73 protein-coding genes, 6 pseudogenes and 1 other annotated feature are annotated in these 88,363 nt (G+C 37.5%); of the genes and pseudogenes, 61 read left to right on the top strand and 18 right to left on the bottom strand.

Features of this window, described 5'->3' with window-relative positions; all coding sequences use genetic code 11:
• Nucleotides 1-94: 94 nt before the first annotated feature.
• Nucleotides 95-526 carry a VanZ family protein gene (locus FB379_RS09635; protein WP_066248014.1) on the bottom strand — a complete coding sequence of 144 codons (432 nt, stop codon included), beginning with the start codon at nt 524-526 and terminating at the stop codon, nt 95-97.
• A gap of 134 nt (nt 527-660) precedes the next feature.
• Here FB379_RS09635 and FB379_RS09630 point away from each other — a divergent pair, with 134 nt between their 5' ends.
• From FB379_RS09630 to FB379_RS09565, 14 genes are all read left to right on the top strand, one after another.
• On the top strand, nt 661-1,524 hold the full coding sequence (locus FB379_RS09630; protein WP_144597825.1) for a stage II sporulation protein SpoIIQ: 864 nt from the start codon (nt 661-663) through the stop codon (nt 1,522-1,524).
• A gap of 268 nt (nt 1,525-1,792) precedes the next feature.
• On the top strand, nt 1,793-2,296 hold the full coding sequence (locus tag FB379_RS09625; RefSeq protein ID WP_066248016.1) for a GNAT family N-acetyltransferase: 504 nt from the start codon (nt 1,793-1,795) through the stop codon (nt 2,294-2,296).
• A gap of 527 nt (nt 2,297-2,823) precedes the next feature.
• Nucleotides 2,824-3,558 (top strand): 5-oxoprolinase subunit PxpB, encoded by a 735-nt coding sequence (pxpB, locus tag FB379_RS09620; RefSeq protein ID WP_144597824.1) that lies wholly within the window; start codon nt 2,824-2,826, stop codon nt 3,556-3,558.
• Complete coding sequence (locus FB379_RS09615; RefSeq protein WP_063389002.1) at nt 3,555-4,343, top strand: LamB/YcsF family protein; 789 nt, start codon at nt 3,555-3,557, stop codon at nt 4,341-4,343. Before pxpB ends, FB379_RS09615 begins: the two co-directional genes overlap by 4 nt.
• A complete protein-coding gene (locus tag FB379_RS09610) occupies nt 4,321-5,280 on the top strand; it encodes a 5-oxoprolinase subunit C family protein (RefSeq protein ID WP_063389001.1) in 960 nt (319 codons plus the stop codon). Before FB379_RS09615 ends, FB379_RS09610 begins: the two co-directional genes overlap by 23 nt.
• Nucleotides 5,281-5,877: 597 nt before the next feature.
• Complete coding sequence (gene spoIIID, locus FB379_RS09605) at nt 5,878-6,153, top strand: sporulation transcriptional regulator SpoIIID (RefSeq protein ID WP_063388999.1); 276 nt, start codon at nt 5,878-5,880, stop codon at nt 6,151-6,153.
• A gap of 144 nt (nt 6,154-6,297) precedes the next feature.
• Nucleotides 6,298-7,299 carry a rod shape-determining protein gene (gene mreB, locus FB379_RS09600; protein WP_063388998.1) on the top strand — a complete coding sequence of 334 codons (1,002 nt, stop codon included), beginning with the start codon at nt 6,298-6,300 and terminating at the stop codon, nt 7,297-7,299.
• A 289-nt stretch (nt 7,300-7,588) separates the two neighbouring features.
• Nucleotides 7,589-8,407 (top strand): flagellar hook-basal body protein, encoded by an 819-nt coding sequence (locus FB379_RS09595; protein WP_144597823.1) that lies wholly within the window; start codon nt 7,589-7,591, stop codon nt 8,405-8,407.
• A gap of 16 nt (nt 8,408-8,423) precedes the next feature.
• Entirely contained in the window at nt 8,424-9,254 is an 831-nt protein-coding gene (locus FB379_RS09590) for a flagellar hook-basal body protein (RefSeq protein ID WP_144597822.1), read from the top strand.
• Between the two features lie 222 nt (nt 9,255-9,476).
• Nucleotides 9,477-9,893, top strand: a complete 417-nt coding sequence (gene tnpA, locus FB379_RS09585) for an IS200/IS605 family transposase (RefSeq protein ID WP_094246129.1) — start codon at nt 9,477-9,479, stop codon at nt 9,891-9,893.
• Entirely contained in the window at nt 9,894-11,174 is a 1,281-nt protein-coding gene (locus tag FB379_RS09580) for an RNA-guided endonuclease InsQ/TnpB family protein (protein ID WP_094246128.1), read from the top strand. It begins immediately after the preceding gene.
• Nucleotides 11,175-11,308: 134 nt separating this feature from the next.
• Complete coding sequence (locus FB379_RS09575; RefSeq protein ID WP_066248025.1) at nt 11,309-11,575, top strand: DNA-directed RNA polymerase subunit beta; 267 nt, start codon at nt 11,309-11,311, stop codon at nt 11,573-11,575.
• Nucleotides 11,576-11,774: 199 nt separating this feature from the next.
• The gene (fabZ, locus tag FB379_RS09570; RefSeq protein ID WP_144597821.1) at nt 11,775-12,197 is read left to right on the top strand and encodes a 3-hydroxyacyl-ACP dehydratase FabZ; all 423 of its coding nucleotides are present in this window, start codon (nt 11,775-11,777) and stop codon (nt 12,195-12,197) included.
• 486 nt (nt 12,198-12,683) lie between these two features.
• Complete coding sequence (locus FB379_RS09565; RefSeq protein ID WP_144597820.1) at nt 12,684-12,944, top strand: hypothetical protein; 261 nt, start codon at nt 12,684-12,686, stop codon at nt 12,942-12,944.
• A gap of 185 nt (nt 12,945-13,129) precedes the next feature.
• On the opposite strand, the gene FB379_RS09560 is transcribed toward FB379_RS09565, so the two are convergent.
• Nucleotides 13,130-13,588 (bottom strand): YwpF-like family protein, encoded by a 459-nt coding sequence (locus tag FB379_RS09560; protein WP_144597819.1) that lies wholly within the window; start codon nt 13,586-13,588, stop codon nt 13,130-13,132.
• Nucleotides 13,589-13,661: 73 nt separating this feature from the next.
• Nucleotides 13,662-14,063 (bottom strand): helix-turn-helix domain-containing protein, encoded by a 402-nt coding sequence (locus tag FB379_RS09555; protein WP_066248034.1) that lies wholly within the window; start codon nt 14,061-14,063, stop codon nt 13,662-13,664.
• Nucleotides 14,064-14,322: 259 nt separating this feature from the next.
• Between FB379_RS09555 and FB379_RS09550 the strand changes: the two genes are divergently transcribed.
• Both FB379_RS09550 and FB379_RS09545 read left to right on the top strand, forming a co-directional pair.
• Nucleotides 14,323-14,718, top strand: a complete 396-nt coding sequence (locus tag FB379_RS09550) for a hypothetical protein (RefSeq protein ID WP_144597818.1) — start codon at nt 14,323-14,325, stop codon at nt 14,716-14,718.
• Between the two features lie 147 nt (nt 14,719-14,865).
• On the top strand, nt 14,866-15,252 hold the full coding sequence (locus FB379_RS09545; protein WP_117017297.1) for a single-stranded DNA-binding protein: 387 nt from the start codon (nt 14,866-14,868) through the stop codon (nt 15,250-15,252).
• A gap of 831 nt (nt 15,253-16,083) precedes the next feature.
• Here FB379_RS09545 and FB379_RS09540 read toward each other — a convergent pair.
• Nucleotides 16,084-18,831, bottom strand: a complete 2,748-nt coding sequence (locus tag FB379_RS09540; protein ID WP_144597817.1) for a DEAD/DEAH box helicase — start codon at nt 18,829-18,831, stop codon at nt 16,084-16,086.
• Nucleotides 18,832-18,879: 48 nt separating this feature from the next.
• Nucleotides 18,880-20,493, bottom strand: coding sequence for an SWIM zinc finger family protein (locus tag FB379_RS09535; protein ID WP_144597816.1), 1,614 nt, complete (start codon nt 20,491-20,493; stop codon nt 18,880-18,882).
• 177 nt (nt 20,494-20,670) lie between these two features.
• On the opposite strand from FB379_RS09535, the gene FB379_RS19375 reads away from it, so the two are divergent.
• The 21 genes and pseudogenes from FB379_RS19375 (at nt 20,671) to galE (ending at nt 42,691) form a co-directional block, all read left to right on the top strand.
• Nucleotides 20,671-20,814 (top strand): YwzD family small protein, encoded by a 144-nt coding sequence (locus FB379_RS19375; RefSeq protein ID WP_186439282.1) that lies wholly within the window; start codon nt 20,671-20,673, stop codon nt 20,812-20,814.
• Nucleotides 20,815-21,163: 349 nt separating this feature from the next.
• Entirely contained in the window at nt 21,164-21,301 is a 138-nt protein-coding gene (locus FB379_RS18460) for a hypothetical protein (protein ID WP_158640180.1), read from the top strand.
• Between the two features lie 162 nt (nt 21,302-21,463).
• The gene (locus FB379_RS09530) at nt 21,464-22,210 is read left to right on the top strand and encodes a YveK family protein (RefSeq protein WP_066248041.1); all 747 of its coding nucleotides are present in this window, start codon (nt 21,464-21,466) and stop codon (nt 22,208-22,210) included.
• On the top strand, nt 22,200-22,898 hold the full coding sequence (locus FB379_RS09525; protein ID WP_144597815.1) for a CpsD/CapB family tyrosine-protein kinase: 699 nt from the start codon (nt 22,200-22,202) through the stop codon (nt 22,896-22,898). Before FB379_RS09530 ends, FB379_RS09525 begins: the two co-directional genes overlap by 11 nt.
• Before the next feature lie 96 nt (nt 22,899-22,994).
• On the top strand, nt 22,995-23,759 hold the full coding sequence (locus FB379_RS09520) for a tyrosine-protein phosphatase (RefSeq protein ID WP_117017304.1): 765 nt from the start codon (nt 22,995-22,997) through the stop codon (nt 23,757-23,759).
• 723 nt (nt 23,760-24,482) lie between these two features.
• The gene (gene galU / locus FB379_RS09515; RefSeq protein WP_117017291.1) at nt 24,483-25,364 is read left to right on the top strand and encodes a UTP--glucose-1-phosphate uridylyltransferase GalU; all 882 of its coding nucleotides are present in this window, start codon (nt 24,483-24,485) and stop codon (nt 25,362-25,364) included.
• A gap of 67 nt (nt 25,365-25,431) precedes the next feature.
• Nucleotides 25,432-26,070, top strand: a complete 639-nt coding sequence (locus FB379_RS09510) for a sugar transferase (RefSeq protein ID WP_240326809.1) — start codon at nt 25,432-25,434, stop codon at nt 26,068-26,070.
• A 43-nt stretch (nt 26,071-26,113) separates the two neighbouring features.
• On the top strand, nt 26,114-27,085 hold the full coding sequence (gene pseB, locus FB379_RS09505) for a UDP-N-acetylglucosamine 4,6-dehydratase (inverting) (RefSeq protein WP_063388981.1): 972 nt from the start codon (nt 26,114-26,116) through the stop codon (nt 27,083-27,085).
• 40 nt (nt 27,086-27,125) lie between these two features.
• Nucleotides 27,126-28,310: a UDP-4-amino-4,6-dideoxy-N-acetyl-beta-L-altrosamine transaminase gene (pseC, locus tag FB379_RS09500; protein WP_144597814.1), complete on the top strand. Its 1,185-nt coding sequence runs from the start codon at nt 27,126-27,128 to the stop codon at nt 28,308-28,310.
• A 12-nt stretch (nt 28,311-28,322) separates the two neighbouring features.
• Nucleotides 28,323-29,054, top strand: a complete 732-nt coding sequence (locus FB379_RS09495; protein WP_144597813.1) for a cytidylyltransferase domain-containing protein — start codon at nt 28,323-28,325, stop codon at nt 29,052-29,054.
• A gap of 15 nt (nt 29,055-29,069) precedes the next feature.
• Nucleotides 29,070-30,164: a UDP-2,4-diacetamido-2,4,6-trideoxy-beta-L-altropyranose hydrolase gene (gene pseG / locus FB379_RS09490; protein WP_199757336.1), complete on the top strand. Its 1,095-nt coding sequence runs from the start codon at nt 29,070-29,072 to the stop codon at nt 30,162-30,164.
• The gene (pseH, locus tag FB379_RS09485) at nt 30,161-30,718 is read left to right on the top strand and encodes a UDP-4-amino-4,6-dideoxy-N-acetyl-beta-L-altrosamine N-acetyltransferase (RefSeq protein WP_063388977.1); all 558 of its coding nucleotides are present in this window, start codon (nt 30,161-30,163) and stop codon (nt 30,716-30,718) included. Before pseG ends, pseH begins: the two co-directional genes overlap by 4 nt.
• The gene (gene pseI, locus FB379_RS09480) at nt 30,715-31,773 is read left to right on the top strand and encodes a pseudaminic acid synthase (RefSeq protein ID WP_144597811.1); all 1,059 of its coding nucleotides are present in this window, start codon (nt 30,715-30,717) and stop codon (nt 31,771-31,773) included. Before pseH ends, pseI begins: the two co-directional genes overlap by 4 nt.
• Before the next feature lie 215 nt (nt 31,774-31,988).
• Nucleotides 31,989-33,224, top strand: a complete 1,236-nt coding sequence (locus FB379_RS09475) for an oligosaccharide flippase family protein (protein WP_144597810.1) — start codon at nt 31,989-31,991, stop codon at nt 33,222-33,224.
• Nucleotides 33,221-34,600 (top strand): UDP-N-acetylglucosamine 2-epimerase, encoded by a 1,380-nt coding sequence (locus FB379_RS09470; protein WP_144597809.1) that lies wholly within the window; start codon nt 33,221-33,223, stop codon nt 34,598-34,600. The genes FB379_RS09475 and FB379_RS09470 overlap by 4 nt, the downstream gene beginning before the upstream one ends.
• Before the next feature lie 9 nt (nt 34,601-34,609).
• Nucleotides 34,610-35,863: an O-antigen polymerase gene (locus FB379_RS09465; protein WP_144597808.1), complete on the top strand. Its 1,254-nt coding sequence runs from the start codon at nt 34,610-34,612 to the stop codon at nt 35,861-35,863.
• Nucleotides 35,864-36,991: 1,128 nt separating this feature from the next.
• Nucleotides 36,992-37,675 (top strand): hypothetical protein, encoded by a 684-nt coding sequence (locus tag FB379_RS09460; protein WP_144597807.1) that lies wholly within the window; start codon nt 36,992-36,994, stop codon nt 37,673-37,675.
• A gap of 63 nt (nt 37,676-37,738) precedes the next feature.
• Nucleotides 37,739-38,036: pseudogene (locus tag FB379_RS18765) on the top strand (IS110 family transposase); the annotation flags it as partial.
• A gap of 849 nt (nt 38,037-38,885) precedes the next feature.
• On the top strand, nt 38,886-40,013 hold the full coding sequence (locus tag FB379_RS09450; protein WP_144597806.1) for a glycosyltransferase family 4 protein: 1,128 nt from the start codon (nt 38,886-38,888) through the stop codon (nt 40,011-40,013).
• Between the two features lie 22 nt (nt 40,014-40,035).
• Nucleotides 40,036-41,412 carry a sugar phosphate nucleotidyltransferase gene (locus FB379_RS09445; protein WP_144597805.1) on the top strand — a complete coding sequence of 459 codons (1,377 nt, stop codon included), beginning with the start codon at nt 40,036-40,038 and terminating at the stop codon, nt 41,410-41,412.
• Between the two features lie 289 nt (nt 41,413-41,701).
• Nucleotides 41,702-42,691: a UDP-glucose 4-epimerase GalE gene (gene galE, locus FB379_RS09440; RefSeq protein ID WP_144597826.1), complete on the top strand. Its 990-nt coding sequence runs from the start codon at nt 41,702-41,704 to the stop codon at nt 42,689-42,691.
• 452 nt (nt 42,692-43,143) lie between these two features.
• Here the strand turns inward: galE and FB379_RS09435 are convergent, their stop codons facing one another.
• From FB379_RS09435 to FB379_RS09420, 4 genes are read right to left on the bottom strand one after another with little or no spacing between them, the layout of a single operon-like run.
• Nucleotides 43,144-43,971, bottom strand: coding sequence for an energy-coupling factor transporter transmembrane component T family protein (locus FB379_RS09435; RefSeq protein WP_144597804.1), 828 nt, complete (start codon nt 43,969-43,971; stop codon nt 43,144-43,146).
• A complete protein-coding gene (locus FB379_RS09430) occupies nt 43,943-45,673 on the bottom strand; it encodes an ABC transporter ATP-binding protein (RefSeq protein WP_144597803.1) in 1,731 nt (576 codons plus the stop codon). The genes FB379_RS09435 and FB379_RS09430 overlap by 29 nt, the downstream gene beginning before the upstream one ends.
• A 50-nt stretch (nt 45,674-45,723) precedes the next feature.
• Complete coding sequence (locus FB379_RS09425; protein WP_144597802.1) at nt 45,724-46,278, bottom strand: ECF-type riboflavin transporter substrate-binding protein; 555 nt, start codon at nt 46,276-46,278, stop codon at nt 45,724-45,726.
• A gap of 30 nt (nt 46,279-46,308) precedes the next feature.
• Complete coding sequence (locus FB379_RS09420; protein ID WP_094244298.1) at nt 46,309-47,178, bottom strand: SAM hydrolase/SAM-dependent halogenase family protein; 870 nt, start codon at nt 47,176-47,178, stop codon at nt 46,309-46,311.
• Nucleotides 47,179-47,237: 59 nt separating this feature from the next.
• Nucleotides 47,238-47,533: a binding site (T-box leader), on the bottom strand.
• A gap of 266 nt (nt 47,534-47,799) precedes the next feature.
• Between FB379_RS09420 and FB379_RS09415 the strand changes: the two are divergent.
• Nucleotides 47,800-48,321, top strand: a pseudogene (locus tag FB379_RS09415) (IS3 family transposase); the annotation flags it as partial.
• 376 nt (nt 48,322-48,697) lie between these two features.
• Here FB379_RS09415 and FB379_RS09410 read toward each other — a convergent pair.
• Nucleotides 48,698-49,825 carry an ROK family transcriptional regulator gene (locus FB379_RS09410; protein WP_235600464.1) on the bottom strand — a complete coding sequence of 376 codons (1,128 nt, stop codon included), beginning with the start codon at nt 49,823-49,825 and terminating at the stop codon, nt 48,698-48,700.
• Between the two features lie 177 nt (nt 49,826-50,002).
• Here FB379_RS09410 and xylF point away from each other — a divergent pair, with 177 nt between their 5' ends.
• The 8 genes and pseudogenes from xylF to FB379_RS18760 form a co-directional block, all read left to right on the top strand.
• Complete coding sequence (xylF, locus tag FB379_RS09405; protein ID WP_144597800.1) at nt 50,003-51,085, top strand: D-xylose ABC transporter substrate-binding protein; 1,083 nt, start codon at nt 50,003-50,005, stop codon at nt 51,083-51,085.
• 251 nt (nt 51,086-51,336) lie between these two features.
• The gene (locus FB379_RS09400; RefSeq protein WP_063388727.1) at nt 51,337-52,857 is read left to right on the top strand and encodes a xylose ABC transporter ATP-binding protein; all 1,521 of its coding nucleotides are present in this window, start codon (nt 51,337-51,339) and stop codon (nt 52,855-52,857) included.
• Nucleotides 52,832-53,998 (top strand): sugar ABC transporter permease, encoded by a 1,167-nt coding sequence (locus FB379_RS09395; RefSeq protein WP_066249365.1) that lies wholly within the window; start codon nt 52,832-52,834, stop codon nt 53,996-53,998. Before FB379_RS09400 ends, FB379_RS09395 begins: the two co-directional genes overlap by 26 nt.
• Before the next feature lie 33 nt (nt 53,999-54,031).
• Complete coding sequence (gene xylA / locus FB379_RS09390; protein WP_066249361.1) at nt 54,032-55,354, top strand: xylose isomerase; 1,323 nt, start codon at nt 54,032-54,034, stop codon at nt 55,352-55,354.
• 86 nt (nt 55,355-55,440) lie between these two features.
• Complete coding sequence (gene xylB / locus FB379_RS09385) at nt 55,441-56,940, top strand: xylulokinase (protein WP_144597799.1); 1,500 nt, start codon at nt 55,441-55,443, stop codon at nt 56,938-56,940.
• Nucleotides 56,941-56,992: 52 nt separating this feature from the next.
• Entirely contained in the window at nt 56,993-57,988 is a 996-nt protein-coding gene (locus FB379_RS09380; RefSeq protein ID WP_144597798.1) for a Gfo/Idh/MocA family protein, read from the top strand.
• An 85-nt stretch (nt 57,989-58,073) separates the two neighbouring features.
• Nucleotides 58,074-59,132: an aldose epimerase family protein gene (locus FB379_RS09375; RefSeq protein WP_144597797.1), complete on the top strand. Its 1,059-nt coding sequence runs from the start codon at nt 58,074-58,076 to the stop codon at nt 59,130-59,132.
• A 575-nt stretch (nt 59,133-59,707) separates the two neighbouring features.
• A pseudogene (locus FB379_RS18760) lies at nt 59,708-60,083 on the top strand (ISL3 family transposase); the annotation flags it as partial.
• Between the two features lie 484 nt (nt 60,084-60,567).
• On the opposite strand, the pseudogene FB379_RS09360 reads toward FB379_RS18760, so the two are convergent.
• Nucleotides 60,568-61,221, bottom strand: a pseudogene (locus FB379_RS09360) (IS110 family RNA-guided transposase); the annotation flags it as partial.
• A 41-nt stretch (nt 61,222-61,262) separates the two neighbouring features.
• Between FB379_RS09360 and FB379_RS09355 the strand changes: the two are divergent.
• Nucleotides 61,263-61,688, top strand: a complete 426-nt coding sequence (locus FB379_RS09355; protein ID WP_144597796.1) for a phospholipase A2 family protein — start codon at nt 61,263-61,265, stop codon at nt 61,686-61,688.
• Between the two features lie 313 nt (nt 61,689-62,001).
• Here FB379_RS09355 and FB379_RS19215 read toward each other — a convergent pair.
• Nucleotides 62,002-62,268 (bottom strand): annotated as a pseudogene (locus tag FB379_RS19215) (IS1634 family transposase); the annotation flags it as partial.
• 437 nt (nt 62,269-62,705) lie between these two features.
• Here FB379_RS19215 and FB379_RS09350 point away from each other — a divergent pair.
• Nucleotides 62,706-64,049 (top strand): MFS transporter, encoded by a 1,344-nt coding sequence (locus FB379_RS09350; RefSeq protein ID WP_199757335.1) that lies wholly within the window; start codon nt 62,706-62,708, stop codon nt 64,047-64,049.
• A gap of 465 nt (nt 64,050-64,514) precedes the next feature.
• On the opposite strand, the pseudogene FB379_RS09345 reads toward FB379_RS09350, so the two are convergent.
• A pseudogene (locus FB379_RS09345) lies at nt 64,515-64,972 on the bottom strand (4-hydroxythreonine-4-phosphate dehydrogenase PdxA); the annotation flags it as partial.
• Nucleotides 64,973-65,227: 255 nt separating this feature from the next.
• Nucleotides 65,228-66,643 (bottom strand): MocR-like transcriptional regulator GabR, encoded by a 1,416-nt coding sequence (gabR, locus tag FB379_RS09340; protein WP_479683777.1) that lies wholly within the window; start codon nt 66,641-66,643, stop codon nt 65,228-65,230.
• 340 nt (nt 66,644-66,983) lie between these two features.
• Between gabR and FB379_RS09335 the strand changes: the two genes are divergently transcribed.
• The 3 genes from FB379_RS09335 (at nt 66,984) to FB379_RS09325 (ending at nt 71,396) form a co-directional block, all read left to right on the top strand.
• Nucleotides 66,984-68,366, top strand: coding sequence for an APC family permease (locus tag FB379_RS09335; protein WP_063388906.1), 1,383 nt, complete (start codon nt 66,984-66,986; stop codon nt 68,364-68,366).
• Nucleotides 68,367-68,591: 225 nt separating this feature from the next.
• On the top strand, nt 68,592-69,893 hold the full coding sequence (gene gabT, locus FB379_RS09330) for a 4-aminobutyrate--2-oxoglutarate transaminase (protein ID WP_066248811.1): 1,302 nt from the start codon (nt 68,592-68,594) through the stop codon (nt 69,891-69,893).
• A 105-nt stretch (nt 69,894-69,998) separates the two neighbouring features.
• Nucleotides 69,999-71,396: an NAD-dependent succinate-semialdehyde dehydrogenase gene (locus FB379_RS09325; protein ID WP_117017408.1), complete on the top strand. Its 1,398-nt coding sequence runs from the start codon at nt 69,999-70,001 to the stop codon at nt 71,394-71,396.
• A 31-nt stretch (nt 71,397-71,427) separates the two neighbouring features.
• Here the strand turns inward: FB379_RS09325 and FB379_RS09320 are convergent, their stop codons facing one another.
• Nucleotides 71,428-71,769, bottom strand: a complete 342-nt coding sequence (locus FB379_RS09320; RefSeq protein ID WP_144597793.1) for a transposase — start codon at nt 71,767-71,769, stop codon at nt 71,428-71,430.
• Nucleotides 71,770-73,098: 1,329 nt separating this feature from the next.
• Here FB379_RS09320 and FB379_RS09315 point away from each other — a divergent pair.
• Nucleotides 73,099-73,467, top strand: a complete 369-nt coding sequence (locus tag FB379_RS09315) for an Rpn family recombination-promoting nuclease/putative transposase (protein WP_232515589.1) — start codon at nt 73,099-73,101, stop codon at nt 73,465-73,467.
• A gap of 600 nt (nt 73,468-74,067) precedes the next feature.
• Here the strand turns inward: FB379_RS09315 and nagA are convergent.
• Nucleotides 74,068-75,252: an N-acetylglucosamine-6-phosphate deacetylase gene (gene nagA / locus FB379_RS09310; RefSeq protein WP_144597792.1), complete on the bottom strand. Its 1,185-nt coding sequence runs from the start codon at nt 75,250-75,252 to the stop codon at nt 74,068-74,070.
• A 518-nt stretch (nt 75,253-75,770) separates the two neighbouring features.
• Here nagA and FB379_RS09305 point away from each other — a divergent pair.
• The 9 genes from FB379_RS09305 (at nt 75,771) to FB379_RS09265 (ending at nt 85,473) form a co-directional block, all read left to right on the top strand.
• Entirely contained in the window at nt 75,771-76,322 is a 552-nt protein-coding gene (locus FB379_RS09305) for an RNA polymerase sigma factor (protein ID WP_063388899.1), read from the top strand.
• Complete coding sequence (locus FB379_RS09300) at nt 76,312-77,070, top strand: hypothetical protein (RefSeq protein ID WP_144597791.1); 759 nt, start codon at nt 76,312-76,314, stop codon at nt 77,068-77,070. Before FB379_RS09305 ends, FB379_RS09300 begins: the two co-directional genes overlap by 11 nt.
• Before the next feature lie 2 nt (nt 77,071-77,072).
• Nucleotides 77,073-77,942, top strand: a complete 870-nt coding sequence (locus FB379_RS09295) for an ABC transporter ATP-binding protein (protein ID WP_066251130.1) — start codon at nt 77,073-77,075, stop codon at nt 77,940-77,942.
• Nucleotides 77,942-79,195 (top strand): hypothetical protein, encoded by a 1,254-nt coding sequence (locus FB379_RS09290; protein WP_144597790.1) that lies wholly within the window; start codon nt 77,942-77,944, stop codon nt 79,193-79,195. The genes FB379_RS09295 and FB379_RS09290 overlap by 1 nt, the downstream gene beginning before the upstream one ends.
• 11 nt (nt 79,196-79,206) lie before the next feature.
• Nucleotides 79,207-80,340: a hypothetical protein gene (locus FB379_RS09285; protein WP_144597789.1), complete on the top strand. Its 1,134-nt coding sequence runs from the start codon at nt 79,207-79,209 to the stop codon at nt 80,338-80,340.
• An 814-nt stretch (nt 80,341-81,154) separates the two neighbouring features.
• Nucleotides 81,155-82,288, top strand: a complete 1,134-nt coding sequence (locus FB379_RS09280; protein ID WP_144597788.1) for an ABC transporter substrate-binding protein — start codon at nt 81,155-81,157, stop codon at nt 82,286-82,288.
• Nucleotides 82,288-83,109, top strand: coding sequence for an ABC transporter permease (locus tag FB379_RS09275; protein WP_144597787.1), 822 nt, complete (start codon nt 82,288-82,290; stop codon nt 83,107-83,109). The genes FB379_RS09280 and FB379_RS09275 overlap by 1 nt, the downstream gene beginning before the upstream one ends.
• Before the next feature lie 34 nt (nt 83,110-83,143).
• Nucleotides 83,144-83,941 (top strand): ABC transporter ATP-binding protein, encoded by a 798-nt coding sequence (locus tag FB379_RS09270; RefSeq protein WP_144597786.1) that lies wholly within the window; start codon nt 83,144-83,146, stop codon nt 83,939-83,941.
• A 338-nt stretch (nt 83,942-84,279) separates the two neighbouring features.
• Complete coding sequence (locus FB379_RS09265; protein WP_144597785.1) at nt 84,280-85,473, top strand: helix-turn-helix domain-containing protein; 1,194 nt, start codon at nt 84,280-84,282, stop codon at nt 85,471-85,473.
• 89 nt (nt 85,474-85,562) lie between these two features.
• Here the strand turns inward: FB379_RS09265 and FB379_RS09260 are convergent, their stop codons facing one another.
• Nucleotides 85,563-85,799 (bottom strand): 4Fe-4S dicluster domain-containing protein, encoded by a 237-nt coding sequence (locus FB379_RS09260; RefSeq protein ID WP_144597784.1) that lies wholly within the window; start codon nt 85,797-85,799, stop codon nt 85,563-85,565.
• Nucleotides 85,780-87,519 carry a fumarate reductase/succinate dehydrogenase flavoprotein subunit gene (locus tag FB379_RS09255; protein WP_144597783.1) on the bottom strand — a complete coding sequence of 580 codons (1,740 nt, stop codon included), beginning with the start codon at nt 87,517-87,519 and terminating at the stop codon, nt 85,780-85,782. The genes FB379_RS09260 and FB379_RS09255 overlap by 20 nt, the downstream gene beginning before the upstream one ends.
• Between the last annotated feature and the right edge of the window lie 844 nt (nt 87,520-88,363).

Here is an 88,363-nt window from a genome sequence, read left to right as displayed (position 1 = left end):
ACTCTATTTGGTCCCAGGGGATGTTCGACCTTCCTTCACTTCTACTATAAAAAAATAGTAGCACAAACCTTGGCCTAGGTCTGTACTACTAATGTTAGTATGTTTTTAATGCTGCTAATTTGCAAAAAAACGTTTTCAGCTTCGATTCGTCTTTTTGGAAATAAAAGATTTTGACGATATAGTAGGATGCGAAAACACCGATTGTATCCTTAATAAGATCAATGATTGTCGCAGATCTTGAGGGAACGAAATATTGATGAATTTCATCACACAGCCCGTAAAAAACAGCGATCATCGCTGAGGCGAAACTTAATTTTTCTGTAAGCTTTTCATGGACAGCGAAGGCGAAAATGAAAAGCCAATAAAGAATTCCGAACTCAATGAGATGAAGCGACTCTTTCAATAAATGGTCGAACGAAAATGGCGTTTTGACGAAAGTGTCAGCTGGATAGCTCGACAAGATCCAAATGACCGCCATATACATAATCGGTAAAATACTGATTACATATACCGCAAACTTCTTCATGATCCAAACTCCTTCAAATATTTTTCAACAATATGCATAGAAAAAAACAAATAGCAAAAAATAAAAGAAAAAATTTTATTTTGATGTATAGATTCTCTCAAACTTGTTCACAATGGTTGCTGAGGTGATGAACAATGAGAGAGGAAGAAAAGAAACGTACTTCTCAAGGCTCGAAGTTCCAACAGTTTTTCAGAAAAAAATGGGTTTTTCCTGCTATTTATTTAGTCAGTGCAGCCGTTATTTTAACAGCCGTTTTATGGTATCAAGCAATCCGCAACAATGATGCAAACGATTTATCAACGGACGATGGTACAGACGTTTCCTATAATGAAGATCAATCGGTGGAAGTAAATCAATCCGTCGAAAACTTCAAAATGCCGGCCATCGATCCTGATGCTGTGAAGGTAGTAACAAACTTTTATGACTTTAATGCTTCAGAAAAAGAACAAGAAACGGCACTTGTCTTCCATAATAACACATACCATCCAAACCAAGGTATCGATATCGCATCAAATGATGGAAAAGCATTTGAAGTCACTGCATCTTTAAGCGGAACGGTTGCAAAAGCTGAAAAAGATTCTCTTTTAGGATATGTCGTAGAAATTGAACATGAAAACGGTGTAAAAACCATTTACCAATCGCTTGCCGATACGAAAGTACAGGTCGGCGACAAAGTTAAACAAGGAGAAATTATCGGACAAGCTGGGAAAAACCAATTCAATAAAGACGCAGGCGTCCATGTTCACTTTGAAATCCGCAAAGACGGTAAAGCCTACAATCCATTAAACTACATGGACGAGCCGTTAACAAGTTTAACTGAAAAATCTGTTGAAGAGCCTTCTGACGGGGCAGCACAAAAAGAAGATAATAAAGATGGAGAGGAAGCTACTTCAGACGAAACAGCCCCATCAGATGAAACTCAGCCTGATGAAGAACAATCTCAGTCAAAGGAAAATTCAGAACAAGAAAAATCTGATAATTCTACAACTAAACCTTAACCAATACAATCCTACTCAAACGAGTAGGTTTTTTTTTGTCTAAATCATATCTGGTAAAAATTAAATGAGCATAGGCGCTGAAATTTTCATAAAGAACAGACCGAAAAATTTTTCATAAACGGTACAAGAAACAACGTACGGTAAGGTGCAAGCGAGAAAGCAGGCTTGCCGAAACATTTTTTAAAAACATAATGTGAAGCGATTATCGAAAATTCACTTTATTCCATATATAATAGAATCAATCTAAGCAGGAGAAAGGAAGAAGCACGTGGAAAATATTCGCTTTCGAGATGCAACGATACATGACTTGCCTAAAATCGTCTCGATCTACAATTCAACGATCCCAAGCCGGATGGTGACAGCTGATACTGAACCTATTTCAGTGGAAGACCGTATACAGTGGTTTCATGAGCACAATCCAAAAACGAGACCGTTGTGGATGATCGAGCAGGATGGAAGCGTAGCTGGCTGGCTCAGCTTTCAATCCTTTTATGGAAGGCCTGCTTATAACGGAACTGCGGAAATTAGCATTTACATTGATGAACAGTACCGGGGAAAACAAATCGGCGATTTTGCCTTGAAGACCGCTATAGAAAAGGCTCCAAGCCTCCAAATAAAAAATTTGCTTGGCTTTATTTTCAAGCACAACATCCCGAGCTTAAAGCTGTTTTACAAAAATGGCTTCCGCGATTGGGGGCACTTTCCCCGTGTAGCGGTACTGGACGGTGTTGAGCGAGATTTAGTGATAGTGGGGAAACGTGTAGCCGATTGAACGTATTAACAGTATCTCCGCTCGCAATATAGTATTTTAGTTTCTTTTTCATTCGCCAGTTGAGTAAAAAAGCGTCTTTTTAGCAAACTGCAATCCTTTTTTAGAACATGATTGTTCGGCTGTTTAAATTTGGCTGAATCTATAGACTGGTGTTGAATTTTCCTGCGGAAATTGTTCATTGCATGATTATGGGCGATCCTGTTTTTCTGGCAGTTTGTGCAGCGAAAGAATTTCAATCAGATCTGCCATCTGCGAGTATTTATATTTTAATTGCGTACCAGAGTATTAAATAAATTTTTGCTTCCATTGAGTGATAGGGGCTTTTTTATGTCGATTTCTTTTTGATACGAACGTTTCGATTAACGATTTATGTGGACTGGAAAACTTGCTTAACAGCAGCAATCCACCAGTGCTGAAAAAAACATCCGCAGCAGCCGTTTTGGCCGGGTTGACAAGCTTTACACAGAAGCTGCAAAAGTAAGTGTTTTGCTGCGTAAAAGCACTTTTTCAAAAGGAGGGTGGAAACGGTGGAATTTTCGATTCAACCGCTTGGTGATACAGGAATCATCATTCAATTCGGTACGGAGATTTCCGAAGCAATTTATCAACAAATCCGTCAATATGTATATTGGCTGGAACAAAGCTGCATTGAAGGAATAGTCGAATGGGTTCCTGCTTACACCACCCTTACTGTTTTTTATCGACCAAATATTATTTCGTACGATGAACTTTCTCAAAAGCTTTTAAAAATTGGAGAAAAGATAGAAAGCATGCCAGTGCCGGATCCAATAGTCATTGAAATTCCGACATTATATGGCAAGGAGGCAGGGCCAGATATTCAGTTTGTTGCTGAAACGAATGGATTGTCGGAAGAAGAAGTAGTGAAGATTCATTCATCCTCCGATTATTTGATTTATATGATTGGGTTTGTTCCAGGTTTTCCATATTTAGGCGGAATGGACAAAAGAATTGCGGCGCCGAGGAAAAAGACACCCAGATCTAGAATTCCTGCCGGTTCAATAGGAATTGCCGGGGAGCAAACAGGGATTTATCCTTTGGAAACACCGGGAGGCTGGCAAATCATCGGGAGAACGCCTGTCAAATTGTATGATCCGCAGAAACAAGATCCAATATTGCTAAAAGCCGGCGATTACATCCGATTTGTCCCCATTACGGAAAGAGAATATGAAAAAATTGAACAGCAGGTGCTAAAGGGTTCATATAAAGTGGTCAAATATAAAAAGGAGGCGGCAGAAACATGATATCTGTTGACTTAAACAGCGATTTAGGGGAAAGCTTCGGCCATTTTAAAATTGGCAATGATGAAGAACTGCTTCGCTGTATTTCTTCAGCCAACATTGCTTGTGGATTTCATGCCGGCGACCATAATGTCATGATGCGGACTGTAGAGCTTGCGAAAAAGTTTGATGTGGCGATAGGCGCTCATCCAGGGTTGAACGATTTAGCCGGATTCGGACGAAGGGAATTGAAAGTATCTCCTGAGGAAGTCTACAATATGGTCGTTTATCAAATTGGAGCTTTGCAGGCTGTGGCGGCATCAAAAGGGATGAAGCTGAACCATGTGAAGCCCCACGGTGCTCTATACAATATGGCTGAAAAAGACAAGGCGTTAGCGGAGGCGATTGCTCAAGCAGTAAAAGATGTTGACGAGTCGCTTATCCTATATGGACTCTCAGGAGGCGTCCTTTGCCGTGCGGGGGAAAAGATCGGGCTTACGGTCGCGCATGAAGTCTTTGCCGACAGAACGTATCAGCCTGACGGAACATTAACTTCAAGATCAGAAAAAAATGCAATCATACACGATCCAGAGGAAGCGGTAGAAAGAGTTCTCCGTATGGTGAAGGAGGGAAAAGTAGCGGCAATAAACGGGCATGACATCCCCATTCAAGCTGATACAATCTGCATCCATGGCGACGGTCCGAAGGCATTAGCATTTGCTGAAGCTTTAAAAAGCAAACTGGAAGAAGAAAATATTCGTATTGTCAATCCGGGAGCGAAAAAAGATGAAAGAAATATTGTTAGTTGAAAAGCCTGGTTTGTTAACGACTGTTCAAGATTTAGGAAGAACGGGCTATCAGCAATACGGAGTTGTTGTTGCCGGCGCTATGGATTCGTTTTCCATGCAAATCGCAAATCTTTTAGTCGGCAACCGAAAAGATGAAGCGGTGCTGGAAGCAACAATCGCAGGTCCTTCCTTAAGGGCCGTCCGTGATATTGTGATTGCGATATGCGGAGGCGATCTAGCGGCAAAAATCAATGGGAAAGACGCTCCGTTATGGAAAAGCGTGCTGCTGAAAAAGGGAGATCAACTTTCTTTTACCGGTTTAAAAAGCGGAGCGAGAGCCTATATCGCAATCGCAGGCGGAATTAACGTCCCTAAGGTCATGGGGAGCAAATCAACGTACTTAAAAGCGGGAATAGGAGGATTAAATGGAAGAGCCCTTCAAAAAGGGGATGTAATCATGGGTTCGGATGCTGTAAAAACAAGCACGATTGGCCGAATGTTATCCCCTTCCCTTATCCCGAAATACGAAAAGCACATGACCATTCGCATTGTCCCGGGTCCACATGAAGAGGCGTTTACAAAAGAAGGAATCGATACTTTCTTTTCTTCTGTATATGAAGTCACACCGCAATCGGACAGAATGGGCTATCGGCTGAAAGGGCCGAAAATTTCTCATAGAAAGCCTGCCGACATTTTGTCGGAAGCTGCTCCCCTTGGCGGAATTCAAATACCTGCTGACGGACAGCCGATCATTTTAATGGCTGATCGGCAAACAACGGGCGGATATACGAGAATCGGAACAGTCATTACAGTGGATTTGATGTACGTTGCTCAAGCGGTGCCAGGGGCAAAGATTCGCTTTCAGCCGGTTTCCGTTCAAGAGGCTCAAAAGCTTTATTTTGAGCAGATGCGCATCATGCGCCAAATATCAGTCGGAGCTGGCATATATGATGAATAAACGAAAGTTTGGAAAGTGAACATATATGATCATTGAACGAAATTTTATTAAATAGACCCGATAAGGTCTGAACAATTTCGGTATCTGCGCTAATAAAAGCCTGAACAAGTCAAATATTTTAGGAACATAAAAAAGCAAGAGAGAACTTGTCCACATTGCCGAAGAGCTCATCAAAAATGTTTTTCTGTTTTGTCATAAGAATCAAACCATTCTCCATTTCTCGACATCTGTTCCAAAAAGGAGCAGATGTTTTCTTTTTTTCACTGGAATTATACATATTTCCCGGAAAATGATTAGTGTATATCGTCGAAAAACTAATCAATGAAAAGTGTCGAAACATGCCCTCGACTTTAAGTGGAAAATAAATTTTCATAAATCCCTTGTCCTTCTTGACTTTTCAAGAATATATCTTCACCCAAGCTAATAAAATGTTACAAACCTAACAAGAGAGTGTTTGAGGTGAGGGATCGTGGAGATAGATGATCAATACAGCAAAAATGGCAACTTTAGATTCTACATCATGTATATAGCTGTATACACTGTGCATGCGAATCTCATTTCACACTTCTCACATCCACATTAGGGAGGTCGAGTGGTGTGCACGATTACATCAAAGAACGCACAATCAAGATTGGAAAGTATATCGTGGAGACGAAAAAAACTGTTCGTGTAATCGCGAAAGAGTTTGGCGTTTCCAAGAGTACTGTCCATAAAGATTTAACGGAAAGGCTGCCGGAGATAAATCCTGATTTAGCAAACGAAGTAAAGAAAATACTAGATTATCATAAATCGATTCGCCATCTTCGTGGCGGAGAAGCAACAAAATTAAAATATAAAAAAGAAGAACAGCAAAAAGAACCGATAAAACGATGATGATTCTCGACGCCAACCGACAAAACTCTCCGAAAATCTTGTCTTTTTTTACAAAATCATACTTTTTATGCAATTATATGATACAATAAGAAATTAGGATATTAGTTGGAGAGATGATGATTGGCAAGGGAGGATCATAGTAATATGTTTTCAAAAGATGTAGGAATCGACCTAGGAACAGCAAATGTGCTGATTCATGTAAAGGGCAGAGGCATTGTGTTAAATGAGCCTTCTGTTGTGGCACTTGACCGCAACAACGGAAAGGTGTTAGCGGTTGGCGAGGAAGCGAGACGTATGGTTGGCCGTACACCTGGCAATATTGTTGCCATACGCCCGCTGAAGGATGGTGTCATCGCAGATTTTGATATTACAGAAACAATGCTCAAACATTTTTTGAATAAGTTAAATGTCAAAGGCATTATATCAAAGCCGCGGATTTTAATTTGCTGCCCGACAAACATTACTTCAGTGGAGCGGAAAGCGATCCGAGAGGCAGCTGAAAAATGCGGCGGCAAGCAAGTCTTTTTAGAGGAAGAACCAAAAGTAGCTGCAATTGGCGCTGGGATGGAGATTTTCCAGCCGAGTGGAAACATGGTGGTGGATATTGGCGGCGGGACGACGGACATAGCTGTACTATCCATGGGTGATATCGTTACCGCCTCGTCCTTGAAAGTGGCTGGAGACAAATTTGATCTTGAAATTTTAAATTATATTAAACGGGAGTATAAGCTTCTGATCGGTGAACGAACTGCAGAAGATATTAAAGTGAAAGCGGCAACAGTATTTCCAGGTGCACGCGACGAAGAAATCGATATTCGGGGTCGTGATATGGTCACAGGACTGCCTCGGACGATCACTATTAGGTCGAAAGAAATCGAGCAAGCATTAAAAGAACCTGTCGAAGCCATTATTCAAGCAGCTAAAAATGTGTTGGAGCGCACACCTCCTGAGCTGTCTGCAGACATCATTGACCGCGGTGTTATTTTAACAGGCGGCGGAGCACTCCTGCATGGGCTTGATCTGCTCTTGTCTGAAGAGCTGAAGGTTCCGGTTACCATAGCGGATGATCCGCTGCACTGCGTTGCTGTCGGAACAGGAATCATGCTTGAAAACATGGACAAACTGCCAAAAAGAAAGTTTATATAACAAAATCGTAGCAATAAGTTTTTTAGAAATCGGCTTTTACGCCGATTTTTTTACTTTCAAATCTGAAAGACCAATTCTTGCTTTTACATACCCATTCAGCTCCCAACATCCAAATGATATTTATCTTTATGAACAGTTTGGAAAGGAGACGGAAGATAAAAGACCTATCAGAAAATTGTGATCTTTTACCTATAAGATAATAAAAAAATTGTAATGAGAATCATCGAAAAGTCCTTTATAATATAAAATTAGGAGAACATGTCGGATTTGTTGGATGGGGTGAAAAATCATGCTTCGAGGATTCTATACAGCTGCAGCAGGAATGCTCACACAGCAGCGCCATGCGGAAATGCTTTCAAACAATATAGCCAACGCTAACACGCCGGGATATAAATCTGACCGGGCTGCAATACGGGCTTTTCCGGAAATGCTTTTGTCAAGAATTGAAACAAAAAACGGTGTGACAAATATTTCGGAAGTTGGATCTGTCAATACAGGCGTTTATATGCAAGAATTGATTCCACTATTTACCCAAGGGGATATCCGTGCAACTGATTTGCCGACTGATGTAGCTTTAGTGGAAGAAGCGGTTCCAATTCATGGAGAAACGAATTTAAAAGGCACTCTCTTTTTTGCTGTTGAAACGGGAAATGGTGAATTGAAATATACGAGAAACGGCCACTTTACGATTGATGAGCAAGGCCGCCTGACAATGGCAGGAAACCCTGTCCTGTCTGTAGCCGGAACGCCGATTATTATTGAAGGAAACGATTTTACTATTACGCCTGAAGGAGAAGTTTTGGAAAACGGACAATATACAGGTCAAACGATCGATATTCGGTTTGAAGATGATGTCCGCAATCTTGTCAATGAAGGGAACGGCTTGTTTCGAACGGCTGACGGAACAGAGCTGCCAAGTGCAATTGGCAACGGCAATGTGCAATATGTGCTGCGCCAAGGATATATTGAACGTTCCAACGTTGATGTTGCAAGGGCTTATACGGATATGCTGACAGCCTATCGTTCTTTTGAAGCAAATCAGAAGGTGCTGCAAGCATATGACAGAAGCATGGAGAAAGCAGTCAATGAAATCGGCCGCATCGGCTGACAAAGAGGTGTTGTAAATGCTCCGCTCAATGATTACAGCGACTAATACGATGAATCAGTTACAGCAGCAATTGGATGCAATCGGTCATAACTTAGCGAATATCGATACAAACGGATATAAAAAAACGAGCACAACCTTTCACGAATTGATGAGACAAGAGCTGAACAATCAGCCGGATCTTCAAAAAGAAACAGGCAGATTGACTGATTACGGCCTTCGTCTTGGCGTCGGCGCCAGACTGGATAAACAGCTTGTCTTTCATCAAGGCGCTATTAAAACGACAGGCAGAGAGCTAGATGTTGCGCTTTTACACAAGGATCAGTTTTTACAAGTGGAAGTAGACGGCGAGGTCCGGTATACAAGAGACGGTGCTCTTTATTTATCTCCTGCAAACGATGGTACGAACCGCCTTATGCTTGTGACGAAAGACGGCTACCGCGTGCTTGATGAAAATCAAAACCCGATTTACTTGGACGGAGATATTCGCGAGATTGTCATTTCTGCAAACGGGACGCTTACAGCAGCATCACGGAATGAAGGAGAACTGCCGCAAACGGTTAACCTTGGAGTTGTCAGAGTAGATCGTCCGAGCATGATGATTTCACTCGGCAATAATATATACGGTTTGCAGCAATTAGGAAACGTGCCCATCACAGATGTGCTGACGAATTTGGAAGGGGATTCGCGGACGGAAATCGGCATGCGGCAAGGGGCTCTGGAAAGCTCAAATGTCGACCTGACTCAAGAAATTACAGATTTAATGATCGCACAACGCTCCTACCAACTAAATGCTCGGTCAATCACGATCGGCGATCAAATGCTTGGACTAATCAATACGGTGAGGTAATAGGGCGATTTCTGCAATTGTGTTGAACAGTTGAAAATCGGCAAAATGCAATTTAACAAGTTTTACCTCTAGCCTTAAACGGGTGTTAGGATAGACAAGCGAGAATCCTCCCCTTTTTAAAGGGGAGATGAATCGCTTTTTTTATATTTTATAAAGACTATATGTGGTTTATTAAAGATTGAAATAATTGGTTTTTTTGTATATTTTTGATATACTATATGTATGAAGAAAACAAATTTAATTCACGCAAGAACTTGTGTTTATAATGTCAATTATCATATTGTATGGTCTGTGAAATATCGAAAGAAGGTTTTGACACAAGAGGTTGAGTTATATCTCAAGAAAATTTTTAAAGAGATTGCAGAAGAAAAAGGTTTTCTGTTGCAGATGGTAGAGGTGGGTGAACAAGATCATATTCATGTATTTGTATCAGCTCATCCAAAAATAGCACCTTCTTATATTGTCAAAATGTTAAAAGGGATTTCAGGGAGAAAAATTTTTCTGCAATTTCCTGAAATCAAACAAAAATTATGGAAAGGAGTATTATGGAACTCTAGTTATTATATTGAAACCGTTGGCTCTATTAGTGAGGATGTCATAAAACGCTATATTGCTAACCAAAAGAAAGGTGGTGACTAAATGAAAAAGGTATCGTATTTCACCTATAAAGCGAATCGAACCAATCAAATCATCTTATATCACTTGTGTTATGCCAGTCGTAAGTTATGGAATGTGGGGAACTATGAAAAACGGAATTGGTCGAAAGAACAAGGTGTACCGTTCCCGAATTGGTATGAACAGAAAAAACGATTAAAAACACATTTTTGGTATAAACAATTACCTGCTCAATCAGCACAAGAGGTCTTAAAAGTCTTGCAAGAAGCGTGGGTGTCTTTTTTCAAACTAAAGGAAAGCAATGGAATAGATAATCCACAACCACCACGATTCAAGCATCAAAACTTTAATGTCCGTTTTCTAAATAACAGTTTCAAATTGGTGGAGAACAATACCAAAATTCGTTTACCCATTCCAAAGGCTCAAAAAGCCTTTTTAAAAGAAACGTATGGATTGGAAGAAAGTTATCTTTATATCCCGATTCCGAAACATATCGAAATCGAAAAGATAAAACTGATTGAAGTGAAACCCATCAGTCGAAAAGAATATACGATTTATCTGATTCAAGAATACAAAGATGTACCATTGAAACAAAAGAATAGCACGAAATTTTTATCGATTGACTTAGGGATTGCCAATGCGATGACTTGTTATGATTATCAAGGAAAAGCACACATCATTTCAGGAAGGCAATGGCTATCCGTTGAACGCTACTTTCATAAACAAATCGCCCATTTTCAAGCGATTGGTTTCGCTCAACAATGTGCTAAAGGAATACAATACCCGAAACCTTCCAGACGTGTGTTACAACTTTATCAAAAGAAAAGAAAACAAGTGCATCACATGTTGCATTGTATGACAAGAAAAGTGATTGATATTGCTCTGCAACAAGGAGTCGAAACGATTGTGATTGGTGACATTACAGGTATACGAGAACAAGCGAAATTCAACAAGAAAACGAATCAAAAATTGCATGGTTTTCCGTATGCGAAAATCATTCAAATGATACGGTATAAAGCGCAGGAGCAAGGAATAGATGTTCGTTTATTAACCGAAGAATACACCTCTCAAGCATGTTCAGTATGCCAAATGTTCCCTTGTGAAGAAAACGCAAAGCCGAGTAATCGGATTCATCGAGGGTTATATGTATGTAACGACTGTCATACAACCATCAATGCGGATGTGAATGGTGCTATCAATATCAGCAAAAAGTATCTGAAAGAGATTAAGGCTTTATCTCAATCAGTAGTGGTGTTGGACACGCCGACTGTGTATACGTTTAACGGACAACAGTTCGTTGCGTAGAACAGGAAGCTCGTCATTTCAATGACGAGTAGTTCACCGTGAATATAGAAATAGGTCTCTTTGATCTTTGACCTTAAAAGAAGCTGCTGTATCAGCTTTTTAAAACTTGTTATTTTTTTAAGGGAGTTTTTATGATGGCTGCTCAGGAAAAAGTTGATATTTTAACAAGGGAAGAACGGAAAAAAGCGAAAAAAGAGGACGGAGTCAAGAGAAAAACGCGCACACGAGTCCGGCTTATTCCAATTTGGCTTCGTCTCATTTTACTTGTTTTTGGAATGGTCATCAGCATGGCAATCGGTGCGATGATCGGATATGGAGTGTTGGGGGACGGACGTCCACTAGATGCACTTAAACCGTCTACATGGCAGCACATCATAGATCTTGTTGAAAAGGACGCGTAATTCTAATATACTTGATGAAAGGCTGGGGGAATTTTCCTCCTTGTTAAGATCTTCTGCAAGATTGGTTCTAAGAAACGAGCTGATGCATTGCTCAGATGCCGGAGCTCGGGAGACGAAAAAATGGGGCATAATTCGTTCATTAGAGCCATAAAAAGCTGCGGAAACAGACTATCGTTTTAATCCTTAAGGAGGCATCTTCATGTTGGATATTCAGCAAATAAAAGAGATCATACCACATCGATATCCGTTTTTGCTAGTCGATCGAGTTGTTGAATTAGAGGAAGGCAAGCGGGCGGTCGGCATCAAAAATGTCACAATTAACGAACCGTTTTTTAACGGACATTATCCGGATTATCCGGTTATGCCAGGCGTTTTGATCGTTGAAGCACTGGCTCAAGTAGGCGGAGTTGCCATGATGAAAAAAGAAGAATATAAAGGGAAGCTCCCTCTTTTTGCTGGCATTGATAAATGCCGTTTTAAAAGACAAGTACGCCCCGGGGACCAACTAAAACTGGAAGTGGAAATGATCGTACAGCGGGGTCCGATCGGAAAAGCAAAAGGAATTGCAAAGGTTGATGACGAAATCGCTTGTGAAGCTGAATTAACGTTTGCTGTGAAATAAACGGGTGCCTTATAATGGCATCTGTTTTTTATTAAATAAGCAAATTAGACAGCCGCTTTTTTCAAAAATTTTCAAGGAGGCTGTTGTATTGACCTCGTTTTGAATGTACTTGCATCTTAAAAGATCTTCTTTCTGTATTCTCTCCCAAAATTTTCGATGTGCTCCAGTACGGTGTATTCATCTCTATATCTTCATTTTTTATTTCTTCTGATGTTGAAAATATGGCTTTCGTTTGTTTTTCCCCGATTATGAGCCCTTCTAAAGTGTTTTCTCTTCTTTTTTACATTTGGATATGAAAATGTTGGATTGCAAAAGTTTATTTTCGAAATCGTTCTTTTACGAATATTCCTTCTTATCCTTTCTTCAATCTATGTCATCATATACTGAAGGTTGAAAAATTAATCTGTATTTTAGAAAAATTTGTTGAATGTGTTAAAAATACTTGGGCATGTTAAGAACGTATAACAATAGGAAAGGAGCAATCATATGAAAAAGAAATGGATGTACATGTTGTTTAGCTTGCTAATGGCGTTGATGGTGGTGACAGGGTGCAATACAAATAATGAGGTCCCTCCGGACAATAATGACGATACAGAAGAAAATCTAGGTCCAACAGATGAAGACAATAACGGGAATACTTTAGATGAAGAATTGCCACCGGATGATGAAGAAGGTGCCGATAACAATCAAGATGATACTGCCGACGATAATAACGACGAAAACAACATGGAACAAGAAAATCAATAATTAAAGAAGGCCGTCCGTGCCTTCTATTTTATTTTTAGGAGTTAAATGAGGTGTCTCATAACTGATTTAAGTTAAAATTGATTATATGTGGAGCATCTGCGGTTTCATCTAGGCAAATCTGGCCAGGATTTTTGTTGGCTTTCACATTAAAATACGCATGACTATCCTTTTTCATGGAGGACTATTCAATTTTTTTTAAATCGGGATTTTGCTTTCGGATCATTGATTTTATTGATTGCTTTACTAAATGCCTCCAGCAGCTCTTGTCCAGATAGACCTTTTGAAATTAATTCTCTGAGGACCATTTCTGCTTCCTGTTTGGAAGTTCGGTTATTATAAATTCTGCCGTCAAAAAGGACAGAAATATGATCCTTTAACATAGTGATCGAACGAATTTTTGCAATGATATGAGCGGGTCTGTTATTTTTTTTAGTAATCGTGGCTAAAAGCTTGAGTTCATCATTATTTTGCAAATGGTGTTCAAAATAAGGACGAAACTGTTTAGAAAGAAGCGCCTCAATTAACCACGAATTTTCGCCGTCCTCTTTATTAATGATCAGCCCATCAGCAAGAGGTAAATTTTCGATGCGGTTTTCCTGATCTTTCCTCTCAACTTTCAATTCGACAAGCTTAAAGGTTTTCATGGTTCAAGGCCCCCAACTAGAGTTTATGCTTTATTATAACATAAAATAAAAAAGGCTTGACAAAAGTCAGCCTTTACTCTATTTTCAACAGTTCATGAATCATCGTAGCAACATACTGGGATAATTGCTGTTGATTATGATTCGTTTTCGCTAATTTTTTAATCGCATCGTATAAATTGGGATGTTTTATTAAAAAGTCAATTACTTCCTCCAAATGTTTTTCTGACCGATATGGTTCAAGCACTTCTGCCAACATGCTCGGGGTACCGCCTTGACCAACTAGATGATCAATGCTGATTTCGAGTGCTTCACTAATCGAAACAAGCTGCTCCAGACTAGGCTGCTGCACTCCAGTTTCCAATTTGCTGATTACTGATCTTGTCATATTCAATTTTTCGGCCAGCTGTTTCTGAGTCCATCCTTTTTCTTTTCGGAAAAATTTCATATTCATTTGAAATTTTTGCTGTGCGTTCACGATTCCACCAACTTTTCCATACCATTAAAAATATGGTAAAGGAAAAAGAAGGCATCGTCAGATCGTAATAGGATCAATAAAATCTACGTTCCGTATTAGAACGAAATTGAAAAATGAAGAAAATACAAGAGATAAGGAGAATTTTCGACAATTTATAGGAAAAATGAACTAAAATGCATATATTACAAATATTTCGTAAATATAGATAATTTTGACATTAAGGATTATACTTTTTTAAAAAGGCCTAAGGGGGGATTTGATGACGAAATATAAACTCAAAAAAATTCATGTGATCCGCGGTCATGAAAATAGAACTAGAAATAAGGAATTCATGATGTTGAGGATTGGCGATTTTTCCGAAAATGAGCTTAGCTATCATTATTTTCAAATCCCGAGCGATGCGGTAATTGATGTATATTTTCAAATGGAGGATAAATTGTCAATATTGCGGGTAATGTTTGGGATGCAAGAAAAGCAGTTTTATGTTCAATTGTTTACATACGACCACACAACTCTTCGCTATAAAGAAGAAATCATCGATGAGCAAATGAAATCTTCTCCAATCTTCTCAAAGCTCTTGCAGAACATACACATCTATGGGTCGAATCATTTTTCCTTCATTGCGACAAAAAATATGAAAAATCCCGAAAATTAATAAATCGTCGTTTATTTTCGAAAAATAGCTATAGGAAAATGAGAAAATCAACGTTGTTAAAGGCGGAAAAATCTAAAAATAGACATTTTTCTATTTTTTTAACTTCAGCTACAATAAGGGTGCACATTGCGAGAAGGGAGGGATGATGTGATCAACCATGTGACGCTCGTCGGTCGATTAACAAAGGATCCTGAAATCCGCTATACAAGTGAAGGGGCTCCTGTTGCCAATATTACGCTGGCTGTGAGCCGCAACTTTCGCAATGCGGCAGGGGAAATAGACACAGATTTTGTTCATTGTACACTTTGGAGACGAACAGCTGAAAATACTGCAAATTACTGCCGGAAAGGATCGATCGTTGGCGTAATCGGAAGAATTCAAACGCGAAACTATGAAAACAGCGAGGGCAAAAAAGTGTACGTAACAGAAGTTGTTGCGGATTCCGTTCGATTTATGGGCACTCCGCCGCAAAGAATGCGGGCAAGAGAGCTTTTCGATCCGGAATCCGCACCTGAACAGTCTGAGGCAAAGTAAGTCTGACTTTAGAGGAAAAACAATCCTTTCGTCCTCAGCAAAATAAGGCATGTGTGAAGTAAAGTAAGTTTGCTTTTGATTCCGCAGAAGAAACGTAAATCAATCTTATGAGAAGAAAAGTCCACCTTTTGACACAAATCGAAAATGAACTTCCGTTAGCTAAGTCGTCCGCTTTTTTTCCTTCCAGTGAAAAGAAAAAATCACAAGGCATCCCCTAAAAGCTCCCTCAACCTTTGGCCAGCCGTTTTTTTGAGGCTGGCTGTTTTGTTGAGAGGAAAGGAATTATCATCTAATGAAAGGCAACAGCTGTTTTTTAGAAATGACGTTTTGATACATTTTGTTCAAATTTTTTAAAGATGAAAATGATGCTTCATTTTATAAAAGCTTCGACCGCTCCATTCTTGGCTTCCTTTTAATGTATTTATGCTGTTTCGTCGAGACTGCTTCCAGCTTCCGGTCTTTGCCTCAGCTCAGCCTCATTAAAATTGATAAGACTCCCAGATCTTTTTTTGTGGTGTATAGACTCCGCTGCTCACTCCCAAAAAGAGTGGTTAAAAGAGTTCTTATTTATTTGCAGCTTTTATTAATTCTTCATAAAGTTTTTCCCATTCCGGGGCATGTGCTTCCGTTTTAGAATCTTTTTTTGCCAAGAAGATTCCCTCCTTTTTTAACAGCTTAAGAATGGAATAATCGCTTTGCTTTCAAACTTTGATAAAAGAAGTCGCTAAAGTAGACACGGTCACTTTTTAAAAAGCTTTACATTTAAAAAAACCTTAACACTTTATCTCTTTTTTCATTCCTCAGTCGTTTTTCGATCGATGCAGACACGCTTTATCGTCTTTCTTCATTTCTGAGTGCAATTAAGTCCTTCAATTCTTCTGTGGAAAGTTCGGTGATCCAGTTGTCGCTTTGGATCAGCTCTTCGTTTAATGCTTGTTTTTTCTCGATCATGTCGTCGATTTTTTCTTCAATTGTGCCGGTGGTAATCAGTTTATGCACGTGGACAAACCGCTTTTGGCCGATGCGGTAGGCGCGGTCGGTTGCCTGGTTTTCAACGGCCGGGTTCCACCAACGGTCAAAATGGATGACGTGGTTGGCGGCTGTCAAATTTAATCCTGTGCCTCCGGCTTTCAGCGACAAAATAAACAAGCGGCTGCCTCCATTTTGAAACGTCTCGACAAGTTTGTCCCGTTCTGTTTTGGATAAGCCTCCGTGCAAAAATAAAACGTCTATTTTAAATGTTTTTTCAAGCAAGTTTTGCAGCATTTTTCCCATTTGAATGTATTGGGTAAAAATTAAACAGCTTTCGTCTTGATCCAAAATAGCTTCAACTAATTCGAGCAGCTTATCGATTTTATGAGACCGGCCTTGAAGAGGAGAAGAAGCCTCTTCCTTAAAATAAAGAGCGGGGTGATTGCAAATTTGTTTCAGCTTGCCCAGCATTTTTAAAATGAGTGCTTTCCGCTCGAAGCCGTCCGCTTTCATAACTTCATCAAATGTGTCTTTGACAAGCTGTTCATATAATGATGCCTGCTCGACGGTGAGCGGCACGTACTCCTTCTGTTCTTGTTTTTCCGGTAAATTCAGTGCGACATGCTCATCGCGTTTTGCTCTTCGAAGCAGAAACGGCCTGATCATGCTGCGCAGTTTTTGAATTTTGTCCGGTTTTTCCCCTTTTTCGATCGGAAGCACATATTGCTTCTGAAATTGGTGAAGGCTTCCTAAAAGACCTTTATTGATAAAATCAAAAATGGCCCAAAGCTCCGTCAAACGGTTTTCTATCGGCGTTCCTGTCAGCGCAATGCGCTGATGGCTGTTCAATTTCCGGATAGATCGCGATTGTTTCGTATGGGCGTTTTTAATATTTTGCGCTTCATCGATGCAGAGGCTGGACCAATAAACAGAAGAAAGTTCGTCAAAATCAACGTGGCTTAAGCCGTATGACGTCAAAACAATATCGGAGCACAAAACCTTTTTTTGAAATGCTTCGCCTTTTTTCCGGTTTTGGCCGTAATGTAAATAAACGTTTAATTGAGGAGCGAATTTTTCTATTTCCTTTTGCCAATTGCCGAGCACGGACGTCGGTACGATGATCAGTGCGGGTGTTTCCGGCTTCTCCCGTTCCTTCACATATTGAAAATAAGCAATCATCTGCACTGTTTTCCCGAGCCCCATATCGTCTGCCAAACATGCGCCAAAACCGAAGCGGCGTAAAAATAACAGCCAATCCACGCCTTGTTTTTGATAAGGTCTGAGGGTGCCAGCGAAATGCTTCGGCATGCTTACGGAAGGGATTTCCGAAAGCTCCCCTAGCTGCTTCACCATTTTTTTTAATGTGCTGTTTAATTTGATTTCGATCCTAGCAAATGGGCGCTCTAGCTCGTCCCCCTCTTCGCGATTTCGCCCAAATTCTTGCTCTAAAATATCAAAAATGTGGAGGCCCTCTTTTTCTGCACGCTTCAGCATTTTTTTCATCTGCTCGATCATTGACGGATCAAGCATGATCCATTTTCCCCGTATGTTGACGAGCCGCCGTTTTTGCTCAACCAGCTGTTCAAATTCTTCTTCGGTCAGCTCCACGCCGTTTGTTGCGATCCGCCAATTAAAGTCGATGAGGGAATTCATCCCGACAAACGATCTTCCTTTCGGGACGGTATTCACATGCGCTTTCAATGCCAGGCTCGATTGCTTCACCGCCTGCCACCAGGATGGCAAAAGAATCTCGATGCCTGATTTGATGAATGTTTCGCTTGCTTCAAATAAAAAACGCCACGCCTCCTGTTCGCTTAATAGAGCTTCTCCATTTTCAAATGCAAGCCATGGGACGATTGCAGTAAGGCGCTGCTGTTCACGCTCAATTGTGTCCGTATATTTCCGCCATTTAGCCGGCAGCGAGCTTTTCCCTTTGTATAAAAGCAAAGAATTTTTGTCTGTTTGATCACGCAAAAACATTTCCAGTTTCCAAATGCCGCCATCCTGTTCAGGTTCATTTAGACGGAAGCCGATTTGAAACGGCCGATCGTTTAATCGCCAGCCTATTTTCTCAAGCCAGTCCTGTTCATCAAGAAAATGCCCTTCAAATGACGTGAGCAAAGGATATGTTTCGACAAGCTGATCCCAAGCACGTTTCGCTCCTGCGCTTCTTTCCAAAAGGTCAGAAACGGCAGCGGAAAACCATGGAAGATCAATTTCCTTAACCGTTTTATCCTTCGGCTTCCAGCCCATCTTTCCTTTTTGCCAAGATGAATAGTCAGGCATGAAGTTACCGGTCTGAACAAGCTGAAAAATCAGTTCAGCTGTTTGCAATGTCTGGTCAAGATCGCTAGAAAAGGAAATATTGAGCAAAGAGTTGACAGGTCGTTTGGCAAAAAATTCGACCGCCTGCCACGGCGAAAGCAGAATACAATTGTCTGATACACGCAAATCGGTGCCATAAAAGGAAGAAGTATGCCAAATAAATGCGTATTGCTGCCATTCCTTAAGCGCAAGAAAGGTGCCAACTTCATCTGTACACCAAATGCTGTATTGATGATCTCCGATTTTCTCAGCACAAATCACAAGACTAGTTGTGGTGAACATGTCCCCACTTCCTTTTCTGTTGAATACTTTTGATCTTTAAGCTGTGCATTACATCAATTTTCCTTTTACGAGCTCTTCTTGAAAAGCGCGAAGGCGTTTATACTCGCTCGTAATATGCTGAAAATAGTGTTCCCAAGTGTCCATATCGCCCGTTTTTTTATAAACGCGTTTCAGCCTTTTTAAATATTTCACAGCGTCTTTGTAGCTTGATCGGTTTTTGGCGGCGATTTTGCCGGCAATTTCTTGATGCAATAGGGGAAGCAGCACACTGGGTGCTTTTTTTTCAATGACAGTAAGAAGCCGGCTCTCTACATCATCTAGAGAGAAACCGATCGAAAGCTGAAGCTCCGCCCATGTATGAAACAGGCCTTTTTCTATTAAATATTCATGATAAACTGCATAGCTGTACGGAAGAAGCTTTCGGCAAGCGTGTTCGAACGTCTCGTCATCCCCAGCTTGAGCGCGATAATGTTCAAACTCATTTAATAAATAATATATCGTTTCTTGTCGATCGTAAAAATCTTCCACTTGAATATACAAATTGGCTTGATCAAGAATCACCGGGACCCATTTTCGGAACCGTTTAAATTCTTTTCGTTTGTTCATCGATATAATCCAATCAAACAAAAACGGCAAAAGAGGAAGATCAGTTTCATGCAAGTAATGGATGATATGGTCGTCGTTTTTGTCTAAAAAATCAAAATGGAAAATAGAGAGTTCGCATTCAAGAATGAACAAACCGCCTTTTTTCATTTCATCATCTTTTCGATGTTCAAGCATCGTCCGCTCTTCTTCTATCCACTTTTTTCGGTTCAGCAAATGCTCCCAGATGATTCGGTAAATAACGACTCGCTCGTAAAGAAAAGCTTTGCCGCAAAACAAAAGCTCGCGGATGTGATCCGTCATGTCATGTAAAATGGGATCAGCGGAAAAAGGCAAGGACATTGTTTTGATTTGCTTTACATGTTCAATGATCTCAAGCTGCAATTCTTCTATCACTTGAGCAGCATACTGGAAAAGAGCTGGCGAATTTGTATTTGCTTCGTTTTGATGGCAAAAGCGGCAAATTTCAACAAGCAGACTACTTGCCAGCATGATATGGTAGAGAGGTTTTAATTCTCGGTTTTCAGGCTCCTTTTTTTTCAGGAGCGGATACACTTTATACCAAATCGCATAAATTCTTTGTGTACCGAAGAGCGTTTCAACATTGTCAAGTTCGCCTTTAAAAAGCTCTGCCCAATCGTCGGCCGATTGTTCACTCGGCTTCATTCCTTTTTGAATCAAGCCTTCCTCCTTCAACACGTTCAGCTTTTTATTCGGTTTTTCTTTCCACTTGTTAAAAAAGTCACCGAGATCGTCTGTTAATGCATAAATATATAAAAAAACAGCAATGAGATGACGGCATGGAAACTCATTAGAACAGGAGCAGCTTGACAGCTGAAAATATTCCAAATCAAGCTTGACATGAGCACGCTTTACGTCCTCAACTGCCGCCGTAATAAATATTCCCTCTTGCTTGACATTAAACACGTTTCCTTGTCTATATAAAAGAAACCCTTTTTTCATCCATTCACGGTGTTCCTCTGTTTCAGGGGAAAGCATGTTCATTACTTGTTCCGAACATTGAAGCACTAATTGTTTATCGAATATATGGGAAGGCATGAGAAGTCCGCTCCTTTGTCGTTTATAGCAACACGTTCCTTACGATTATAGCGCAAAATGCGAAATCGAACATGATTCTTGTCTAGTAAACTATTGCAACTTTGATTTGAAGTTTGTATAATTGTCATATCTTGCTGTTTAATTTTGTAAAAATTTGAAGAAAGGAAATTTTTCAGAATGAAAGAGACAAAGAAGATCCAGGACGAATTTCTGAAAATTCTCCTTAATGCGTATAAGCAAGGTGAAACAAACGAACATGTCACTACGAAAGAATTATTAAAACAGCTTGAACACGAGATTAAAAAGGTGTATGTATCATAGCTGTGGGATTGTGGCATTATCCCACATCATACTGAAAGTAGCAGGCATCCGCCAGATACTTTCAAGCAAAAATAGAAATATACGAAATCAAGTAGAGAAAAACGGTTTGTTTTCTCTACTTGATTTATTTTAAGTGACTTATCTGACATCTCCTTTCATTCTGCATGTTTTAAAAAGCCTAGGGAACGTTTGATTGTTCTATCTCCCCCGAACTAAAAATAAGCCTTTTTTCCTGTAAACATCATAAGGCGGCTGACCGATATGGGTATTGTAGTCTTACTTCCATATTATTTAGTAAGAATTTTGATATATCAGCCAAGAAAAGTGTGTTCGGGGGAGGGTAAAGGGTTTGAAGAAAGGTCGATGGCTGACGCCGGAAGAAATCGAAGCAAGAAGAAAAATCAAAAAAATGTGCCTTTATATCGCTTTTCCGGTTATTGCTGTTGCCATTGGGGTGGCTTCTGCAATTTTGCTGAATACGATGTAGGAAGAAAGTGTAAGGAGGTGAATTGAAGCGATTCACCTCCTTACGCTTTTTTCTGAAAAAGGACAAAATTCTCTATAAAAATGTCGAGTCAACTAGATGTTGGAAGAATTTAATATTATAATAAATTGATAGGTAATGACATATTTTGCAACGGAGGTTAACATGGAAGAAACAATTAGCTTAAAAGAGATATTGGATACTTTGAAAAAACGGATCAGCTTAATTATTCTCATTACAGCGATTGCAACGGCGGCAAGCGGCATTGTCAGCTATTTTTTTATTACTCCGATTTATCAAGCTTCCACCCAAATTTTAGTCAACCAAACGAAGGATGACCAAGCCGCTTTTCAATACAACGAAATTCAAACGAATTTGCAGCTCATTAATACATACAATGTCATTATTAAGAGTCCAAGAATTTTGGAGCTGGTGATTGAAGAGCTGGGTTTAAACGAGACGGTCGACGAATTAAATGAAAAAATTACGGTCGGAAGCGAAAAGGACTCGCAGGTCGTCAACATTTCCGTTCAAGATCCTGATCCGAATCATGCAGCAAATATTGCCAACACGATCGCGAGCGTTTTTCAAAAGGAAATTAAAAATATTATGAACGTTGACAACGTCAACATTTTGTCGAAAGCGGAAGTGAAAGAGAATGCTTCTCCTGTCAAGCCGAAGCCTGTCTTAAATATGGCGATTGCGTTTGTTGTCGGATTGATGGCCGGCGTTGGACTTGCGTTTTTGCTTGAGTATCTTGACAACACGGTAAAGACAGAGCAGGATATTGAGAAGCTTTTGGAGCTTCCTGTGCTTGGGGCAATTTCTGAAATGGACAATGAAATGAACAGTTCGACAATGAATCAAGCGGTAAAAAAATCGAGAGTCAGGGGTGAGACGTATGGCGCCTAGAGCGAAAGGAATGAAGCAAAAACAGCGCACATTGGTCACGGCGCTCAACCCGAAATCGCCGATCTCTGAACAATACCGGACGATTCGGACAAACATTCAATTTTCGTCTGTGGACCATGAAATTCGTTCAATCATGATTACATCAACAGGCCCTGGAGAAGGGAAGTCGACAACGGCGGCAAACTTGGCTGTTGTGTTTGCTCAGCAAAGGAAGCAGGTGCTGTTAATTGACGCTGATTTGCGCAAACCGACAGTTCATTATACATTCCGTCTGCAAAACATTCACGGATTGACGAGCGTGCTGTTAAGAAATGCGACTTTACAGGAAGCTGTGTCGGTAAGTGAAGTTGATCATTTGGACGTTTTAACGAGCGGACCGATTCCTCCGAATCCAGCCGAGCTTTTGTCATCGAGAAGCATGGTGGAGCTGCTCAAAGAAGCTTATGATCATTACGACATTGTGATTATTGATTCTCCGCCTCTTTTAGCGGTAGCGGATGCGCAAATTTTGGCTAATCAAGTCGATGCGTCGATCATGGTGGTGGCAAGCGGAAAAACGGAGAGAGAAGCAGCGTTAAAAGGAAAAGAATCATTGTTGTCGGCAAAAAGCAAGCTGTTAGGAGTTGTATTAAACGGCAAGCCGCAGAAAGACAGTCATTATTACTATTATTACGGCGGGAAAAATTAGGTATTTTTTCCTATTTTTCTTTGAAAAAAACAGTCTACTTGTTTAAAATGAGAAATATCTGATTTTTTTCCGTGATTTGAAGGATGGTGTCGTATGATGATTGATCTGCACTGTCATATATTGCCGGAAGTGGACGATGGAGCGAAGCATTTGACTGAAAGTATCGAAATGGCGCGAGCGGCTGTCCGTCAAGGGATTTCGGTCATTACCGCTACACCGCACCATAAAAACGGGAAGTTTGACAATGAATGGAGCTTCGTTAAAGAAAAGACAGAAAAATTGAATGAAGCATTGAAAAAAGAAGGAATTCCGCTTACAGTTGTTCCCGGCCAAGAGATCCGGCTGTACGGGGAACTGCTTGAAGACTTTTCGGCTGGGAACTGCGGCGGTTTAAATCAGTCAAACTATATTTTAATTGAGTTTCCTTCAAACCATGTGCCAAGATATGCGGAACGGTTGATATTTGATATGATGATGGCCGGGCTGAATCCGATCATTGCCCATCCAGAGAGAAACAGCGAAATTGCGCAAAATCCCGACCTTTTGTACAAGCTTATAAAGCAAGGAGCGGCAGCACAGCTGACAGCAGCAAGCATTACGGGAACGTTTGGCAGCAAAATTAAAAAATTTTCTTTCGAGTTGCTAAATTCCAATCTTGTCCATTTTATTGCTTCAGATGCGCACGATTTGAAGTATAGGAGCTTTCACATGCAGGAAGCTTTTGCGGAAGTGGAAGAACAATTTGGCATAGATGCGGTCGAATATTTCAAAGAAAACGCCGACTGCGTCATTCGAAACGAAGCGATTTACAAAGAACCTCCCGAACGCATCAAAAAAAAGAAGTTTTTTGGAATTTTCTAAATTACAATATATTGAATGGCTATTAGCGCCTTTTCTATATAATATATTGTTTTTTAGAATTTTTTTAAAGGTGATGTCTCTTTACCTTTATCAATAGAGGCACTCGGCCGCGCTGTGGGTGCTTCCAAAAGGACACCTTAGACGCTAGTCGTCGATGGTGCGGTGTGAGGGCGGGTTAGATGCCCGGTTTATTAACACGGTATATTGAAAGATATGCCTATAGACCTGTATCTTTTTCACGTGCTTCACCGATTTATTAACACGATATATTGAAAGAATTCACTGGATAACGCCCAAAATTGTAGGCAGCTGTTAAGCATTCTTTTTTACTCTGCATGGAAAGGAAAATTATACTATTTTATGAATGATTGGATTGAGTAAAAAAGCAATATTGAACAAACACAAGAAAGTATTGATAAAATTAACAGGAAAACATTTACTTATATAAAAAATCTTAATTGAAATTTGCATCAAACATATTAAGCTTTGTTTATTAAACAGTCTGCAAATTGTCAGTAAATAATTTACCTAAAACAGAGAGAACTAAATAAAGAGTATTTAAACAAAAAATGCTAAAACTAAAAAACAAAACTGGAAAACCACTAGAAACAAAAAGTGGTTATTGTTTTCAAAACCGATATGAATCTACGTATGCTCTATTGATGAATAGATTATACGTAGGTCCGTATAAACAAAAAGTACAAAGGGAAGTGAGTGAGTATATTGAAAAAAGTGAGGAAAGCCATCATACCAGCTGCGGGGCTCGGAACAAGATTTTTGCCTGCAACGAAAGCGATGCCGAAAGAAATGCTGCCGATCGTTGATAAACCGACGATTCAATACATAGTAGAGGAAGCGATCGAATCCGGAATTGAGGACATCATCATCGTCACCGGAAAAGGAAAAAGAGCGATCGAAGACCATTTTGACAACAACTTTGAACTCGAACACAATTTAGTGGAAAAAGAAAAATTTGATCTCTTGGAAAAAGTGCGCCAATCTTCCAAAGTAGATATTCATTACATACGGCAAAAAGAACCGAAAGGGCTTGGACATGCCGTCTGGTGCGCCCGAAAATTCATCGGCGACGAACCGTTTGCGGTGCTTCTTGGAGATGACATCGTGCAGGCGGACAAGCCTTGCTTAAAACAGCTGATGGACGAATATGGAAAAACGGGAGCATCGATCATCGGCGTACAGCCTGTTCCTGAAGAAGAAACACACCGCTACGGCATCATCGAGCCGCTCGAACAAACGGGTCGCCGATACGAAGTCAAAAACTTCGTCGAAAAACCGGCAAAAGGAACAGCGCCATCCAATCTCGCCATCATGGGACGGTACATACTGACACCTGAAATTTTTCTGTTTTTGGAAGAACAAAAAATCGGAGCCGGCGGCGAAATCCAGCTAACAGACGCCATCCAAAAACTAAATGAAATCCAACGTGTCTTCGCCTACAACTTCGAAGGAAAACGGTATGATGTCGGAGAAAAGATCGGATTTATTAAGACGACGATCGAGTTTGCGATGAAAAACGAAGAACTAAAGCAAGAGCTGATTCAGTTTATGGAAGAGTTGATAAAAGAGGAAAGGATAACAAAATAGAGAAAAAGGGTGAGTCGATTTGGCCTTTGTGAAAGCATCTAATCAAGAGGATACAAATCAGCAGCTATTGTTAATTGACAAAACAGCAGTTAATCATAAAAGAGGATATTTGCTTGCGAAACGAATTATGGATTTATTAGGAGCGTTTCTTGGAATTATACTGTTATTACCTGTTTTTATCATTGTAGCTATTTGTATCAAACTTGAAGATCCAAAAGGCCCTGTGTTCTTCAAGCAAATACGCGTCGGCAAAGACGGCAAAAATTTTTATATGTATAAATTCCGATCGATGGTTGTAGATGCGGAAGAACGACTAAATGATTTATTAAAATATAACGAAGTATCCGGTGCGATGTTTAAAATAAAAGAAGATCCAAGAACAACTAAGATAGGAAAATTCATCCGAAAAACAAGTATTGATGAACTTCCGCAGCTTTGGAACGTTATTAAAGGAGATATGAGTTTAGTTGGCCCCCGTCCTCCACTGCCTAGAGAAGTAGAACAATATACAAAGTATGATATGCAAAGACTGCTTGTGACTCCTGGATGCACAGGCCTTTGGCAGGTGAGTGGAAGAAGTAATGTAGGGTTTGAGGAAATGGTGGAGTTGGATATTAAATATATAAATGAGAGATCTATCTTTTTAGATATTAAACTTATATTTAAAACAATAATAGTTATGTTTACTTCAAAAAACGCTTATTAATATGCACAATTAAAATTAATTTAAAAAGAGAGAGGTTTAAGCAATGTATAATTTAAATGGTAAAACTATTCTTGTTACAGGTGGAACAGGATCATTTGGCAAAAAATTTGTTAACAAAATTTTAAAATATGATATAAAAAAAGTGATTGTGTTTAGTAGAGATGAATTAAAACAATATGAAATGGCGCAGGAATATACGGATCCTCGCATTCGCTTTTTTATTGGTGATGTACGGGATAAAGATCGTTTATACCGTGCGTTTGATGGTGTTGATGTTGTTATTCATGCAGCAGCTCTTAAGCACGTTGGTGCATGTGAATACAATCCATTTGAGGCGATCAAAACCAATATACATGGTGCTCAAAACATTGTAGAGGCAGCGATTGACCGAGGGGTTCAGAGAGTTATTGCATTAAGCACAGATAAAGCTTGCAGCCCTGTAAACTTATATGGTGCGACGAAGCTTGCGTCTGACAAACTTTTTGTAGCTGCAAACTCTTACGTAGGTGAAAAAGACACGAGATTTTCAGTGGTTCGTTATGGAAATGTTGTTGGGAGCCGCGGCAGTGTTGTTCCATTCTTTAAGAAAATTCGACATACTGGTAAATTGCCTATTACAGATGAAAGAATGACTCGTTTTTGGATTACACTTGATCAAGGTGTTCAATTTGTCATAGATAATTTACAGCGTATGCGTGGCGGAGAAATTTTTGTACCGAAAATTCCAAGCATGAGAGTAGTAGACTTAGCGGAAGCAATTGCTCCAGAATGTGAAATCGAAATTGTTGGTATTCGCCCAGGTGAAAAACTTCATGAAGCGATGATTTCAGAAGACGATGCCCGCCGCACTTTAGAGTTTGATACATATTATGTGATCCAGCCTGAATTCCCTTGGTGGTCAGAAGAAGCTTTGAAAGGTGGAACTCCTCTTCCAGATGGGTTCAAATATACAAGTGATACAAATTCTGAATGGTTAACTGTGGAAGAGTTGCGAGTATTGGTAGAAGAAATGTAAAACGTTTCTTCTACTTTTTTCTAGTTTAGGAGTGAGATATATGAAGAAAGATAAAATTTTTGAACCCGTCAGACAATCGTATTTACCATATGGAAGGCAATGGATTGATGAAGATGATATTGAAGCTGTTATAGAAGTACTGAAAGGAAGCTATTTAACAACGGGTCCATATCTTGCAAAGTTTGAACAAGCTGTTGCAGAATATGTTGGAGCCAAATATGCTGTTGCTTTTTCGAATGGAACGGCGGCATTACATGGAGCTTGCTTTGCAGCCGGAATAGGCAATGGAGATGAAGTCATTACGACACCAATGACTTTTGCTGCTAGTGCGAACTGTGTGATTTATCAAGGCGGGACACCTATTTTTTCTGATATCGATGAAAAAACATATAATATAGACCCTAATAAAATTGAGGAAAAGATTTCTGATAAAACGAAAGCAATTATTCCGGTTGATTTTACAGGTCAACCTACTGAATTAGATGGAATTTTAGAAATTGCGAAAAAACATAACCTTGTAGTGATTGAGGATGCTGCACATGCCTTAGGGGCTGTATATAAAGGGAAAAAGGTTGGCTCCATTAGTGATATGACGATGTTTAGCTTTCATCCAGTAAAACATATTACTACAGGTGAAGGCGGAATTATTACGACAAACAATAGAGAATACTATGATAAATTACTGCAATTCCGCTCACACGGGATTACACGTGAGAAAGATAAACTAAATGAATTTCATGGTCCTTGGTATTATGAGATGCAGTTTTTAGGATATAATTATCGCATGACGGATATTCAAGCTGCTTTAGGGACAAGTCAGTTGAAGAAGGTTGATAAGTTTGTTGAACTTCGTCGAAAATATGTTGCAATGTATAATGAAGCATTCAAAGATATAGATGAAATTATAACTCCATTCCAACATGAAGATGGACAATCAAGCTGGCATTTATATATTATTCGATTAAAATTAGATAAATTAACAGCGTCAAGGCGCGAAATTTTTGAAGCACTGCAACAGCAAAATATTGGTGTCAATGTTCATTATATTCCTGTCCATTTACAACCTTATTATCAACAATTGGGTTACAAAAAAGGGATTTGTCCGAATGCTGAAAAATTATATGAAGAAATGATTACATTACCTCTATTCCCTGCAATGAGTGAAAAAGATGTTCATGATGTAATCAAAGCAGTGAAAAGAACGATAGACTATTATAAGAAGTAAGAAGGTGGAAAAATGAAAGTTGCTGCTATTATCCAAGCTCGTATGGGTTCTACGAGACTTCCGGGGAAAATATTAAAAAAAGTATTAGACAAAACATTACTTGAATATCAAATTGAACGAGTAAAAAGAGCAAAAAGTATTGATGAAATCATTATTGCCACAACTACGAAAGAAAGTGATGACCAAATTGTTCAACTTTGTCAGCAACTTTCAATACCTTATTATCGAGGATCAGAGGAAGATGTGCTGTCTCGTTATTTTGAAGCTGCTACACAATTTAATGCAGATGTCATTGTTCGATTAACATCAGACTGCCCAATTATAGACCCAAATGTTATTGATAAGGTTGTAACACATTATTTGGAAAATAAAGATCGATACGATTACGTTTCAAACACATTAACTCGCACATATCCAAGAGGACTGGATACAGAAGTGATGTCATATAAAGCATTAAAAAGAGCTCACGAAGAAGCTAAAGAGTCAGCTTACCGCGAGCATGTCACTGCTTATATATATCATCATCCTGATCAATTTAGATTTTTTAGTGTGTCAAATGTAAAGGATGAAAGTCAACATAGATGGACAGTAGATACAGAGGAAGATTTTCACTTAATTAAAAACATATTAGAAATGTTATATCCGACTAAGCCATTATTTACATTTGAAGATGTTATTCAAATTTTGCGATCAAAGCCTGAGTGGGTGCAGATTAATGCACATATTGAACAAAAGAAACTATAGGTTGTGTTTTTAAAAATGAATGTACTATTTAGGACTGACTCATCGCTAACAATTGGAACTGGTCATGTGATGAGATGTTTAACATTGGCAAATCAACTAAAAAAACAAGTTAATGCCAATGTTTCTTTTATATGCAGAGATCTTGAAGGCAATTTAATTAATTTTATTAAAGACAATGGTTTTCGCGTTTTAGTTCTCCCAAAAATTCAAATAAATAAGGCTGACCATCTTGCCATTTTTAAATGGTATGAAAAAAATTGGAAACAAGATGTATATGAAACTCAATTCTTGTTTAAAAAATATAATTTTTCAATAGATTTATTAGTTGTCGATCATTATGGATTGGATAGTAAATGGGAAAGCAAGATAAAGCCTTTTTCAAAAAAAATAATGGTGATCGATGATTTGGCAAATCGGAAGCATGTTTGTGATTTTCTCCTTGATCAAAACTGGTATTTAAATTATCAAGATAGATATAAAAATTTAGTTCCTCCTGAATGTAAACAATTATTAGGACCCAATTATGTGTTGTTAAGGGAAGAATTTATCGAAGCTTCTCGTCAGAAACGCATTCGTGATGGGAAAATTCATAACATCCTTGTTTTCTTTGGCGGAACAGATCCTACAAATGAAACGATCAAGACACTGAATGCATTGGCTTTATTAGAAAATAACATAAAAGTAAATGTTGTTGTAGGTTCATCTAATAGAAGAAAACATGAAATTCGAGAATATTGTGATCGATATCTCAACTTCTTTTTTCATTGTCAAGTGTCAAACATGGCAGAATTGATGAATGAAGCAGATTTAGCAATCGGAGCTGGCGGAACAACAACATGGGAGAGATGTTATTTAGGGCTTCCATCCATTACAATTATTGTAGCGGATAATCAAATAGAGTTAACGGATTCTGTTAGCAAGTTTGGTGCGACCATTAATCTTGGATGTAGTCATGAAGTTACGTCTGATCAAATATTTGAGGCTGTAAAGGATTTAATCGAGCATCCTAAAAAAGCTCAATTACTATCTGAACGTGCTTCTAAACTTGTCAATCACAAAATTGTAAATACTTATCCAGTTGTTAAGGTAATTATGGAGGAACTAAAATGAACTTATTAGAACGTACAAGACTAGAAGATATGAACTCCTCACATTTAGAAATGGTTTTAAATTGGCGAAATCAGGAACATATTCGATCAGTAATGTTTCATGATCGGGTTATTTCGCTAGAAGAACATAGAAAATGGTTTGACAGAGTTAAAAAAGACAAACGAACCATTGTAAAGATTTTTTACTTAGAAAATGTTCCAGTTGGGGTTGTGAATTTTACTAATATAGATTTGGAAAATGGCAAATGTTCTTGGGGATTTTATGTTGGTGATCAAAGTGCGCCAAAAGGTTCAGGAACTTTAATGGGATACTTAGCCTTAAATTTTGTATTTGAAGAGTTAAACATCCGTAAATTATGTGCCGAGATAATCAGCTTCAATGAAAGAAGCATTCGTTATCATCAGCGGTTAGGTTTTAGAACAGAAGGTGTTTTGAGAGAACACGTCCTTAAAAATAACCAATATGCAGATGTGATATTAATGGCTTTATTTAATAAAGAATGGAAAGAACAAAAAAGTAAAATAAAACATATGATTGAAGGAATGAGAGTATGAACGAAATTATTGTTGAAGGAAGAAAGATTGGACCAAATCATAAACCATTTATTATCGCAGAAATGTCTGGGAATCATAATCAATCCTTAGAACGTGCTTTAGCGATTGTTGAGGCAGCTTCCAAGGCTGGAGCACATGCGTTAAAGATTCAAACATATACAGCGGATACAATGACATTAAATTTGGAAAATCCGGAATTTAAAATTGAAGATAGCGATAGTTTATGGAAGGGACATACGTTATATCAGCTATACCAACAAGCCTATACTCCTTGGGAGTGGCATAAACCGATTTTTGATCGTGCTCGAGAATTAGGGATGATTCCTTTTAGCACCCCTTTCGATGAAACAGCAGTAGACTTTTTAGAAGAATTAGATGTACCGATGTATAAGATTGCATCATTTGAAAATACCGATATTCCACTCATTAAAAAAGTCGCTTCAACAGGGAAACCAATGATCATTTCAACAGGAATGGCAACGGTAGCCGAATTAGATGAAACGGTAAGAGCAGCGAGAGAAGCAGGTTGTAAGGATCTAGTTCTTTTAAAATGTACAAGCACCTATCCAGCTTCTCCTGAAAATACAAATATACTAACCATTCCGCACATGAGAGAATTATTTGACTGTCAAGTTGGTTTATCCGATCACACGATGGGAGTAGGGGTTGCAGTTGCCAGTGTTGCGTTAGGAGCAACAGTAATTGAAAAGCACTTTACCCTTTCAAGAGCAGATGGCGGGGTAGACGCTGCATTTTCAATGGAGCCTGATGAAATGAAAGCTTTAGTAGCAGAAACCGAAAGAGCATGGCAGGCATTAGGGGAAGTAAAATATGGACCAACGGAGAAAGAAAAGGCGTCGCTAAAATTTAGAAGATCGATTTATGTAGCAAAGGATATAAAAGCTGGGGAAAAATTCACGAAAGAAAATATTAGAGTTATTAGACCGGGATATGGTTTAGAGCCTAAATATTTTGAAAAAATTATTGGCTTAACAGCTAATAAAGATTTAAAAGCTGGAACTCCATTATCGTTTGATTTACTTTTTAAAGAATAGGTTAAATTCTTTTGTAATTGATAAACGCAATTAAGGAATGATCTAGTACAACAACATTGGCTAGAATTTCTTTTTATCTTAAATGCTATTTCTTGGTTCTTTTATTTTAGATTTATCTCACAAGATACTCAGTTGATTAAGTAATTCTGATTATTTGTATTTATTGAACTATAAGCGACTAAACGTATTTTATGAATAGGGGATCTTTGAATTAAATGAAGGAACAAATAATAAATATTATTTTAAGGGGTCTTACGTTATTTGCTAAATTTATTGTTGTTTTTCTGTTTGCTAGATTCCTAAACGAGATGGAGTTGGGTGAATATAGTTTAATTGTATCTTTTATTACAATAAATATATATATTATAGGTTTTGAGTATTATACAAATGTAACTAGACTTTATATAAGATTCTCGAAAATAAAGTTAAAGAGTAAACTTTTATTAAATCAATTATATTTTCATGTTTTTATGTTCTTTTTAAGTAGTATTATTCTATGGGTAATAGTTGAAATTGATATTATAGATAAAAAATATTTTATTTATTTGTGGATACTCTTATTTTTTGAATTTGTCAGTCAAGAAATTGCTAGAATACTAATTAATATTTCAAAATCAATCTTATCCAATTTAGTAGTTTTTATTAAAAATGGACTATGGGTTTATTTAATAATTCCTGTGTTTTTAATATCTCCTGATATTTTAAATGTTAGGAGCATACTAATATTCTGGATTATCCATAGTTTTCTTAGTGTGTTAATTGGTCTAATTTTTATTAGAAAACAATTCATTTTTCGTACTTTGAAAAAAAACCCCAGCTATAGAATTATAATTTATGGTATAAAAAGGAGTATTCCTTTTTTTCTCAGTACAATTTCATATGTATTTTCTATAAACATTGATAAGTTTTTTTTGAAATTTTTTTATGGGAATAGTATTGTAGGAATTTATTCTTTTTATTTTAGTATTATTAATGCTATTTATTCCTTTATATTTGCAGGATCAATTTCTATTTTTTTACCAAATATTATAAGATATTATAATGAGAAAAACTTATATAAATTTGAGGCGACATTGAGGAAAATGAACTTTAATTCTATTTTAATTTTAGTTATAACTTCCTTGTTTTCATTATTATTTCTTGATTGGGTTATCTTTTTTGTAAAAAAAGAAACATTTCATGATTACAAATTTATATTAGTAATACTATTAATTGGTTTGACATTCAACATAATTTCCCAAGTCTATCATTATAGATTATATGTGGGAAATTATGATAATTATTTAATGAGAGCTAGTTTTTTTTCATTAACTATAATTATTTTATCAAATCTAATTAGTGTACCGTTTTTCTCTATTTATGGATCAGCTTTTTCATATTTGTTAGGAATGTTAAGTTTATTAATTTTAAAAATGGGATACTATAAAAAAATTTCGGGTGAATTTGCATGAATATTTGTTTTATAACTTGTTTTTATAAAACTGAACTTTTTTTTGAAATTTCAAAAGAAATTAAATCCAATAAAAAAATTTATTGGATAACTCCAAGTTATAAATGGTATAACTGGTTGTTAAAAAAGGGGATAAAACCGGAAGAAATTCTTTTAATTACTAAAGATAAAGTTAGAAACAATAAAAGAAGCTTATTAACAGTTGAAAATAATTCTTATGGTTTAAATTTAACTAGTATTGCTTTAATGGATAGAATATTAAGAAGTATGAATGGCGATTACTCTATTAATTATCTTACTTCATTGGGAGATTTAATAAAATCGTTTATAATAGATAAAGATATTGATGTAGTATTTGGAGAAGCAACGGCTGCTCATGAAATTTTAACGTCAGTGATATGTGATATATTGGGAAAATATTTTTTTAATCCATTTACTGTTAGGATTCCTAGTAATAGATTTGTGTTTTTTAAAGGTCCTTTTCAGTCAGAAATTTATCAGTTTAAAAAAAGTCGGATACATAAAACCGATATGAATAAAATTATAAACGAAATTATTGACTCTGTAGTTATATATAATAAAAAGCCTGATTATTATTATATCAATAATCAGATTCCTAGGTTTAATTTTTCCCTAATTAAAACTATAATAGTTAAGTTATTTGAATCCTTAATCGAAGCAAAATATGATCAGTCTGTAAAATCGTTAAAGTATCAATTACTTATTGAAAAAAAATATTTGAGGCCATTGAGATATAAAATAAATATTTTAAAATCTGTTTTTCAAAATGCTGACTATAACCGGGACTATGCACTTTATACACTTCATAAACAGCCTGAAGCTTCGATTGATGTTTTAGGATATAGGCACAGCAATCAACTTGAGTTAATAAGAGAAATTGCTCTAAATTTGCCGGATAATGTAAAATTGTATGTAAAAGAACATTCTAATAGTTTAGGTGAAAGAAGTTTATATTTTTATAGAAAATTAACAAAAATTCCTAATGTAGTATTAATAAATCCATTTGAAGATACAAGAAAGTTAATAGAGAATAGTTTATTAGTATTAACTGTTTCAGGAACAGTAGCCTTAGAAGCTGGGATAATTGGAAAAAAAGCTGTAACATTTTCTAAAATGTTTTTTAATGAATTAAATAATGTATTCTATATTAATGATCCTATGGACATAAAAAAAATATTATATTGTAACAAAAAGAATGATAAGAAAAGTCCAGAAGATTATTATCGATATATAATTCAAAATTCCTTTGAAGGAACAATTTCAGACACAATAAGTACACCCCAAGTACTTGATAGAGAGAATGTAAAAAAAATAGCATTTGGATTTAATTCTTTAATAGATGACTTGAAGGTGTGATATTGGTAAATGAACTATATCTCTCCACGTTGGCTTATTATGTTATCATTTGTCATTTGGATCTTATTTAATCTTGTTTCACCAATACAATATATTATTCAACCTGATAACAAAGCAATTTTATTTTTGTTTTTTTGTTTTGTTTCTTTTTTTATTGGAACATTTTATACTCACTTATTTTTTTCAAAAAAAGTAGGAAAAGATACTAGAAATACTACTAATTTTAACAACAATAAATATATAAAATTTATCAGGATAGTTAATTGGATTGGCCTTATAGGTCTAGTTTTCAGATTTTATGATTTATTTTTTATTAGAGAATTTCTGTCTTATGGTTCAATTTCTGCCTATCGATTATACGGTAATACTAATGAGATTTCTGTAATTGGAATAGCGTCTTCGTTTCTTTATCCCTTTTCAATTATTGCATTGGTTGTTTCAATTCATATAAATGGTATAAATTTAAAAGATAAAATGTTCATATTTGTAAATACATTTTTGTTTATTGTATATATTTATTTACTTGGAGGGAGAACCAGTTTATCATTATTAGCTGGAATGGTACTTATATCGTTTATAATAAAGAAAGAAAAATTGTCACTTATATTTAATTTAAAAAGGATATTATTAATTATATCTGTATTTTTATTGTTTTTTCTTTATTCTAGTATATTATTACATAACAGGCTTGAAGAAATGGGGTTTACTATTTATGATCATTTAAATTATATGCAAAATGAGAGACATTTTATTGTAAAAGGTTGGTTTGCTGATATTTACTCAGATAATATGCTTGTTAATAGTTTAAAATACACTTTTATTAGTTTAGTACACTATCTTCTACATGGATATTATCAGTTTTTTCTTTTATTCGAATATTTTGATGTTAATAATTTAGGTTATGGTTCATATCAATTCTATCCTATTTTTAAATTTGCAAAATTTTTGGGGTTTGATATTCCAGATTTTGATGAACTTTTGGATAATTTAGAATCACAAGGAGTATATACAACTTTTTTTGGTCCACTGTATACTGATTTTGGATTTGGAACTTTAACATTTCTATTAATGTTTATATTTGGTTTTTTTTGTCAATTAACATATAAAAAAGCTATAAACGGAAAATTATCTAATATATTAATTTACAGTTATCTAGGTACAGTATTAGTTCATAGTTCATTTATAAATATGATTCAATCAGGAATGGGGCTATATGTTTTTATATCAATTCTTTTATCTGTTTTATTGTTGAAGCTTTTATAAATTGCAATATTAAATGCAACGATTGATAAAATTCAAGCTAAACCATTTTGAAGAAACTACTTAAGTGTGGTTGGTTATTCAATAGGAAACTTTATATGGAGTGGAGATGAGCCTTAATATGTGAGCCAGCTTTCTGTGTAGCTGGCTTCTTGGCTGGAAAGTCATGCGTGCAGAGCCTTAAATGTCAGGTTGCATGAGGCTTACTTTAAGATAATGGAGTAAGCTCTACCTGAAAGTATTTTCAGAGGTTTGAAGTCTACAATCTTTCTTGATCATATGATAGTCGTATTTGAGATGAATGAGATCGTTTTTCTTTAAGGAAATAAAACTCCCGTATTTGTCCATTACAGATGAGAATAAAGTAAATCCCTGTATTTTCTCTAGGAAAAGAAAGATTTTAGGGGTTAATCTTTCAGTTCAGTTAGTGTCAGAAAGGTCTTGTCTTTACTTTTTTTACCGATAACCGTATTGATTTCCCAATGGTAAAATTCTTTTTTTAGGCTGTTCAGCTTCTAACAGATCGTTTTTCAATGAGCTTCGACAGTTTTTTTTAAAAGCATTGTCTTAGGTATTGAAACGCCTGGTCGTCGCTTTTTACGAATAAGTCCAAGATCAATATAGTTATGTAGCGTCTTTGTGCAAACAAGATCATTTCCGATTTTTTTATTATTTTATGTATCCATTGACAGCATATGGTGATAAATTATCATTATTTCCTACATTTTGTCTTAGGAAACTAGATAAATTTAATAGCTGTATTTATTTTTCTTACCTTAGGATTTTCGATTTTCTTCATATCGAACTTATCTTTTTCTGGAAAATAGGTTTCGAAAAAGTTCTGTCCGGTTTTATTTTAGGTTACCGTCCAATGTTTCAGTCCACGTAAGATGAAAATTTGCGACATCAATCTATGACCACAACTATCGTTTTACACAGATTTTTTATTCAACACTTAGTAAAGTCTATTCAATAGCTGCGATTTAAATGGTGTTTATTTGTTTAGAAATCAGAAAATCAACTTAGGTTGTGCTTTGTCGACTTAATCATAACACGGCTTAATCCTATGGATTTCATTTTTATTGTTGTATTTATACAACTAGAAGAAACTTTTAATAAGGATGATAAAAAGTGGTTGATAAGATTTTATTTATATCAGATTCACATGGGACTGATTACGGAGTGAAATCTTTTGTTTCTATAATTTGTGAAAATTTAGTAGATAAAAAAATAAAAAAGATATGTTATGGAGGAAAACCGCTAGATTACTTTATTGAAAAGATATTATCATTAAATAGGGATGAGAAATTTGATTTTGTAATTTTACAAATTGGTAATCCTGATGTTCATCCTAGAATGCCCCATAAAATTTTGAAATATTTTAGAAATAAAGGTTTAAAATTTTGTAGAGATTCTTTATTTTCTATTCCTCCTTCTTTTAATTTAAGCTATATACTAAGGCTTCCTTTTTTCTTTTTTAGATTAATATTGATTCGATTTTATAGGGAATATTATAATTCAATTAATGAAATTCAAGATAAATTAACTTTTTTAGTTGAACAACTAGAGAAAATTGCGGATAGGATAATAATAATGCCGTTATTTAAAGTTAATCACCATTTGTACGGAGAATATCATAATAAAAATGTAGAAATAATAAATGATTTTTTAAGAAAGAGTTATCCGGATTACATTTTTTTAAGTAAAAATCTAGATTATTCAGTATATAAAAAATATTATAACTTAGATGGTTTTCATTTTAGGAAAAATTTTCATATTAAATTATCAGAGGAATTAATTAAAGTTATTAAATAATGTTATTAATTACAAATTATTGCTTAATAGAGGAGCATTCCTGTTAGAAGCTTTTTCGGGAACTTGCATAAAAAGAGCCCTTGTACTCAAAATCACAAAATTAATCAAGTCACCGAAAAAACGCTGGAGTCGGCATGGATATTGCAAAACGCAAACATTACGCCTGCTTTGTCGATGATCGCGGCCGAATCCTGCAAAAGACTTTCCCGGTTGCACAATCCAACAAAGCTTTGAAGGGTTTTACCAGTGCATCCTGTCAGCTATGAAAGAATTCGGCAAAACCGAAGTCATCATCGGAATTGAGCCAACAGGCCATTATTGGCTCAATCTGGCCTATTTCCTGGATGAAAGAGGGATCCCTCGTAAACAGACCTATCGCTACATCCATATTTAACCAGTAGCGACCGCGGATCGTACCCATTAACTGTAAGAGAATCGCATATTTATAAAATTATGTTAGTGATCGTGTCGAAAATATTTTTTGACACCCCTAAAACGGTCAAACCGTTGATAAATCAATATTTATAGAGGGAAGAGAAATATCAAACTTGATAGAAAATAAGGAATTCGTATCGGAATATCGGAAATAGTAACATATATACAGTAGAGTTATTTAAATGCATATCTTGGACATCAAAAAAGTTATTTTTACTTTGTTTTGTTGCTTAATTAAATCAAGTTTAGCTGAGCCTCTAGTGATTATGATTCCATTGAAAAGAAGTAAGGTCAGATACATAAACTTGGCACTACCACGAATGTTATTATACTCCTTCCGATATGAAAGTAGGTCCACTTTCGTCGAAAATTTATGATAATAGGGTCAGTTGTCTTTGTTCTTGCTTTGGAACTCATGATGTTTTTCATCAAGTTAAACTGTGTATGCGATATCGGTTATACCAGATATCACATGTTTATTGCATCTTTTCTGCCTTAATTATTGTTCTATTTCTTATCGAGAACATAAACTGAAAAGCTCTCATTGTAAATTTTGCTTCTAAATCGGTTAGAAATAGGTAACCAAGAGAAACCAGTAACCAATAATTTATAGGTAATCAATTATACTTATTAAAATAGGAAAAAGTTTTCCTTTTTTTATTATTGTTAATAACTTTGAGCCGATTATAATATTCGGTCATATTGCTTTATTTTTCTTTAAACTAAATTAAAATTTTGATTTTAAATAATCTTGAATAAGGATTGAGGGAGTTTTATGTCAAAAAGAGTAGCAATCCTCCACGACTGGTTAGTTATCTATGCAGGAGCTGAAAAAGTATTGGAACAATTACTCAAGATTTATCCTGATGCTGATTTGTTTAGCCTTGTAGACTTTATAGATAAAGATCAGAGAGGTTTTATTTTAAATAAACAGGTTACTACCTCTTTTATTCAAAAGTTGCCGTTTGCTCGAAGAAAGTATCGCAGCTATCTTCCTTTCATGCCGTTGGCTATTGAGCAATTGGATGTATCGAAATACGATATTGTCATTTCTAGTTCACATGCAGTTGCGAAGGGTGTTATTACCGGCCCTGACCAACTGCATATTTCTTATGTTCATTCGCCAATCCGCTACGCATGGGATTTGCAACATCAATATTTAAAAGAAGCGGGATTAGACCGAGGAATGAAAGGCTGGATCGCGAAGACAATCCTTCATTACATAAGAAATTGGGATTATCGTACGTCCAATGGAGTTGATTATTTTGTGGCCAATTCAAAATTTATCGCCAGAAGAATTTGGAAAGTGTATCGAAGGAAAGCGGATGTTATCTATCCACCGGTAGATGTGTCCGCTTTTACTTTCCACGATCAAAAAGAAGATTTTTATCTTACAGCCTCTCGAATGGTTCCATATAAGAAAATCGACTTAATCGTTGAAGCTTTCTCACAGATGCCAGATAAAAAATTAGTCGTTATAGGTGACGGACCGGATTTTCATAAAATTAAGGCAAAGGCTGCTTCTAATGTGAAGTTGCTCGGATACCAGCCTTTTGAAGTTTTAAGAGACCATATGCAGCGGGCAAAAGCGTTTGTATTTGCCGCAGAAGAAGATTTCGGAATCACACCTGTTGAGGCGCAAGCTTGTGGTACTCCAGTTATTGCCTATGGGAAAGGTGGAGCATTAGAAACGATTCGCGGATATGGACAAACTGAGAATCCAACAGGTTTATTTTTTGAAGAACAGACAATAAAATCGTTAGTTGATTCTATTAAATCATTTGAGAATATTTCAGGTGATATTAAATACGAAGATTGTCGTGAAAATGCGTTGTGTTTTTCCCCAGAAAGATTTAGAAAAGAGTTTGAAGACTATGTAAATAGTAAGCTTGAAAATATGTAGATAAAAAATTAGGAGGTTTCCGATGAAGCTTGTATTACTTTCTGGTGGTTCCGGCAAACGCCTTTGGCCTTTATCTAATGACGCGCGTTCAAAGCAATTTTTAAAAGTGTTAGAAAATCAAAACAGCGAACTGCAGTCGATGGTTCAGCGTGTATGGGGTCAGTTAGGAAATGTCGACCTAGCTGATTCCGCTGTGATTGCTACAAGCAAATCCCAAGTCGATATGATTCATAGCCAATTAGGTCAAGATGTACCGATTATTATTGAACCGATGAGGCGCGATACGTTCCCAGCGATCGCTCTAGCATCGGTTTATTTGTATAGTGTAGAAGGAATCGATTTAAATGAAGTTGTCGCCGTCTTGCCTGTCGATCCTTATGTGGAGGATCGCTTTTTTCATCGAGTAAAAGATTTAGAAGAAACCGTACTCGCAAGTGGGACTGATTTGGCGTTAATCGGTGTCGAGCCAACGTATCCGTCTGCGAAGTACGGTTATATTGTTCCAGCTTCCAAATCTAGTGATAGCAATTATTTAAGAGTAAGTCATTTTACAGAGAAGCCAACTGAAAAAAAAGCAGCGGAATTAATTAAACAAGGCGCACTTTGGAACTGCGGCGTGTTTGCTTTTAAACTCGACTATATTATTTCTTTGCTGCAAGAAAAGGGATTTCCAACTCAATATGATGAGCTATTAAAGCAGTATGATAAGTTGCCGAAAATTAGCTTTGACTATGAGGTCGTGGAAAAGACAGAACATATTGTTGTGTTGCCATATGATGGCTATTGGAAAGACCTTGGTACGTGGAATACATTAACGGAAGAGATGGCAACAAACCAAATTGGTAAAGGTGTTATTAGCGTTGATTGTGAAAATACCCACCTCATTAACGAGCTAGACATTCCTGTGACAGTATTAGGAGTATCAAATGCTATTATTGCGTCAAGTCCTGATGGGATTTTAGTTGCAGATAAGGCAAAAAGCCCAAAAATTAAAGAGTTAGTGAACAATTTTGATCAGCGTCCAATGTACGAAGAACGCCGCTGGGGCTGGTATCGAGTATTAGATTATACGAAGTTTGAAGATGGACGAGAAGTATTAACAAAACGAATCGGCGTTACAGCAGGGAAAAATTTAAGTTATCAAATGCATCATCATCGCAGTGAAGTGTGGACCATCATTAAAGGTGAAGGAGAATTTGCTTTTAACGGAGAAATTCGTCGTGTGAAACCGGGTGATGTGCTTGAAATCCCAGTTGGCGCTAAGCATGGAATTAAAGCAATTACTGATTTAGAGTTTATTGAAGTACAAACAGGAACGGAGTTAATTGAAGAAGATATTGTTCGTATTTATATGACATGGGAAGAAGTAGAAGCAAATTGCTTATCTGCGAGTAGATAATTGTTCGGCTGCTAGAAGGATGTGTTTCTTCTAGCAGCTTCTTTTTTGTTAGTAAAAGAAAAAGAAGGGTTTTAATCGATTTTCATGCACTCTGTTTTCTAGGAACGCATCTGGAGCGGTACGAAATTGCGGGATTTGTACGGGTATGACATTCCTTCTGGGCAAACGGGAGAGTGTTGGCCAATTCGGCGCATCCATACAAGAGAGCGAAGAACTTGTTTCCGCATTAGAAAACTCGGTCATGACAATAGTCCATCAAATAGTTAACGTATTAAATTGGGGATTGTATATGATTCTCGTTGTCGGCGGAGCTGGTTATATCGGCAGTCATTTAGTGAAAGAATTAGTTGAAAAAGAAGAAGTTATTGTCCTTGATAATCTTTCCACAGGTTATCGTCGTTTAGTTGATGAACAAGCAGTGTTTGTGCAAGGGGATTTAGGGAACAAAGCGGATCTTGAACCGATTTTTGAAAAATACCCGATTCAAGCTGTCATGCATTTTGCGGCGAACAGCTTAGTCGGCGAATCGGTGGTGAATCCGCTGAAATATTATCAAAACAACGTTGCTGCTACCTTAACGTTGCTAGAAACAATGTTGAAATATAATGTGAAAAACTTTATTTTTTCGTCTACTGCGGCAACGTATGGCATTCCGAATGTCGAATTAATTACGGAAGATTACCCAACAAATCCTATTAACCCATACGGCCGTTCCAAGTTAATGATCGAACAAATTTTAGCGGATTTTGCTTCTGCGTATGGGCTAAACTATGTCGTCCTTCGCTATTTCAATGCGGCTGGGGCGTATGAGTCGGGAGAAATTGGCGAGGACCATAACCCAGAAACGCATTTAATTCCGATTGTCTTGCAGCATTTGTTAGGTCAGCGCGACAAAATTTCTGTCTTTGGTACGGACTATAATACACCAGATGGGACATGCATTCGTGACTATATCCATGTTACCGATTTAGCGAAGGCGCATATTTTAGCGCTGGAAGCATTGTTGACGGGTAAAAAGAAAACTGCTATTTACAATCTCGGCAACGGCTTAGGTTATTCCGTTAAAAAAGTGATAGAAACATGTGAAAAAGTCACGGGACGTAAAGCCGTCATTGAATACACTGACCGCCGTCCGGGCGACCCGGCGCGTCTTGTCGCATCCTCGCAAAAAATTTATGAAGAACTTGGCTGGAAAGCGGAATATTCATTGGAACAAATCATCGAAAGCGCGTGGAAATGGCATCAGTGGAAAGGGACCAAATGGTCGAGCTGCCCTTGATGGGGCGGTTTGTTTTTATGGGCGCTGTTAACTGAATATTCGGTCTATTAATTGGTTAATAGGGCGTGCTGGCGGTCAGTTATGGAGCAGTCCATGCGTCACAGGTATATTTTCGTAAAAAATTTATGGAGGAAAAAGGATGAAGAAGAAACGTGTAGGAATAAAGGGATTGATGTCCATATCACGAATATGGGAAGATGAACTAGGAGTGATTGGCGTAACAAATGTGGGCAGTTCTGTTTAGGTGATGCGCATGAGTGTTTATTGCAAATTAAAAATACAGAGTTCTGCAACAAAAAATGCAGAACTTGATTGCATAAAAAAAAGGCTTGCCAGCTTAGGGCCCATGGAAGCAACCTGCCCACCCCTAAAATTGGGCTAATTTAAATGTTTTCATAAAATACGCATCCAGCAACAAACAGCGTTACTGGATGCGATCAGTAGGAGTATTTTTAAAACGGATTATAAAACCGGCTTCCATCATGGAATGTGATGATTAAGGTGACAATGAACAGAATAGTAAATAGAGCGATTGCAAAGTAGTCACTTTTTTGGAAAGGTCTTGCACTATACCATGTGCGTTTTTTGTTTTTGCCAAAGCCGCGCAGTTCCATTGCGTTGCTGATGGTGTCAATTTTGTTTAGGCTTGATAAAATAAGCGGTGCAAGGATGGAGGCAGCATTTTTGATCCGTTTAGGAAGTTTTTCTTTGCGGGACATGTCAAGGCCTCTAGCTTGTTGGGCGCGTGCTATATTCCGAAAATCCCGCTGTACGTCCGGTATATATCTTAATGCCAAAGAAACAGCATACGAAATTCGATAACTCACACCGATGCGATTGAGGGAAGCGGCGAATTCGCTCGGATGAGTCGTCACAATAAAAAGCAAAGCCGCTGGGATCACTGTGAAATATTTTAACGTAATATTCAATTGGTAAAAAAGTTGTTCCAATGTGACGTTATACCTTCCTGATATTTCAAATAACACATGGCTGGAGCCGTAAATTTTTACTCCTTCTTGTGGTGAAAAGACATAAATGGCAACATTGTTGATGAAAAGAAATACTAAAATAAATACAAGAACAAACAATATCTCTTCAAATTTAATTTTTGAAATAATAAAAATGAGAATACTAATTAAAAATAAAAATAGTAGAATACGAGTGTCGTATGTCAGCATAGCTGCAGTCGACCATAAGATAAAGCATATTAGCTTTGTTACACCTGTCAACTGATGAACAGGAGATTTTCGGTCAATATAAGATAGCATCTCGGCTGCCAACCTGCCTTACCTCCCGATCATATTCTATGAAACGTTCCACAAACTTCCTCGGTTCTGGTATTCCTGTTTTTAATGCCAGATTATAAAGAGACGTTTCCTTTAAATTTGCCTGTTCGATGATGTCAATATCAGAAAGGACATTGACAGCTGAGTCATCGGCAATTTTCCTGCCTTCTGCAAATACAATCGCTCTTTCTGTATACTCCAGCATTAAATGCATATCATGAGTAATCATCATAATCGTGACGCCTTGCCGATTTAATTGAACAAGAAACTCCATAATATCAGTATAATGGCGAAAATCTTGTCCGGCAGTTGGCTCGTCCAAAATAATGATTTCTGGTTCTAACACTAAAATGGAAGCAATCGTAACCCGCTTTTTTTGACCGAAGCTTAATGCTGAAATCGGCCAATTCCGAAATGGATACAGCCCGCAAATTTTTAATGTATTGTCGACGCGTTCTTTTATTTCAGCTTCCGCTACGCCGCGAACCTTTAAGCCTAAGGCTACTTCGTCAAAAATCATATGTTTTGAAATCATATGATTTGGATTTTGCATGACCATGCCGATTTTTAACGAGCGTTCTTTAATCGTTTCGTTTGTTATATCCTTGCCGTTAAACAATATGCTCCCTGAGGAAGGCTTTTCAAATCCACAAATTAATTTTGTAATTGTAGATTTCCCTGCTCCATTTTTTCCAACAATGCTCACCATTTCCCCTTTGTTAATTGAAAAAGAAACATCCTTTATCGTTTCGTGACCTGGTGAATAGCTAAACGAAATATTTTTCAGCTCTAAAATTGGTTTTCCTTCTTTACTTGGCGTTTTTGGATTTGAATCTTCAAACCATTCCAACAAGTTTTTTCGGCATAAATCTGCTTTAAACTGATTGAAATCAGCAGGATGCATATCTTCAGTTAGCTTGCAACCGGCATATTTGACCGCTTTAATATATAACGGCTCCCGTATATTCGTCTCTTCTAAAATGTTAGTTGTTAAAAGCTGGTCAGGGCTCATATCAGCTACTATTGAGCCGTCATTTACCACAATAATGCGATCGACATGGCGATATAAAACATCTTCTAAACGGTGTTCAATAATGACAACGGTTGTATTCGTTTCTTTTTGGATTTTGTCGATTAAAGCCATTGCATACTTTCCAGTAGCGGGGTCAAGGTTTGCGAGCGGTTCATCAAACAACAGGATATCCACTTTGTCAACCATTACACCAGCGAGGGAAACCCTCTGCTTTTGCCCGCCTGACAAATGATGGACAGAGGCAGGCAAATAATCATCCATTTCGACCATTTTGGAAGCATCTTTTACGATCTCGAACATTTCCTTTTGCGGAGTGCAATCATTCTCCAGTGCAAAAGCTATGTCTTCACCAACAGTTAATCCTATAAACTGGCCATCAGGATCCTGTAAAACAGTACCAACCATTTTTGATAAAGCAAAAATATTTAACTCCTTTGTTTCCTGACCCATTACTTTTAAACTTCCGGTCATTTCTCCTTTATAAGAGAAGGGGATTAGACCATTGATGCAGTGGCCAATGGTGCTCTTCCCAGATCCTGAAGGCCCAACGATTAAAACTTTTTCCCCTTCGTAAATGTTTAAATGAATATTTTTTAATGTTGGATTTTTTTGGCTATAATACTTAAAGCTAAAATTATGAAATTCAATCACTCGTTTTCTCATTCGTAAAAGCTCCTGTAAGTAAATATGTTGTCAAAACTCACAATGTGCTTTTATTCTTTATCAAGACTTCCTTTTTGACTGCGTGTTTTTGCATAGAGTAAAAGAAGAAGTGTTCCAATGACGGCAACTGTTACCATATTGGAAATTCCAACAACTAATCCTTGCAGGAAGACTTTATTTGCTGGCTCAGCATAAATCAGTATATCAAGAGAAGGTGCGACAAGGAACCAGCCGATTGCTTGAACAATCACCTGAACAATATTAAATGTAATAATTTTTTTAGTGCCGAATTCACCAGATTCGATATCGATGCTTTTGGAAGCCAGACCAATTAAAAATCCGACAAGCAAGCTGACAACAACCCAACTCCACCAAATAGATCCATAAAATATTAAGTCTTTTAACGCATGACCGATAAGTCCGATTAAACCGCCTGCGACAGGCCCAAAAATAATTGACATAAGTGCTAAAAATGCATAAGTTGTTTCAATATTGGAATTTGGTATCCCTGTTGGAATGGACGCAAATCTTCCCAGAATAACAAAGACAGCTGCTCCAATTCCGATTGCTACGATTGTTTTGATCGATAGATTGTTTTCTTTCATGAACTTCCTCTCCTTTTTTTATTTTTATGATTATATTGAATTTCCATTATATACGAAATTCGGTACTTTGCAGATAGTGATTTTCCATTTGGCACCTGCTTCAATATGGTAGGCCTTCGCAAATGATCCTTGATTGATTGCCACACCGATTTTGTCGAGCGAATTGACGTAAAGCAAAGGCTCGCCCAAATGACTATCCGCAAATGATCTGCCAAACGTCATAATATTTTTATATACTTGTCTTGTTTCATTTTCAATCGTTACTTCAAAAGAATCTCCGTAATCTACGTCTAACTTCTGAAACAAGCTGCGATCAATATTGGTCCATAAGTTTCCAAAGCGGACATCAAGTATATCAATATTCCCTTTAATCGCACCATTTTGAATATAGGCTTCTAAAACCGGCAGTTCAATTAGCGAATCGATTGGAATTTCCGGCCCCACCTGTTCAAACGTAATCACTTCGGATGCAAGCCGTGCGCCGGTATAAGCGTAAATATCACGTCCATGGAAGGTATAAGAATGCCCGGAATTTGGCAGCCGGTTTACCTTTTCATCGATCAGCCTTGCTTCTTCGATCCCAATATACTTCTTTATATGTGTGATCGTTCCATTGTCGGGTGTCACAATATATTGGTTTGATTTTGTCTTCACAACAATGCTTCTCCGTTCTGAACCGACACCCGGATCAACAACAGAAATAAATACCGTCTCCTTTGGCCAATACGATATCGTTTGGTACAGCCTATAAGACGCTTCCCAAATATTATATTGGGGAATATCGTGGGTCAAATCAAAAATCCTCAGGCTGGGATTAACATTCAAAGCGACTCCATACATTGCACTGACAGCTCCATCGCTTAATCCAAAATCAGTTTGAATAACTAAAAAACGATTCATAAATTTTCCCCCATACATTGTTGTTTTATAAAAAAAACCACGTCTTTATCTACTAATTAGATAAGGACGTGGTTTTGCTCACGTGGTACCACCTTACTTCACTGTTTGCTCGCACAAGACAGCCTCTGCCAGTACTACGGGCTTAATCCCTTCATACTGTGGTATTTGTAACGAGTACCAAACTCGGCGGAACCTACTTGTACCTTCGTGCTTTATTGGGATAAAACACGAAAATAATACTTTCAGCACGCAACTCAGAGGCCATTGTTCGGGTTCGTATTTTTGCTTCTTCTCAGCTATCGAAGCTCTCTGTGAAAAATAACTGAACCTTACTTTTCCTCTTCATAGTTATTGTAAGAAAATTATTAACAATTTTTTAATTAATTATAATCACCGCTGCGAACATGTCAAGCGTTGGAATACGAAAAGTATGGAATGTGGTGGGGATTTGGTGCGGAGTGCTGGATATTAGGCTTGATGTGGAAGGTCTGATGTGGAAAAGATTTAGGTCGAATGAAATATGTTTGTGCGTATGTAGAACAAACTTGGTTCGGATAGTGAACAACCTTTTGCACGGCTGTACTTCACCCGTAGTGGGCTTGAAAACGCAGATATGCTTCATTAAACCAACATTTTACTGTTACGAAACCAAATGAAGTATGGGTAGCTGATATCACATACATTCCAACGGATGAAGGTTGGCTTTATCTAGCTAGTATTATGGATTTGTATTCAAGGAAAATAGTCGGCTGGCATATAGACTGTTCCATGAAAAAGGAGCTAGTGTTAAGTGCATTAAAGCAAGCCTATCAGCGTCAACAGCCACAGGGTTCTATCCTCCATCATTCTGATCGAGGGAGTCAATATGCTTCAAATGACTATCAAGCTAAGCTAATGGAATACGGAATGAAATGTAGCATGAGCCGCAAAGGAAATTGTTATGACAACGCTTGTATTGAATCATTTCATGGGATAATTAAAAAAGAACTAATTTATCAGACTCGTTATAAAACAAAAAAGAGCATATTTGAGTATATAGAAATATTTTACAATAATAAACGTATTCACTCCGCAACAGAGTATTTTTCACCATCTGAATACGAACGTATGTACGAAAAAAGGAGCTTAATTAGCATATTATAGTTAGACCCGAAAATTTACCTTTAAAAATAATTAGGACAACGTCGTAATTATTTTTAAAAGGCTACCAAGTGATAGCGCGGTAGCTGCGAAAAAAATTTATAAATTTTTGTGTCTACTTTATTGACCTAATATCAGAATCCCTCAAAGACAAACTTCTGAGAATAAAATATGTAACCGATATTAAAAACACATAGGTGACAAACAAAAACAATCATAAAACAAAAAATAGACCTCGCTTGAACGAATGAGGTCTAGTACTTGTATTCATACACTAATCTTTGTTTCTCAATCAAACTGCCTGTTTTTTGCTTACAAAAAATAATCTTCAACTCACTTGAGGAAGCCCATGCTCTGTTTTTTAAATAAAGATTTATTTTTAACCCTTTCCAATCGAAAGAAAATTTTCAATCGCAAATGCTGATACTCCCAGTGCTGCGGAGTAAATCGATAGTTTTGAAAAGTTTATTTGTAAGTCTTTTTGGTGAAAATCTAATGTATGCTCGTTAATGGATTTTATAGTTGGTTGCTCGATTAAGTGTTTCGCCTTAGCTAGCCTATTTCCGATAATGATTTGTTGTGGATTAAATGTTTTAATTAAATTGGAAATACCTATCCCTAAGTAGGAGCCAATTTGCTGAAAAATGTCTTTAACGTTTTTGTTTTCTTCGGCCATTTTGATAAGCTCCTCTAGTGTCGCGTCTGGTAAAATATGTTTCGCTTGATGGAGTAATGCATGCTCAGAAGCATAAGCTTCCCAGCAACCAGAATTCCCACACCGGCATTTTTCTCCATCGACTACAATCGTCATATGTCCACTTTCACCAGAATAGCCATTCATCCCCTTGTATAGTTCTCCTTTCAGTATAATACCTACCCCAATACCGATTCCTGCGCTAATATAGATAACATTATGGAAATTTACACCAGCTCCAAATCGAATTTCTCCATACGCGCCCGCATTTGCTTCATTTTCAACAATGATTGGGTAGTCAAATTCACGATAAATGATGTCCAGCAAATCGACATTCTTCCACTTTAAATTCGGGGCAAGCAATACTTTTCCGCTTTTATCTACAATACCTGGTACGCCAATTCCGATCCCAATAACCCCATACCTGCTTTGAGGTGTATGTTCGATAAGGTTTTTAATCGTTTCTATTGTTAAATGAATAATTTCGTCAAAGGAAAGATTGTGTATTGATTTATGTTTTTCGTACACCACGTTGCCTTCTAAATCAGTTACAATTCCTAAAATATAGTTCACACCAATATCTAATCCGATGGAGTAACCGGCCTTCTTATTAAAGAGCAGCATAACCGGTCTTCTTCCTCCGCTAGATTCTCCAGGCCCTGACTCATAAATGAATTCTTCTTCGATTAATTCATTGACTAACGAAGAAACTGTAGCTTTATTTAGACCTGAGTGTTGCGCGATATCTGCACGTGAGATGGGAGCATTTGTGATGATCGTTCTAAGTACGATTTCTTTATTCTTTTTTTTCACGATTTGTTGGTTCCAAGTAGTTATGGTCAAAGGTTCTTCAGTCCTTTCTTCACTTAATATAAATGATATAGCAAAATTATATAACAAACTTTGTTTATTGTGTAGACAAACTAAGTTTTCGGTGATAAGATTGAATTGTAAAAAAATTTATATTTATTAGAAGAGGAGGTTCCCTTTGTGAGGAAATGTAAGGGCTTTCTATTCATTCTTTCTATTTTTCTATTAGTATTTGCGTTAGTAGCATGTGGTCAAGATGTCAGCGATGAAAGCGGTAACAAGAATTCCGAAGGCGAAAAAGGTAAACTCACCATTGGACTATCTGTATCAGATTTAACATTAGAGCGTTGGCAGCATGATCGGGATTTTTTTGTAGAAAAAGCGAAAGAGTTAGGAGCAGAGGTTTTAGTTCAATCCGCGAATGGTGATGAAGCAAAACAATTATCACAAATTGAAAATATGATCTCACAAGGTATTGATGCGCTTGTTATTATTGCCATCAACTCAGATTCACTAACGACCGTTGTTGAGCAAGCAAAAAGTAAAGGTATTCCCGTTTTGGCATACGATCGATTAATAAATGGTGCAGAAATTGATGCCTATGTATCATTTGATAACGTTAGAGTGGGTGAAATGCAAGCAGAGTATCTTGTTGAAAAAGTTTCTAAAGGAAAATATTTCCTAATGGGTGGTTCTCCAACAGACAACAATGCAAAAATGTTTAGAGAAGGCCAAATGAATGTTCTTCAACCGCTTATCGATAAAGGGGATATTGAAGTTATAGGGGATCAATGGGTGAAAGGCTGGGACGCAAACGAAGCGTTAAAAATTATGGAAAATGCATTAACAGCTAATAATAATGACATTGACGCAGTTGTAGCATCAAACGATAGTACAGCTGGAGGAGCTATCCAAGCCCTTGAAGCTCAAGGCTTAGCAGGGAAGGTTGTTATTTCCGGTCAAGATGCTGACTTGGCAGCAGTCCAACGCATTGCGGAAGGAAAACAGTCTATGACAATTTATAAACCTATTAAAGCCATTGCAACAAAGAGTGCGGAAGTTGCTGTTCAATTGGCAAAAGGTGAGAAGGTTACATCCGATTCCACAATAAATAATGGAAAAGTAGATGTCCCATTTATTAAATTAGATCCAATTAAAGTGGATAAAGAAAATCTTATTGATACAGTAATCAAGGATGGGTTCCATTCTTACGATGAAGTATATAAAAATGTACCAGAAAGTGAACGTCCACCACGTCCATAGTCAGGTTTTAAATCATAACAAAGCGTATAAAATGGGAGGAAGTTTCCCAGAGCTATCAAGTTAAGAAAATCTCTTTTCAGCATCAGTGTTCTTTTATCCTTTCGCGTTTCAATTTCTTTTCTTAATGCGATTGAAATATCGAAAAAGAAAGAGTTATTTCACTAACTTGGCGTGTATGGGAAAGCTCCCCCCATTTATCTGATTACTTTATTGCAGGTGGTGAAAAAGGATTGGAAACGTTTGCGCTTCAAATGAAAGGAATTACGAAAGATTTTCCTGGTGTACGTGCATTAGATAACGTCACATTTTCAGTACGTAAAGGGGAAATCCATGCTCTATGTGGTGAAAATGGAGCAGGAAAATCAACTCTAATGAAAATACTTAGCGGTGTATACCCTCATGGAACTTATGAAGGTCAAATATTGATAAACGGGAAAAAAGTTCAATTTAAATCGATCAAAGAATCCCAAGACGCAGGAATTGCTATTATTTATCAGGAGCTCGCATTAGTTGGTGAAATGACAGTTGCAGAAAATTTATTTTTAGGCCATGACTTAATGAGATCTAAAATCATTAACTGGAACAAAATATATGCAGAGGCTCAGAAATGGTTAGATCAAATTGGATTAGATATTGATCCGGAAACAAAAGTTAAGGATTTAACAGTTGGTAAACAACAGTTAATAGAAATTGTGAAAGCACTTACAAAGAAAGTAGATATTTTAATATTGGATGAGCCGACAGCAGCTTTAACTGAAAGTGATGTTGAAATATTGATGAACCTTTTACATGATCTGCGTTCAAAAGGGGTTACCTGCATTTATATTTCTCACAAGCTCGGTGAAGTGATGTCATTGGCCGATTCAGTTACTATATTACGAGACGGGAAAACAATTAGCACGGATTCTATTGAGAATTTAACTGAAGATATGATTATTACGAAAATGGTCGGTCGAGAATTAACAGAACTTTTTCCATATGAACCTCATCCAATTCGTAATGAAAAAATACTGGAAGTGAAGAATTACTCTGTTTTCGATGAAAATGGAAAACAAGTGATTCAGGATGTATCCTTCTCGCTAAAAAAAGGTGAAATACTCGGTTTTTCTGGATTAATAGGGGCCGGGAGGTCAGAATTATTTATTAGTCTGTTTGGCGGATTTAAGGGAAAAAAAACGGGAACAGTCCTGATCGATGGAAAACCAACAAATATACAAAAACCTGCTGATGCAATCAAGGAAGGTTTAGCCTATGTATCTGAAGATCGAAAACGATACGGTTTAGTTTTAGGGATGGATATTACGAAAAACACGACTCTTACAGCTTTAAACAAAGTTATGAAGTTGAAAGTGATTGATGAAGCTTTAGAAATAAAAAGTACTGAGGACATAACGAAGAAAATGAATTTAAAAGCTCCAAGCTTAGAAGCAGCTGTAGGTCAATTAAGCGGTGGAAATCAACAAAAAATCGTTTTAAGTAAATGGTTACTAAATGATCCGAAAATCTTAATACTTGATGAACCGACAAGAGGAATTGATGTCGGGGCAAAGTATGAAATATATAAAATCATGAATGATCTTGTTAAACAAGGTGTCGGTATTATTATGATCTCATCTGAGCTGCCCGAAGTAATGGGAATGTCCGATCGTATTCTTGTCATGTCAGAAGGAAGAATCACCGGAGAATTTTTAAGAGAAGAAGCGACTCAAGAGAACATTATGAGATGTGCTACTGGAGGGAAAAAAAGTGTCCAGACAACTATCAACAGTTAATGTAAATGAGCAAAGGAATAAAGGTATAAGTTTTAAACTTGATCTGCAATCATACACGCTTATGATTGCCCTTGTGTTAATAGCTGTTATTTTCAGCATTTTTACAGGAGGAGAATATTTATCTTCTCGTAATCTCTCTAATTTATTTACGCAAATGTCTGTCATTGCTGTGCTTGCGGTTGGTATGACACTTGTTATAGTAGCAGGTCATATTGATTTATCTGTAGGTTCGTTGGTTGGGTTAACTGGAGGCATTGCTGCTATTTTACAAGTTTGGCATGGCTGGAGTACTTTTTCAGTCGTTTTCGCTGCGATCATCATTGGAGCGATTTTAGGTTTATGGCAAGGATGGTGGGTAGCTTATCGGGCGGTGCCTGCTTTTATTGTAACACTCGGGGGTATGCTTGTTTTTCGAGGTATTCTAATTGGATTAAGCAAAGGACAAACTATTGCACCAATGAGTGAAAGTTTTAAGCAAATTGGGAACAGTTATCTTCCTTATGTACCGGGGTATATTTTAGCATTAGTTAGTATAGTAATTCTTGTTTTTTGGACTATTAGAAATCGTTCTAAAAGAATGAACATGGGACTTATGATACCAGCTGCAACCGTAGATTACGGAAAAGTTGCAGTATACTCTATTTTCATTCTCCTCATTACATATATGTTAAATCGATATTACGGTATCCCTGTTCCATTTTTAATTGTTGCTTTGTTATCGATTATTTTTATCTTTATTTCTAATAAAACAGCGTTCGGGCGTTATATTTATGCGATTGGAGGGAACCAAGAAGCTGCAGCTCTTTCTGGTATCAATATAAAGCGTAATATACTTTGGGTGTTTATTATAATGGGAGGGCTTTCTGGTGTTGCAGGTGTTTTATTAACTAGTAGATTAAATGCAGCGACAGTAAATGCAGGTAATATGTATGAGCTTGATGCAATTGCAGCTTGTGTAATTGGCGGTACTAGTTTAATGGGTGGTAAAGGTAAAATATTTGGAGCCCTTATTGGAGCTTTAATTATGGCTAGTATTGACAATGGCATGAGCATAATGAATATTGAAACATTCTGGCAATACATTGTTAAGGGTCTCATTCTCATAATCGCAGTATGGATTGATATTTCTAGTAAAAAATAAATAAAACTAGTTTAAGAATGGGAGGAAATGAATATGACATACTTTGAAAATGTAAATGAAATCAAATATGAAGGACCTAAATCTTCGAATCCTTTAGCTTTTAAATATTATAATCCTGATGAGGTTGTCGGTGGAAATAGGATGGAAGACATTTTCCGTTTTAGCGTTGCATACTGGCATACATTTACAATGGACGGGAGTGATCCTTTCGGCCACGGAAATATGATTCGTCCGTGGGATAAATATACGGGAATGGACTTAGCAAAAGCACGTGTGGAAGCTGCATTTGAATTTTTTGAAAAGCTGAACATACCATACTTTTGCTTTCACGATGTAGATATAGCGCCGGAAGGAAGTAATTTAAGAGAAACTTATAAAAATTTAGATGAAATTGTTGCGATGATAAAAGAATATATGAAAACAAGTAAAACGAAGCTTCTTTGGAATACAGCCAATTTGTTCTCACATCCTCGTTTTGTTCATGGAGCGGCAACTGCGGTAAATGCCGATGTGTTTGCTTACGCTGCAGCAAAAGTGAAAAAAGGGTTGGAAATCGCAAAAGAACTTGGGGCAGAAAACTATGTATTCTGGGGTGGACGGGAAGGTTATGAGACCCTGTTAAATACGGACATGAAGTTAGAACTGGATAATCTTGGACGCTTTTTGCATTTAGCTGTTGATTATGCGAAGGAAATAGGCTTTTCTGGTCAATTTCTCATTGAACCGAAACCGAAGGAACCTACAAAACATCAGTATGATTTTGATGTAGCAACGGCTTTAGCGTTTTTACAAAATTATGGTCTTAAAGACTATTTTAAATTTAACATTGAGGCCAACCACGCTACATTAGCAGGTCATACTTTTGAACATGAACTTCGTGTAGCAAGAATTAATGGTATGCTAGGTTCTGTTGATGCGAATCAAGGAGATCCGTTATTAGGGTGGGATACAGACGAATTCCCAACAGATTTATATTCTACAACGTTGGCGATGTATGAAATTTTACAAAACGGCGGGCTTGGCAAAGGCGGATTAAACTTTGATGCAAAAGTGAGAAGAGGCTCATTTGAACCAGAAGATTTATTCTATGCACATATTGCGGGTATGGATAGTTTTGCAATCGGTTTAAAGGTTGCTCAAAGATTAATAGATGATAAAGTTTTAGAAAGCTTTATTGAAGAACGCTATAGTAGCTATCATCATGGAATTGGAAAAGATATTGTAGAAGGCAAGACTGATTTCCATAAATTAGAGGAATATGCGCTGCAACTTGGAGATATTCAAAACTCTTCTGGAAGAACAGAACGATTGAAGTCGACAATCAATCAGTATTTATTATCTGTTCTTTCTGAATAGATTTTATCTTCGTTAGGACGTACCTGGTTTAAATAAATAACAATCTGGTATGTCCTTTTATTTAATAACAATAAAGGGTGATCTCAATGAAATATGTGATTGGTATTGATTTAGGGACTAGTGCGGTAAAAGTTTTATTAATGAACCAAAACGGTGAAGTATGTAAGGAAATTTCCAAATCTTATCCACTTATTCATGTGAAATCGGGGTATAGTGAGCAAGATCCATCTGAGTGGGTAAAAAAAACAATTGAGGCATTAGCAGAGTTAGTAAAAGATTTTGATGGTCATGTTGAGGACATTGAAGGAATAAGCTTTTCAGGACAAATGCATGGGTTAGTATTACTAGATAAAAATTACCAAGTACTACGGCGTGCAATTCTATGGAATGATACAAGAACGACTCAGCAATGTAAGAAAATTTATGATGTGATCGGAGAGGAAAAGCTACTTAATATCACAAAAAATCCTGCATTAGAAGGCTTTACACTACCGAAGCTTTTGTGGGTGAAAGAGAATGAAAAAGATATTTATGAAAGAGCATCTGTATTTATGCTGCCTAAAGATTATTTACGTTATTGTATGACTGGTCAAATACATAGTGAATATTCAGACGCTGCCGGTACTTTATTATTGAATGTTCACGAAAAAGTGTGGAGTAAAGAAATATGCGAGTTGTTAGGTATTGATATTTCTCTGTGCCCACCTCTTGTCCATTCTTATGAATGTGTAGGAACAATCACATCATCATTGGCTGAAAGTACCGGGCTATCAAAATCGACTAAAGTTTATGCCGGTGGCGCTGATAATGCGTGTGGTGCAATTGGTGCCGGCATTTTATCAGAAGGAAAAACGTTATGCAGTATTGGAACATCAGGTGTCATCCTTTCTTATGAGGAAAATAGTGATCGGGATTTCAAAGGTAAGGTTCATTATTTTAATCACGGAGAAGAAAATGCTTATTATACGATGGGAGTGACTCTATCAGCTGGTCACAGCTTAGAGTGGTTTAGAGAAGTTTTTGCTAAACAAGAAGATTTTCATACATTACTTTCAGGTATTGAAAATGTACCAATCGGATCGAATGGACTAATTTTTACTCCATATTTAGTTGGAGAACGGACACCTTATGCCGATTCTGTCATTCGGGCAAGTTTTATTGGGATGGATACTTCCCATCATAAAAAAGATTTTGTACGAGCAGTTCTAGAAGGAATTACAATGTCTCTCAATGAATCGATCCAGATCTTTAGGGAAAGCGGAAAGAAAATAGATACTATTGTATCAATTGGTGGGGGAGCAAAAAATGAAACTTGGCTGCAAATGCAGGCAGATATCTTTAACGCCAGAATTGTAAAATTGTCGAGCGAGCAAGGTCCAGCTGTTGGGGCAGCTATGCTAGCAGCAGTTGGGGCTGGTTGGTTTGCATCTTTAAACGAATGTGCAGAAGTTTTTATTAAGCATTCTAAAGTGATTGAGCCTATTCAAGAAAATGTTGATAAATATAGAGAGCTATTTGCCATTTATCAACAAGTCTATGCAAAGACAAAAGAATTAAATGAATCATTAGCATTTTTTAGGAATTAATACATAGATGGTAAGACCTGTTCAATATTTCATTTAAATTTGGAGGTAAAAAATGGAAAGGATTCGCTGGGGTATTTTAAGTACGGCAAATATCGCTAGAACACAATTAATTCCAGCTATGTTTAGAGCTGAAAATGCAGAAGTCACTGCCATTGCAAGTAGAGGTAGTAAAGTTCATGCGATTGCACAAGAATTCAATATTCCAAAAGCATACGAAAGTTATGAGGCGCTTCTTAACGATCCGGAAATAGATGCAGTATATATACCGCTGCCTAATCATTTGCATAAAGAATGGGTGATAAAGGCGGCAAGGAAGGGAAAACACATTCTTTGTGAAAAACCCGTTTCATTGAATGCAGAAGAAGCTGTAGAAATGGACAAAATTACGCTTGAATGTAATGTGAAGTTTATGGAAGCCTTTATGTATCAGTTCCACCCGCAACATGATCGTGTTCGTGAAATCATATTATCTGGGGAAATTGGCGAAGTAAAATTATTTAAATCGAGTCATTCTTTTTATTTAGAAAACAGAGAAGATGATATCCGAATGGTTAAAGAGATGGGCGGCGGAAGCTTGTATGATGTAGGCTGCTATTCGATCCATGCTGTACGATATATATTAAATACTGAACCAATTGAAGTTCATGCAATTGGGAATATAGATCCGATTTCAAATGTTGACCTATCTGCATATGTGCATATGAAATTAGAAAACGGTGTGACTGCATTAATGGATTGCAGCTTTGATATGACGGAAAGAAATGAATACGAAGTTGTCGGTACAAAAGGAACGATTAAAGTATCTTATGCATTTCGTCCCGATCGAAATGGAGGAGTTGGGATTCTCATAGTAGAGAGGAATGGAGTAACGCGAGAAGAAAAAATTCATGGCGACATTTATAGACTTGAGGTAGAACACTTTTCAAGAGCCATATTAGAAGACTTGAAAGTGAAGTATTCTGGAGAATCGTCAATAAAAAATATGAGGGTGATTGATGCTTGTTATGAATCCATTCGAACAGGAAAATCGATAAGAATCAATCAATAATTCATGGTGGCTTTGATAACAGGGGTCTTATTGAACCTTGTTTCAGATCATTCAAAATAAATGATAAATAAAGGCGATGGAAACTATGGAAATTCGAAAAGAATTATTTGGATATAAACATAACCAGCCAGTATACTTGTTCAAACTAAGAAACGATCATGGATTAGAAATTTCTTGTATCAATTATGGGTGTATTATTACAGAGATTCTTGCCCCCGATCGAGAAGGGAAGCTTGAAAATATCGTATTAGGGTTCGATAGTATAGAAGAATATGAGCGACACTCCTCTCCATACTTTGGTGCTGTGGTAGGGAGATTTGCAGGCAGAATAAAAGAAGGGAGATTTACCTTAGACGGTCAAGAGTACCAAGTAACAAAAAATGAGAATCAAAACCATTTACATGGCGGAAACAAAGGGTTTAGCAAAGTATTATGGGACTATAACGTTGGGGAAGAAAAGGAAAACGAGATTTCAATCGAATTTTGTTATTTTAGCCCTAATGGTGAGGAAGGATATCCGGGTAGCCTTGATGTGAAAGTCATCTATTCGTTAACAAATGAGAATGAGTTGATTATCACTTACTATGGTAAATCTGATAAGAAAACATTACTAAATATGACGAATCACACTTATTTTAACTTAAGTGGTGATTTAAAACGAGATATCTTATATCATGAACTGACTATAAAAAGCGATACATTTATAGAATTGGATCGTGAATTGCTTCCAACCGGAAACTTGATTGATGTAACAGGTACCGTCTTCGACTTTCGAAAAGGAAGGAAAATAATAACTGGAGTGAAATCAACTCACCCTCAGATTCTTTTAGCAAATAAGGGCTTTGACCATCCTTTTTTATTAAACACCAATCATCAGCAAGAAATTATTTTATACGAAAAAGAAAGTGGACGAAAACTAGTGATTGAAACTGACGAACCAAGTGTCGTTCTATATACTGGAAATAAGTTAGGAGAACAACGATATAAAATTCGAAATGTGAATTCTAAAAATTATTTAGGGTTATGCTTAGAAACACAGGCTCCACCGGATTCCGTGCATCATCCTCATTTTCATTCGTCTATTTTAAACGAAAATAATATTTATCGAAAAAGAACTAAATATTTGTTTGCGTCAGATAAATGAATATTAAATTATAGTAGAATAATAATGTGTTTAAATGTAATCTTTTAAAAATTATTGTATATATGGAATAATCGTTTAATACGATTGTTCCATTTTTATAAACGAGTGTAATGCACTTCTCCAAAATTTACCTAAAATTGGTAGTCTAGCAGAAAAGATTTGTTGTTTACCATATGGTTTCTATATGACGAAGCTTGTGAAAAGGTCATTGGCCATAAAGAAGTTATTGAATACACCAACCGCCGATCGAGCAATCTGGCTCGTTTTGTCGCCTCATCGCAGAAAATTTACGGAGAATTTGACTGGAAAGCGCGGAATACTCATTGGAAAAAATCATCGTCTCTCCTTGAAAGTGGCAAAGTACAAATGTTAGGTAATCACGTAAGCCTCCCTGCTGAATTGTTTTCAGCGGGAGGCTGCTTTTTTATACATCATTATAGAACAAAGCCATCAGGATCAGAAAAAATTTTATAGTTTGATAATACAGAGCTAAAAATACTTATTTGCACGCTCATTTTCTCCATTAGTCTCTTCCTTTCACCAAGATTGAGTAAGAACCATTTTTAGTTTGCTTACTACAGGATCATCAGAAAGCACGCTTGGAAGAAATCTTAAAAGAGTACCCAGAACTTGCTTGTGCTTACGATTTAAAGGAACTATTTCGAGATTTCTATAAGTTGACCGATTACGGGATGCCCATGATCTTTTAGAAGAATGGATTCAATTAGCACGGAATAGTCCATACTCATCTTTTCATAAAGTGGGCAACACTTAGAAAAGTGGAAAGTACCCATACTCCAATATTTCTTATCTCCATACACGAATGCCCGAACAGAAGGAACCAATCATAAAATCAAACATATAAAACGGAGGGCTTATGGATATCGGAATCTAAAGCGTTTTCGACTTCGTGTATTTTTGGAATGTACAGGGAATACGAATGTTGATTAAATTGCTTAAGGGCTCTTTTTCAGTAGCTAACATGATAGTTGGTAGAATAGAAGCCGTCAAGGAAGGCACTTGACTACTCCCATTCTACCAACTTAGTGGTCAGTAAGCTGAAGAAGGAGACGGTCTGATTGACATCTAAATCCAGCTAACATGATGGCAAGGTTTGTGTACAAATCACAGAAAATGGAGAAGAGACCTTATTTATGAAATGGGTGCGATTGTGGAGCAATATAGATAGGAAATAATCAAACTTTATTTTGAAGGAGTGGAAATATATTGAATTTATGTAAAATAATATGTTAATATTATGTTAGGTTGTTATAATCAAAAAAGTCCTGCGGTAATATGTCAAGGTGAAAAATCATAGAAATTGGAAATTCCCTTGTCCGATGATCCGAAAAAAGGCAATACTGAAGAAACCTAGTATTGGTACATGTAATAAACTAGGTCTAAAGGTTTATATTGGTATACAAGATCGATCCTTTTATCGATTTTCCCCCTTTCTTGGCGTGTAGATTTGACCGTTGCGTAGCAGCGCATCGATCACACGCACGAGTTTTCTAGCGGTGAGGACGAGGGCTCGTTTATGTTGGTGTTTGGGCACTTCCTCATACTTCTTCCGGTAGTACGCACGAAACGTCGCATCATGCCGTTGCACCGAGTTGGCAGCCTCCACTAGGTAGTAACGGAGATAACGATTGCCGGAACGAATGAGGGAGGTGACCTCGGCTTGAAAACGGCCCGATTGGTGCTTGGACCATGTCAAGATGGCATATTTTGCCAAAGTGGCCTGATTGTGAAACCGCTCGATTTGCCCGATTTCGGCCAGGATGCCTGCGGTGTAAACCGGTCCGTTGCCTGGGATGGTTTGCAGTGTGTTCGGAATGCCTTCAAGATGGCGGGTAATGGCTTTATCGAGCTCTTTCAGCTGCGATTGCAGGCTGCGGATTGATTGAATCGACAGCCCTAACAGCAAGTCGATGGAATCCTCGACACACTTGGACAACCGATACGGCGAACGGGCCGCCTTTTGAATCGACTTGGCGATGCATTCCGGATCGGCAAAGCGATTGCGCCCTTTTTGGCGCAGGAAGTCGGCCAACTGCTTGACATCCATTTGGCAGATGTCATCGAGGCTCTACGACTCAAGGTATTAATGAGAATAGTAGTGTTGAAGATATGCTGGAAGAAATGCAGAAATATATATATCAAGATGAAGATGGTAAACTTATATTTAATGTAGATAAAGCGATAGAAGAAGAACAAAGTGATTTTATTATTGATTCAGGGAAAGAATTCAATGCTTTAAGTAATCATGTTGAAAATAAAAAAGAGTCACAATCTGTATCTCAAATATTAAGAAGTATGCCAGTTTGGGGAAACTGGTACGGACCTGGACATGATGGCGGTGTACCAAAAAATAAATTAGATTCTTTATGTATGACACATGATCTTTGTTATAAAGTAAAAGGATATTTCGATTGTGGCTGTGATAAAGCTTTAGTAGCTGGGATAACTGCCGCTCTTCCATTTATGAAATCTGACGAAAAAAGAGCTGCCTTAGCAGTAGCAGCTTACTTTAGTATAGCATCTTGTAAAAAATAATAGAGTGGGGAATTAAATGATTTATAAATTTATAATGTTTATAATATTTTGTATTTTAATGTTTATAGGATATTTAATTGAATGGATTACAGGAGGAAGACCTTGAATTTAGGATCATTATCTTAGTCAGTTCTTGAAAATACAAAACATCAGCTAGTACTTTCGCTTGTTGACAAAGTCTCTGCTTAGATAGTCTACAAGCTTTATTACTATATCTAAAAGTTTGACAGAGTACACTAAAGAAAAGCCCGAAAATACTGGTGTTTTGGACTTTACCCACAACACGAGGGTGTCTAATAAGTTGTTTTTACGGCATGATTTTACGTAATAGCCGACCAAGCCCTAACTTTTCCCATACCTTTCGGAACAGATAAACCGGTCCAAACTCTTTTGTCCAAAGCACGGAGACAGAAGAGGAAGAGCCTTGCCCGTGAATTCGGTCAAAGTAACGCTCTGAAAATTTGGCTAATCCCTCGATTTATTGATCGACAGAGCCATTCTCTAATAAATGTTCTAACCTCCCTAGATTACAAAACGTTTGTTGCCGAACTTTATTGTCTACACGAAATGTACAACATATTTGTAGATATTGACGAACAGAACCATTTTTATTTTTTTGCTTGGGTCAGGTGCCTGTCACCACTCGATGCCCTGTCTGAGCTCAAGGGATGGTAAAAAAAGTATACATATCCGTCTGTCATGACAAGGGATGAGAGTCCAAAAGCACTTACGCAGGAAATTCAAAAAATGGTTCGCTAACCTATGACTTACACCTGTTTTCAGCGAACCAAAAAAGCTACAACAAAGTCTTGACTGACTCCGGAAAACGATGCTCATACACAAATGCACATTTATTTGTTAAAATATTAATTATATTCTGACAAAAATGAAACCTATCTTTTTCGGAAGCAAGAGGTATTCTTTCGAAAAATTTACATCCATGAAACAAAATCATTAAATATACAAAGTAATCTATATATGGAATAAACGGTTTGCGGCCGTTTTATCACCGACAGAATGGGGGAGGGTGTAGTGGAGAAGATTGCCTCGCATGCGTATGAAAAGCCGGGCTGGAAACTGTATGTTTCGTTGCCGATTTTATCGTGGGCGTTGTATGATTTTGCGAATACGATTTTTTCCTCGAATGTGAATACGATTTTTTTCCCGCTTTATGTTTCGGAAACGGTGGGAAAAAGCGAGAGCTTGAACCAAATCGCCAGTACATTTATTTCGTATGCAAATGCGTTAGCCTCTTTCTTTTTAGTGATATTTTCACCTTTATACGGCACATGGATTGACCGGACCGGGAGAAGAAAGAAATGGCTTGGGATTTTTACGACTCTTTCGGTTACGGCAACTTTGCTTATGGGTGTTGCCGGATATTCGAATCTTGGGAATGCCATGTTTGGATTGCCGGTGTCTTTTGTCGTAATCGTGCTTTTATTTGTCGCAGCAAAGTTTTTTTACCATTCGAGCCTTGTTTTTTACGATTCCATGATTTCCAGTTTGGGGAATAAACAGGAAATACCGCTTATCTCCGGTTTTGGCGTTGCTGTCGGATATGTCGGAACGCTTGTCGGGCTTGCTGTGTATCCGTTTGTTGGAGAAATGGATTATTATCGGGCTTTTATTCCAAGCGCCCTTTTGTTTCTCCTCTTTTCTTTCCCGCTGTTTTTCTTTGTCAAAGAAGAAGCCGAAAAAGCCGATGCCTTAAAGCGAAAGGCCGGATTTTTTGCAGGCTATCGGGATATTTATGCAACATTGAAAGAAATGAAAAAGTATCAAAACATTTTTACTTTCATGATTGCTTATTTCTTTTTGAATGATGCGGTGGCGACGACGATCGCCATCATGTCCGTTTATGCCAAAGTCATTGCCGGGTTTACGGCAGGGGAGTTCATCCTTTTATATTTAGTCTCCACAGTTTCGAGTATTATCGGTTCCTTTCTTTTTGGCTATATTACGAGAAGCAAGGGAGCCAAAAAAGCGGTTTTGTATGTCGGCATCGTGATGTGCATCGCACTGGCGATAGGGGTGCTTGCTTTTTCCAAGCTATCTTTTTGGATTGCTGGGAGTTTGTTCGGTGTCAGTTTAGGAGCGATGTGGGTCACTTCGAGAACATATATAGTCGAACTTTCCCCGCCAGATAAGCAAGGGCAATTTTTCGGACTGTTCGCTTTTTCTGGAAAAGTGTCAGCCATCATTGGTCCAGCGATTTATGGAAGCATTACCCTCCTTTTTCATTCATACGGAAACATTGCCAATCGGTTGGCGATGGGATCGCTTTTGCTGATGGTGCTCCTTGGCATTTTCTTTTTGCTGAAGGTAAAGCCACAGGCGCCTGCCGCGCCGAAAAGCTGACGAGAGGTGTTATGGGGGAGTCATTGGCGAAAGCTATTCCGTCATTGAAATCATGGAAACAGAAATAGCTTACCAGCCGCCATCTGGGCGCTCTTGTTCGTCTTTCTTGTTTGCCTCATCGCTAAAAATTTATGAAGAACTTATTTTTAAAATTGGTTCTAAAATGAATTGACTTAACCGGACAAAAAATTAAGGTCAAGTAGATGAACACCATATCCGAGCATACTGCTTATTTAGCATAAATGATCCGAATAAATTTTACATGGAGTGGCGGACATGTTAGGCTTGATGCCTTGCGAAGCAAGGATTGGCGCTGGCTCCTTTCGTTAGGAAACATGTCCGCAGAGGCTCCGTGTCAAGCGATATAGACCTAAAATTTTATACAGGGAATGGAATATTCGTATTTTGTCATTCATACATTTTTTAATTGCCAAAAACAGATAAATGAAGCAAAAAGGTTGGTGTTTAAACTTTCGGAGCCAGTTCGACAGCGGGCGAATGACTTCGAGCATGCTGCGTTCGTCCGCCAGATTTTTTCCTGCGATATCAAAGGCTGTTCCATGGTCGACAGATGTGCGGATGATACCGCCTTTGAGGCTGACGGTGATGTTTACTCCGGCTTCCAGCCCCAGCAGTTTAATAGGGGCGTGCCCTTGGTCATGGTAGCAAGCGACAACAATATCAAAATCTCCGCGCACCGCACGGTAAAATAATGTATCTGCCGGATATGGTCCGGTTGCATTGATTCCTTCCACTTGTGCTTTTCGGATGCCGGGAATGAGTTTTTCCTCTTCCTCTCCATTGCCAAACAGTCCGTTTTCTCCAGCGTGAGGGTTGATGCCGCACACGGCGATGCTTGGTTTTTCTTTTCCAGCTCTTGTCAACGTTTCATGAGCCAGTTTAATGACTTTGTAGGTCCGATCGGAGAAGGGAAAAAGGCTTTTAAGAACCTTCCCCATGAGTCATGTCAGATCGAAAAATTTTAAATAAAATTTCTTTTGCTCTTAAATGGGTTGTGCGTATAAAAGCTGATAGTTCTCTTTTAACTACGGACAAATATTATAAGTGAAAGGGAAAAGGTCACAGCGGAAAATAGAAATTGAGCATTCTTATCCAAGATGAATCATTTTAAAACATTATGGCATTGTTCCTAAAGTGGCTATTCGTCCGATGTAAAGTTAATAAATAACACGGTACAATCTATCTACGGCAACTGGTATGTCTTCATTTTTTATATTGGCAAACCCGATAACCAAAATAATTTTTTTCCCTTCTTCGATATTGCCTAGTAAATTGAATCTCTTCATGGAGTATATTTCAAGTTTTTCTTTTTTTGCTCTTTCTTCAATTTCTTTATACCCTTTATCTGTTTTGAATTCCGCAATGAAATGAAGTCCTGCCGGCACATTTTTAATCTTAATGTCATTTCGAAATTTCCATTTCAATTCCTTAATCAGGTTTTCTCTTTTCATCTCATAGTGATTGTTCATGCGCTTGACGTGTTTTGCGTACTCGCCGCTTTCAATAAAATAGTGAAGCGTAAATAAATTCAGTGTATTGCTTCCCTGTATCCAATATGAAAAATGTCTTTTGTACTCTCTTAATAAATCGGGAGGCAAAACGAGATAACTGATTCGGAAACTTGGCATGATCGTTTTGGAGAATGTTCCTGCATAAATCACGCGTTGATTCCGATCTAGGCTTTGCAGCGACGGAATATTGTCCGTTCCGTATTTAAATTCGCTATCGTAATCGTCTTCTACAATATACCTTCCTTCAGAAGCCGAGGCCCAATTCAAAAGTTCAATTCTTCTTGAAATAGGCATAATGATTCCGGTCGGGAATTGGTGTGACGGGGTGATAAAAAGGAAATGTGGATTCAAAGCTTCCACTTTCTTGATGTCTATTCCTTTTTTATCAAGATCGATTGGAAAAACTTCAAAATTCATATCTTTTAATAATTGGTAGATGCGAGAATACCCAGGGTTCTCAATTGCAGCTTTTATATTTTCCCTCTGCATGCCCAACACTTGACGTATCAAGGGCTGTGTTCCGGGGCCGATAATCACTTGTTCTGGTTCGCATTTAACACCACGTGTAAGCGCAATCATGCGCGAGATGGTTTTTCTCACAAGGTAAGGACCTTGAGGATGAGAAATGTCCGAAAGTTCGTTTTTGTGATTTTTTATTGCTATTTTTTCACACTTCATCCATTCTTTAAACGGGAACATGGAGATGTCAGCCGTCATATGTGATAAGGAAAGCCATCCCTCATCTTTCTTGGAGAATTCTTCTTTTAAATCATCTGGAAAGTTCATTTTAGCCTCTTTTTGATTGTTGAACTGTGTAATATTTTCCACATAGTAGCCTTTTCTTTCAATTGCGTAAATATATCCTTCAGCCAGGAGCTGCTCGTACGCATTTGAAACCGAATTAATGCTCACTCCTAATTTTTCTGCTAATTTTCTTTTGGAAGGCAATTTCTCATTGGTAGGGATCTTTCTCTCTAAAATCGCTTCTTTTAACGATTTATAAATTTGTTGATAGATATGATTTGACTTATCCTTTTTATCTATTTGAAAAAATATCATGATCTATCTCTCCCTCTGGTACCTGAAAAATCAGAAAACTGGTACTTTTCTTTTAATGTATTTATCGTAATATTATTTATTATCAGTGTAAATTATCAGGATAAATGATGTTAGAAATAGTAACATAAAAAGAAGATAAAATGTAAGGGGATTCAGGATTTTATTTTTCCTTAGAATTGTTTTTAGTCTATGCGATTTCCGTTATTAATGCAAAAGCTGTGGAGATGGTTATAGAAATGTGCATTTTCTAATTATGTATTCGTATGTGACGGAACAAAGCTTTTGTTTTCTACAATGTTTTATAATAATACTTTCTTAATAAATTTAAAAGGGAGTGAGAGTAATGAGTAATAAATTTTCAAAATCAATGTCAAGAGCCGATGTTCTATTTCTTTCTGTTGGAGCAATGCTTGGATGGGGATGGGTTGTTCTTTCTGGTGATTGGATAAGTAAAGCAGGTTTTCTAGGAACGGCAATTGCCTTTTTGTTAGGTGGGCTGCTTGTTACTTTTATTGGTCTGACCTATGCAGAGTTAGCAGCTGCAATACCTGAAACTGGCGGTGGATTAGTGTTCGTCCAGCGAGCCTTTAATGATAGGTTGGGATATATTGCTGCATGGAGTGTCTTGTTTGGATATGTATCAGTTATTACCTTTGAGGCAGTTGCATTACCTACCGTCATTGATTATATAATTCCTGTTGATCACCAACTCTTTTTATGGAATCTCGGAGGATGGGATATTTATTTAACTTGGGTTTTGATTGGATCCTTTGGTTCGCTGTTGTTGACATCGATGAATTATTTTGGAATTAAACCGGCTGCTATTTTTCAAAATATTTTAACTATTGCTGTTATTTTAATAGGCTTAGTTTTAGTTTTTGGAGCATTTGCAAATGGAGGTTCGGTGCATACGAATTCAATTCTTGGAGAAGGAGTGGGGGGAGTGATGGTCGTTCTTATCATGATTCCATTCCTATTTGTAGGGTTCGATGTTATTCCGCAAATCGCTTCAGAAGTAAAAGCACCACCAAAAGTAATAGGTAGGATACTTATTTTTTCTATTATACTGGCCATTGTTTTCTACATTTTAATTGCATATGGGGTATCAGTTGGATTAACACCGTCTCAACTCGAGGTTACCCGACTTGCTACTGCTGATGCAATGACGAATCTATTTAGAAGTCCAGTGTTTGGAACAATTCTTGTGATTGGTGGGGTTGCCGGAATCGTGACAAGTTGGAATGCATTCATTATTGGTGGAAGTCGAATTTTATTTGCCATGGCGGAGAGAGGGATGATTCCAAAATGGTTTGCTTACATTCATCCAAAATATAAGACACCGACACATGGCATTATCTTTTTAGGATTACTTGGTTTTTTTGCACCATTTTTAGGGCATTCAGCTTTAAACTGGTTTGTAAATGCTGGTGGCATTGGAATTGTCATCGGTTATATGCTTGTTTCCATCTCATTTATGAAACTTAGAAAAACAGAACCTGATTTAGAACGTCCATATAAGATACGAAATTGGAAATTAACTGGAGTCATCGCCATAATTTTAAGTATTATATTTATTACTTTTTATTTACCTGGAATGCCATCTGCGCTTGTTTGGCCTATGGAATGGTTAATTGTGTTTGGGTGGTATGGAATCGGAACAATCTTGTATCTGTTTGGTTCTAGAAAAGACTCTGTAAAAAAATTTAAAGATGTCTCGTCGACTTAGCCTTTGACGAGAATCCCCTTTGAAGGATTTCTAATTTATATAGAAAGTGAATTGGAAGGTAAATGAGAACAGTGTGCATTTTAAGTTTTTACCATACCCCTAGCTTTATAAAGAGTGTTTAACGTTTTAACTGGTACCTGAAAAATCAGAAAACTGGTACTTTTCACTATAACAGAAAATTGACATAATTCGTATATATATTGATTTTGAGGAGGCAATGAAAAAATGGCATCATCGACAACGATGGAAGACTTGCAGGCTAAACGGAAAAAGTATGTTCCTAAAGGGGTGAGCAATGGAAATTTAAGTATTGCGCATCATGCAAAAGGGGCTACCATCGTAGACATTGATCAGAATGAATGGATAGATTTTGCAGGGGCAATCGGAACTTTAAATGTAGGGCATAGTCATCCTAAAGTAACGGCTGCGGTAAAAGAACAGGTTGATAAATTTTTGCATCCTGGTTTTAATGTGATCATGTACGAAGGATACATTAAGCTGGCAGAAAAATTATGCAAGATTACGCCAGGCAATTTTGATAAACAAGCAATTCTTTTTAATTCGGGGGCTGAAGCAGTTGAAAATGCAGTTAAAGTGTCCCGTAAATTTACAGGCAGACAAGCGGTCGTTTCATTTGTCAGAGGGTTTCATGGAAGAACGAATCTGACGTTGAGCATGACGAGCAAAGTCAAACCATATAAATTCGGATTCGGTCCTTTTGCTTCAGAAGTGTATCAAGCTCCTTATCCATACTTGTACCGAAAACCGGATCATATGACAGATGAACAATATATTGATTGGACGATTGAAGAATTCAAGAGGTTTTTCGCTGCTACTGTGGCACCTGAAACGGTTGCTTGTATCGTAATGGAACCTGTTCAAGGGGAAGGCGGTTTTATTATCCCACCGAAGAAATTTGTCAAATTTGTCAGGGACTTCTGTGATGATCACGGTATTGTTTTTGTGGCAGATGAAATTCAAACTGGTTTTGGCCGTACAGGCAAATTATTTGCAATTGAACATTTTGATGTTGTCCCGGATTTGATTACTGTTTCCAAGTCATTGGCTGCCGGGTTGCCTTTAAGCGGTGTAGTAGGCAAGGCGGAAATTTTAAATGCTGCCGATCCGGGTGAACTGGGTGGGACGTATGCTGGGAATCCTGTAGCTTGTGCCGCCGCACTGGCAGTCATTGATATCATCGAAGAAGAGGATTTGCTCACAAAATCAGAAATACTGGGACAAAAGATTGAGAAAAAACTGCTGGAATTACAAGCGAAACATGAGTTTGTAGGAGAAATTCGCCGCTTAGGTGCTATGGTAGCGGTGGAGATCGTAGATAACCGCCAGAACAAACGACCGAATAAAGAGAAAACGAATCAAATTCTGAAATATGCGAATGAACATGGTCTTTTATTGCTTTCAGCTGGTATTGATGGAAATATTATACGCTTTTTAGCTCCGTTGGTTATTACTGACGAGGAATTAAATAAAGGGTTATCCATATTGGAAAAAGCTTTTGCTCAATGAACTGGGTGAAGAAACTGAGGATAAAATTGCCGGGAATCCATTAACCAGTGGCGTTATATATTATTATATCCCGGCAAAGAAAAACCCAGAGGGAGGTAAACCTTGATGGCAGCGACGATTAAAGTCACGAATCCTGCAACAGGTGAGTTGATCCAGGAAGTAAAGGCAGATACAGAAGAAGAGATTCATCTTGCATTGCGGAGAGGGCATGAAAGTTTCCGAAAGTGGTCCAAAATAAATGCACATGAACGATCGAGACTATTAAAGCTTTGGTCTAAAAAAATCCAAGAACATAAAGATGATCTTGCAAAGATCATGACAATGGAAAGCGGTAAACCTTTGCACGAATCATTGGGTGAAGTTGACTATGCAACTAGTTACATTGATTGGTATGCAGAAGAGGCGAAGCGGCTTTATGGACGAACAATTCCTGCAAATACGGAATCCAAACGTATCATTGTCAGCCGCCAACCGGTAGGATTGGTTGCAGCCATTACTCCTTGGAATTTTCCAGCCGCAATGATGACAAGAAAAGCTGCACCGGCATTGGCAGCTGGATGTACATTCGTTGTGAAACCAGCAGAAGATACCCCGTTAACCACGATGAAATTGATTGAGCTCGCTCATGAAGCCGGAATACCAGCGGATGTAATTCAATGTGTGAATGGCTATGGCAGTGAGGTAGGAAAAATATTTACGGAAAGCAAATATGTCAGAAAAATTACGTTTACCGGCTCGACTCCTGTAGGAAAATTATTGATCAGAGACAGTGCCAGTACAGTTAAACATGTTTCAATGGAATTAGGCGGCCACGCACCGGTCATTGTTGCACATGATGCTGATATTGATTTGGCGGTAGAACAAACGATAGCTTCCAAGTTCAGAAATGCCGGTCAAACATGTATTTGTGCAAACAGAGTTCTAGTGCATGAAAGCATTGTAGAGGAATTTGCTGAAAAATTAACAAATGAAGTTAAAAAATTAAAAGTTGGAAATGGTTTGGAAAAAGGCACTCAAATTGGGCCAGTTATTAATGAAAAAGGCTTTCATAAGATTGTCTCGCAGGTCAATGATGCAATCAGTAAAGGTGCTGAAGTTCTATGCGGCAATAAATACAATGCAAATAGGGAAAAAGGCTATTTCTTTGTTTATCCGACGGTTCTCAAAAATGTCAATGAGAACATGAAGATTATGCAAGAGGAAACATTTGGACCCATTTTGCCAATCACAACGTTTCAGGAATTAGAAGAAGCTGTTAATATTGCAAACAGCACGCCTTATGGTCTGGCCGCTTACTTTTTTACAAATGACTATAGAACAGGCATCTATCTGCATGAGCATTTAGATTTCGGAATTATCGGCTGGAATGACGGCTCTCCATCTGCTGCCCACGCTCCTTTTGGAGGAATGAAAGAAAGCGGAATCGGTCGTGAAGGTGGAGTGGAAGGCATTGAACCGTATTTGGAAACGAAATATTTGTCAATAGGGGATATTTATAAATAAAAGACTTTTTGCAGGGAGTTTTTAACATCTGTTAATTTTCAATTTGATAGAAACTAATCGGTTTTTCATAAAGTTGGTTATATCCACCATCCATGATCAGGAATTCGATTTGGAAATTTGTACAATCTGTCACATTTCCGATCAATGTTGGGTCGACTTCTCCATCGTTTACATGAGTTGGAGTTACTTCGATCGCAATCGGTAATTCACTGATGGTATCTACAGAAAGATGCACTTTATGGCCAAACCAAGTGATTTTATTGCTAAAAGAATCAAACTTTGCTCCCTGTTTGTTCACTCTATTTTTTAGGCTGTTCTTTTCATAGGCGTTAATGGCGGCACTATCGATAGCCTGATGCCCTCCATTGATCACGCCTTCAGCTTGGCCTATCTGGACAAGATCATAAAAGATTTTTCTGCTAGATTTTTTTGAGTGTGTTCATGGAAAGTAGAGATAGATGGTGCAGGTCGACCGATATTTAAACCACATTGATAACGGAACGAATGTCTTAATCCAATCGGTTACGAAGGGCTGTAAACGTATCAAAACCTTCTAATGGAGCAGCAATAAGAGCTATTAAAATTCCTTTCCCTAGAATGACCGTCAGCCCCCTTGGGGTGAAGAATTGCTTAGCAAAGGGACGTAAATCAAGAGCACTAAAAAAGATTTGGCAAATTTTCTTTAGAATCTAAAATTTACAGTTCTTCAAAAAGGAAAATAGACTTTCTTGTAGAATGTACAAAGTGACTTCCCCCTAGCGAATTATTGTGTTTAGGTCACATCAAAAATTCTACAAATGAGGGGTGAAGTCCTTTTTTCTTTCTCTTAGAACAAAAAAATGTAAAATGTTCAAATAAAAAACTTGATTAGATGTTAAAGTTTTTTTATTTTTGTTCTTAATTTCTCTAAATTTCAAATGGTTCAGGTATCAATATTTGGATTTCCACAACCTAAGTTTAGTAACCTTGATAACTGGGCACTTCATAGTACAGCTTTCAGTTCATTTGGGTTTCTGTTTTTTTCCAAAATAAAAGGGCAGAGAATTGCAAAATCCATATGCAGTGATATGCAAAGGGGCTATACATGGAGAGAGGGCCATCATAACCTTTTTTGGTTTTCCAAAATTATTGAAGCTTACGCTTGACTAAAGAATCATGGCTACAGAGGATTCACGCCAAGCCCTTGATGGATAGATCACATATATGTATATTTATACATAATTTTGATATAGGTATACTGCAACACTCTGTATTTTTTCTTGCAGAAAACAGTTTTTTGAGTCGCGAGATTTATTTTCATAGAATGCAAGAGTTTTCCTGATGAATTCATGAAGAAGAATATTTGTTACAGCCTGAATACGTGTTTTGATTTGCTGCAAGTCTTCGTACCCATTCATACACTCTCCCTTTCAATAAGTACATGCAGTCAAAGGATTCGGACTATGATGAAACTTAGTCTAATGCTTCTTCGCATGAAAGGCACGGATCATGCTTGCCTCTTCTCAGATCCTGTCTGCTATTTCGATCGAGTCAAATAAAATAACTCCTTTATTTCCGCCTCCATTTGAAAAATAAGGAAGGATTACTCATCTAGAAAATAATTAGGATCTATTTTCAAGGGAAAAAGAACTTATCACAATTTATGGTAAAATGGAAGAAATATAGACGTGATGTGAAGCGATCTTCGGAGTGGCCCTGGTTGATGATGCTGTCAGCGGTGGATGCCCGGAAACAAGAGATTGATGAGACGATTCTCAAGGAACTGGAGGTGTTGGCGATGAACGAGCAAGAAATTCGCGAAGCATTGGAAGAGTGGGAGAAGCTAAGCGTCAGTTCCGAAAATCGCTACGCGTATGAAATGCGGCTGAAATGGCTGCGGGATCAATTGTCCAATCTTCTTGGCGAGCGGCGTGCGGGGATGGAGGAAGGGTTGAAACAAGGGCTAAAGCAAGGTCGGGAGGAAGAACGGAAGAATATGATCCGGCATATGTCGGCGAAAGGAATGGCAGCGAAAGATATTGCCGATCTCACTGGACTTGCGGAAGAGGAAGTGCGAAAGTGGTTGAAATAGTTACCTATCGATTTGACTGAAATGGGCTTGTTTGCGAAAAACTTTTGGGTTATTGTATGTTTTTGCATTCCTAACGGGATCCGCTCCTTTTATCACTTATTCCATATTTTCTCTAGTAAGACGGTTGGTTAATGGTGTTATTTTTCAAACAACTGGTCGGAATCACTTAAATTTTTTTAGCTCGTTTAAGGCTTTTTGCGCTAACATTCCATCAATTAAGCGATAGTCTGGCTAAGGGATAGAGCCATCATTGAAGCGATTTCAATGGAATCATTTACAACAATAGTTTTTCTCGACTCTGCCACCATAGCTTAAATTCCACTTCGTTTTTGTGTTATTAATGGTATCGGTACAAAAGAGAGGATCTGCTTTTAGCGGATAGTGCTCCCCATCATGATCGTAACTATTTTTTATTAAATGGATGCAGTCCACATCTTCATCTAGATTCGCAGAGCGAACTTGTTTATTGATGTGAGCTGTTGTGCAAAAGCAGCAATAACTGATCCGTCTTAATGCAAAATTCAGTTCTTGTTTACCTAATCATTTGTGCTGCTTTCATGCTCATATCACCGTAATCTTTCGCTGGCAGCAATATCTTCGTCACATTTCTTGTTGTGAATAGGCAAGTTTTCCGCGGCAAAATGTCATTACTACTTCAAGGCGGTCATTTAAAACAACTAAGTCAGCATCTTTTCCTTTTGCAATGCTTCCTTTGCGATCATAAACGTTTATTTGTTTAGCAGGGTTAACGGCTGCCATTTGAATAATGTCTTGAAGCGTACATCCGGTGTAAGCCATCATGTTTTTGGCTGCATCGTTCAGCTTCAAAATACTTCCTGCCAGCGTCCCATCCCGCAAAACTGCCCGATCTTCATTCACTCGGACTTCTTGGCCTCCAAGTTCATAGATTCCTTTACCGAGACATTTCGCTCTCATTGCATCCGTGATTAAAATAAGCCCGTCATTTCCTTTGTTTTGATAAGCAAATTTCACCATTTCCGGACACACATGAATGCCATCTGCGATAATTTCGCACAACACCTCATCATGCATGAGCACTGCTAGAGCAGCTCCCGGCTTGCGATGGTGCAATCCGCTCATTCCATTAAATAAATGGGTTGCATGGGTAATGCCAGCTTGTATGCTTTTAGCAGCTTCAGCATAAGAAGCATCTGAATGCCCGATGGAGGCGACAACTCCTGTTTGTTTTAAATAATCGGTTAATTCTATTCCACCTTTTCTTTCAGGCGCCAATGTCACAAGCTTTATCGCTCCGCCGGACATATGCTGCCATTTTTTAAATAACTGCAAGTTCGGTTCGAGAATATTTTCTGAGTGCTGCGCCCCTGCTCTTTTAGGGGAAATAAACGGACCTTCCAAGTGGACTCCTAACACTTCTGCATATCCGGGTTCATTCTCTGTTTCCATGTACTTTCTTACATTGATCAGAGCTTCTTCAATCCGCTGTTCAGAGCTTGTCATCGTTGTTGCTAAAAAACTCGTCGTTCCTTCCCGGGGGAGTGCCGCTGCCATTTTGCGAATTGCCTCATCGGTTGCATCCATCGTATCGGCGCCTGCTGCTCCATGAATATGCAAATCGATAAAACCAGGAATAACTGCATATTTGTTTTTGCTTTCAATTTTTTCAACCCGTTCGTCTGTAACAGTCAGCTTTTCTTGAGGACCAACTTCGAGAATTTTCCCATTTTCTATTAATACATATCCATTTTTGAAAACTCGTTCTTCAGCATATACCGTCATATTCGATAATAAAATCTTGTTCATAAAGATCTCCTTTTTCTAGTAACAATCTCTATTTAAATTGTATGTATGTGGAACAAAATGTTAAATGACTTTTATGGGATTTTTAAGCACATATATTGGGTCTGTCCGGAAAATTGAAAAAATATGAAACTACTGCTTCCAGATAAAGAAAATTTCAATAATTCTTTTTAGCAGCTTTTCCTTTAAACCGCAGTCGTTTCAGTATTTTGAAGCAAACATATCGTTCATCTGCATGCCGGAATACACAGTATATCACAATCGCTTATTCGTAATGTAAGCTTCCGTTCTGAAAGAAACGTTTTTTCGCTAGTGTGCATAAAGCAGACCGGTCCAATCAGTAAGGATATGTCGTTAAGCGTCGCCTGCAAAGCTCCGAACAATCGAGAGGCTAGCGGCTGGATCTGGATAAAGAGGTTGAATAATTTTTTTGATTTTCGCAAAACTTTTTATTTATTATTTGCGAATATATAGGTAGTGATAGAAGTTTTGAGCTTTGGGATTGGAAGTGAAGCTTCACGATGGATCAAGAGAAGAAATGGATAAAAGCAATACAGAAACGGGCAAGTGAAAAAGCGGCAAATAAGCTGATCTCTTATTATTACAAAGAGATTTATGCGTTCGTATTTAAACAAACGTTTGATCAAGAATTAGCGAAAGATTTGACGCAGGAGATTTTCATCAGCATGCTGCGCGGCATTCACCATTATGAGGGGAAAGCGGCGTTCCGGACATGGCTGTATAAAATCGCAAAGGCGAGAATCATCGATTACTATCGCTCGAAAGAATATAAACAGCAGAAGAAAACGGTCAATTTGTTAACAGATCAGCGGGAAAGTGATGATGTGCTTTTTACAATCGAACAAAAGGACGAGGTAAAACAGGTTTTAAACCTGCTTGAACGATTTGATCATGAGAATCGACGAATTGTGCAAATGAAAATTTTTGCAGGCCAAACATTTGCCGAGATTGCCGCAAAGCTCCAGATAAAAGAATCAACCGTAAAAACGAAATATTATTCTACATTGCGAAAAATCAATGAGCAGTTAAAGGAGGATGTCCATGGCCATTGATAACGAAAAAATTCCTTTTCCTAGCGATAAGGAGATCAAACAAGAAATTCAGAAGATTATTGCAAAAGGCATGAACAAAAAGCCTTCCTTTTGGCAATATATGTTCACTATGTATCGCGAAGTCGGTTTCCGCAACGTCTTTCGTGATCTGACGGAAATCGCTTTTACGATTGTTTTAACTATCGCTGTTTTTGCTATGTTTGTTCTTTCAACAGCAGAATATTTTTCATGGACAGCCTTGGATGTATATACATTCATCTTTTGTTTTTCACCTGTTATTTATTTTGTCATCGTTTTTTTCTTTTTTATTTGCCAAAAGCAAAAGCCGGCGTTTGAGGTGGAAATGACTTGTAAATACAATGTGTATCAATTAGCAGCATTCCGTATGTTCATGTTCAGCATTTTCGCTATGCTCGCCAATGGAGTCATCATTTTCTGGCTGGCAACAGAGTTTTCCATTCATTTTCCTTTTGCCTTTTTATTATCTGTTGCATCTTTATTTCTTTTTGCTGCTGCTTTTTTGTATGTATTGCTTTATGTACCGACAAAAAGTGGGAAAATTGCTTTATTTATCAGCTGGATTGCCGCAAACTTGTTTCTTTCTTACATGAACAGCTATGTTTATCAAGCCTTTTTGTTAAACGTTCCGTATTTTATTTACATCATCATCGGGATGGCTGCGATGTATATATATGTTCATCAGCTTAAGCTGTTTTTCGTCAAAACCAATATAAAAGGAGTTTTGTAAAGATGCTAATTGTCGACCATGTTTCCAAATATTACGGCAATTTTATTGCTCTTGAAAATGTTCATTTACAGTTTGACAACGGAATTTACGGACTATTAGCTCCAAATGGCGCTGGGAAGACAACATTGATGAAAATGCTTGTCACACTCATCTTTCCGACAAAAGGAGAAATTCGTTACAACGGAGAAAATATCATCCATCTCGGCAGCAAATACCGCGAGCTTCTCGGTTATTTGCCGCAGCAGTTCGGATATTACAAGCATTACACCCCTGCAAAATATTTGCTTTACCTTTCAGCATTAAAAGGGATTTCAAAGCATGAAGCAAAAGAAAAAATACCGGAGCTTTTAAAGCTCGTTGGACTTGAAGATGTCATGCATAAAAAAATGAGGAAGTTTTCCGGCGGGATGATTCAGCGGGTCGGCATCGCCCAGGCATTGCTGAACGATCCAAAGATTTTGATTCTTGATGAGCCCACTGCAGGTCTTGATCCGACCGAACGCGCCCGTTTCCGCAAGCTTTTAACCCAATTAGCAAACAATCGGATCATTATTTTATCAACGCATATTGTGTCTGATGTCGAATCGATTGCCAATGAAATCATTATGATTAAAGATAAAACGATTTTATATAAAAAGCCGATACGTGAATTATGCCAATTATTGTCCGGCCGCATTTATGAGACCGCAGCTGATTTTCAGGATGCAGAAATCTTTCGGAAGCGATTTGCAACAATTTCGGAAAAGCAAGAAAATGGCCAGATGATCTTTCGGTTTGTTAGCGACGAACAGCCAAATGAAAATTGGAAAAGTGTTGAGCCGACATTAGAGGACGTATTTCTTCATGTATATGGAGAAGGAGCGCTGGCATAATGATCAAATACGAATTAATAAAAGTTGTCAAGTCGCCGATTTTTATCATTTTACTATTATTTTTTGTGGCGTTGAATGGTTTGATTATTTTCGACCATAAAAATGAACGGGAAAATTTACCTGTTTTACAAAACATAGTTGAGCAATACGGGACGAAAATCGATGATGAAGCATTGGCAGGTATGAAAAAAGAAATCGATCATGAAATGGTATGGGTGAATGAGCTGAATCCAAAAAGCGGGAAGCAGTATCAGTTTCCATATGAGTTTATAAAAGGCCATGAAGCGTTTCTGTACCAACATCTTACGGATCGTGAATTAAACAGGCTATTCAATCTCAACTTGTTCACTCAATATTATGAAACCGCTAAAAGCGTCGATGATATTTACAGCGAGCTGGATGCGACAGAGTTTGCCCGGCAACAAATCAAGAAATACGGATTAAGCGGGGAGGCAGAAGAAACGGTGCTGAACCAAGCCAATCTTTTAGAAAAGCGGCTGCAGCAGCTAGTGAAAAACGGTGAACATCGCCATTTCTTTTATTTAGGATCAGTCTATGAAATGCACTCCTTGCTATTTAAAAAGCTTGGCCGGGCGATCGCTTTTGAAGGAATGATCCTCGTCGTTTTAATCACAGCATTGCTAACTAATTATGAATTTGAACACCGTACATTCTTTGTTGCATTTACGAGCAAACGCGGGAGAAATTTGCTATGGGACAAGCTTGCTGCAAGTGTAATCGCTAATGTGTGTGCTGTTATGTTGTTAATCGCAGCGACATTGATCATTTACTTTTCTGTCTATGATTATTCTAATCTTCTGTTTGTGCCGATTAGCAGCTATTTTAATAGCGAAACGCCTTTTCCTTACATATCGTGGTGGAATCTATCATTCTTGCAGTATGTTTGTTTATTTGTCGGCTGTTTACTATTAAGCCAGCTGCTGTACATGCTGCTCACCTTCAGCTTATCTATATGGCTGAAAAACAGCTATCTTGTTTTCTTTACATTTGCTCTGTTTGCTGGTGTTAGTTTATGGCTTCCAAGCGTTGTTTCACTGAATAGTAACTTTATCTTGATCATGCATGTGAATCCTTTTTATTTAATTATGAATCCGCATGTATGGTTTATGGGAAACAACATTTTTACGATGTTTCCATATTTTGAAGCTGTAACGATAGCAGCGTGGGCGGTCATATTTATTCTATTAGGATTCTTCAGCATGTACAAATTTAAACGGCAACCATTAAATTAGGGGGAAGAATATTGAGAGTTTTTTTATACGAACTAAGAAAATTGTTCAATTGGAAAGTGCTGCTGCTTATTTTGTTCATCAGTTTTCTGTTTTACAAGCTGTTTTTAAGCTTTTATTTTGAAAATTTCCCTAATGGACGGCCTGCAAAAGATGAGTTTATGATTACGAAAGAAATGATCAATAAATATGGGCATGAAATGGACGAAAAAGAGTTTCAACATTTTAAAAACTGGTATAAGCAAAAAAAAGACGAGGCCAATGCCTATTTAAAATCACAACAAGATGCGGAAAAACTAGGCATTACAACATATGAACAGTTTCGACAATTGGATTTAACAAATAAACAGTATGCAGATTTTCATGAAAAAGTCGTGTTTGTTGATCAAGCAGATGTTTTTTGGGAGCTGCAAGCATTCGAAAATATCATTGAACAATATGAATCGAAAGGGAGGGATATTGAATCTTATACCGATGAGGATCAGCAAGAACGTGTAAAACAAATCATGGCAAACAATGATGTCAATTCTGTTTTTCCATATCTTGTCTATGAAAATTACAATGAGCTCACCCGCTTTTGGACGGTTTTGATTATTATAAGCGTTGTCATGGTAACATGCCGCGTTCATATTACAGACAGACTAAACAATGCGATCAGTCTGCAATACACGACGAAAACCGGTCGGAATTTGTTTTCTTTAAAACTTCTTGCTGCTTTAGCAGCCACAGCATTGATCACAACTGTGCAGATCGTCATTTTTTGGTTTTTCTATCTTGGGAATGGTACGCAAGCTTTTTTTCCGCTTTCCATCAATTCGTTCTATAATTTTTACTATTTTTGGTTTGACTTTACATTTGAAGGCTATATCATCACAACGGTGATTGCTATTTATATTGTTGCCATTGTTGCGGCGCTCTTTTCAGTATTTTTCTCACGGATCGCACAAAACTACATCACATTGATCGGCTCGCTTGTCCCGATCGTTGTGCTGCTAAGCTATTGTACTTTAAAATACCTTGTTGGCGAACTGTTTGCGATTCTTCATCCGCTTATGCTTACAATCGGCACCTTTCTTGTATTGATCGCGATCAGTACGATATTCATCATTTACAGAATGAAGCAGGAAAAGCTTGTTGATCTTATATAAACCAAGCGATAGCGGACAAAGCACGATCTTGCTGATAGCGGGCTGGAGATCGATGAAGCAGGAATTCACGGGGTTGCTTCCTTCTTCTGATTTTCCTTCCTCCAGCCTCGATAAAATAACAGACAGTCTGATACGATTTACATTCATTTTTTAGAGCTTCGGCAAGCAATCAGAAACATCATGCCGCTATACCTTCTGATTTTTATCTGCCTATTTTTTGACTGATTTCAATAAATCCCTACCATTTTGAAATTTGATTGATCGAGAGAGGCTCGAAACTTTAAGACAATCAATCTCATTGAAACAATTTTAGTATCGGCTATTCAGTTTATGGGATTCGAAAACTTTAAGACGATGAATCTTAGACTTTGCCAGCAATTCCTTTCTATCTGCTCCGTATGGTTTAAGGTGGACATTTCAGGAGGCTGGCAAGGTCTTTTTTATTGAAGTGCATTACTTTTGGACACCTGTATCAAGCGAGACGATGAAGGTTTCCGTCATTTCTGTTTTTTTCTAAATCTAAATGTTTTTCCTCTTTTATCTTCATTGTTCATCATTGGTCATCATGTGGTTTACTTTTCATTTTCATATGATAAAATTTCTTCAAAAAAACTGACTAAACTAATATGTATTATATGATATCCGACCGGATGACCGGAGGACACAATCCTCAAAGTATGGGAATGTGTCCTTTTTTATATATTTCCATACTTTGATGAAATCAAGAAAGGAGGCTATGAGATTGGTATAAGACTTCCTGTATAAAAGCTAATTCGGAAATAAAAAAGATTGATAGGTAGGAGGAGTCATCCCGATGTATAAGGAGATAAATAAATATTTCTTAACTCTACTTGTTATTATATCACTTTTGATCACACAAGCTTGTTCCAATCCAAAAGTTTCCGGATCCAACACGAATGAAAGCACTGCTGCTGCACAAAAGGAAAACGATCAAGAGACAGTCACTATTACCATTGGATATCAAAGTCCTACAGCGCAAACATGGGGAGCACTCATTATTAAGAACCAAAAATTATATGAGAAGTATTTGAAACAATTACATCCTGATAAGAATTTCAAGATTGAATGGTTTGACGCTCCAGCAGGATCTGTATTGAATAACAATATGGTGGGTGGAAAGATTCAAATTTCATTTTTAGGTGACATGCCGTCCTTGTTAAACGGTGTTATGGGGATTACACAGAAAAATTACCGCTCTGTTTTTATTGCTTTTGATGGAAAAGGTAAAAATGGACGTAATCAAGCTATTTTAGTACCAAAAGGCAGTGATATTCAGGATGTTAAGGATCTTGAAGGAAAAACAGTATCTACCCCGATTGGAAGCAGTGCACATCGCATGCTTCTCGATGCTCTGGAACAAAATAATATGGTCGATAAAGTTAAAATTATCGATCAGTCCGTAACACTTGGAATGCAAAGTATTGAACAAAATAAAATCGCTGCCCATTCCTCATGGGAGCCATATCCCAGCCTGATTACGAAAAAAGATATTGGGAATGTACTGCTGTCAGGAGAAGAAACGAATCGAGATTATTTAGCAGGAGTTGTCGCAAATAGAGATTGGGCAGAAAAAAATAAAAGCTATGTGGTTGCTTTTCTGGCAGCATTAAGCGATGCCCATCAATTAGTATTAGATGATCCGGAGAAAGCAGCTAAAATCTTTGCAGAAGAAAGCAAATTTCCTCTAGATATTACTTTAAAAATGGCGAAAAATATTCGTTTTGATTCAGCCATTTATCAAAAAGATTTAGATACATTAAGCAGCAGTGTGGATTTTTTGATTCGTATTGATAAGTTAAAAGAAAAGTTAAACTTGGATGAATTTGTAGATGATACTTATTTAAGAGAAGCTGTTGAATTGTTAGGTAAAAATTATTTGGATAATAAAGAATTGAAAGGTGATTGGAGTAAGGAGAAGGTGTATTGATGTCTTATACAGTTCAAATGGAAAATAAAAAGAGTGAAACAGGTCAACGTGATTTGGTAAAAGTCAATGTAAGACGGACCAGTATTAAAGTGATTTCCATACTCATCTTTTTGTTCATATGGTATTTGGTTGTTCATTTTAATATTCAATGGCCTTTACAGTTTGGGAATTTGCCCAAACCAACGGAAATCATCATAACCTGGCTTCAGAAATTTGGGGAGATAGATTATTATATTAATATTTCCGTAAGTCTTTTTCGCGTATTGGCAGGTATTCTTCTCGGTTTATTCACCAGCGTACCTATTGGAATGTGGATTGGACTTTCACACAATAAAATAAGCGAAGGGATATTTACGATCCTTGAATTGTTCCGGCCCATTCCTTTAATTGCTTATTTGCCTGTAGCAATGCTTCTTTTTCATACTATCGAAAGCAGTATTATTTTCATTACGTTAATCGGTGCATTTTTCCCAATTTTAATAAATACTATGGATGCAACAAGACAAGTTTCGCCAACCCTTATTCAAGCTGCCCGCTGTTTAGGAAGCGGTAGGACCCATTTGATAAGCAGAGTTTATTTACCCGCGGTATTATCCCAGTTATTTACTGGTTTGTCAGTAGGAGTCAGTGCATCCTGGATGGGGGTTATTACGGCAGAAATGATGTCAGGGAAAACGGGAATTGGCTACGCCACCTGGCAGGCTTATCAATTGATGGATTATCATAATTCGATTATTGGCATGTTCACCATAGGAATACTTGGTTATGTATCAGTTGCCTTTGTGCGATTGATTGAAAAACAGATCATTAAATGGCAATAAAATATAAAATTTTTCCATGAAGGGAACGAGACCTATGTCTGTTGAAATCCATAATGTAACCAAATCCTTTAAAGTAGGGACAGAAGAAGTGATAGCTTTAGATCGTATTTCATTGTCCATTAAAGAAAAAGAATTCCTTTGTTTACTGGGGCCATCGGGATGCGGGAAAAGCACTTTATTAAAGTTAATAGCAGGAATCGATCAGCCGGATGATGGAGAGATTTTATTTGATGGTCAAAGGGTGAGGGAGCCGTCCAAAGAAAGGGGAGTAGTCTTTCAGGATTATGCTCTCTTTCCATGGCTGACTGTTCGAAAAAACATTCTCTTTGGATTGGAATTAGCGAAAGTAGATCCTCATAAAAAGAAGTCTATTCTAGATGAATATTTGCAGTTATTTGAATTACATGAAGCGGCTGATTTATATCCTAATCAATTATCAGGCGGGATGAAACAGCGTGTAGCAATTGCCAGAGCCTTATGTTTAAAACCTGAATTGTTACTTCTGGACGAACCTTTTGCCGCGTTAGACCCGTTTCTTAGACAAAAACTGCAGGATGAACTTTTACGGATCTGGAATGTAGAAAAAATTACGTTTATATTGGTAACTCATGATATTGAAGAAGCAATTTATTTAGCGGATCGAATAGTTGTACTTACTCCCAAACCAGGGAAAATTAACGAAGTTATTCCCGTCCATTTGCCACGTCCTCGTTCACGAACGGATTCTCATTTTATCGAAATCCGCAATAGAATTATCCGTTTATTAAATCCTCAGAGCACTAATGATTCTGAGGTGACGAATAAAATAACTATGTCTGCAGGAATACCATAATTAACACAATGACTTGCCCGCTTTAAAAATAGAATTTTATTCAGTAAGTTTACAATATAATGAATCTGTAAAAGACAGTCTATTCTTTTAGTCTGCAAATGAGATTTAGAAAAAATGGGGCGGTTGTTTATGATATGTTTTTATAGTCAACAATATATCATTCACTTGACTAATAAATTATAGTTTGAAGATAGGAATAATATGTGTTATAAAATTAGTAAAAATATTTTAAAATTTTATAAAAATGACTGATTGGACAACCAAAAGCTCTTAACTTTTTTTGTTAAGGGCTTTTTTGTATTTTGAGCTTCATAATTAGGTGGAAGGGAGAATGGAGTATGTCAGCTGATCGTATGAATTTAATCACCATGCAAGAAGCTATGGACTTTCTAGGAGTAAGTCGTTCTACCATTGATCGTTGGAGAAAGCATAAACAATTACCATTTATTAAAATTGGAAAAGAAGTGTTCTTTGATAAGGAAATACTAATCAAATGGCTGTATAACCATACACAGATTAACACTCCTGCATCCTTGCCGCAAAATCCGCAGTCTCATTCCATCCCGATTACTGTAGGTTACCAAAGCGGTACCGCTCATATGTGGAGTGCGGTTTTAATAAAAGAATTAAATCTGTTTGAGGAAGAGCTGAAAAAAATGTTCCCGCATCATTCATTTTCAATCAAATGGAGAAACGCTTCCAAAGGGATTGAATTAGTGGAAGACATGATAAAAGGGACCGTTCAGATTGCCTCTTTGGGAGACTATCCCATCATGCTGAGTTTTGAATTTAGCCGGTTATTGCCTACATTTCAATCAGTCCTGTTAGCGTTTGATGGAAAAACAACAAATGGAAAAGGAATTTCTCTTGTGGCACAGAAAGAAACCTTTATTGAAGATGTATCAGATTTGGTCAATGTTTCTATATCAACCGTCAGTTTTTCGAGTGCTGAACATCGTTTAAAACGATTGTTATGCTCCATCGGAGACTCTCATCCTCAAATTATTAATCAAGATATGGAGATGAGTATGAAAGGGATTGTTCAACAAAGGATTGGAGCAAGTGTTATGTGGGAGCCTTACCCTAGTTTAATTAATTATTATCAAGCAGGAAATGTATTTTTTGAAACTGGTATGGGCGATGATTATTTGACAGGAATTGTTTCTGAGCAGAACTGGTGCAAACAGAATGAAGAAATCGTTGTCGCTTACTTAAAGGCTCATTTATGTGCCCATAAGATTCTTAGAGAGGATCCTTCCTCAGCAGCAAAAGTATTATCCCGCTCAACTGGCGTTCCAACAGAAGTAGTCTCACAGATTATTACGAGGGTCCGTTGGGATGCGGCTATTTATGCCCGTGATTTAGGTACGATTGGTAAATTTCATACGACAGAATATAACGATCGTTTTCAGAATTTTAATGGGATCACTGCAAATGATGATTATTTACAGATGGCTATCAGCGAGTTAAAACTTCCGATGCTTCCTTCTATTTATATGCGAGATGAATGGTCTGAAGAAGATTTATATTAGAATCATGATGATAAGAATGGGAACCCAATTTTTTATTTTGAAGGTTCCCATTCTTACTGGAAAAATCATGATCGGAACGATCTTGAAATTTATCGGATCAAATATGGAATTTTGACGGTCACAGCGTCCACTGGACAATCCGTTTGACATGGTGTACAGTACCAGCATTCATCGTACTTCATATAAGCTTTTTTCTCATCATCTAAAGCCAAAATTCCCATTGGACATACTTGAACACATATTTCACATCCGATACATTTATCGCGATCGATAATGACACTTGCTTCAACATTTTGTTGGATTAGTTTAGGAGACAGATTGCTCATGGCCTGTTTCCTCCTTTTTAAATAGATCATAGTAAGCCTGTGTAAAACCGGAATCATCCAATATTTGAGGAGGGAGATCCCGAGTGTATAATTTCATTTTTCCATCGGCGCCTTTTTTCACAATCACTCTTTTTAGCCAGTTTTGATCATCTCTTTCCGGATAATCTAAATAATAGTGGTAGAATCCCCATCTGCTTTCTTTCCGGAAAAGGGATGACCTGGCCATCATTTCAGCGCAATCTACAATACTATGGACTTCCAAAGCTCTGCCGAGTTCATGCGGATCCCTAGCGCCTAATAAATTTAAATCCACTTTTCGAAAATGTTCTATTTTCTTCAGAGCAATATCCATTTTTGTGGTGGTTTTTGGCGGCATTAGATATTGTGTAACGATATTTCGAATTTTATATTCTACTTGATGATGAGGAACGCCGTCCGGATTTTGAAGAGGCTTATAAATCCGCTCTCTTTCTGCTTCAATTTGGCTGATGTCTGGTTCAATTTCAGATTGGGAAGAGGCAAAACGAGCTGCATTGATACCTGCTATTTTTCCGAAAGTCAAAGCTCCCAGTAAATATTGATGTGGTACGCACGCCATATCACCTGCGGCATAAAGTCCTTTCATGGACGTCTCGGCTTCATGATTCACCAAAACGCCTGCCGCACTGTGCCCGCTGCAAAGACCAATTTCTGAAAAATGCAGCTCCACCATATCCGTTCGATAGTCATTTCCTCTGCCTTTATGAAAAGTCCCCCGACTAGGCCGTTCATTATAGTGAAGAATTGATTCAATTTTTTGAATAACTTTTTCATCAAGATGATCCATTTTTAAATAAAGTGGAGATTCCCCTTGATTGGCGAGTTTCCACATATTCATAATTAGTTCGCCGCTCCAATAATCGCAGCCAGTTACTCGCTTTCCTTCAGCATTAGCAGTATAGCCTCCATATGGTCCGGCTACATAGGCACATGCAGGTCCATTATAGTCTTTCATGGTAGGATTAATTTGATAACATTCAATTCCTGTGAGTTCTGCACCTGCATGGTATGCCATTGCGAATCCTTCGCCAGAATTGGTCGGATTTTCATATGTTCCATAGAGATAGCCGCTATCGGTTAAACTCATGCGTCCGGCAGCTCCTGCTGTCAAGATTACGGCTTTTGCATGAACAATAATGAAATCCCCATTGATTACATCTAGTCCCATGGCACCGACGACGGTATTGTCATGTGTTAGCAATCTAGTAACCATCACACGATTAACCACTTTACACTTAGCCTTTCTCACCTGTCTAGCCAATATTTGTTTTAAGTTGCTGGCTTTAGGCATCGGTAAAACATATCGACCTTTTCGATGTACCCGATGAACAACAAATTGACCATTTTCGTCTTTTTCAAAATCCACTCCCCAGGAATCGAGTTCCTTTACTACTTCGTAACATTCCTTTGCTTGGCGGTATACAGCGATTTGATCAACGATTCCATCATTTGCTTCTGTGATTTCCAACGTATACTCCTCAGGTGTTGCGTATCCGGGAATTACTGCATTATTTAGACCATCCATCCCCATGGAGATAGCACCGCTTCTCCTAATATCCGCCTTATCTAAAATCAGCACTCCTAATTCAGGATTTGTTTCTTTCGCTTTAATCGCAGCCATCGTTCCTGCTGTACCTCCGCCAACAATCAAAACATCAGTTACATACTTTCTTGTTTTCATGAGATCACATCTTCCTTTTATATCATTTTAGTTTTGTGATTGTGTCTTTTGTAACCATGACACTGATATAGATAAAAAAAGAGACACAATCTCATATAGAAAAATTGTGCCTCTGGTGGTCCAGTCGACAAATATAAAATTTATAAATTTAGTCGGATTTGGTTTGTAAACACAATCTAACATGAAGAATCTTTGATTACAATGCTTTGATGATTAATGACTTCCAATGATGAACTATGAAGAAATAAGAGGGGGTGCTTCACTCCAATCCGCTGCGTTGATTACTTTTCGTTGTCATCCTCTTTTTCATCGAGGGAATGAAACCCGAATGCTAGGGTGAGAGATATGAAATTTGGTTTAGCAAGAAGGAGACTTGTACCCGTATTGAAAATCAAGTAAGGCTATCAACCATATGTCTAGTGAAAGAATCAAAATAAGGAGGATGCTACTCGTTATGATACGGATACAGATGATGAAAAAAGAAGATGGCTCACGTTCGAGAAAAGTCGTGAAATTGTTTGGCTGCAAACTTCATCTAAATAGATACATCACAAAACTCAGGACATTTGGTGGAAGATTTGGTTGAGATGCTGTCCCATTGACCGCCAGAACGGTCAATGGATATGCAGTGAGGCTTTAACAGCAAACGTGTGAGCAGTTTGTAGTAAAACTAGAAAAAAGTTCCTGTCTCTGCTGTTTGGAATTGTAGCGGGCTGGAAACGTTCAAAAATCTAGTAAAAAACTTCATTACTGTAGTTGAGCAATTTTCATTACAATAATTACCATGTAAAAAGAGACAAACGGAGTACCCCTTATGCCACATGAAGCTGTTTTTTAACGACAT

Source organism: Aeribacillus composti (genome assembly GCF_007827555.1).
GTDB classification, from domain to species: Bacteria; Bacillota; Bacilli; order Bacillales; family Aeribacillaceae; genus Aeribacillus; species Aeribacillus composti.
This window is presented reverse-complemented; position numbering and strand designations above follow the sequence as displayed.

Coding starts and splice junctions, on each gene's coding strand:
- FB379_RS09375 (WP_144597797.1), top strand. CDS start 58,074: ATGGAAATTCGAAAAGAATTATTTGGATATAAACATAACCAGCCAGTA.
- galE (WP_144597826.1), top strand. CDS start 41,702: ATGATTCTCGTTGTCGGCGGAGCTGGTTATATCGGCAGTCATTTAGTG.
- FB379_RS09280 (WP_144597788.1), top strand. CDS start 81,155: ATGTATAAGGAGATAAATAAATATTTCTTAACTCTACTTGTTATTATA.
- FB379_RS09325 (WP_117017408.1), top strand. CDS start 69,999: ATGGCAGCGACGATTAAAGTCACGAATCCTGCAACAGGTGAGTTGATC.
- FB379_RS09550 (WP_144597818.1), top strand. CDS start 14,323: ATGACGAAATATAAACTCAAAAAAATTCATGTGATCCGCGGTCATGAA.
- FB379_RS09355 (WP_144597796.1), top strand. CDS start 61,263: ATGCTGGAAGAAATGCAGAAATATATATATCAAGATGAAGATGGTAAA.
- FB379_RS09575 (WP_066248025.1), top strand. CDS start 11,309: ATGGCTGCTCAGGAAAAAGTTGATATTTTAACAAGGGAAGAACGGAAA.
- pseC (WP_144597814.1), top strand. CDS start 27,126: ATGAAGAAAGATAAAATTTTTGAACCCGTCAGACAATCGTATTTACCA.
- FB379_RS09475 (WP_144597810.1), top strand. CDS start 31,989: ATGAAGGAACAAATAATAAATATTATTTTAAGGGGTCTTACGTTATTT.
- FB379_RS09275 (WP_144597787.1), top strand. CDS start 82,288: ATGTCTTATACAGTTCAAATGGAAAATAAAAAGAGTGAAACAGGTCAA.
- FB379_RS09265 (WP_144597785.1), top strand. CDS start 84,280: ATGTCAGCTGATCGTATGAATTTAATCACCATGCAAGAAGCTATGGAC.
- FB379_RS09380 (WP_144597798.1), top strand. CDS start 56,993: ATGGAAAGGATTCGCTGGGGTATTTTAAGTACGGCAAATATCGCTAGA.
- FB379_RS09350 (WP_199757335.1), top strand. CDS start 62,706: ATGGGGGAGGGTGTAGTGGAGAAGATTGCCTCGCATGCGTATGAAAAG.
- FB379_RS09590 (WP_144597822.1), top strand. CDS start 8,424: ATGCTCCGCTCAATGATTACAGCGACTAATACGATGAATCAGTTACAG.
- FB379_RS09580 (WP_094246128.1), top strand. CDS start 9,894: ATGAAAAAGGTATCGTATTTCACCTATAAAGCGAATCGAACCAATCAA.
- nagA (WP_144597792.1), bottom strand. CDS start 75,252: ATGAACAAGATTTTATTATCGAATATGACGGTATATGCTGAAGAACGA.
- FB379_RS09530 (WP_066248041.1), top strand. CDS start 21,464: ATGGAAGAAACAATTAGCTTAAAAGAGATATTGGATACTTTGAAAAAA.
- FB379_RS09315 (WP_232515589.1), top strand. CDS start 73,099: ATGATGCTGTCAGCGGTGGATGCCCGGAAACAAGAGATTGATGAGACG.
- FB379_RS09635 (WP_066248014.1), bottom strand. CDS start 526: ATGAAGAAGTTTGCGGTATATGTAATCAGTATTTTACCGATTATGTAT.
- gabT (WP_066248811.1), top strand. CDS start 68,592: ATGGCATCATCGACAACGATGGAAGACTTGCAGGCTAAACGGAAAAAG.
- xylA (WP_066249361.1), top strand. CDS start 54,032: ATGACATACTTTGAAAATGTAAATGAAATCAAATATGAAGGACCTAAA.
- FB379_RS09305 (WP_063388899.1), top strand. CDS start 75,771: ATGGATCAAGAGAAGAAATGGATAAAAGCAATACAGAAACGGGCAAGT.
- FB379_RS09565 (WP_144597820.1), top strand. CDS start 12,684: ATGAAAAAGAAATGGATGTACATGTTGTTTAGCTTGCTAATGGCGTTG.
- FB379_RS09520 (WP_117017304.1), top strand. CDS start 22,995: ATGATTGATCTGCACTGTCATATATTGCCGGAAGTGGACGATGGAGCG.
- mreB (WP_063388998.1), top strand. CDS start 6,298: ATGTTTTCAAAAGATGTAGGAATCGACCTAGGAACAGCAAATGTGCTG.
- FB379_RS09630 (WP_144597825.1), top strand. CDS start 661: ATGAGAGAGGAAGAAAAGAAACGTACTTCTCAAGGCTCGAAGTTCCAA.
- FB379_RS09400 (WP_063388727.1), top strand. CDS start 51,337: ATGAAAGGAATTACGAAAGATTTTCCTGGTGTACGTGCATTAGATAAC.
- FB379_RS09615 (WP_063389002.1), top strand. CDS start 3,555: ATGATATCTGTTGACTTAAACAGCGATTTAGGGGAAAGCTTCGGCCAT.
- FB379_RS09450 (WP_144597806.1), top strand. CDS start 38,886: ATGTCAAAAAGAGTAGCAATCCTCCACGACTGGTTAGTTATCTATGCA.
- FB379_RS09525 (WP_144597815.1), top strand. CDS start 22,200: ATGGCGCCTAGAGCGAAAGGAATGAAGCAAAAACAGCGCACATTGGTC.
- FB379_RS09430 (WP_144597803.1), bottom strand. CDS start 45,673: ATGAGAAAACGAGTGATTGAATTTCATAATTTTAGCTTTAAGTATTAT.
- FB379_RS09425 (WP_144597802.1), bottom strand. CDS start 46,278: ATGAAAGAAAACAATCTATCGATCAAAACAATCGTAGCAATCGGAATT.
- pseI (WP_144597811.1), top strand. CDS start 30,715: ATGAACGAAATTATTGTTGAAGGAAGAAAGATTGGACCAAATCATAAA.
- FB379_RS09300 (WP_144597791.1), top strand. CDS start 76,312: ATGGCCATTGATAACGAAAAAATTCCTTTTCCTAGCGATAAGGAGATC.
- tnpA (WP_094246129.1), top strand. CDS start 9,477: ATGAAGAAAACAAATTTAATTCACGCAAGAACTTGTGTTTATAATGTC.
- FB379_RS09255 (WP_144597783.1), bottom strand. CDS start 87,519: ATGAAAACAAGAAAGTATGTAACTGATGTTTTGATTGTTGGCGGAGGT.
- FB379_RS09540 (WP_144597817.1), bottom strand. CDS start 18,831: ATGTTCACCACAACTAGTCTTGTGATTTGTGCTGAGAAAATCGGAGAT.
- FB379_RS09470 (WP_144597809.1), top strand. CDS start 33,221: ATGAATATTTGTTTTATAACTTGTTTTTATAAAACTGAACTTTTTTTT.
- FB379_RS09610 (WP_063389001.1), top strand. CDS start 4,321: ATGAAAGAAATATTGTTAGTTGAAAAGCCTGGTTTGTTAACGACTGTT.
- FB379_RS09465 (WP_144597808.1), top strand. CDS start 34,610: ATGAACTATATCTCTCCACGTTGGCTTATTATGTTATCATTTGTCATT.
- FB379_RS09535 (WP_144597816.1), bottom strand. CDS start 20,493: ATGCCTTCCCATATATTCGATAAACAATTAGTGCTTCAATGTTCGGAA.
- FB379_RS09295 (WP_066251130.1), top strand. CDS start 77,073: ATGCTAATTGTCGACCATGTTTCCAAATATTACGGCAATTTTATTGCT.
- FB379_RS09290 (WP_144597790.1), top strand. CDS start 77,942: ATGATCAAATACGAATTAATAAAAGTTGTCAAGTCGCCGATTTTTATC.
- pseH (WP_063388977.1), top strand. CDS start 30,161: ATGAACTTATTAGAACGTACAAGACTAGAAGATATGAACTCCTCACAT.
- FB379_RS09495 (WP_144597813.1), top strand. CDS start 28,323: ATGAAAGTTGCTGCTATTATCCAAGCTCGTATGGGTTCTACGAGACTT.
- FB379_RS09260 (WP_144597784.1), bottom strand. CDS start 85,799: ATGAGCAATCTGTCTCCTAAACTAATCCAACAAAATGTTGAAGCAAGT.
- fabZ (WP_144597821.1), top strand. CDS start 11,775: ATGTTGGATATTCAGCAAATAAAAGAGATCATACCACATCGATATCCG.
- FB379_RS19375 (WP_186439282.1), top strand. CDS start 20,671: ATGAAAGAGACAAAGAAGATCCAGGACGAATTTCTGAAAATTCTCCTT.
- FB379_RS09445 (WP_144597805.1), top strand. CDS start 40,036: ATGAAGCTTGTATTACTTTCTGGTGGTTCCGGCAAACGCCTTTGGCCT.
- FB379_RS09270 (WP_144597786.1), top strand. CDS start 83,144: ATGTCTGTTGAAATCCATAATGTAACCAAATCCTTTAAAGTAGGGACA.
- FB379_RS09560 (WP_144597819.1), bottom strand. CDS start 13,588: ATGAAAACCTTTAAGCTTGTCGAATTGAAAGTTGAGAGGAAAGATCAG.
- FB379_RS09335 (WP_063388906.1), top strand. CDS start 66,984: ATGAGTAATAAATTTTCAAAATCAATGTCAAGAGCCGATGTTCTATTT.
- pseB (WP_063388981.1), top strand. CDS start 26,114: ATGTATAATTTAAATGGTAAAACTATTCTTGTTACAGGTGGAACAGGA.
- pseG (WP_199757336.1), top strand. CDS start 29,070: ATGAATGTACTATTTAGGACTGACTCATCGCTAACAATTGGAACTGGT.
- FB379_RS09595 (WP_144597823.1), top strand. CDS start 7,589: ATGCTTCGAGGATTCTATACAGCTGCAGCAGGAATGCTCACACAGCAG.
- FB379_RS09420 (WP_094244298.1), bottom strand. CDS start 47,178: ATGAATCGTTTTTTAGTTATTCAAACTGATTTTGGATTAAGCGATGGA.
- xylB (WP_144597799.1), top strand. CDS start 55,441: ATGAAATATGTGATTGGTATTGATTTAGGGACTAGTGCGGTAAAAGTT.